At 68.8% G+C, this 112647-nt stretch carries 104 protein-coding genes, 2 tRNA genes and 9 pseudogenes (2 of these 115 cut by a window edge); 45 read left to right on the forward strand and 70 right to left on the reverse strand.

The annotated features are described in order from the left end of the window. The 5 genes from ASF41_RS21995 to ASF41_RS22015 all read right to left on the reverse strand — a co-directional run. Positions 1-2941: the 5' portion of an efflux RND transporter permease subunit gene (locus ASF41_RS21995; RefSeq protein WP_056497077.1), read on the reverse strand. The gene continues 206 nt to the left of window position 1, outside the view; the window shows 2941 of its 3147 coding nt (coding positions 1-2941); the start codon lies at positions 2939-2941; the stop codon falls past the left edge of the window. 12 nt (positions 2942-2953) lie between these two features. After that, on the reverse strand, positions 2954-4675 hold the full coding sequence (locus ASF41_RS22000; RefSeq protein ID WP_056497080.1) for an efflux RND transporter periplasmic adaptor subunit: 1722 nt from the start codon (positions 4673-4675) through the stop codon (positions 2954-2956). Positions 4676-4762: 87 nt separating this feature from the next. Then, positions 4763-5236, reverse strand: coding sequence for a hypothetical protein (locus ASF41_RS22005; protein ID WP_056497083.1), 474 nt, complete (start codon positions 5234-5236; stop codon positions 4763-4765). Between the two features lie 94 nt (positions 5237-5330). After that, positions 5331-5546 carry a heavy-metal-associated domain-containing protein gene (locus tag ASF41_RS22010; protein WP_056497087.1) on the reverse strand — a complete coding sequence of 72 codons (216 nt, stop codon included), beginning with the start codon at positions 5544-5546 and terminating at the stop codon, positions 5331-5333. Positions 5547-5621: 75 nt separating this feature from the next. Next, positions 5622-6065 carry a hypothetical protein gene (locus ASF41_RS22015; RefSeq protein WP_056497089.1) on the reverse strand — a complete coding sequence of 148 codons (444 nt, stop codon included), beginning with the start codon at positions 6063-6065 and terminating at the stop codon, positions 5622-5624. A gap of 208 nt (positions 6066-6273) precedes the next feature. Here ASF41_RS22015 and ASF41_RS22020 point away from each other — a divergent pair, with 208 nt between their 5' ends. Continuing rightward, positions 6274-7107 carry a hypothetical protein gene (locus ASF41_RS22020; RefSeq protein ID WP_156653439.1) on the forward strand — a complete coding sequence of 278 codons (834 nt, stop codon included), beginning with the start codon at positions 6274-6276 and terminating at the stop codon, positions 7105-7107. Positions 7108-7205: 98 nt separating this feature from the next. Continuing rightward, positions 7206-7535 carry a hypothetical protein gene (locus ASF41_RS22025; protein WP_156653440.1) on the forward strand — a complete coding sequence of 110 codons (330 nt, stop codon included), beginning with the start codon at positions 7206-7208 and terminating at the stop codon, positions 7533-7535. A 488-nt stretch (positions 7536-8023) separates the two neighbouring features. On the opposite strand, the gene ASF41_RS22030 is transcribed toward ASF41_RS22025, so the two are convergent. The 13 genes from ASF41_RS22030 to ASF41_RS22085 all read right to left on the reverse strand — a co-directional run bounded on the left by ASF41_RS22030 (position 8024) and on the right by ASF41_RS22085 (position 19940). Beyond that, positions 8024-8500 (reverse strand): DUF411 domain-containing protein, encoded by a 477-nt coding sequence (locus tag ASF41_RS22030; protein ID WP_056497099.1) that lies wholly within the window; start codon positions 8498-8500, stop codon positions 8024-8026. A gap of 16 nt (positions 8501-8516) precedes the next feature. Beyond that, entirely contained in the window at positions 8517-8651 is a 135-nt protein-coding gene (locus ASF41_RS26505; protein ID WP_280138168.1) for a hypothetical protein, read from the reverse strand. A 17-nt stretch (positions 8652-8668) separates the two neighbouring features. Further along, the gene (locus tag ASF41_RS22035; protein ID WP_056497103.1) at positions 8669-9505 is read right to left on the reverse strand and encodes a Uma2 family endonuclease; all 837 of its coding nucleotides are present in this window, start codon (positions 9503-9505) and stop codon (positions 8669-8671) included. Between the two features lie 187 nt (positions 9506-9692). Next, positions 9693-12860, reverse strand: coding sequence for an efflux RND transporter permease subunit (locus ASF41_RS22040; protein WP_056497106.1), 3168 nt, complete (start codon positions 12858-12860; stop codon positions 9693-9695). After that, positions 12857-14359 carry an efflux RND transporter periplasmic adaptor subunit gene (locus ASF41_RS22045; RefSeq protein ID WP_056497109.1) on the reverse strand — a complete coding sequence of 501 codons (1503 nt, stop codon included), beginning with the start codon at positions 14357-14359 and terminating at the stop codon, positions 12857-12859. Before ASF41_RS22045 ends, ASF41_RS22040 begins: the two co-directional genes overlap by 4 nt. Next, the gene (locus ASF41_RS22050) at positions 14356-14751 is read right to left on the reverse strand and encodes a FixH family protein (protein ID WP_056497112.1); all 396 of its coding nucleotides are present in this window, start codon (positions 14749-14751) and stop codon (positions 14356-14358) included. Before ASF41_RS22050 ends, ASF41_RS22045 begins: the two co-directional genes overlap by 4 nt. 81 nt (positions 14752-14832) lie before the next feature. Next, the gene (locus ASF41_RS22055) at positions 14833-15228 is read right to left on the reverse strand and encodes a hypothetical protein (RefSeq protein WP_056497115.1); all 396 of its coding nucleotides are present in this window, start codon (positions 15226-15228) and stop codon (positions 14833-14835) included. A 176-nt stretch (positions 15229-15404) separates the two neighbouring features. Continuing rightward, positions 15405-16118, reverse strand: coding sequence for a phosphoribosyltransferase (locus tag ASF41_RS22060; protein WP_056497117.1), 714 nt, complete (start codon positions 16116-16118; stop codon positions 15405-15407). A 250-nt stretch (positions 16119-16368) separates the two neighbouring features. After that, positions 16369-17349, reverse strand: coding sequence for an arsenic resistance protein (locus tag ASF41_RS22065; RefSeq protein ID WP_056497120.1), 981 nt, complete (start codon positions 17347-17349; stop codon positions 16369-16371). Continuing rightward, the gene (locus ASF41_RS22070) at positions 17346-17732 is read right to left on the reverse strand and encodes a helix-turn-helix transcriptional regulator (protein ID WP_056497123.1); all 387 of its coding nucleotides are present in this window, start codon (positions 17730-17732) and stop codon (positions 17346-17348) included. The genes ASF41_RS22065 and ASF41_RS22070 overlap by 4 nt, the downstream gene beginning before the upstream one ends. Positions 17733-17840: 108 nt before the next feature. After that, a complete protein-coding gene (locus ASF41_RS22075) occupies positions 17841-19136 on the reverse strand; it encodes an arsenic transporter (protein WP_056497126.1) in 1296 nt (431 codons plus the stop codon). 31 nt (positions 19137-19167) lie between these two features. Continuing rightward, positions 19168-19593, reverse strand: a complete 426-nt coding sequence (gene arsC, locus ASF41_RS22080) for an arsenate reductase (glutaredoxin) (protein ID WP_056497129.1) — start codon at positions 19591-19593, stop codon at positions 19168-19170. Next, positions 19593-19940, reverse strand: a complete 348-nt coding sequence (locus ASF41_RS22085; RefSeq protein ID WP_056497132.1) for a helix-turn-helix transcriptional regulator — start codon at positions 19938-19940, stop codon at positions 19593-19595. The genes arsC and ASF41_RS22085 overlap by 1 nt, the downstream gene beginning before the upstream one ends. Before the next feature lie 47 nt (positions 19941-19987). Between ASF41_RS22085 and arsH the strand changes: the two genes are divergently transcribed. Next, on the forward strand, positions 19988-20737 hold the full coding sequence (arsH, locus tag ASF41_RS22090; protein WP_056497135.1) for an arsenical resistance protein ArsH: 750 nt from the start codon (positions 19988-19990) through the stop codon (positions 20735-20737). 179 nt (positions 20738-20916) lie between these two features. Here arsH and ASF41_RS22095 read toward each other — a convergent pair whose 3' ends face one another. Further along, positions 20917-21471 (reverse strand): metallophosphoesterase, encoded by a 555-nt coding sequence (locus ASF41_RS22095; protein ID WP_056497138.1) that lies wholly within the window; start codon positions 21469-21471, stop codon positions 20917-20919. Positions 21472-21706: 235 nt separating this feature from the next. Between ASF41_RS22095 and ASF41_RS22100 the strand changes: the two genes are divergently transcribed. From ASF41_RS22100 to ASF41_RS22110, 3 genes are all read left to right on the forward strand, one after another. Continuing rightward, a complete protein-coding gene (locus tag ASF41_RS22100) occupies positions 21707-22396 on the forward strand; it encodes a DNA-binding protein (RefSeq protein WP_056497141.1) in 690 nt (229 codons plus the stop codon). 210 nt (positions 22397-22606) lie between these two features. Then, positions 22607-23302, forward strand: a complete 696-nt coding sequence (locus tag ASF41_RS22105; protein ID WP_056497145.1) for a hypothetical protein — start codon at positions 22607-22609, stop codon at positions 23300-23302. Between the two features lie 461 nt (positions 23303-23763). Then, the gene (locus tag ASF41_RS22110; protein ID WP_056497148.1) at positions 23764-25062 is read left to right on the forward strand and encodes a hypothetical protein; all 1299 of its coding nucleotides are present in this window, start codon (positions 23764-23766) and stop codon (positions 25060-25062) included. A 580-nt stretch (positions 25063-25642) separates the two neighbouring features. On the opposite strand, the gene ASF41_RS22115 is transcribed toward ASF41_RS22110, so the two are convergent. Then, positions 25643-25716, reverse strand: a tRNA-Gly gene (locus ASF41_RS22115). Positions 25717-25978: 262 nt separating this feature from the next. Between ASF41_RS22115 and ASF41_RS22120 the strand changes: the two genes are divergently transcribed. From ASF41_RS22120 to ASF41_RS22135, 4 genes are all read left to right on the forward strand, one after another. Next, the gene (locus ASF41_RS22120) at positions 25979-26620 is read left to right on the forward strand and encodes a Maf-like protein (RefSeq protein ID WP_056217958.1); all 642 of its coding nucleotides are present in this window, start codon (positions 25979-25981) and stop codon (positions 26618-26620) included. Further along, positions 26617-26841: a DNA gyrase inhibitor YacG gene (locus ASF41_RS22125; protein WP_056497151.1), complete on the forward strand. Its 225-nt coding sequence runs from the start codon at positions 26617-26619 to the stop codon at positions 26839-26841. Before ASF41_RS22120 ends, ASF41_RS22125 begins: the two co-directional genes overlap by 4 nt. Before the next feature lie 120 nt (positions 26842-26961). Further along, a tRNA-Phe gene (locus tag ASF41_RS22130) sits at positions 26962-27037 on the forward strand. Between the two features lie 292 nt (positions 27038-27329). Further along, positions 27330-27698 carry a DUF4440 domain-containing protein gene (locus tag ASF41_RS22135; protein WP_056497355.1) on the forward strand — a complete coding sequence of 123 codons (369 nt, stop codon included), beginning with the start codon at positions 27330-27332 and terminating at the stop codon, positions 27696-27698. A gap of 108 nt (positions 27699-27806) precedes the next feature. Here ASF41_RS22135 and ASF41_RS25365 read toward each other — a convergent pair whose 3' ends face one another. After that, positions 27807-28025, reverse strand: a complete 219-nt coding sequence (locus tag ASF41_RS25365; RefSeq protein ID WP_156653441.1) for a hypothetical protein — start codon at positions 28023-28025, stop codon at positions 27807-27809. A gap of 290 nt (positions 28026-28315) precedes the next feature. Between ASF41_RS25365 and ASF41_RS22140 the strand changes: the two genes are divergently transcribed. Further along, entirely contained in the window at positions 28316-29164 is an 849-nt protein-coding gene (locus ASF41_RS22140) for a transporter (RefSeq protein WP_056497153.1), read from the forward strand. Between the two features lie 132 nt (positions 29165-29296). Further along, positions 29297-30301 carry an SDR family oxidoreductase gene (locus ASF41_RS22145; RefSeq protein WP_056497156.1) on the forward strand — a complete coding sequence of 335 codons (1005 nt, stop codon included), beginning with the start codon at positions 29297-29299 and terminating at the stop codon, positions 30299-30301. A 21-nt stretch (positions 30302-30322) separates the two neighbouring features. Here the strand turns inward: ASF41_RS22145 and ASF41_RS22150 are convergent, their stop codons facing one another. The 3 genes from ASF41_RS22150 to ASF41_RS22165 form a co-directional block, all read right to left on the reverse strand. Next, entirely contained in the window at positions 30323-31219 is an 897-nt protein-coding gene (locus tag ASF41_RS22150) for a 3'-5' exonuclease (protein WP_056349391.1), read from the reverse strand. Positions 31220-31828: 609 nt separating this feature from the next. Next, the gene (locus tag ASF41_RS22160) at positions 31829-33028 is read right to left on the reverse strand and encodes an MFS transporter (RefSeq protein WP_056497358.1); all 1200 of its coding nucleotides are present in this window, start codon (positions 33026-33028) and stop codon (positions 31829-31831) included. A gap of 193 nt (positions 33029-33221) precedes the next feature. Continuing rightward, complete coding sequence (locus tag ASF41_RS22165; protein ID WP_056497159.1) at positions 33222-34379, reverse strand: Gfo/Idh/MocA family protein; 1158 nt, start codon at positions 34377-34379, stop codon at positions 33222-33224. A gap of 449 nt (positions 34380-34828) precedes the next feature. Here ASF41_RS22165 and ASF41_RS26740 point away from each other — a divergent pair. Next, positions 34829-35071, forward strand: a pseudogene (locus ASF41_RS26740) (substrate-binding domain-containing protein); the annotation flags it as partial. A 252-nt stretch (positions 35072-35323) separates the two neighbouring features. Here ASF41_RS26740 and ASF41_RS22170 read toward each other — a convergent pair. Then, positions 35324-37996 (reverse strand): MHYT domain-containing protein, encoded by a 2673-nt coding sequence (locus ASF41_RS22170; protein ID WP_056497162.1) that lies wholly within the window; start codon positions 37994-37996, stop codon positions 35324-35326. Positions 37997-38249: 253 nt separating this feature from the next. Then, a pseudogene (locus tag ASF41_RS22175) lies at positions 38250-38984 on the reverse strand (IS5 family transposase). Positions 38985-39259: 275 nt separating this feature from the next. Here ASF41_RS22175 and ASF41_RS22180 point away from each other — a divergent pair. Then, the gene (locus ASF41_RS22180) at positions 39260-39817 is read left to right on the forward strand and encodes a metallophosphoesterase (protein ID WP_056497168.1); all 558 of its coding nucleotides are present in this window, start codon (positions 39260-39262) and stop codon (positions 39815-39817) included. A gap of 380 nt (positions 39818-40197) precedes the next feature. Here the strand turns inward: ASF41_RS22180 and ASF41_RS25375 are convergent, their stop codons facing one another. After that, positions 40198-40740: a hypothetical protein gene (locus tag ASF41_RS25375; RefSeq protein WP_156649608.1), complete on the reverse strand. Its 543-nt coding sequence runs from the start codon at positions 40738-40740 to the stop codon at positions 40198-40200. A gap of 713 nt (positions 40741-41453) precedes the next feature. Between ASF41_RS25375 and ASF41_RS24495 the strand changes: the two genes are divergently transcribed. Then, the gene (locus ASF41_RS24495; RefSeq protein ID WP_082504746.1) at positions 41454-41696 is read left to right on the forward strand and encodes a hypothetical protein; all 243 of its coding nucleotides are present in this window, start codon (positions 41454-41456) and stop codon (positions 41694-41696) included. Positions 41697-42317: 621 nt separating this feature from the next. Here ASF41_RS24495 and ASF41_RS22185 read toward each other — a convergent pair. The 4 genes from ASF41_RS22185 to ASF41_RS22200 form a co-directional block, all read right to left on the reverse strand. Further along, positions 42318-42686 carry a hypothetical protein gene (locus tag ASF41_RS22185; protein ID WP_056497171.1) on the reverse strand — a complete coding sequence of 123 codons (369 nt, stop codon included), beginning with the start codon at positions 42684-42686 and terminating at the stop codon, positions 42318-42320. 399 nt (positions 42687-43085) lie between these two features. Further along, positions 43086-43769 (reverse strand): alpha/beta hydrolase, encoded by a 684-nt coding sequence (locus tag ASF41_RS22190; protein ID WP_056217938.1) that lies wholly within the window; start codon positions 43767-43769, stop codon positions 43086-43088. Positions 43770-43813: 44 nt separating this feature from the next. Then, complete coding sequence (locus ASF41_RS22195) at positions 43814-44209, reverse strand: nuclear transport factor 2 family protein (protein ID WP_056217941.1); 396 nt, start codon at positions 44207-44209, stop codon at positions 43814-43816. Between the two features lie 29 nt (positions 44210-44238). Then, positions 44239-44682: an OsmC family protein gene (locus ASF41_RS22200; protein ID WP_056497174.1), complete on the reverse strand. Its 444-nt coding sequence runs from the start codon at positions 44680-44682 to the stop codon at positions 44239-44241. A 334-nt stretch (positions 44683-45016) separates the two neighbouring features. Between ASF41_RS22200 and ASF41_RS22205 the strand changes: the two genes are divergently transcribed. Both ASF41_RS22205 and frc read left to right on the forward strand, forming a co-directional pair. After that, on the forward strand, positions 45017-45445 hold the full coding sequence (locus ASF41_RS22205) for a PAS domain S-box protein (protein WP_056354638.1): 429 nt from the start codon (positions 45017-45019) through the stop codon (positions 45443-45445). Positions 45446-45567: 122 nt separating this feature from the next. After that, positions 45568-46818, forward strand: coding sequence for a formyl-CoA transferase (frc, locus tag ASF41_RS22210; RefSeq protein WP_056217950.1), 1251 nt, complete (start codon positions 45568-45570; stop codon positions 46816-46818). A 259-nt stretch (positions 46819-47077) separates the two neighbouring features. On the opposite strand, the gene ASF41_RS26330 is transcribed toward frc, so the two are convergent. The 8 genes and pseudogenes from ASF41_RS26330 to ASF41_RS22245 all read right to left on the reverse strand — a co-directional run. Next, a partial coding sequence (locus ASF41_RS26330) for a transposase (protein WP_056497177.1) occupies positions 47078-47374 on the reverse strand: 297 nt, incomplete at its 5' end. Between the two features lies 1 nt (position 47375). Then, positions 47376-48134: pseudogene (locus ASF41_RS24505) on the reverse strand (IS630 family transposase); the annotation flags it as partial. 74 nt (positions 48135-48208) lie between these two features. Beyond that, positions 48209-48370 carry a hypothetical protein gene (locus ASF41_RS25380; RefSeq protein WP_156653446.1) on the reverse strand — a complete coding sequence of 54 codons (162 nt, stop codon included), beginning with the start codon at positions 48368-48370 and terminating at the stop codon, positions 48209-48211. Between the two features lie 797 nt (positions 48371-49167). After that, the gene (locus ASF41_RS22225) at positions 49168-49638 is read right to left on the reverse strand and encodes a glycosyltransferase (protein WP_056497184.1); all 471 of its coding nucleotides are present in this window, start codon (positions 49636-49638) and stop codon (positions 49168-49170) included. Beyond that, positions 49635-50078 carry a glucuronosyltransferase gene (locus tag ASF41_RS22230; RefSeq protein ID WP_244479753.1) on the reverse strand — a complete coding sequence of 148 codons (444 nt, stop codon included), beginning with the start codon at positions 50076-50078 and terminating at the stop codon, positions 49635-49637. The genes ASF41_RS22225 and ASF41_RS22230 overlap by 4 nt, the downstream gene beginning before the upstream one ends. 14 nt (positions 50079-50092) lie before the next feature. Continuing rightward, positions 50093-51424: a nucleotide sugar dehydrogenase gene (locus tag ASF41_RS22235; RefSeq protein ID WP_280138169.1), complete on the reverse strand. Its 1332-nt coding sequence runs from the start codon at positions 51422-51424 to the stop codon at positions 50093-50095. A 697-nt stretch (positions 51425-52121) separates the two neighbouring features. Next, positions 52122-53621 (reverse strand): CoA-acylating methylmalonate-semialdehyde dehydrogenase, encoded by a 1500-nt coding sequence (locus ASF41_RS22240; protein ID WP_056497189.1) that lies wholly within the window; start codon positions 53619-53621, stop codon positions 52122-52124. Positions 53622-53653: 32 nt separating this feature from the next. Next, entirely contained in the window at positions 53654-54991 is a 1338-nt protein-coding gene (locus ASF41_RS22245) for an aspartate aminotransferase family protein (protein ID WP_056497192.1), read from the reverse strand. A gap of 180 nt (positions 54992-55171) precedes the next feature. Between ASF41_RS22245 and ASF41_RS22250 the strand changes: the two genes are divergently transcribed. The 3 genes from ASF41_RS22250 to ASF41_RS22260 all read left to right on the forward strand — a co-directional run bounded on the left by ASF41_RS22250 (position 55172) and on the right by ASF41_RS22260 (position 57646). Further along, positions 55172-55720: a cupin domain-containing protein gene (locus ASF41_RS22250; protein ID WP_056219567.1), complete on the forward strand. Its 549-nt coding sequence runs from the start codon at positions 55172-55174 to the stop codon at positions 55718-55720. A 101-nt stretch (positions 55721-55821) separates the two neighbouring features. Next, positions 55822-56748 (forward strand): histone deacetylase family protein, encoded by a 927-nt coding sequence (locus ASF41_RS22255; RefSeq protein WP_056497195.1) that lies wholly within the window; start codon positions 55822-55824, stop codon positions 56746-56748. 70 nt (positions 56749-56818) lie between these two features. Continuing rightward, a complete protein-coding gene (locus ASF41_RS22260) occupies positions 56819-57646 on the forward strand; it encodes an endonuclease/exonuclease/phosphatase family protein (RefSeq protein ID WP_056275766.1) in 828 nt (275 codons plus the stop codon). On the opposite strand, the gene ASF41_RS22265 is transcribed toward ASF41_RS22260, so the two are convergent. Both ASF41_RS22265 and ASF41_RS24510 read right to left on the reverse strand, forming a co-directional pair. Next, positions 57537-58982 carry a phospholipase D-like domain-containing protein gene (locus ASF41_RS22265; protein ID WP_056497198.1) on the reverse strand — a complete coding sequence of 482 codons (1446 nt, stop codon included), beginning with the start codon at positions 58980-58982 and terminating at the stop codon, positions 57537-57539. The two genes, ASF41_RS22260 and ASF41_RS22265, sit on opposite strands and share 110 nt — an antisense overlap. A gap of 67 nt (positions 58983-59049) precedes the next feature. Continuing rightward, positions 59050-59178 (reverse strand): annotated as a pseudogene (locus ASF41_RS24510) (IS3 family transposase); the annotation flags it as partial. Positions 59179-59337: 159 nt separating this feature from the next. Here ASF41_RS24510 and ASF41_RS24515 point away from each other — a divergent pair. Next, complete coding sequence (locus tag ASF41_RS24515; RefSeq protein WP_082504747.1) at positions 59338-60756, forward strand: O-antigen ligase; 1419 nt, start codon at positions 59338-59340, stop codon at positions 60754-60756. 206 nt (positions 60757-60962) lie between these two features. Here the strand turns inward: ASF41_RS24515 and ASF41_RS22270 are convergent. Beyond that, positions 60963-61391 (reverse strand): annotated as a pseudogene (locus ASF41_RS22270) (IS630 family transposase); the annotation flags it as partial. Between the two features lie 64 nt (positions 61392-61455). Between ASF41_RS22270 and ASF41_RS22275 the strand changes: the two are divergent. Beyond that, positions 61456-62481 carry an IS110 family transposase gene (locus ASF41_RS22275; RefSeq protein WP_056497201.1) on the forward strand — a complete coding sequence of 342 codons (1026 nt, stop codon included), beginning with the start codon at positions 61456-61458 and terminating at the stop codon, positions 62479-62481. Positions 62482-62741: 260 nt separating this feature from the next. Here ASF41_RS22275 and ASF41_RS22280 read toward each other — a convergent pair. Next, positions 62742-63280, reverse strand: a pseudogene (locus tag ASF41_RS22280) (IS630 family transposase); the annotation flags it as partial. Between the two features lie 100 nt (positions 63281-63380). After that, a pseudogene (locus ASF41_RS25510) lies at positions 63381-63482 on the reverse strand (IS5/IS1182 family transposase); the annotation flags it as partial. Between the two features lie 74 nt (positions 63483-63556). On the opposite strand from ASF41_RS25510, the pseudogene ASF41_RS26335 reads away from it, so the two are divergent. From ASF41_RS26335 to ASF41_RS22295, 3 genes and pseudogenes are all read left to right on the forward strand, one after another. Next, a pseudogene (locus ASF41_RS26335) lies at positions 63557-63971 on the forward strand (IS5 family transposase); the annotation flags it as partial. 1 nt (position 63972) lies between these two features. Further along, positions 63973-64333 (forward strand): annotated as a pseudogene (locus tag ASF41_RS26340) (transposase); the annotation flags it as partial. A 98-nt stretch (positions 64334-64431) separates the two neighbouring features. Beyond that, on the forward strand, positions 64432-65022 hold the full coding sequence (locus tag ASF41_RS22295) for a PAS domain-containing protein (protein ID WP_244479754.1): 591 nt from the start codon (positions 64432-64434) through the stop codon (positions 65020-65022). A 33-nt stretch (positions 65023-65055) separates the two neighbouring features. On the opposite strand, the gene ASF41_RS22300 is transcribed toward ASF41_RS22295, so the two are convergent. Both ASF41_RS22300 and cobF read right to left on the reverse strand, forming a co-directional pair. Beyond that, positions 65056-66333, reverse strand: coding sequence for a hypothetical protein (locus tag ASF41_RS22300; RefSeq protein ID WP_056497214.1), 1278 nt, complete (start codon positions 66331-66333; stop codon positions 65056-65058). 243 nt (positions 66334-66576) lie between these two features. Further along, complete coding sequence (gene cobF, locus ASF41_RS22305) at positions 66577-67347, reverse strand: precorrin-6A synthase (deacetylating) (RefSeq protein WP_056497217.1); 771 nt, start codon at positions 67345-67347, stop codon at positions 66577-66579. Positions 67348-67582: 235 nt separating this feature from the next. On the opposite strand from cobF, the gene ASF41_RS22310 reads away from it, so the two are divergent. The 7 genes from ASF41_RS22310 (at position 67583) to ASF41_RS22340 (ending at position 77332) form a co-directional block, all read left to right on the forward strand. Continuing rightward, positions 67583-68011: a hypothetical protein gene (locus ASF41_RS22310; protein ID WP_056497220.1), complete on the forward strand. Its 429-nt coding sequence runs from the start codon at positions 67583-67585 to the stop codon at positions 68009-68011. A 94-nt stretch (positions 68012-68105) separates the two neighbouring features. Next, complete coding sequence (locus tag ASF41_RS22315) at positions 68106-69839, forward strand: efflux RND transporter periplasmic adaptor subunit (RefSeq protein ID WP_056497223.1); 1734 nt, start codon at positions 68106-68108, stop codon at positions 69837-69839. 11 nt (positions 69840-69850) lie between these two features. Further along, positions 69851-72982 carry an efflux RND transporter permease subunit gene (locus tag ASF41_RS22320; protein WP_056497226.1) on the forward strand — a complete coding sequence of 1044 codons (3132 nt, stop codon included), beginning with the start codon at positions 69851-69853 and terminating at the stop codon, positions 72980-72982. A 20-nt stretch (positions 72983-73002) separates the two neighbouring features. After that, positions 73003-73443: a DUF305 domain-containing protein gene (locus ASF41_RS22325; RefSeq protein WP_056497229.1), complete on the forward strand. Its 441-nt coding sequence runs from the start codon at positions 73003-73005 to the stop codon at positions 73441-73443. 75 nt (positions 73444-73518) lie between these two features. After that, positions 73519-74037, forward strand: coding sequence for a (2Fe-2S)-binding protein (locus ASF41_RS22330; protein ID WP_056222106.1), 519 nt, complete (start codon positions 73519-73521; stop codon positions 74035-74037). Next, positions 74034-75230: a xanthine dehydrogenase family protein subunit M gene (locus ASF41_RS22335; protein ID WP_244479755.1), complete on the forward strand. Its 1197-nt coding sequence runs from the start codon at positions 74034-74036 to the stop codon at positions 75228-75230. The genes ASF41_RS22330 and ASF41_RS22335 overlap by 4 nt, the downstream gene beginning before the upstream one ends. Continuing rightward, positions 75170-77332, forward strand: coding sequence for a xanthine dehydrogenase family protein molybdopterin-binding subunit (locus ASF41_RS22340; RefSeq protein WP_244479758.1), 2163 nt, complete (start codon positions 75170-75172; stop codon positions 77330-77332). The genes ASF41_RS22335 and ASF41_RS22340 overlap by 61 nt, the downstream gene beginning before the upstream one ends. 31 nt (positions 77333-77363) lie before the next feature. On the opposite strand, the gene ASF41_RS22345 is transcribed toward ASF41_RS22340, so the two are convergent. The 3 genes from ASF41_RS22345 to serA form a co-directional block, all read right to left on the reverse strand. Next, positions 77364-78134, reverse strand: coding sequence for an anti-sigma factor domain-containing protein (locus ASF41_RS22345; RefSeq protein WP_056497235.1), 771 nt, complete (start codon positions 78132-78134; stop codon positions 77364-77366). Continuing rightward, positions 78131-78655, reverse strand: a complete 525-nt coding sequence (locus tag ASF41_RS22350; protein ID WP_056222237.1) for a sigma-70 family RNA polymerase sigma factor — start codon at positions 78653-78655, stop codon at positions 78131-78133. The genes ASF41_RS22345 and ASF41_RS22350 overlap by 4 nt, the downstream gene beginning before the upstream one ends. A 254-nt stretch (positions 78656-78909) precedes the next feature. Next, positions 78910-80157 carry a phosphoglycerate dehydrogenase gene (serA, locus tag ASF41_RS22355; RefSeq protein WP_056222096.1) on the reverse strand — a complete coding sequence of 416 codons (1248 nt, stop codon included), beginning with the start codon at positions 80155-80157 and terminating at the stop codon, positions 78910-78912. A 269-nt stretch (positions 80158-80426) separates the two neighbouring features. On the opposite strand from serA, the gene ASF41_RS22360 reads away from it, so the two are divergent. The 4 genes from ASF41_RS22360 to ASF41_RS22375 all read left to right on the forward strand — a co-directional run bounded on the left by ASF41_RS22360 (position 80427) and on the right by ASF41_RS22375 (position 85874). After that, a complete protein-coding gene (locus tag ASF41_RS22360) occupies positions 80427-81830 on the forward strand; it encodes an FAD-binding oxidoreductase (RefSeq protein ID WP_056274924.1) in 1404 nt (467 codons plus the stop codon). A 93-nt stretch (positions 81831-81923) separates the two neighbouring features. Next, positions 81924-82898, forward strand: coding sequence for a S1C family serine protease (locus tag ASF41_RS22365; protein ID WP_056222089.1), 975 nt, complete (start codon positions 81924-81926; stop codon positions 82896-82898). Between the two features lie 82 nt (positions 82899-82980). Continuing rightward, on the forward strand, positions 82981-84411 hold the full coding sequence (gene trmFO / locus ASF41_RS22370; protein WP_056349788.1) for a methylenetetrahydrofolate--tRNA-(uracil(54)-C(5))-methyltransferase (FADH(2)-oxidizing) TrmFO: 1431 nt from the start codon (positions 82981-82983) through the stop codon (positions 84409-84411). A 137-nt stretch (positions 84412-84548) separates the two neighbouring features. Further along, positions 84549-85874, forward strand: a complete 1326-nt coding sequence (locus ASF41_RS22375; RefSeq protein ID WP_056497239.1) for an MFS transporter — start codon at positions 84549-84551, stop codon at positions 85872-85874. On the opposite strand, the gene ASF41_RS22380 is transcribed toward ASF41_RS22375, so the two are convergent. Together ASF41_RS22380 and ASF41_RS22385 are read right to left on the reverse strand one after the other, a co-directional pair. Continuing rightward, on the reverse strand, positions 85855-86385 hold the full coding sequence (locus ASF41_RS22380; protein WP_056349784.1) for a GNAT family N-acetyltransferase: 531 nt from the start codon (positions 86383-86385) through the stop codon (positions 85855-85857). The genes ASF41_RS22375 and ASF41_RS22380 overlap by 20 nt on opposite strands. Positions 86386-86527: 142 nt before the next feature. Then, entirely contained in the window at positions 86528-88246 is a 1719-nt protein-coding gene (locus ASF41_RS22385) for an L-lactate permease (protein ID WP_056497243.1), read from the reverse strand. A gap of 267 nt (positions 88247-88513) precedes the next feature. On the opposite strand from ASF41_RS22385, the gene ASF41_RS22390 reads away from it, so the two are divergent. Continuing rightward, positions 88514-89437 carry a manganese catalase family protein gene (locus ASF41_RS22390; RefSeq protein ID WP_056222081.1) on the forward strand — a complete coding sequence of 308 codons (924 nt, stop codon included), beginning with the start codon at positions 88514-88516 and terminating at the stop codon, positions 89435-89437. A gap of 114 nt (positions 89438-89551) precedes the next feature. On the opposite strand, the gene ASF41_RS22395 is transcribed toward ASF41_RS22390, so the two are convergent. The 5 genes from ASF41_RS22395 to yajC form a co-directional block, all read right to left on the reverse strand. Beyond that, on the reverse strand, positions 89552-90433 hold the full coding sequence (locus ASF41_RS22395) for a phytoene/squalene synthase family protein (protein ID WP_056274930.1): 882 nt from the start codon (positions 90431-90433) through the stop codon (positions 89552-89554). Between the two features lie 13 nt (positions 90434-90446). Further along, on the reverse strand, positions 90447-90836 hold the full coding sequence (locus ASF41_RS22400; RefSeq protein WP_056497246.1) for an Mth938-like domain-containing protein: 390 nt from the start codon (positions 90834-90836) through the stop codon (positions 90447-90449). Between the two features lie 8 nt (positions 90837-90844). Continuing rightward, positions 90845-91792 carry a protein translocase subunit SecF gene (gene secF, locus ASF41_RS22405; RefSeq protein WP_056222072.1) on the reverse strand — a complete coding sequence of 316 codons (948 nt, stop codon included), beginning with the start codon at positions 91790-91792 and terminating at the stop codon, positions 90845-90847. Positions 91793-91983: 191 nt separating this feature from the next. Further along, positions 91984-93594 carry a protein translocase subunit SecD gene (gene secD, locus ASF41_RS22410; protein WP_056222070.1) on the reverse strand — a complete coding sequence of 537 codons (1611 nt, stop codon included), beginning with the start codon at positions 93592-93594 and terminating at the stop codon, positions 91984-91986. 79 nt (positions 93595-93673) lie between these two features. After that, positions 93674-94009, reverse strand: a complete 336-nt coding sequence (gene yajC / locus ASF41_RS22415; protein ID WP_055949106.1) for a preprotein translocase subunit YajC — start codon at positions 94007-94009, stop codon at positions 93674-93676. A gap of 270 nt (positions 94010-94279) precedes the next feature. Here yajC and ASF41_RS22420 point away from each other — a divergent pair, with 270 nt between their 5' ends. After that, a complete protein-coding gene (locus ASF41_RS22420; RefSeq protein ID WP_056497249.1) occupies positions 94280-95185 on the forward strand; it encodes an ATP-binding protein in 906 nt (301 codons plus the stop codon). A 114-nt stretch (positions 95186-95299) separates the two neighbouring features. Here the strand turns inward: ASF41_RS22420 and ASF41_RS22425 are convergent, their stop codons facing one another. After that, on the reverse strand, positions 95300-95713 hold the full coding sequence (locus ASF41_RS22425; protein WP_056497252.1) for a DUF3597 domain-containing protein: 414 nt from the start codon (positions 95711-95713) through the stop codon (positions 95300-95302). Positions 95714-96077: 364 nt separating this feature from the next. Between ASF41_RS22425 and ASF41_RS22430 the strand changes: the two genes are divergently transcribed. Continuing rightward, entirely contained in the window at positions 96078-97130 is a 1053-nt protein-coding gene (locus ASF41_RS22430; protein ID WP_056222058.1) for an ABC transporter substrate-binding protein, read from the forward strand. Between the two features lie 9 nt (positions 97131-97139). On the opposite strand, the gene ASF41_RS22435 is transcribed toward ASF41_RS22430, so the two are convergent. Next, the gene (locus ASF41_RS22435; RefSeq protein WP_056222055.1) at positions 97140-97529 is read right to left on the reverse strand and encodes a tautomerase family protein; all 390 of its coding nucleotides are present in this window, start codon (positions 97527-97529) and stop codon (positions 97140-97142) included. A 114-nt stretch (positions 97530-97643) separates the two neighbouring features. Here ASF41_RS22435 and ASF41_RS22440 point away from each other — a divergent pair, with 114 nt between their 5' ends. Beyond that, entirely contained in the window at positions 97644-98540 is an 897-nt protein-coding gene (locus ASF41_RS22440; protein WP_056497255.1) for a LysR substrate-binding domain-containing protein, read from the forward strand. A 20-nt stretch (positions 98541-98560) separates the two neighbouring features. Here the strand turns inward: ASF41_RS22440 and ASF41_RS22445 are convergent, their stop codons facing one another. After that, a complete protein-coding gene (locus ASF41_RS22445; protein WP_056497258.1) occupies positions 98561-100117 on the reverse strand; it encodes an ATP-binding protein in 1557 nt (518 codons plus the stop codon). A 429-nt stretch (positions 100118-100546) separates the two neighbouring features. On the opposite strand from ASF41_RS22445, the gene ASF41_RS22450 reads away from it, so the two are divergent. Together ASF41_RS22450 and ASF41_RS22455 are read left to right on the forward strand one after the other, a co-directional pair. After that, positions 100547-100753: a hypothetical protein gene (locus ASF41_RS22450; protein ID WP_056222048.1), complete on the forward strand. Its 207-nt coding sequence runs from the start codon at positions 100547-100549 to the stop codon at positions 100751-100753. 28 nt (positions 100754-100781) lie between these two features. Further along, on the forward strand, positions 100782-101066 hold the full coding sequence (locus ASF41_RS22455) for a hypothetical protein (RefSeq protein WP_056222045.1): 285 nt from the start codon (positions 100782-100784) through the stop codon (positions 101064-101066). Between the two features lie 58 nt (positions 101067-101124). Here the strand turns inward: ASF41_RS22455 and ASF41_RS22460 are convergent, their stop codons facing one another. The 8 genes from ASF41_RS22460 to ASF41_RS22495 all read right to left on the reverse strand — a co-directional run bounded on the left by ASF41_RS22460 (position 101125) and on the right by ASF41_RS22495 (position 108428). After that, positions 101125-102168: a P1 family peptidase gene (locus tag ASF41_RS22460; protein WP_056497260.1), complete on the reverse strand. Its 1044-nt coding sequence runs from the start codon at positions 102166-102168 to the stop codon at positions 101125-101127. 85 nt (positions 102169-102253) lie between these two features. Next, positions 102254-103111, reverse strand: coding sequence for an EamA family transporter RarD (rarD, locus tag ASF41_RS22465; RefSeq protein WP_056222036.1), 858 nt, complete (start codon positions 103109-103111; stop codon positions 102254-102256). Positions 103112-103255: 144 nt separating this feature from the next. Beyond that, positions 103256-103696 carry a hypothetical protein gene (locus tag ASF41_RS22470; protein WP_056222033.1) on the reverse strand — a complete coding sequence of 147 codons (441 nt, stop codon included), beginning with the start codon at positions 103694-103696 and terminating at the stop codon, positions 103256-103258. A 126-nt stretch (positions 103697-103822) separates the two neighbouring features. Continuing rightward, entirely contained in the window at positions 103823-104023 is a 201-nt protein-coding gene (locus tag ASF41_RS22475; RefSeq protein ID WP_082504748.1) for a hypothetical protein, read from the reverse strand. A 231-nt stretch (positions 104024-104254) separates the two neighbouring features. Further along, entirely contained in the window at positions 104255-105025 is a 771-nt protein-coding gene (locus tag ASF41_RS22480; protein ID WP_056497263.1) for an amino acid ABC transporter ATP-binding protein, read from the reverse strand. Further along, the gene (locus tag ASF41_RS22485; protein ID WP_056497265.1) at positions 105022-106158 is read right to left on the reverse strand and encodes an amino acid ABC transporter permease; all 1137 of its coding nucleotides are present in this window, start codon (positions 106156-106158) and stop codon (positions 105022-105024) included. The genes ASF41_RS22480 and ASF41_RS22485 overlap by 4 nt, the downstream gene beginning before the upstream one ends. 30 nt (positions 106159-106188) lie before the next feature. Further along, the gene (locus tag ASF41_RS22490; RefSeq protein ID WP_056497268.1) at positions 106189-107337 is read right to left on the reverse strand and encodes an amino acid ABC transporter permease; all 1149 of its coding nucleotides are present in this window, start codon (positions 107335-107337) and stop codon (positions 106189-106191) included. A gap of 77 nt (positions 107338-107414) precedes the next feature. Continuing rightward, positions 107415-108428, reverse strand: a complete 1014-nt coding sequence (locus ASF41_RS22495) for an amino acid ABC transporter substrate-binding protein (RefSeq protein ID WP_056274947.1) — start codon at positions 108426-108428, stop codon at positions 107415-107417. Between the two features lie 135 nt (positions 108429-108563). Here ASF41_RS22495 and ASF41_RS22500 point away from each other — a divergent pair, with 135 nt between their 5' ends. From ASF41_RS22500 to metC, 3 genes are all read left to right on the forward strand, one after another. Then, positions 108564-108815, forward strand: a complete 252-nt coding sequence (locus ASF41_RS22500; RefSeq protein WP_056222016.1) for a DUF4926 domain-containing protein — start codon at positions 108564-108566, stop codon at positions 108813-108815. Beyond that, on the forward strand, positions 108812-109171 hold the full coding sequence (locus ASF41_RS22505) for a DUF6883 domain-containing protein (protein ID WP_244476433.1): 360 nt from the start codon (positions 108812-108814) through the stop codon (positions 109169-109171). Before ASF41_RS22500 ends, ASF41_RS22505 begins: the two co-directional genes overlap by 4 nt. A 77-nt stretch (positions 109172-109248) precedes the next feature. Then, positions 109249-110436 carry a cystathionine beta-lyase gene (gene metC / locus ASF41_RS22510; protein WP_056497370.1) on the forward strand — a complete coding sequence of 396 codons (1188 nt, stop codon included), beginning with the start codon at positions 109249-109251 and terminating at the stop codon, positions 110434-110436. A 669-nt stretch (positions 110437-111105) separates the two neighbouring features. Here the strand turns inward: metC and ASF41_RS22515 are convergent. The 3 genes in view from ASF41_RS22515 to ASF41_RS22525 are tightly spaced (at most 3 nt apart) and all read right to left on the reverse strand, a layout consistent with a single transcriptional unit that may run on beyond the window. Further along, positions 111106-111699 (reverse strand): pyridoxamine 5'-phosphate oxidase family protein, encoded by a 594-nt coding sequence (locus tag ASF41_RS22515; protein ID WP_056497271.1) that lies wholly within the window; start codon positions 111697-111699, stop codon positions 111106-111108. Positions 111700-111701: 2 nt separating this feature from the next. Then, positions 111702-112034, reverse strand: a complete 333-nt coding sequence (locus ASF41_RS22520; RefSeq protein WP_056222010.1) for a lipid-A-disaccharide synthase N-terminal domain-containing protein — start codon at positions 112032-112034, stop codon at positions 111702-111704. A gap of 3 nt (positions 112035-112037) precedes the next feature. After that, a protein-coding gene (locus ASF41_RS22525) for a glycosyltransferase (protein ID WP_056497274.1) crosses the window boundary here: on the reverse strand, positions 112038-112647 show its 3' portion. Its footprint extends 116 nt past the window's final position; the window shows 610 of its 726 coding nt (coding positions 117-726); its start codon lies beyond the right edge, outside the window; it ends in the stop codon at positions 112038-112040.

Consider the following 112647-nt stretch of genomic DNA (forward strand, 5'->3'; position numbering starts at 1 on the left):
TCGCGGCGTCGTAGAGCAGCGGCACAAGGGCGACGCCGGCCGACAGGGCCGTCATCAGCACCGGGGTCAGTCGCTCCAGGCTGCCCCGCACCACGAGGTCGCGCCCGAACGGCATGCCCTCGTGCAGCGACAGGTTCAGGTAGTGGCTGATCTTCAGGATGCCGTTGCGGGCGCTGATGCCGGTCAGGGTGATGAACCCGATCATCGACGCGACCGAGAGCGGCTGCCCTACCAGCCAAAGCGCGAGCACGCTGCCGATCAGGGCCAGCGGGACGTTGCCCATGATGATGAGCGCCAGCACGGCCGAGCGGTAACGGCTGTAGAGGATGGCGAACACGAGGGCGAGGGAGAGACCGGACAGGGCCGCGATGGTCCGGCTCGCCTCCTCCTGCGCCTGGAACGTCCCCTCCAGGCTGGCGAAGAACCCCGGCGGCAACTTGGCGTCCGCCACCTCCTTGCGGATGGCCGCCACGATGGTGGCCATGTCGCCCTGGCCGTCGGTGTTGGCTTGTACCACCAGCCGCCGCCGACTGTTCTCCCGCAGGATCTGGTTCGGTCCGTCGGTCTCGCGGATGTCGGCGACCTGGCGGGCCGGCACCCATCCCGAGGGCGTCTCGATCAGCAGGTCCTTCAGGCCCTGCGTGGTGCGCTGACGCTCGGGTAGGCGCAGGACGACATCGAAGCGCTTGTAGCCGTCCGCCACGGTCGAGACGACGCGACCATTGGAGAGGCGGCTGAGCTGCTCGACCACCGCCGCGGGCTGGACGCCGTAGAGGGCGGCCCGGGTGTAGTCGACCCGGATTTCCAACTGCGGGATTCGGACTTGCTTCTCGACCTGGAGGTCCGCGAGCCCGGGGATCCTGGCCATCCGATCCCGCAGGTCGTTGGCCACGCTCCGCAGCGCGTCGAGGTCCTCGCCGAATATCTTCAAGGCGAGTTCGGCCCGGACGCCCGACAGCATGTGGTCGAGGCGGTGCGAGATCGGCTGGCCGACGTTTACCGACAGCGGCAGCGCCGAGAGGCGCTGTCGGATGTCTGCGACGACCGCGTCCTTGCCCCGGCCGGCTCCCTTGAGCTCCACCTCGATCTCGGAGGAGTGGACGCCCTCGGCGTGCTCGTCGAGCTCGGCCCGCCCGGTGCGGCGACCGACCGAGGCGACCTCGGGGATCTGCAGCAGCAGGCGTTCGGCGATGAGGCCGACCCGGTTGCTCTCGGACAGCGAGATGCCGGGGTTGAAGGTGGTGTTGACCGTGAACGAGCCCTCGTTGAACGGCGGCAGGAAGGCCCGTGGCAGGTTCCAGGCGGCGATGCCGGCCGCGACCACGGCGATGGCGACGGTTGCGACCAGCACGCGCTGGTGCCGGAAGGCGACGCCGAGCAACCGGGCGTTGCCGCGCTTGAGCCAACGCAAGAGGGCGCTGTCGTGCTCGGAGAGGTTCTTGAGGCCGGGCAAGAGGTAGTAGGCCAGCACCGGCGTCACGGTCACCGACACCAGAAGGCTCGCCAGGATTGAGATGATGTAGGCCTGCCCCAGGGGGGCGAAGAGGCGTCCCTCGATGCCCGAAAGGGCGAACAGCGGGACGAAGACGAGGACGATGATCATCGTCGCGTAGACGATGCCCGAGCGCACCTCGGACGAGGCCGAGACCACGACGTCGAAGGTCGAGCGCGGCGAACCGGCGGCTCGGTTCTCTCCGAGTCTGCGAAAGATGTTCTCGACGTCGACCACGGCGTCGTCGACGAGCTCCCCGATGGCGATGGCGAGGCCGCCGAGCGTCATCGTGTTGATCGACAGCCCGGCGAGGTGAAAGGCCACCGCGGTCGCGAGGATCGAGACCGGGATGGCGGTCAGCGAGATCACCGTGGTGCGAACGTTCAGGAGGAACGCGAACAGCACGATGGCCACCACCACGATGGCCTCCAGGAGGACCCGCTCGACGTTGGCGATGGAGGTCTCGATGAAGTTCGCCTGGCGAAAGAGGACCTGGTCGGCCTTGATCCCGTTCGGCAGGGTCGCGGTGACCTCCTTCAGGGCGACCTCGATCTCCCGGGTGAGTTTTACGGTGTCGACGTCGGGCTGCTTCTCGACGGAGACGATGACCCCGGGCTTGCCCATGAAGCCGCCGTCGCCGCGCTTGACCTTCGGGGCGAAGGAGACGTCCGCGACCTGGCGGAGGTAGACCGGGGCATCGCCGACGTTGGCGACCACGACGCCGCGCAGGTCGTCGAGGCTCATGGTCCGGCCGATGTTCCGGATGAGGTACTCGCGGGAATACTGGTCGGTGAACCCGCCGCCGGCGTTGGTGCCGAACTGGGCCAGCGACCCTTCCATCTGGGCGTTGGTGACGCCGAGCGCGCGCATCGCCGCCACGTTCGGGCTGACCCGGAACTGGCGCACCTCGCCGCCGATGGGGATGACCTGGGCGACACCCGGGATGGTGAGGAGGCGCGGCCGCAGGATGAAGTCGGCGGCCTCGCGGGTCTCCATCGGCGAGGCGGTGTCGCTCGTGACCGCCACCAGCAGGATCTGCCCCATGATCGACGAGATCGGGCCCATCTGCGGGGTGACGTTGGGGGGTAGCTGGTCACGGACCAGGGTCAGGCGCTCGGCGATCTGCTGCCGGTTCCGGTAGATTTCGGTGCCCCAGTCGAACTCGACGTAGACGATGGACAGGCCGACGCCGGAGACCGAGCGCACCCGGCTCACGCTCGGCAACCCGTTCATCCGGGTCTCGATGGGGTAGGTGACGAGCTGCTCGACCTCGGGCGGGGCGAGCCCCTCGGCCTCGGTCATGATGGTGACCGTCGGCTTGTTGAGGTCGGGAAACACGTCCACCGGCAGCTTGGTGGCGGTGAAGGCCCCGTACAGGATCAGGACGGCGGCCACCGCGAGGACGAGGAGCCGGTTGCGCAGGGACTGCGTGACGAGGACGTTGAACATGGCCGTGCCCCCTCACCGGACCTGATCGAGGAGCTCGGCGCCCTCGGTGACGATGCGCTTGCCCGCGCCCACCCCCTCGGCGACGAGCACGTTGGTTCCGTCCAAGGGCTCGACCCGGACCTGGCGGGCCTCGAAGCGCTCGGCGGCGACGTGCTCGTAGACGATGGCCTGTCCGTTGCCGGACCGGACCACGGCGGCGCGCGGGAGGGCGAGGCCGGACTGCTCGGCGTCGGTGCCGGCAAGCACGGTGAGGAACTGCCCGACCCGCAGGCCGGAGGTGTCGCCTTTCACCGCGAACTGGACCGGGATGGCCTGGTTACGGTCGGCGAGGCCGGCGCCCTGGTAGACGAGGGACAGGGTTCTTCCGTCGGCGAAGCGCGCGGTCGCGTTCCCGGCCGGCGTCAGGGCATCGAAGCTCAGGGCCTCGACCCAAAGGCGGGTCGGATCGACGATCTGGAAGACCATCCCGCCGGCCGTCGCCATCTGGCCGGCCACGGCGGAGGCCTGGGCGATCACCCCGTCGACCGGCGCGACCAGGGACTCCGGCTGCTGGCGAACCTTGTCGAGGGCCGTGCGGCGGTCCTGCAGGCCCTTCAGTTCCGATTGGGCGTCGTCGAGCTGGGTCTGGGCGACCGCGCCGGTGGTGGCGAGCTTGCGGAAACGCTCCACCCGCCGCTGCACGACATCGATCTGCTGGTCGAGCTCACCCTGGCGCTGGCGCATGTCCGAGACGTCGACCGCCTGGACCGGCGGGGTCACGGTGGCCAGGACGTCCCCCTTATCGACCTTCGTCCCGAGCCTCGGGAACAGGCCCGAGGGCGGCGGCGACAGGCGCCCGCCGACCGAGGATTGCACGACGCCGCTGGCGTTGGGGTCCGGGATGACGCGGCCCGGCAACTCGACCGTCCGGTGGAACGTGGCCTTCTCGGTCATCGTCGTGCGCAGGACGAGCAGGCGCTGGGTGGGCTTCGGCACGAACACCGAGCCGTCCGGCAGCCTCTGGGCGAGGTCCGACGAAGGCTGGGCGGGATCGAGCAGCGCCGTTCCCTGGACGGGCGCGCCATGATCCTCGTCGCCGTGGGCGAAGGCTCCGCCGCCGAGCACCAGCGTAACGACGACGGCCACCACGGCGACGGCCGGGAGGCTGCGGCGGCCGCGCATGGCGACCGTGACGAGCATCCCGATCAGGAAGGCCCCGCCGGCGACCAGCATCAGGACGGGGTCCCTGGCGACGAGGCGGCCCTTCAGGTCGGCGACGGCATCGGACGCCCGCGCCATCGCCGTAGGGGCCGCGGAGGACGCCGCGGCGGCAGGTGCCTTCGTATCCGGTACGGTCACGGAGACGGTCAGGACATCGACCATGTCGCCGACCGTCACGGTGACCAGCAGGTCGTGCGAGCCGGCCTTGGCCATCCAGGGCGCCGGTAGGACGTAGGCCGCCTCCTCGGTCTCCTTGGCCGTCCTCTGGCCCTCCGGCGTCTCGACCTCGACGACGCCCCCCCGGATGGGTTCGTTCGTCCGGAAGCGGTCAAGGTAGAACGTGACCGTGCCGTCCTGCGGGATGGCGGTCAGTTCGAACGCGTCCGAGGCGGACTCGCCGCGTGGCGCGATGGACTTGGACACGGGCGGCGGGGCGGCGCCGTGGTCATGTCCGTCATGGGCATGGGCGGGACCCGCCAGCACGGCGGTAGCCAGCACCACCGCGCCGAGGGCGGCGGCAAATCGAGACGACATGGAAGGGCATCCTCACGTTCGAACACCGGACGCGCGCCTGAAAACCAGACGGAATCCGACCGTTGCGCGCCTCGGGCGCGCCGTTCGTTACGCGAGGGTTCGTGGGGGCCTGGGCAGGGCCTCGGGGCCGACGCCGGTACGGCCGTCGACGTCATGCGCGCCAAGGACGACATGCCCGAAGGCGAGCGTCGGCAGGGACACGGTACCACCCAGGATGCCGGGCACGCAGCAGGACATCGTCCCGCAGCACTTGCCCTTGCACGGCCCGGGGCAGCATCCCCCGTCCGCTTCATCCGAGCGGATCGAACCGACCGCGGCAGATCCCGCGACGGTCTCGCGGCTGGCGGCCGGCACAATGGCCGAAGCGACCTCCGTCACCACCACCGTCACCGTCGTGGTCCCGGCGACCGGCGCCGCAGGCGCGACCTCGACCATGGCGGCCTGGTGGTGACCATGGTGGGCATGGCCCTCGTGAGCCTGGACGGCCGACGGCGAGACGTAGGCGATGATCATCACGATCATCGCCGCCATCAAGCGCGCTAGTTGCCGGTCGAGGTTCATGAGACTCGGGTACACCAAATCAAGGACACGTGGAATGGCCGGTTCGACGAATGCAATCCCCGAACCGGACCTTCGGTTGCAGTCCGTTCGCGGTTCAGGCCGCGAGGGGCAGGGTATCCGCGCCGTAGCCGGCGGCCCGGACCGCATCGACGAAGCGTCCGACCGGGGTCTCGGCGGGGCTCGTGATGGCGACCGTGCCGGTGGGGAGATCGACCGAGACCGTGGCGCCGGCATCCACGCCGTGGATCGCGCGGGTGACGGACTTGGCGCAGCCGCCGCAATTCATCCTGGTGACCTTGATCTCGAACATGACGGCTCTCCAATCGGTGACGCCACACCGAGATGGTGCTTCCCATGGTGGGAAGGTCAAGGGACCCTTGGCCGATTACGGATGCACCTCGTCCCGGACCTCGGCCGTCAGGGGCGAGAGGGTGCCGACACCGTCCAACAGGCGTCGGTAGTGGTCCGGCCCCCGGCCTTGCGCCGTCACGACGGAGACGATGGCGCCGAGGTGACCGGGGCCGAGGCGCCGGAGATGCAGGTCGGCGATCCGGTCGCCCCGTGCCTGGATGATGTCCCTGACCCTGCCCGCGAGGCTCGGATCGGGCTGCACGTCGAGGAGCACCCAACCGGTGTCCCGCACCAGGGTGTAGGTCCAGCTCGCGATCACGATTGAACCGACGATGGCGGCCAAGGGGTCCATCCAGGTCCACCCCAGGAAGCGGGCCGGCAGGAGTCCGCCGATCACCGGCACCGAGACCGCGGCGGCGGCAACCACGTGCACCACTGCCGCCCGCATGTCGTTGGCCTGGCCCGTCGAGGAAGCCACCGATTTTCCCGACCTTCGTGACAGGTCGGCGATCCTCCTCACCCGGACCTGCCCGTACCCCGTTACGCGCATCGGAACCTTGGAACCGGCGAACGCCTCGGCCTACCGAAGACCTCTCCGCAAACATCGATCGCAGGCCGTCCGCGATCCTGCTAGCAGGATCGCGGCATCGACGGGGTCGCGCCGAAACGAGGGCGAAAGTAGCAGGATGTCCCGATGGCCGACCCTAGTCCCCGGGTTCCCGGACGAATTCCGTTCCGATGAAACCACGAGATTCACGCGGTACGATGGAACGAAGTGGGTCGTCGACGAGGAGTTGGGCCTGGAACAAGCGACCTGGTGGGTCGACACGGTCCATGAGCGGACGAAGCTCTATCCTGCCGAACTCATCGACGTGCTGTCCGGCCGTCTGCCGCACTTTGCCCATGCGGAGATCTATGGTGTCGATCCGGTCGAGGGATCCTTCCGCGTCGGCCTGATCGGCATGGACGGGCTGACGTTCGCCTCGATGTCCGGGCACACCCTTTTCCTGGACGAAAGGCCGGCGCGCCTCAACATCGACTTGGCGGGCACGGAGAAGGATTACCGGCGCCAGGGCTACGCGGCCCAACTGCTGTCGAACACCTTCGACCTGGCCATGAGGTTCGAGATCCGCCTGATCTCGCTGAAAGCGCAGCTTGAGGACGGCCCCTTCGTCTGGCCGCTCTTCGGTTTCGTACCCACGCCCGAGGAATGGGAAACCCTCAAGCCTCATATCAAGGCCATGCTGCGACTGATCGAGGACAGGCTCCCGCCCGACGATGTCCGATACGCGGAGGAAGCCCTCGACAGTCGGAACCCGGAGCGCATTCGCGACATCGTTCGGATGGGGACCCCCGTCGTCAGCACCAGGATCGCGCAACCCGGCGAACCCGAGGCGGTGGTCAGTGCGGGCTACGTCCTTCTGGCTGAAAGCGGCGTCGAGTGGTATGGTGTGCTCGACCTCGACGACGATCCCAGCTGGGCACTCTTCGAGGACCGTATCCGAAAGGCGATGCGATGAGAGGGCGAGCGACGATAGATATCTCGGCCGACCTTCACGAGAGCCTCGGCATGCTTGAGGCGGACCGCCGCGTCCCGGATAACGTCGAGGATCGCGTCTTGGCCGAGACCCTCCGCAAGGACGGTTACGACGATGCCCGCCTGAAAGTCCGGTTCGGCTACGTGCCTTCCCGTATCGGCAGGGGATCGCGTCCGCGGACGTTGGACGGCCCCGGGATCCCGGTGGATCACGCTCGTCCGCCGACCGTCGATCCCGGGATGCGTGCGGAAGGAATGGGGCGCCGGATCTACGCAGGAAGCCTCATCCCGTCCCTCAAGGGTACCGTGAAGCAGCGCGAGATCCGGCATAGGACCCCCGATGGGGCGGATGAATCGAAGGTCGGCGACACCCCGCGACCCGTGGTGGGCAGGAAGCCGGCCATCGGCTAGGTCAACGATAGCGGACCCCGATGGGATGCATCGTGGCCGGACCGGCCGCATCGGCTTCGCGCCTTGCCGACGTGTGATCCGGGCTCCTGCCATCGCCGATGGGGCTTGCGCCGTCAGCGGTGTCGCGGATAGGCGGATCGTGCGCGCCGCCGCACTCTTGAAAGGCCAAGACGAGCAGGATGCTGGCCAGCGCCGGGCGCGGGACGCGGTTCCGACACCACGCAGAGCGGAAGGCCACCTACGAAGGTCCCGGTCACCGACCCGGCTGCCATGAGCACGGGGGTCTGCCGCTTCGACAGCAGGTCCATGTGATGCTTTGGATGCGGCCACACCATCCCCGAGATCCGCGTGTGGCGGAAGCTGACCGCTTTCAGACGGACGGCGCTCGCCGGCGATCTACCCCGCCGCGTTTCGCTGCCGGGGAAGCCACGCCCGTGGATCGGAAAACTGAACCCGGTGGCTATCGCGGCCCCTAGGCGTCTTGGATTTCAGGTCGCTGCGCCTCCTCGGTAGCGCGCGAAGACGCTTCGTCCGGACGGCCCGAAAAGGACGATGTGGTAGGTGTCGGGCTCCATGCCCTCGACCTCCATGCCTGGGGAGCCGACGGGCATGCCGGGGACGGCCAGTCCCGTGCCCTCGGGCCTCTCCGCCAGGAGGCGCTTGATCGCTCCGGCCGGGACGTGCCCCTCCACGACGTAGCCGCCGACCTGGGCGGTGTGGCAGGAGGCGAGGTCCCGCGGCACGCCAAGGCGGACCTTGAGCGGGTTCACGGGCCCCTCGGTCACCGTCACCGTGAACCCGCTTTCGCGGAGGTGGGCGACCCACTTCTCGCAGCAGCCGCAGGTCGGGTCCTTGGTCACCGCTACCGTCGGCAGACCGTGCGCTAATGCGTGGCGCCCGAAGGCGGCCGTTCCTGCCAGACCCAGGACCAAGGCGCGGCGCGTCGGCTTCATCGTCTGGTTCATGGTCGGTCTCCGGGTCTCACTCTGCCGCCAGGGGCGATTTGGCATGTTCGACGGATTCGGTCGGCATCTCGGCTCCGGGCAAGCCCCATCCCTTCACGAGCCGGTAGACCGCCGCGATCACGACCAGGGTCAGGATGGTGGACGAGACCATGCCGCAGATCAAACGGGTCAATCGTAGCCGTCGACGCTCAAGACCGCATCAAGCCGGTCCTGCAGACGCTCCGGCAGTACGGACTTCCATTCCTCCATCGACGGTGTGCCCACCAAGCCGACGATGGCGGCTATGGCCGTCTCGCACTCGTCGGCGTCCAGCTCCGCAATCACGGCGTCGATGTCGGGCGAGCTTGGAAGACCCTTCATCTCGGCTATGCCCGACACCTGCGCAGGGGCGAACGTGGCTTGGGCCGCCAGGTTGCCATCCTCCGTGGTGAGCATCGGGATGGCCGAGTAGAACTCGTCGAGCCTCAACGCGACCCCGATGGCGTCAAGCCGGAGGACGGCGTCCGGTCCTTTGAGAAGCTCGTAGTGCCATCCGGATCCCTGCCGGTGGAAGGCCTCGACCCGGCGCTGGTCCTGCGCGACGAGCACGAAGTGCCTAAGGTCGGGCAGGGCCTGGTACTTGAGCCATTTCCTGCCGCGGTCGTACCGCTCGGTCGAAGGGGATAGCACCTCCAGGATGACGGTCCCCGAATGGACGCTCTTGGTCTCCGGGTCCGGTTCGACGGTGTCCCCGCAGGCGACGAAGACATCCGGGTAGAAACGCGCCGTTCCAGCCTGGAGACGCATGGTTTCCCGGAACGATGCGCGCGGGCCGCCGGGAGCGAGGCGGTCGGCGATGAGGTTGTCGAGGCGCCGGGTCAGGGCATGGTGGGCGGTGGAGCCCCCGACCATCATCCGGATGACCTGTCCGTCGATGTCCTCCAGCCGCTCGCCTTCCTCCGCCGCCTCGCAGAGGCGCGCGTACTCATCCGATCCGATGAAATCGTCTCGCGGCGCAACGGGCATGATCAGGCCCCGAGAAGTCACTCCCTCACCATACCTCCGAGGGTGGCAATCCGAAAGCGGACGGAGGGTTCGATGGAGGCGTTCGGCCTTGCGGCGGACGCGTCTTCGGAGGCCACTCGCCGCGACCGTCCCGCACCCGACCATGTGGTTCCCGACATGGATGCGTCGATGTCACAATCCCTCGGTCTCACTCCGCCGCCAGGGGCGTTTTGGCACGTTCAACGGATTCACTCGACGTCCTGGCTCCGGGCAGGCCCCATCCCTTCACCAGCCCGTAGACCGCCGGGATGACGACCAGGGTCAGGATGGTCGACGAGACCATGCCCCCGATCATGGGAACCGCGATCCGCTGCATGACCTCGGAGCCCGAGCCGGTGCTCCACAGGATGGGCAGCAGCCCGGCCATGATGGCGACCACCGTCATCATCTTGGGCCGCACCCGCTCGACCGCCCCGACCATGATCGCCCGCCGCAGGTCGGCCCTGGTCAGGGCCATCCCGGCCCTCTCGCGCTCGGCCCGGATCTCGGCCAGCGCATGGTCGAGGTAGACCAGCATGATCACCCCGGTCTCGGCCGCGACGCCGGCCAGCGCGATGAAGCCGACGGCGACCGCCACCGACAGGTTGAAGCCCATCCACCACATCAGCCAGACGCCCCCGACGAGGGCGAAGGGCAGCGACAGCATGACGATGAGCGTCTCGGTGAGCCGCCGGAAGTTGAGGTAGAGCAGCAGGAACACGATCAGCAGCGTCAGGGGCACCACGACCTTGAGCCGGGCCGTCGCGCGGTCGAGGTACTCGACCTGCCCGCTCCACTGCACGAGGGTACCCTGGGGAAGCCTCACCTCGTTGGCCACCGCCGCCCTTGCCTCGGCGACGTAGCCCCCGAGGTCGCGACCGACGACGTCGACGTAGATGAAGACCGCGAGCTGACCGTTCTCCGTCCGGATCTGGGTGGGACCGCGCGCGAGGGCGACCTTGGCGACCTCCCCAAGCGGGACGGTGCCCCCGCCCTGTATCGGGACCTGCACCTCGGAGGCGATGGATCGTGGGTCGGAGCGGAAGGCGCGCGGGTAGCGCACGTTGACGGTGTAGCGCTCGCGGCCCTCGACGGTGTTGGTGACGCTCTCGCCGCCGAGCGCCATCCCGATCACGTCCTGCACGTCGCCGACGGTCAGCCCGTACCGTCCCAGCGCCTCGCGGTCGGGCGTGATGTCGAGGAAGTAGCCGCCCTGGACGCGCTCGGCGTAGGCGCTCGACGTGCCCGGCACCGCCTTCACCACCGCCTCGACCTGGCGGGCGACCTTTTCCATCTCGGTGAGGTCCGTCCCCAGCACCTTGATCCCGACCGGCGTGCGGATGCCGGTCGAGAGCATGTCGATGCGGGCGCGGATGGGCTGGGTCCAGGCGTTCGAGACCCCGGGGAACTGGAGCGCGGCGTCCATCTCGGCCTTCAGGCTCGCCGTCGTGACCCCGGGGCGCCACTCGGCCTTCGGCTTCAGGTTGACGATGGTCTCGAACATCTCGGACGGCGCCGGGTCGGTCGCGGTGTTGGCCCGTCCGGCCTTGCCGTAGACCGAGGCCACCTCGGGGAAGGATTTTATGATCCTGTCCTGGGTGGCGAGCAGGTCGCCGGCCTTGGTCACGGAGATGCCTGGCAAGGTGGTCGGCATGTACATCAGGGTGCCCTCGTCGAGGTCGGGCATGAACTCCGACCCGAGCCTGCTCGCCGGCCACGCCGTCGCCGCGAGGACGACGAGGGCCAATAGGATGGTGAGCACCCGTGCCCGCAGGACGCCCGCGATAAGGGGGCGGTAGACCCAGATCAGGAGTCTGTTCACCGGGTTGCGGTGCTCGGGGATGATCCGGCCGCGGACGAACAGCACCATCAGCGCCGGGACGAGGGTCAGGGACAGCACCGCCGCCGCCGCCATCGCGAACGTCTTGGTGAAGGCTAGCGGTCCGAACAGGCGCCCTTCCTGGCTTTCCAGGGTGAAGATCGGCAGGAAGCTCACGGTGATGATGAGGAGCGAGAAGAAGAGCGACGGCCCGACCTCGCCCGCGGCCTCGATCAGGATCTCGACGCGAGGCTTGCCGGGGTCGGCCCGCTCCAGGTGCTTGTGGGCGTTCTCGATCATCACGATGGCGGCGTCGATCATGGCGCCCACCGCGATGGCGATGCCGCCCAGGCTCATGATGTTGGCCCCGAGCCCCAAGGCCTTCATGCCTGCGAACGCCATCAGGATGCCGACCGGCAGCATCAGGATCGCGACCAGCGCGCTGCGGACGTGGAGCAGGAATACGACGCAAACGAGGGCGACGATGACGCTTTCCTCGATCAGCGTGCCCTTGAGGGTCTCGATGGCCGCCTCAATGAGGTGCGAGCGGTCGTAGACAGGTATGATCTCCGTGCCCTTGGGCAGGCTGGCGGCGACCTCGGAAAGCCGGGCCTTCACGTTCTCGATGACGTTCAGGGCGTTCGCCCCGAACCGCTGCAGGACGATCCCGCCGGCGACCTCGCCGTCGCCGTTCATCTCGGTGATGCCGCGGCGCTCGTCCGGGCCGAGCTCGACCTTGGCGACGTCCTTCACCCGCAGCGGCGTGCCCGCCTCGGTTTTCAGGACGATGCTCTCGATGTCGGCGACGCTCTTGAGGTACCCGCGGCCACGGACGACGAACTCGAACTCGGAGAGCTCGACGGTGCGCCCGCCGACGTCGGCGTTGCTCGACCGGATCGCGTCCCGGAGCTTGGAAAGGGTGATGCCCTGCGCCCGCAGCCGGTTCGGATCGACGACCACGTTGTACTGCTTCACGAAGCCGCCGACGCCCGCGACCTCCGCCACGCCCTCGGCCCGGGACGCAACGAAGCGGACGACCCAGTCCTGGAGCGAGCGGAGTTCGGCCAGCGACCGCTCCTTGGCGACCACGACGTACTGATAGACCCAGCCCACCCCGGTCGCGTCCGGTCCCAGCGTCGGGGTCACCCCTGCCGGTAGGCGCTTGGCCACCGTGTTGAGGTATTCGAGCACCCGGCTGCGGGCCCAGTACGGGTCGGTGCCGTCCTCGAAGATGACGTAGACGAACGAGACCCCGAAGAACGAGAACCCCCTCACCACCTTCGACCGCGGCACCGTCAGCATGGCCGTGGTCAGGGGGTATGTGACCTGATCCTCGATGACCTGGGGCGCCTGCCCGGGGTACTCGGTGTAGACGATGGTCTGGACGTCCGAGAGGTCCGGGATCGCGTCGAGCGGCAGGGTTTTGAGGGCGTAGAGCCCGGCTCCGACCCCGAACACCGTCCCTATCAGGACCAGCACCAGATTCCGCGCCGACCAGGCGATGAGGCGGGCGATCATGGCGCCTTCCCCTCGGCCGCGGCCTGCGGGCGCGGCTCGGGCTTAGGCTCTGAGAGCCCCTGCAGCGCCGCCTTCAGGTTGCTCTCGGCGTCGATGAGGAAGTTCGCCGAGGTCACCACCCGGTCGCCCGCGGCGATGCCGTCGCGGATCTCGACGTAGCCGTCGCCGCGGACGCCGAGGCGGACCGGCCGCGGTTCGAAGCGACCCTCGCCCCTGTCCAGCAGGACGACCTGTCTCGTGCCGGTGTCGATGACCGCGTCATCGGGCACCGCGACCACCGGCTTGTCGCTGCCCGTGGCGATCGTCACCTCGGCGAACATCCCCGGGCGTAGGTCCCCGTTCGAGTTCGGCAGCTCGATGCGCAGGCGGGCGGTCCGGGTCCCCATGGCGAGGTGCGGGTAGATCCGGGTCACCGCGCCGGTGAAGACGCGATCCGGAAACGTCCGGGCGCGCACGGTCGCCGTCTGGCCCTCCGCCACGGCCGCCAGGTCGCGTTCGGTCACGTCGGCGAGGACCCAGACCCGGGAATGGTCGACGAGCTTGAACAGGGTGTCGCCGGACTTGGCGCGCATCCCGTCCGAGACGTTGCGCTCGACCACGACGCCGTCGCGGGGCGCCGACCACGTGATGGTCGAGGGCACTTTTCGGGATCGCTCGATCTCGTCGATGACCTCGGACGGGATGCCGAGGTTCTCCAGGCGCCGGCGGGCGCCCTCGTAGCCGATGCCGGTGAGGTACTGCGCGGCGGCCGCGTTCATCTCCGGCGAGAACAGGCGCAGGAGCGGCTGGCCCTTGTGCACGTGGTCGCCGGTGGTGACGGCCTCGACTTTCTCGATGAAGGCGTCGGTGCGCATCGCGATGACCGAGATCCGGCGCTCGTCCTCCTCGATGGCGCCCGGTGCCCTCACCGGCATCGACAGGACGCGACGCTCGACCACCGCCGTCCTGACCCCGGTGCGCTGGAGCTTGCCGGGCGAGATCTTTACGGTGCCGTCGTCGGTGTCCTCGCCCTCGTAGACGGGGAGGTAGTCCATCCCCATCGAGTCCTTTTTCGGAATCGGCGAGGTGTCCGGAAGCCCCATCGGGTTGCGGTAGAACCGCACCTTGCGGGCGCTCGCGGGCATCGTGGCCTGACCCATGGCCATGTCGCCGTGCCCAGCGTCGGGCATTGCCTCCGCTTCCTCCGGCTCGTCGAAGCGCACGTCCTCGCTGGCGTGAACGGCGCGATAGTCTCGACCGTCCGCCGTGCGCTTGGGCTCCGCGGCATAGTCCGGCTTCCCGTCCGGGTCCCGGTAGTAGACCACGGGACCCGAAGCCTTGCTCCGGGACGGAGCGGACACCGGGGAAGCCTGTCGGGCGCCCGGCAGCCAATGGGCGAACCCGGCCCGCGCCTGTTGGACGAGCGCCGGCACGGGGCTGCGTTCATGCCCTGCGCCATACCCAAAAACCCCCGCCGCAAGCGCGGCGAGGGTCCCGGCTGCCCAAGCCGACCGGCTCACTTGGTGGCCTTGAACACCAGCTTGTTCTCGACGGTACCGGTCTCGCCCTGCACCTTGGCCCCGAGCGAAAGACGCCAGCCGCCGGCCATCGTCAGCTTCGCCTTGAACCGGTAGAGGCCCGGCTCCGGCGACGGCAGCTGCTCGATCTTCGAGGTCATCTCCTCCATGCTGTCGGGTGCCATGTCGATGCGCTTGGCGAAGATGACGGCATTCGGCACGGGCCTGGACGTGCGCTTGTCGACGAGGCGGACGTCGAGGATGGCATCGCCCATCCGGGCCTCGTCCCTCACGAGCTCGAACGCGTAGTCCTTGGTGTCGGCCCGGGCCGCGTTGGTGAGGGCGAGGCCGAGCAGCGCAGCCGTCATGGCGCGCGAAATCGATGTCTTGGTCACGATGGGGGGCTCCTGAACGCAATGAATGGCCACGCGCTGACGCGCGTCACCGTGCCGGCGCAGGCGCCGGCGGCATCGGGTTCAGGCTCGGGGAGGCTCGGAGGGTGGCCGCTGCGAAAGGCTGTCGAAGGCGGCGGTAACGGACCAGGCCTTTCCTTCGAGGACGGCGAGGCGGGCGGGCATCCGGAGACCGCCGGGGAAGCCGGTCGCCACCTTCGCCAGGCACAGCGCCATGAGTGGGCAGGCCTTGGAGCAGTCAGGAAGATCCGGCAGGTCCTTGGGACAGCACGGCATGTCGTCCATGGCCATCCCGGCCATGTCGCCCATGGCATCGTCGAGCATCGCCATGGGGTGCCCCTCGACGGACGTCGACGCGCGCATGCCCGCGGTGGCCGCGGACGCGGTCACCGGTGCGAGGGCGATGCCGAGGATCGCGAGGAGCGGAAGCAGCCGCCGGATAGCAAGCCAGAAGGTCACGGGACGACGATGCCACATCCCGGGGCGGTAAGGAAGGCGAGGACCGAATGCGCCCTCGGATCCTGGCTGCACGTGCATCCGGTCAAAAAAAAGCCCCGCCGTGGCGGGGCCCGTCTCGCAAGGCGGTATCTCAGGCGACTTCGAGCATACGCCCGGATTGGGCGCGCACACGCGGCTTACGGTCCCGCAACGCCGCTTCCAGACGGTTGTCCAGATCCTGGGTGGCGCGCTCCATGGATACGAGCTCTGAAGGCGTCAACCGACGCGCACCGGAGGAGGAAACGTCCTTCCTGCTCTGTGACACATTCGATTCCATGACCGACCTCCGCGAGAAACACGTTCGCGAGCGCTCCAGCGCACGCCTCATTAAGCCCGGAGAGGGTCTCGGGGGCAAGGGAAATCAAAGGATGTCCCCCGTCGCCTGCCGCCAGCGCCGTGATGCAGCACACCTCGGCACCCTGACCCTCGATGAACCCCCGCAGGGCTGCGACGGTTCCGCCCCCGGTACAGACGTCGTCTGCGATCACGTAGCGACGTCCGGCCTGGACGATCCCGTCGAACTCGGGTTCGTGCCCGATCCTGTACCACATGTCCTTGTTGAAGTCGCGGCTCATGGTCCGGCGCTGGTGGATGCTACGGTCGAAGGGCCATCCCATTTCCTCGGCAAGCCATCGACCGTAACCGCGGGACAGTGCGTTCGAGGACTCGTCCGGCGTCAGCGAAGGAGCGACGACGATGGGCTTCTCACGGTCCGCGGCGTCATGCGCGGCGTCCTGGATTTCGTCGAGTACCGGGTCCCTGAACATGTCTTCGCAGATCCGAATGGCCGCCTGCGCGTCCCCACGCTTCTTTGCCGCCCAGTACCCGGGATGAGAGGCCAGTTCCGGCATCTGGCCGGCGGGATCCTTCCAGGCGCAGTGCACGAGGACGTACGGGTGCACGGTGGTCCACGGTACTCTCACGACGCCCTCATGACGCTCGGTCAGGCATCGCTACCCCCGAGGCTTCCTGGGCGTGTCCTTAGCGCGTCGCGCCCCCCGGAGCCAAGCACGTGACGCGGTCCTTCGAGGGCGCGGGCGCACGACGGCGAGGTCAGGCAGGCCTGAGGGCGATCCGCGGCCGACGACCTCGGGAGCGGACCTAGGCTGCCGGGACCGTGGAGGCAGACGGGGCGCCGAGCCTGGGCATCAGGCGCACGTAGACGAGTTCGCCAAGGAGCTCGACCAGCGTCTGGGTGACGATGACGGCGGGAAGCAGGGGGACCGCACCCGGGACGGCAAACGCGAGCGGCAGCACAACGAGTGAGTTGCGTGTGCCGGCGCTGAACGCCAGCGTCCGGCCGGTGGGTGCATTGAGGCGGAACGCACGACCGACCGCCCAGCCCAGCAGCGGGGCCGCCACGGCGAAGGCGACGTAGACCGGGACCACCCGCAGGGCATCGTCGAGGGCGGGTCCGAGCTGGGGCAGGACGGACGCGATCACCACGAACAGGACCAGCGCCGTCGCCGGCACCGGCAGGAGCCCGAGACCCGTGGTCACCCGTCGCCCGGCACGGCTGCGTCCGCCCCAGAGCTGCACCGCCGCGGCGAGCCCGAGAGGGACGGCGATGAGCCAGACGAAGGCGTGCACGAACGGACCGACCTGGACGAACCTTGCGGCATCCTCGCCGAGGAAGACGTTGAGGTAGGCCGGCAGCAGCAGCATCTGCGCGATCAGCAGCGCCGGGGTGGAGGCCAGCAGCACCCTGGCGTCCGCGCGGCCGAGGTGGGCGAACGTGACGACGTAGTCGATGCAGGGCGTGAGCAGCACCATCAGCACGCCCAGGCGCAGCATCGGGTTGGGAGGCAGAAATTGGATCAGGCCCGCGACCAGTACCGGCAGGACGACGAAGTTCGTGACGAGCAGGGCCAACAGGAACCGCACGCGTGCGAAGGCTCGGCCGAGTTCGGCCAACGGCACTTGGAGGAAGGTGACGAACAGCATGAGGGCAAGCGCCGGGTTGATCCCGGCTTCGAGCGCCGTGGTGCGTGGAACCGTCAGCGCCACGATGACCGCCAGGCCGATGGCGGCGAAGTAGATCGGGATCTGCCGGCCTTCGAGGGTGTCGCGAAGGGTGGTCATGCTTCCTCGCAGGCGATCTTGGGGGCTTTCTCGACTCGCTGGGGCCTCCCGGTGCATTTGGCGAACAGGTCGATGGCGCGGTCGCAGACCTCGCAGTGGCCCTCGCAGCAATCGCGCATCAGGAAGGCGACGAGGTCGGACAGGGCCGTGAACACCGCGCTGTAGATGATCGACCGCCCCTCCCGGCGGCCGACCACGAGGCCGGCGTTCTCAAGGTGGCTGAGATGGAACGAGATGCGCGGCGCCGAGGCGCCCGCGATGGCCTCGGTGATGGCACCGGCCGCCATGCCGTCCGCGCCCGCCGTCACGAGCAGGCGGACGATGCGGAGGCGGGTTTCCTGGGCGATTGCACCGAAACCGTCGAGGGCCTGTTTCTCGTCCACGTCACTTAAACCGTTATGGAAACGTTTAAGCGTCAGTAGGCGGACTTAGTATCGGCCGCAAGCCTGGTCGGGCCTACGCGTCGGAAATTTTCCGGGGTTCTCCCACCCTCATTGCGGGCCGAGGATCGGAAGCCAAACGGCGAGCGCGAGGAGCGTCACCAGTAGCACCGGCGGGGTGATGACGACCCCGACCCGCATGTACTGGCCCCAGGTGATGCGCTGGCCCTTGGTGTCGAGGACGTGGAGCCAGAGCAGGGTCGCCAGACTCCCGATGGGCGTGAACTTCGGGCCGAGGTCGCAGCCGATGACGTTGGCGTAGACCATCAGCTCCCGCATCAGCGGCGAGAGGTCCGGCGCCTGCTGGATGGAGAGCGCCCCCACCAGCACGCTTGGCATGTTGTTCATGACCGAGGACAGCATGGCGGCGGCGAACCCCGTGCCGATGGTGGCGACGAACGGCCCGTGGCCGGAGAGCCAGACCAACCCCTGCGCCAGGTAGTCGGTCAGGCCGGCATTCTTCAGGCCGTAGACGACGAGGTACATGCCAAGGCTGAACAGTACGATCTGCCAGGGCGCCCCAGCCAGAACTTTTCGCAATGGGATCACCCGGCTCCGATTGGCGAGACCGAGCAGGATCAGCGCCCCGGCGCAGGTGACCACCGAGACCGGCACGCCGAACGGAGCCGTTACGAAGTAGGCGATCAGCAGCAACCCGAGGAGCGGGAAGGCCGCCCGGAAGACGAGGGGGTCGCGAATGGCGTTCGGGGGCGCCTCCAACTCAGCGACCGGGTACGTGGCCGGCAGGTCGCGTCGATAGAAGAGCCACAGCACCACCAGTGTCGCCGCCAGCGAGACCAGGTTCACCGACACCATCACGGCGGCGTAACGGCTGAAGGAGATGTCGAAGAAATTGGCCGAGACGATGTTGACGAGGTTGGAGATCACCAGTGGCAGAGAAGTGCTATCCGCCACGAACCCGCAGGCGACGATGAAGGCTAGGGCGGGCGCCGGCTTGAAGTCCAGCCGCAGCAGGATCGCGAGGACGATGGGGGTGAGCAGCAGGGCCGCGCCGTCGTTGGCGAACACCGCCGCGATGGCCGCCCCCAGCAGGATCACCAGCGGGAACAGCAGCCGTCCCCGACCCCCACCCCAGCGGGCGATGTGCAGCGCCGCCCAGTGGAAGAAGCCGGCCTCGTCGAGCAGCAGCGAGATGATGATCAGCGCCACGAAGGTGAAGGTGGCGTCCCAGACGATGTGCCAGACCACGGGGATGTCGCCGGGGTGGATCACCCCGGTGGCCAGCGCGACGGCGGCTCCGATGAGCGCGCTCCATCCGATCCCGAGGCCCTTCGGCTGCCAGATGACGAAGACGAGGGTGACGACGAAGATGGCGAGTGCGAGCATCGGGGCCGTTTCTTGTTCTTATGGGATGGCGTCAGGCAGTGGCGACGCGGCGCCCGTGCTCGTCGACGACCCGTTCGCCGTCCTCCTTGACGAACTCGCCCTGCTGGGCCGGCAGGAGGTCGAGGACCTTTTCCGAAGGCCGGCACAGGGCGACGCCCTTCGGGCTCACCACCAGGGGGCGGTTCAGCAGGATCGGGTGCTCGGCGATGGCATCGAGAATCCGGTCGTCCGTCAGGCTCTCGTCGGCGAGGCCGAGCTCGGCGTAGGGCGTGCCCTTCTCGCGCAGGAGGTCACGGACCGTGACGCCGGCCCGGTCGGCGAGTTGGCGCAGCAGGATCCGGTTCGGCGGGGTCTTGAGGTACTCGACCACGTGCGGTTCGAGGCCGGCGTTGCGGATGAGGGCCAGGGTGTTGCGGGACGTGCCGCAATCCGGGTTGTGGTAGATGACGACATCCATCAGGCGATCTCCGTGCAGCAGGTGGACAGAGCGGCAACGGCCGGGGCGCAGACCTCGGGACGCCCCTGGCAGCAATCGCGCATCAGGAATTGGATGAGCTCGGACAGGTCCGGGTAGGCGGCGCTGTAGATGATCGAGCGTCCCTCGCGCCGCGAGGTGACCAGCCCGGCATGGCTGAGCTCCTTCAGGTGGAATGACAGGTTGGTGCCCGAGACGCCGACCGCCTCGGCCAGCATGCCGGCCGCCATGCCGTCGGGACCGGCGGTTACGAGCTGTCGCACGATGCGTAGGCGGTGTTCCTGCCCGAGGGCCGCGAAGGCGGCGACGGCTTGCCGTTCGTCCATCATGATGTCAATATCTCAACCATCGTTGAAACGTAGAGGAACGAAGCGTCTTGGACAAGCCCCGACAGCCTTTCGCCGATGGATTGCCCAACCTCAGCGAGGGGCACTTCGCGGTCCCGGCGGCGACCGACCTTCAGGTGCAGGCACCGTTCACCCACGCCCCACGCTTCCTGATTTTGTACGGCTCGCTCAGGGAGCGTTCCTTCAGCCGCTTCCTGGCCTACGAGGCCGCGCGCCTGCTGGAGGCGATGGGCGGCGAGGTGCGGATCTACGACGCGCACGGCCTGCCGCTGCCCGACGACGCCACGGCCGATCACCCGAAGGTCCAGGAACTTCGAACCCTCTCGATCTGGTCGGAGGGGCACGTCTGGGTCAGCCCGGAACGCCACGGCGCCATGACCGGGGTGATCAAGAGCCAGATCGATTGGCTGCCACTGTCGGAAGGGTCGGTGCGCCCGACGCAAGGACGGACCCTGGCGGTGATGCAGGTCTCGGGCGGCTCGCAATCGTTCAACGCCGTGAACGGCTTGCGTGTGCTCGGGCGCTGGATGCGGATGATCACCATCCCGAACCAGTCCTCGGTGCCGATGGCCTACAAGGAGTTCGACGAGGCCGGCCGGATGAGGCCCGGGCCGCTTTACGACCGTGTCGTGGACGTCTGCGAGGAATTGGTGAGGTTCACGCTGCTGACCCGGGAACGGGCCGGCTATCTCGTCGACCGATACTCGGAGCGCAAGGAGCGGGAGCCCGAGCGGTTGAAGGAGGTCGCCGCCGACATCGGGTTCGCGAAGCGGTCGTGACGCATTCCTGCCGCCGGTGTACGACGCCCCTCGGCCCGATTACCCTCGAATGCTCTTGGCGGCCTGCGGAATGCCCGGTCAGCGCTTCGTATCGATAGTGGGGCGACATCCTGTAGCCGTCGGTTTTGTCGCCGTGCGTGTTGCCGATGATCCGGGTCGGAGGCTTCTGAGCTTGAAGCTCATGGCGCAATGTCGGTCCCGTCGGCGTTCTCGACGAGTCGTTCCCGGATCTCGGCGAGGGTGACCGGGCGGAAATCGAAGCAGTCGACGCCGACGTCGGTGCTGGCCGCTGTGCCCGGCAGCCGGCCGTGCGAGTGTCCGAAAAGGTGGATGTCGCCGCGGTGCATGCGGGGCCATACGCGGTGCGCGTAATGACTCAGGAAAATTCCCCTGGGCGCACCATCCGTTTCGCGGTCGACGACATGGGCGACGTCGACGACGGGCCCGTCCCATGGCAGCCGCACCGCGACCTTGTCGTGGTTGCCGCGGACCAGGAAGCGCCTTCCGTTCAGCCTCGAAAATATCTGGCGGGCGCGGGCTTCCGGGCAGCGGTAGCAGAAGTCGCCGAGGTGCCAGACCGTGTCCTCCGGGCGGACGGCTGTGTTCCAGTTCGCGATGAGGGTTTCGTCATGTTCCTCGATGGTCGCGAACGGGCGACTGAGCCCCAACCGGGGGTGAAGGATCGTCCGGTGCCCGAAATGGGCGTCGGCTGAGTACAGGATTCTCGGGGGCATTGTGGGCCTCTCGCGGGTGCGGAGGCTCGACGCAGGGGTCGCTCGCGCTCCGGGTTTCAGGGGGGCGTGGGAGGGCCGTTGCGTTTCATGGAATGCTCCTTGGGCGGGCCCGGATGGCGAGAAAACGCGACTCTGCTTGGTCGCGGTAGCGGTAGCGCGACTGGTTATCGCTACCACGGAATCCACGCTTTTTTAACCATGATGGCGCAACTGTCCGTCGTTTTTGGAGTGATCGATGGACGACGCCCGGTCGAAGGAATTCTTCGTGGTTGCCGACCGTCTCCACGCACAGGGGACCAGGGTCTCGCTGCGGAACGTGATCCCGCATTTGCGGAAGGGCGGCTCGAACCGCGAGATCGGTCCGATCCTGCGGGATTGGAAGGTGAAGCGAGACTATCAGCCGAAGCTAAGGGCGAAGCCGTTGCCCGTCCCGCTCCAGGACGAGCTTGGAAAGGCCGCCGTCAGGTTCTGGGAGGCGGCGCAGGTCGAGGCGGCGCGGATCCTTGATCGGGATCGCGCGAACATGGCCGCCGAGTTGCGTGCCGGCGAGGAGGTCCTCGTCGAGGCGCTAGACCGGCTGGACGCGGCCGAGGCGGAGAAGGAGGCTTTGCGCGCGCGGCTGGCCAAGGTGGAGAAACGGCTGGAGCGGGTGCGGGCGGAGGAATTCTGGGACGCGGTGATGCGGGAGGTTTTCGAGCTCCTCCCGCCCGAGGGCGCGATGACGGCCGAGGCGATCCTGCCAGGCCTGAGGCCGTGGACAGTCCGCGCGGCGGCCCTGCAGCACGACGCCCTTACGGTGGCGAAACTTCGCGAGAAAATGAAGGTGCGGGTCGGTCACGGGTGGTATTTCACCGTGGCCGCGGGCGGCGCGTTCCAGCGCGGCAAGCATCCCGGGACCATGCGGAGACACGCAGGATCATCTTGAGCTGACGTTACTGCCTGTGATGCCGGTGCGGGGAGCCGCGAGCTTCTCCTTGCGCCGCGACCGGGGCAGTCGCGCATCTGTGCGGGGGGCTGCAGCGCGTTACGGCGCCCCTGAATTGGTCCTGCCCTTACACGAGGGACGCCCTCGCTGGTCGTTTGCTTGGTCGAATGGGAGCCTCGGACGATCGATCCAGGACCGAGGATTCGTCCCATGAGCGAGATGACCGATAATGACGAACCGAACGGGGAGGCGACCGATACGCGATACACGCCGTTCGCTCCCCGTCAGCGTGGCCCGATGCGACCGGCGCTGGGCCCCGTAACGGATGCATCCGTGCTGGCCGCACTTGCGGCGAGCGGCAGCGGATGGCTTCACAGGGATGGTCGCGTCTTGGCGGATGGAGGCTGCACCGGGTTCAGCGCCCATGTGATGGTCCCCGACACGAACCACATCCTGGTTGCGCACCTCAAGGCCATCGCGGACCTCATCAAGGCAGCCGAGGAGGGACGAACGGCAGCTCCGGGCGAGCCGGTGATCGAGGTCGGCGAGGGTTACGAGCGACGTTCGATCCGGGATGGGTACGGCTGGGTCGGGCCGGATAGGGCCGCGCAAAAGGCCATTCGGGAGGCCGGCTGGGCCAAGCTGACGCTGAGGAGGGACCGAGGCGTGAAGGAGATCCTCATCGGCCCTCGGGATAAGGAGGCCAGGTTCGAAAAGCATCTCGCGAAGATCGCGACCCATCTGGGATGCAGGGTGGGGGCGGCGTCCCCGGAAGCGAAAACAGCGACGATCTTCGATTCGGCTGGCGAAGAGGGCTCGGTTGCTCTCGCCGAGGGTGAAATTGCCCCGCACATGGAGGACGTACCGATGACGTACGCCGAAAATCCATGGATCTTCCGGCGCTAGGCCAAGCCCCCTGCCGGGGCCTCGTTCCATGAAGGTAGGCGAAGGTGCGTGCCAACGTGTCGGCTGGTCGATGCGGCAACCTTGCTGCCGCATCGAGGGGAAATGGCGAAGCGTCGGGCGCCCCGGCAGCCGTGCCCGAAAAGTGTGGGGTCGCTTAACCCTCATGCTTGGGAGTCGCCGCCTTAGGAGCCTTCGATCGGGCGACGTCAAGCTTTCGTAACCGGACGCCTCCGTATCGTGTCACCTGCTTTCGACATGGCGGGCGCTGCGTAATGGTTGGTACGAGAACGGACGTGAGGGCGTCCCCGAAGCCCCGCGTGTCGCTAAAGCCCGGGGACATTCCGTGGCATGCCGATCCTCGGGGCACGGAAACCGATCGTTGGCTCGCCGCCTTCCATCTCATGCCTATCACCCCTCCACCCACCGGGGAGCCTTCAAGTCCGGATCACGAGGAAAGCCTCGTGCGCGCGTGCGTTATCAGCGAGCGGGCGAAGCGACTTGCCGACAACGAGGTTGAGGCTGATGCGCGGATGGCGGCGACCCTGCATTTGCTCGCTGCCGACATGCGCCGTGAGGCGGGTGCCTGGTCGCTGTGCATCGAAAACTACCATGCGCTGACGAAATACTATCTGGCGCAGGGCGAGGCGAAGCTCGTCGTCGCCTACATACGCAAGCTGATGTTCGTCTCGAAGCATTGGGCGACCCCGCAGGAGCGGATGGAAGCGTGCCTGCTGGCGGCGTCGGTCTACGTCACGACCCATCAGGTTGTCCCGGCAACCGATGCGGTTACGGAGGCCGCCGCCATCGCGGCCCAGTCGAACGACCGGAACGCGTTCGAGGAAGTCGCGAGCCTGTTCGAGAAAATCGGTCGGATCTGCCCCGCCCGCCCGCGAAAGGGCAAGGCGAGGTGCGAATGCCGCGACGCCGATGCCTGCATTGAATGCCGGGTAGCCGAAGACGGGGTTCCAGCCGAGTTCCAGGTGCGCATCGCGACCGGAGACGGCTCGCCGACACGGCATAGCCCTTGGTGGCCCCAGGCCAGCTCGGGCTTGGACCTCGTCATGAAGCCGCCCGGGCCGGCTGGGGAATGCTCGGACTGGGTTGCCATCCGCGTCAAGGATGGGCGCTACACCGTAACCACGTTCCCCAATTGGCACGGCAGGGCGATGCGGGCGGCAAGAACCATGCTTGCCGTATCCGAAAAGGATCGCGCCGGCACGGAAGGGCCTTCCTCGACGGTACTACAAGTCGAATGCGCACTTGAGGCATTCATGAATTCCGTTACATATTTTATCAGAAATTCGAGGAACAAAGATAAGATTGCACACCTAAATGAACTATTTCTCGCCAAGTCACGGAATGAAAGTAAAAAGGATCGGTCTCCAATTGTAAAGTGGAATATTTTATGCAAGGTCATGCTTGGAGCAAACTGCATTACAGACGCTCGTATGAAAGATTTTCGCAATTTTGTAGAACTTCGCAATGCCATTGTGCACTTCGATGAAAGGAATAAAGAGCAGATTGTCCCAGCGGTGAATTCTGATCACAAAATACTTGGACTGTTCAAGAACAAGGTATTCCAGCGCGAGCCGCCGCGCCCCTGGGTCGATCGGCTTCTAACCTACGAATTTGCCGTATGGTCAGTTGAGCTCGGTGAGGAGCTGATCGCCTCGTTCCGTCGTGCGTGGCATGACCAAGAGAAGAAACGGTATGATAGAGAAAATCATAGCGCCTTTATTTCGGATGGGGAGGAGTCTTAGATAACGTATCTATATTCAGATATGTGACTTTGGCCGAGCATTATAAATCTATATTACTTTAATAAACTCGTGCCCGCTGCACCGAGCAAGGCCGATAAGCCGGATGGAGGCACTGGCAGTAGAAAACCCGAGGTGCGCCGCCCTGTCCGCACAACCCTCCTTGTTGGCCATCATGCCGCATTGGTGCTTCCGGTGGCCAAGCTGCTGCGGAACAGTGATTGTGGCGACATGCCCAAGGACGTCTCCTTGCCGGTAGGGGAACGACCCGATGGCATCGTTAGGAGTGGCCCAGACGTGGACAGGGCTTGGCGTACAAAGGCAACGGCGTAACCGAGTACGTAAGCCCGGCGGAACGCGACACCGTCGTGCAGCTGGACCCGGCGATCATTTGCGCTCGCAAAATGCCTGGACCCGGGAATCGGGATCCCGAAGCGGCAGCGAAATGACGACCGGAGGCTTCCTCGAAAAAATCCGAACGTTGTATCCCCGTTGTATCCCAATATTTTGCACAGCCAATTTTTGAGGCGAAGGAACCCGCCTAACTAGCTGATAAAACTCGGGAAAAAGGGATCAAAGATAGTGGAGCGGGCGGCGGGAATCGAACCCGCATATTCAGCTTGGGAAGCTGACGTTCTACCACTGAACTACGCCCGCACGACGCGGAGGGGAGGCCGCGACGGTAGCCGCCAGGGCCACGAGCGAGACCATATCAGACCTACATCCGTTGTCCACGGGTCGGCGGCGCCAGGGACACCCAGGCGTACGTTCACAAGGCTAGGGGTTTCCGCTAGGTTCCGACTACCTTCCCGGCTTGGCCGCCCGCGCGCCCGTCGCGGCGTAGCATCGGCCGAACGTTCTCCATACGTCCCCCATACAGGATGCCAACCCTGCGCATGACGGCCAGCACGTGACGACGATCGACGAAACTCCAGGCCCGAGCCGGAACGCCCGACTTATTCTAGCGTCGGCCTCACCCCGGCGCCTCGCACTCCTGCAGCAGGTCGGCATCGACCCCGATGCCCTACTGGCATCCGATATCGATGAGACGCCACGCAAATCGGAGACGCCGCGCGAGCTCGCCCGACGCCTTGCGCGCGAAAAACTCGCGGCCGCCGGGGCTGCAGCGCGGCGGCGGGATGACATGCGCGAGGCCTTCCTCGTTGCGGCGGATACGGTCGTGGCAGTGGGGCGTCGGGTGCTCCCCAAGGCCGAGCTGCCGGGTGAGGCGGCCGATTGCCTGCGGCTGCTCTCCGGGCGCCAGCACCGGGTCTACACGGCCGTCTGCCTCCTCACGCCCCAAGATGTCCGGCGTGAGCGGGTGGTCGAGACCCGGGTGCGCTTCAAGCGACTGTCCTCCCGCGACATCGAGGCTTACCTCGCTTCCAACGAGTGGCGCGGCAAGGCCGGAGGCTACGCTATTCAGGGTCTGGCCGGGGCCTTCGTGGTCAAGCTCGTGGGATCGTACAGCGCGGTGGTCGGGTTGCCGCTCTACGAAACAGTCAGTCTCCTGGATGGGGAGGGCTTTCCAGTCCGCAGTGCCTGGGGAGGTCCCGCATGAGCGATCCGAACCCTGGCCGCAGACGCTCTGGACCCACGCAGCTCGACCTGTGTCCGATCTGCAAGAAGGCGTCCGAGCCTGCCTACGTTCCGTTCTGCTCCGCCCGCTGTGCCGATATCGACCTCGGCCGTTGGCTTACTGACCGCTACGCCATCCCCACCGCAGAGGATGAGGACGAGGACGCCGATGGCGTCGAGCCGCGCCCGGATCAGACCGCCTGAAGATCGTCGCTCCGGCGCGAAAAGCGCCCGTCAAAATCTCTTCCAATCGAGGCTGGACAGGCTGCAATCCACCCCCTATACCCCCGCTCCAGCCGGTGCCGCTTACGCGAACCGGCTGAGGCCCAGGTAGCTCAGTTGGTAGAGCATGCGACTGAAAATCGCAGTGTCGGCGGTTCGATTCCGTCCCTGGGCACCATTGATTCCCGAGTTCTAACGGACGCTCCGTCTTTCGGTATCAACCATCGCACTGCGGTGGATGGCTGGGTCTGAGTGGCTCTGTCAGGCCGGTCGAGTCTGCTGCGCGAGCCGTATAGAGACTGCGTCGCCTCGGACTGACCGTCGGTCACAATGCGCCGCCATCATGGCTCCCTGTGCTTTCGACCCGGCCCGTGGCTCCTCCGACGCAGGTTCCGCCGCGTCGGAGGAGGGAACGAACCGCGCACAAGGGGCGTCATCCTTCGACTCTGTTGAAGTTGGAGGAGACTGCCATGGACGATGATCGCGTTTGGTCGTTCGAGAAGAGCTTATGGACTGGCGACGCGAACCATTACCGCGAACTGGTCGACGACGAGTGTCTCATGGTGTTGCCGACGCCGCCCTTCGTGCTCAGCGGCGCACAAGCGATCGAGGCGGTTGCCGCGACCCCACGCTGGTCGGGCATTGAGATCACGAAAGGCCAGATCTCGCGTCCCCAGGAGGGTCTCATCATCATCGCCTATCATGCGAAGGCATCGCGCGACGACGAGTCGTACGAAGCCAATTGCACGTCGACCTATCGCCGGATCTCCCATGAAGTCTGGCAGGTCGTCCAACACCAGCAGACGCCGCCCCTCGCCATTCCCGCAGTTGACGACTGACCGTCACATACAACGGCCCGACGCCTCTGCTTAGGGCGGGTCGTTGGACCGGATGCAATGAGGCTGCACGGGGCATCCTGCCGATGTACGATGCCCCGTTGACCGCCTTCAGCCGGCGCCATACCCGCCTTCCTTATTCGTCGGGTGCCGGTTGGGCGAGTGGTCGTCGTAACCGCCCGTCTCCGGCCCCCGATTACGGGACGGCTCGACACTGCCGGGTGAGGTCGGGCCGGCCTCGGCGGCATCGTTGCTGGTCCGCGGTTCGACGAACGACTTGGCCCTGGGCGGGATGGCGCGGGTATCCGTTTCTACCTTGTCCGAAGTCATGCTTCCCTCTCAGGTTCGTGCCCCATACGGGGAAGAGACCGCCGAGGATCGGGTTCCGTCCACCGTGAGCGCGGCGCAATTTCGGCCCCGATGAGGTGAGCCATGGACGCCGCGGCGATGGTCGCTGTCGGGCGACGGCGGCGGGTGTTGCGCGACGGCGACGGCACCACTGCAACTGTGCGCCGCGCGTATAGGAGGACACCATCCTCGCGATTGGCATGTCATGAACCCCAGCCGATAACAGGCTGGTTTGGACCATGGACATGAAGACAGCTGGGTTTCGCCGGACAATGCAGGGCGCGCCGATTGCCGTCCTCCTGGCCCTCGCGTTGGGCAGCCCTTCCGCGAGGGCCGGTTCGGCGGCACAGCCGGGGCAGACGGTGGGGCAACCGCCGGGTGCGCCGTTGCCGGTGGGCCTCTATTTCATCAACACGTCGAGTTTTGGCTCGCGCGATCTCGCTCCACGCTCCACCGACTCGAACATCAACCTGCCGTCGTTCATCTGGGCGACCCCGGCGGAGGTCGTCGGAGGACGACTGCAATTCGTCGTCCTGCAACCGATCGTGGCGTCGAGCACCCGGGGGGCTGCCTACCAGAGCGGGTTCGGCCAGACGCTGCTGGCCGCGCAGGTGGCCTGGAAGCTCGGGCACGACGTGAACTTCAGCTACCTCCTCGGCGCTTATCTCCCGAGCGACACGGAGATCGTCATCCAGAACCCGGTCCTGCATCAGCGCTTCGCCATCACCTACAACGGCGACGGCTGGAATCTGACGGGTAACTTCCTCTATGGCACCTTCTTCGACACGCGCTCGTCCAGCGGGACCTTTTACCCGGACTTCCTCAATCTCGACCTCACGGCCACGAAACATTTCGACCGGTGGGAGGTCGGGCCGGTCGCTTTCGGATCGACCGATCTCCCGACGCACGATCCGAGCTACGCACGTCAGGGCCAAGTCGCGGTGGGCGCGCTCGTCGGCTACAATTTCGGCCCCGTGAACCTTCAGGCCTACGTCACGCGCGACATCGTTCAGCGCAACTATGCAGGCCTCGAGACCCGTGGGTGGCTGCGCGCCACGGTGTCGATTTACCAAGACAAGGACCTGCCGGAGGGATCACGTCCCATCCTGCGCAAGTTCTAGGACGAGCCCAGCGCAGGCTACGCTGGCCTGCGCGAAATGCACGCAAGCTGGCCTCCTTCGCGCAACAGCCGGCTGCTTCGTGCGTATGTTCCTCAGCCGGCGGATCGCTGGGTTTGATGAGGAGGCGGGTGCATGAGACACAAGGCCCTGCGGGATCAGGTTATTATCATCACCGGGGCCTCTAGCGGCATCGGATTGACGACCGCGCGAATGGCCGCCCAGCGGGGCGCCCGAGTCGTGTTGGCGGCCCGCAGCACCGATGTCCTCGCGCGCGTGGTCAGCGAGATCGAGGCCGAGGGCGGTCACGCCGTCGCCGTGACGGCGGATGTCGGTCGGCGCGACGACGTGCAGGCGATCGCCGACGAGGCGCGGGCGAGCTTTGGTGGTTTCGACACCTGGGTCAACGTTGCCGGGCTGACCGTTTACGGCCCATTGAGCGCGATCGACTACGCTGATCATGAGCGCCTGATTCAAACCAATCTCTGGGGTACGGTGAACGGCTCCCTCGTCGCGGTTGAGCACCTGCGCCGGCACGGCGGAGCCCTGATCAATGTCGGAAGCGTCGCCTCTGACCTCGCCTTCCCGTTCCAGGGCCTCTACGCAACCTCCAAGCATGCCGTGAAGGGATTCACCGACACTCTACGCATGGAGTTGATCGCCGAGGGCGCGCCAGTCTCGGTCACCCTGGTCAAGCCTACCTCCATCGACACGCCCTTGCCGAACCGGGCGCGCAATTACATGGACCGGGAGCCGACGCTGCCCCCGCCAATCTATCCGCCGTCCGAGGTCGCCAACGCCATCCTCCACGCGGCCGTACATCCGCAGCGGGACATCTTCGTGGGCGGGGCCGGCAAGATGTTCGTCATGGGCAAGGAGTTCGTGCCCGGCGCCTACGACGAACTCGCGCCCGCCATCATTGCCCTGCAGAAGCGTTCCGAGACGCCCCGGAACCCGACCGGTGCCCTGCACGCCCCGGTTCAGGCCGGCGCAGAGCGTGGCGACCCGCCGATTTACGTGATGCGCACCAGCGCCTACACGCGCGCCACACTCCATCCACTGACCACCCTGTCGATCGCCGCCGGTCTCGCGACGGTGACAGCCCTGGTTCTCGGGCGGCGTGCCAAGCGTCCGTTGTGAGGCGGCCGACCTCAGACTGACTCAGATTTCCGGATTGGTTCGGACGGAGAATCGATCCCGGGCGGTGATCCGGTCCGCCACGAAGTCGTGGACCTCGCGCTGGAAGATCTCTTGGCAGAGAAAGGCGCGCTCGAGGTCGAGACGCTCCTCCTCAATGTCGATGTACCAGCAGCGTCGCCGCCCGCTCCAGCGGTAGCTTCGTCCCTTCAGGACGTCTTTCGTGGCGATGGGAGAGCCCGTGGCCCAGACGCGCACCGTCGGCTTGCGCGCGGTCTCGAGCAGGCAGGCGAGAGCCAAACGCCCAGAGGCCTTCAGAGGCGCCGCGAGGAGTGCCAGCAGCGCGTGACAATCGTCGATGGCGCGGTGGCCCTTGTGGAAGTACCCGTGATCGATGAGCAGGTAGCCGAGCTTCAGCCCCTCGTGGCCCTCCGCGCGCCAGGGTACCTGATGGCAGGAGCAGGCCCAGTTCTTCTCGGCGAAGACTGGCCAGCGGGTCTCGCACATCTGGCGGTCGAAGCTGGCGTTGTGGGCGATCACCACGGCAGCGTCGGCCGCCATCGCCTTCACAGCCTCGTCGTCGATGCACTGCCCAGCCACATCGGCGTCACCGATTCCGGTCAGGCGGGTGATCTCGGGCGGGATGGGCCGACCGGGGTCGTGGAGTTGATTGAGCGTGTCGAGTACGCGATAGACCCGCCCGCTCGCGCCGTACTCGAACTTGATCATGCCGAGTTCGATCACCGTGTCGTGGGTGTGATCAATCCCGGTGGTTTCCGTGTCGACGATCAGGCCGACGAAGGTCGGTTCAGTCGGCCGCTCGTCGGCATCCGCGAAGGGCCTGAGCTGCCGGAGGACGCGGTACGCGCCCGTCGTCTCAAGGGCGTCTGCGATCACGTCGAGGGCGTGCGTCGGTGCCACGTTGTCCAGGTCCAGCAGGTCTCCGATCGCGCGAACTCGTACCGGGGCGATCCGGGGCGGAGCTTATGCGCCGATCGGCGCGGTCTGGTAGTCCGTGTCGGCTCAGTATCCCCAGAAGACTGCCAGTGCTGCGGCGCAGGGTCGTCCCGCCGTCGAGCATCGGTATGCCGTGGATTCGGTCCGCTAGCCTCCGGGCTTGTCGAGCCCAAGGTGCTCATGCGCTTCGGCCGGCGTCATGCACCGAATGGTATCCTCCGAAAACCCAAGGGCCCGGAGCTCGGCTCTCTGACGATTGGTGATCATCAAGGAAACCGCAGGTGACGCCGTGGAAACCTTTTCATCGGCCAACGGTGCTGCCTCCGTCGCTCTGGCAACATGCTCGCGGAAGACTGCATCCGCCGCGTCGCGATCGAGAAATCTCAGCAGATCGTCCTCGCCTCCCACCATCGTCCGGTCCCTCATACTGCATGTCGAAAGGCAGCGTCTGCTATCATGTCCCGTCGCTCGCCGTCGCCCCGAACCCGTGGAGAACCAGCGTAATACGGGCTCGCACACGGGGCCGACCGCCGCGACGTCGCGATCCCGCAAGGAACGCAGGCTTCGCTGCTTTCACGGCCTGTCGATGGCAAGCCGGTGTTCGACGCGTTGCTCCATGAGGAACGACGCCGCCCAGATCTCCAGACCGCCCAAGGCCAGGGCGACGCCAACCCAGCCGGTGGAGGGGAGGCCGAACCCCGCCGTGAGCGCGAACCCTGCAAGCCAGGGTCCGAGAGCGTTGGCGACGTTGAAGGCGGAGTGGTTCAGAGCGGCCGCAAGCGTCTGTGCATCCTCGGCGACATCCATCAGGCGGGTCTGCAGGATCGTGGCGAGTCCGCCACCGCAGCCGATGAGAAAGACGACCGGCCCGAGAGTCCAGAGGCTCCCGGTGGCGTAGGGATAGAGAGCGAGTGCGCAGGCGCTCCAGACCAGGGTCGCGCCGGCCGAGAGCATCAGCGCTCGATCGGCCGCCCAGGCACAGACGAGATTCCCGAGGGTGAGGCCCAGGCCGAACAGGGCAAGCACCGGCGGGATGGCGCTCGGCGATGCGTGGGTGACCTCCAGCATCGTCGAAGCCAGATAGGTGTAGACGGAGAACAGCCCGCCGAAGCCGATGGCACCGGTGGCGAGGGTCAGCCAGACCTGACCGCGCCGCAGAGCCCCAAGCTCCTGCAGGGCGCTGGCCCCCCGGGCCGGTGCGCCGAGAGGGGCGTGAATCCGAACCAGGATCGCGGTCACCGTGGCGAGGAGGGTCACCAGACCGAAGCTCCAGCGCCAGCCGACGAGTTGGCCGATGCCGTTGGCCAGCGGCACCCCAACCACCGTCGCGATGGTCAGGCCCGCGATGACCCGCGAAACCGCCTGCGAGCGCCGCTCGCGCGGGACAAGCGAGGCGGCGACCAGGGCTGCCACCCCGAAATAGGCGCCGTGCGGCAGTCCGGCGAGGAAACGGAAGGCCAGCATCCAAGAGTAGCTCGGAGCTAGCGCCGACAATCCGTTACCGAGAGCGAACAGAACCATCAAGGTGACGAGGAGGGTCCGCCGTGCGACGCGAGCCGCCAGCACGGCGATGATGGGAGCGCCCACCACGACGCCAAGGGCGTAGGCGCTGATGATATGGCCCGCCGTGGCGGCATCGATCCCAAGATCGGGGGCGAAGGCGGGCAGTAGGCTCATGGCGGCGAATTCGGTGGTGCCGATCGCGAAGCCCCCGGTCGCCAGCGCGACGAGAATAAGGTTCGGATGCGACGCAGGCGCCGGCAGGCCGGGCATGCGATCCGCCGCGGCCGCGGCTTCCAGAGGAGTTGTCTGTCGGAGGTCGACGACGCTCATCGCTGGCTTCCGCCGGTCAGCGCCGCGTCGAGGCCGGGCGTGCCGGTCCGGCCTTGAATCGGGGCCCACTCGGGCCTCGTAGATGCGATCATGGTTCTAGGGTCCGGTACGGGGGGGCGAGAACGAGCTGCGATCAGTTCTTCGGCACCTTCTCCTTCCCTTTGCCAGGGTTCGACGTGTTGACGAGTTCGGGCGATGCCTTGGCGCGGAGCGTCTGGCGCTGGGCGTCGGTGTCGATCCGCCTGCTCCGGTCGAACGGATCGAGGTGGACGGATTCGCCGGTCCTCAGCGCCTTGGCGATGCCTTCCAGGACCCGCACGTCGGCATAGCCCTCCTCGCCGTCGCATTCGGGGTGGCGGTCGTTCAGGATGCAGTCGGAGAAGTAGCGCAGTTCACCACCGAAATGGTCTGTGTTCTTAAAACTCTCGTGGGTCTTACTTCCACCGATGGTAACGGTGCGTTCGAGAGACTTGCCGTACATGTAGCCGGGGTTTACCTCGACGCTCCCCTTCGTACCCACCACCGTGTAGGTGTCGAGCGTATTGCCCACATAGGATAGGACGAACTGCGCCAAGCGGTTGCCCGGGAAGCGTAAGGTCACGGCGACCGTGTCGTCGAAATCGCCGAGACCTGCCTCAGGGTGGCGTACGCCGACGGCGGAGACCACTTCGGTCGGCTCCGACCCGAAAACGTAGCGGGCGGCGTTCACTGGGTAAGGACCCATGTCGAAGATGGGTCCGGCCTCAATGCCACTGCGAGCCCGGTGGTTCTCAGGCGAGACCATCTGGGTGAAGGTCGAGGCGAAGGTTAGCAGGTCGCCGAGCTTGCCAGAGCGGATCAGGTCGATGGTCGCGAGGGTTGCGGGCTCGAAATGCAGCCGGTAGGCCACCATCAGCTTCGCCGGCGAGCCCTTCGCGACGTCGAGGATCTCGCGGCACTTCGCTGTCGAGATTTCCAGGGGCTTTTCCACCAAGACATGGATGCCGGCTTTCAGGGCGGGGATCGCGAACTCCGCGTGGCGCCAGTTCGGGGTGGCGATATAGAGCGCGTCGATTTTGCCCGAGTCGACGAGTTCGCCAAATTGCTCGTAGCCATAGGAATTTGTGACGCCGTACTGCTTGCCGACACCCCGCGCCTTTTCCGGATCCCCGGTGACGAAAGCCACCAGTTCGGAGTTTCCAGTGTGTGCCACACCCGGCAGCATCGCCTCCTGGGTGATGTCGCCGAGGGCGACGAAAGCGTAGCGAACCTTTCGAACCGAGGTGAGGCCGAGGGCAGATGCGAGGCTCATGCGAATCTCCGGGTGCGAAAGGGGAAGCATGTCAGGAGTCGCGATCACGGCCGGGGGCCTCGCCGCGGTTTCGAAAGGCGTTTCCCGTCAACTGTGCGCTGCAGCAGATGTTGCATAGCGATGCAGCCAGACCCGCAGGGATGCCTTGCGCTCCGTGCAGGTGCCGTTAGGGGCGTTCGACAGATGCTCAGGACGCGTCCGCCAACGGAGGGACAGTGGGTCATGCTCGTCTTAGTCGAGGATGGAGGGGGTGCTCGCCTCGGCCGTGGACCTGCTGTCGGATAATCAGGTTGACGCCATGCTCGGTGCGCTTTCGGTGAATACCCCCCGAAGCCGTGACGCGCTTCGGCGTTCCCAATCGTGATCGATGAACGCCTCGGTCACCAATCGCTGGGTCCGCACTGTGATGGCCGAACGACCATGGGGCCAGCGACACGATCTCGCAGCATCTGTACGAGCAGGGCGCCTGTCGCTTCGGCTACATCGCGGGCTGGCTGGGAACGCTTGCCCAGGAGCGCCGTGAGGCCGCCTTCCGACAAGGCCTCGCTGAACTCGGCATCACGGACTGCGCCCGGGCGCAGGGAGACCACCACCACGGCGGCGGGTCCGCGGCGGTGAGGGCACTCTATGCCTTCGGCATCGGGCCGGATGGCCTGTTCTGCCAGAACGATCTGGCGGCGATGAGCACCATCGACGCGTTGAGGGTCGAAATTCTGTCTACGCTGTCCAGAGGGCGTGCTGGGCACCGGTTACGACCACATCGCGGGGTCAGCCCGGCCTCCCTATCGCCTGACCACGGTCGACGTGGGCCTCGATCGTGTCGTGCCCAGGCCTTCGCGCGGGTCGAGGCGGAGGATGGCGGTCCGCCCGAAGTTCTGTTGATGCCGGACCTCGTCCCGCGCCAGCGCGCGCAGTTGACCGGGTGGACGCTGCCTTCTTGCTGGTCAACCGCTCTGCCGGCTGCCTCCCAAGGTTTCGACGGGCGACATCTCCGCAGGCTGTCCGAGCCGTGCGATTTCGGCGGCCAACTCCTGCAGGCTGGCATCCCCCTTCCGTACGACGCGATCGACGCCGGTGAGTTCGTTACGCTCGGCCGGAGAGATGTCCCGGGCGCTCAGCACCACCACCGGGATGTCGCCGCAGTCGGTGAGAGCACGCAGCCGTAGGAGGAACGAGAAGCCGTCCATGACCGGCATGGTGAGGTCGAGTAGGATCACGGCGGGGCGCGTCTCGTGAACCTGCGCCAGGGCCTCGACCCCGTCGCCGGCTTCACGCACCGACCAGCCGTCGCGCTCCAGCACATGGCGCAGGCGCTCGCGCATTCCCGCATCGTCGTCCACCACCAGCACCCCGCCGCCCACAGGGCCGAGCCGGCTAAGTACCGCTTTCAGGCGTCCCCAATCGACCGGTTTGGGCAGCGCATCGGCTGCTCCCAGCGAGGCGCTAAGCGCCGCATCGGACACGAAGCTGACCATCACCACCGGTATCTCGCGGGTCGCCGCATCGGCCTTCAGGGTTGCCAGGACGGTCCAGCCGTCGACCTCCGGCATCATCACGTCGAGCAGGATGACCCGGGGCGACAGGGTGCGAGCCAAGTCGAGGCCGGCCCGGCCGTCGCCGGCCGTTCGCACCGAGAACCCCTGCCGGACCAGGAAGCGCGCCATGAGGTCCCGCTGGCTCGCCTCATCGTCGACGACGAGCACGAGGCCCCGGTTGCCCCCGGCCCCGTGCTCGGACCGCTCATCGGGCTCAGAAATGTCAGAAACCGCGACGGCGGGGAGAACGGCCGGCACGGTCAGGGTGAAGGTCGTCCCTCGCCCCTCGGCACTCTCCAACACGACATCCCCGCCCATTAGGCCGGCGAACGCCTTGGTCAAGGCCAAGCCAAGGCCGGTTCCACCGTACTTGCGCGTTGTCGTCTCGTCCGCCTGGGCGAAGCGCTGGAACAGCCCCGCCACCTGCTCGGGCGACATGCCAATGCCGGTATCGGCGACGGCAAAGCTCAGCCAATCTTCCGTCGCCGTTGTGTGGCGCCGGACGCGGAGGGTGACGGTCCCCTCCTCGGTGAACTTGCCGGCGTTGCCGATCAGATTGAACAAGCACTGGCGCAGCTTCACCGCGTCGGTGCGCGCATCGCCGAGGTCCGATGCGAGGTCGACAACGAGGCGGTTGCCCTTCTTGGCCACCAGTGCCTCGACGGTCGCGGCGGCGTCACGCGCGAACGCCTCAACGATGATGTCCTCGGCATACACGTCCATCTTTTCGGCCTCGACCTTCGATAGGTCGAGCACGTCGTTGATCAGACCGAGCAGGTGTTGAGCATTCGTGCGGATCTTGCCGAGATCAGCAAGAAAGCTGTCTTGCCTGAGGTCTTCCGCCTCCTCCTCGAGCATCTCGGCATAGCCGATGACTGCCGAGAGCGGGGTTCGCAGTTCGTGGCTCATGTTGGCGAGGAAGCGGCTCTTCGCGCGGCTCGCTTCCTCAGCGGCGTCGCGCGCCTCCCGCAGCGCCGCTTCGTAGGCATGCCGCTCGGTGACGTCCACATGGACGCCAACCCATTCCCGGATCGCACCGTCGAGGTCGTGTACCGGCACGGCGCGCACCGCGTAATGGCGCCAGCCGCCGTCCGGGTGACGCACGCGCTGATCGACGACGTAGGGCGTGCCTGTTCGGACCGCCAATTCCCAGACGAGGCGGGCATTCTCCGCGTCGTTGGGGTGCAAGACGCGCGTCCACCCGCCGCCACGATATTCCGCGAATGGTTGCCCGGTGATCTGCTCCCAGCCGGGCTGCTCCTCCACGAATTCGCCCGCCGCGTTGGTATTCCACATGACGCCGTGGACCGCCCTGACGGCGGAGCGGAACCGCGCCTCACTGACGTGCAGGCGTCGTTGAACCCGTCCCTGTTCGAGGGAGCCCGCCATCATTGCGAGAAACAGGATAACGAAAGTCACGCCCGCTACGGCCAGGGCGAGGTTCTGCGGGCCGGCCGCCGGCATCGCCCGCTGCGCCGCGGGGGCGCCGCCCGCCGTAAAGGTGAAACTGGCCGCTGCCATGCCGGTGTAGTGCATGCCGGCCACGGCGAGCCCCATGATGCAGGCGGCGATCAGCTTCTGCCAGAGGCGGTTGCGGCGGAAGGCGAGCCATAGAGCGGCGGTCGCCGCTAAGACCGCGATGGCGACCGAGGCGGCCACCATGGCCGGATCGTAGACCGTGTTGCCCGGGACCCGCATCGCTGACATGCCGGCATAGTGCATTGCGGCAACGCCGAGGCCCATCAGAGGCCCAGCGACGAGGAGCGACTGGAGCGAAGTTCCTCGGATCGCGACCCAGCCGAAGGCCGCCGCTGTGGCGGTCACGGCAACGAGCAGCGACAGGGCCGTGATGCTTAGATCATAGGTGGCGGGAGCGCCCATCTCGAAGGCGAGCATGCCGACGAAGTGCATCGCCCAGATCCCGCCCCCCATCGCGAGGGAGGCGGCGCCGACCCAGACCCAGCGCAGGCCGGCCGTCGCGCCGCGGATCCGCGCGGCGAGGTCGAGCGCCGTGTAAGAAGCGAAGACCGCGATGGCGATCGAGAGCGCCACAAGGGCGGGGTCGTAGCCGGTATGAATCATGGAATTGCCCGTACGGTGCTGGCCGCCTCCGTCCGAGGACCCGGTGACCCTGAGGACGACGCGGCCATCAGGGAGGCAACAGGCGCTGTCTGTAGACCATACCCAGCTCACTCACGGCTTCACGAAGCCGTGCGGCGCCTGCCGGCATGGGAGACAACCCACGTTCGTTCCAGCGGTCCGGCCCGGCCAAGTCCGCTGATCCCGGCGGAGACGGGACGCGCGTCCGCCTCAGAGCCTGTTTGAGATCATGATTTCAGGCGGGATTCTTGAGGGCGTTGGCGGCCATGAGGCTAGCGACGCAGGCGAGGCGACCCTTTGCGACGTCGAGGCGACCAGCGCGCTCACGGTGTCGGCCGCCCCAGTGACTGAGCCAGCCGAAGGTCCTTTCTACGACCCAGCGCCGCTCCAGCACGACGAAGCCCTTCTGGTCCGGCTGCGTTTAGACCACGCGATGGCGCATGCCTCGAAGGTTGCACCATTTTTGCAGCGCTCGGCCTATGAAGGCACCGTCAAGGAGAGCCGGACGCAGGCTGGGCCACGCCTGCTTGTCCGCACCCAGCGCCGGCAGGGTGTCGCGATCCTGCACGTTGGCCGGCACGACGGCCAGCGCCAGGACATGCCCTTCGGCATCCACCAGGGCCACGCGTTTGCGCCCGACCAGCTTCTTGGCGCCATCGTAGCCGCGCGGCCCGCGTACCCCGATGCACTTGACTGTCTGCGTGTCGATGATCGCCAGCCGTGGATCGGGCCGACGTCCGCAACACCGCCGCTGACGGCGCGCCAGAGCCGGCATCAGGCTCTCGAACAGTCCCTTCTCGATCCAGCGCCGGAACCAGCCGTAGACCGTGCGCCAGGGCGGAAAGCCGGCCGGCAACGTCCGCCATCCTCCGCCCGTTCGCAGGTGCCATGCGATCCCCGTTAGCAATTGACGCGCCGCTGTCGCTTCTGGACGGCCCGGCGGATCGGCTCGAATCAAGAAACGGGCCACCTCGTCCAATCCCGTTTGCAAGATCAGACAGATGGGGGCGGCCGGCGGAGGGGCTCAAACAGGCTCTGAGTAGGGCTGCGTCGGGGGAATTGATGCCAACGAGCCAGAGTTCCTGCGCGTGGCAGCGCGCTGAACGGCCAACCCCGTGAAGATTGTCGTCTCGATACAAGCGACATTGCGCCAGCTTGAACGCCAAAGAGTTCGCACAATCTCGTTGCGTGGCAGAGCGCCGCCTCTTTCATTCCTCTTTAAAGCGCAACTATTCCTCAGGATGCATGACAACCTACTTCACGGCCGACACGCATTTCGGTGACGCATCTCTGGTTCAGCGTCAACGTCAGATTTTCGGGTCCGTGGAGGCCCACGACGAGGCCCTGATCGCCCGCTGGAATACGGTCGTCGGAGTGGCCGACGAGGTCTGGCACCTCGGTGACTTCGCCGCTGATGCCAGCCGCGCGCATTGTGCCGCTGTCTTTGCTCGCCTGAATGGCATCAAGCGCTTGGTGCGAGGCAATCATGATACGAACCGGGTGCTCGAACTGCCCTGGAGCGAGCCACCGGTGGAAAGCGCCCGTATCACCGTAGAGAATTCCAAAGGCTTCGCTTTGCGGCTCTTTCTCTCGCATTACCCGCACCGGTCCTGGCCGGGCTTCTGGCGGGAGACCCGGCACCTGTATGGACATACGCATGCCTGCCTGCCGGATACGACCCGTTCCTGTGATGTCGGCGCTGATGCCTGCGATTACCGCCCAGTCGACCTGACAACGCTCATCGCGCGTCTGGACGCGGCGCTGCAGGCTCCCGAGGAAATGGCGGTGCGCGGCCTACGCTGAGCCTTTCCGACGATCCGACGCCCCCGAGATGGCTCGGCGTTCGCCGACTTTCCGCGGCGCTGCGGATTCTGCGCTCGCATCTCCTACGTGGCGTGACCTCGATCCTTCACCCCCGAAATGCGCCCTCCATCCGCTGGGGTTGGTCACGGCAGTGCGGTGATAATCAGGCAGAGCTCCAGACCAGCGCAATATGAAAATTCGTAATACGCAGTTCCTTAACGCGGAATCCTGATCGGCCTGAACGTACATCGGACATGCCGCTTGCACATCCAGGCAAGCCTTTCGATGACGCTTGGGTGATCAAGACGGAGTGTCGAGGCGCCGGCCGGCACCTATCCGGTGCGCGAACACCGCGTGCGGCAGCAGCGGCCAAGCCCGGATCACACTGGGTGATCCCGATCCTTGGTTCGGCCCCAGTCTCTAAAAGGCAACGACGTTCCGAGTCGCTCCGATTGGCGCGGCGCTTCGGTGAACGCGCCAGGACGTGGAGCATTCGCGTTGCCGCGAACGACATCCCCCTGAACGATCGCATGGCCGGAGGCGACCGCCAGGATCAGCTGCGTCGCGTAGGCACGAGGTCCACTTCCTTTCAGGGACATTCCCGGGCCGCCGGGGCGGAGCTTGTTGCCGATCAAGCCCCAAGGCGCTGGGATCGGAAGCCGCCTGATGCCTAGCCCCCGATCGATCAGCGCCGCCGCGTCCTCGATCTGCCCGGCAAGCAGGAGAAGCCCGGGGCGCGTGATCCGAAATGCGTAGTTGCTCTCATCATCCACTTCCACGAGCGAGACGAGCTTCAAGGACAGAGCCTGACAGGCGATATCCACGTTGTCCCGCGTGAATTCGGCCTCAAGCGCGAGAGGTTGTGCAGATGTCCGGCAGGAAACCCGTTCGAGGAACAGGCGGCGTCTGAACGTTTGTGCCATGTCCCTCGCACATGGATCGCTCACCCTGGATCGATCTTGCCGGTATCAGCATGCCGTCGCGGAAGTTTCGGACTGGTTGCGACCGAAGCGTCCGCAGATCGCCAAACGGAACCTGTCTGACGGCTATCCCCAACTCCGCTGAAATGGCGAGCCGGAGATGTCGCGGGTGGGACCGCCGGATGCGACGAGGCCAGATGATGGACTGACTTCGTGACCGTGTGGGAATTAATCTCCCTCGAACGCAACGCGGAGTTCGGCAGGGTTGCGCCAAGCCACCCGTACCCGAAGTTTCACGGATCGAATTTGCAAGACGAAACGATCGGGGATTCCCAGAACGCCAACGACCCGAGATCGTGTTCCACCCAACGAGCGGTCAACGAGGGCACAACTCGCAGGATTGGCAAGCTCGATGAGGATACGCGCACCGCGCGACTGCAGCGTTGGCCGCTCCGACCGCCTATCGACCATCGCATAATTTGGCATCTGCGTCCCGATCAAAGCGTCTGCATCTTTGAAGTTGCTGCGCGTGAAAATCGTAAAAAACCATCGGTGATAAGCTCAAGTTTTATCACGACGGCTGCGGTTCTCGTTCCAGGCAGGCAACCGTTTCCCATCAGACGTCAGCGGTAACCTTGAATGGTGGGGCGGGAATCCCTTGTTGTTCGCCACCGCTGCCCTCTGTGAGAGGGGGGGATCGTTCAGGAAGGTTGACCATGACGAAGCTGTTCATTGCCAAGATCCGTTCCGCCGCGGGGACAAAGCCCTTGGTGACCGTTCGGGCCGCTGCTGAAGGGGAAGCGCGGCTGTTCTTGGAAGCTGCGTATCCGGAAGACGAGATCGTTGATGTCGCAGAACCCAGCGGCTGGGCGAGCGATGCCGATACCGGAAGTGCACCGGGTGATATCCGCGAACATGCTGGGGTGGAATGGCAGGCACCTTCGAGCCACGCAGATTAACGCGCCGACGGTCTCGATCGCCCCCGCATCCGCCAAAGACGGACCGACTGGAGATCGGGCACTTTTCAGTCCCCGAACTGCGTGGCGTTTTGCTGGTGATGCCAATCCGCCGCGTAGACCTCGCCTTCTATGCAATCGATTGGCCGGAACTTTCGGCCGTGATCCGCTCCGAGCGCGCGATCGTCGCGAGGGAGTGGGCGGCTTATCGAGAGGTTGTCTTCCATCCTGGCAATGGCGGCTGATGGGACGTTGCGACAACGGTCTGAGATCGCGCCGACCAAGCGGTCGCCGTCTCGGCTCGGACTGCTGACGGCCTCAACTGGATACGCTTAACGCGTGGTTCTGGTGACGGCGCATCGCGATCAAGCCATCGCTAACAATGCGGGCATGAACCTCGCCGCTTCCTGTCAGAACTGCCACATCAACCACAGTCGCCCGAAGCATCGACGACGACGCTGGCGGACGCTGTTTCGGCACAAGGCTTCGGAGGATCTTTTTCGCGGCCCCTGCCACGGTGGCTGAGCGCCGAGGGGCACGCGAAGTCGCTCTCGATCGCAACGCTGCCAGCGTTCCAACCGTCGCGATGCTGAAGAATCGGTGATCCTGGGCAGGCCTGATGCCCTAGACAGATGGAGCAGGCATCCCCTTCAGGACGGCTTCATGGAGAAGGCGGAGCCAATGGATCGCCTCCCGGGCTTTGGCTTCGGCAATTTCGGCCCGCCGCTCCGCGTCAGCCACCGAGCTCTTGCTGGTGTTACTGGCATCGACGATCGCTTCGATGTTCGCAAGCGTAATCGACCAGTCGAACTCGTCGGTCTCCGCCTTCGGTGCGGGCTCAGACCTACGGGACAACGTATCCGTAAAGCTCTCGGGAATCAGACGATTCAGATCGTCGCTCGAATGGGGGAACGAAGTGCTGAAGATATTCCGAATCCGCTCCGCTTCCTGATCGAGCGAATCCACGAGGACGGGTTTCTCGGCTGCTTCCATCACGTATGCACCCCAGTCCAGGATAGTCTAGTCTGACGTAAGAGAAGACTCATCTTGTAAAAATCGGATTAAAAGCAGCGCGATCGTCACGTTCGGGAGGCTGCGTTGTGAATTGCGGGCATATTTTAAGATGGCGGGATGACCGCGCAAACACGCAGGACCGCACGCATCAGATCTGCCAAGGGGGGGGCGCCAGATCCGTCTGGCAGGCCTGCATTCCCTGGTGCAGTCGGCATGAATACGCCGGCGGATGGGGTTACCGCGGTAGCTGGGTTCAGTGGTGACTGCGCTGGTCCCAGAGCAGGTTGCTGATCCGCGATGCACTGCACCAAAATAAAAGAGAGGGCCCGTACCGGATTCGACGGGATGGATCTCCGCGCTACCTGCGGTTTCCGGCAGCTATGCTGCGGCGAGAACGAAATCGACGCCCTGCGCGACGATGACTGGGCTGTAGGCGTGGGGGCCGTCGTACTCGACTGCCATGACCGGGTATCCGGCCTCCCGCAACCGGGCGACATGAACCCGCGCGCTGCGATCGATCGGAATCTGCTCGTCGCGGATTCCATGGGAAAGGAAGATCCGTGGAACGCCCGATTGCAGGTGAACGGACAGGAAGCCGGCCGATGAGACGAGGAGATGGGTGACCACATGCCCGTTGGCTAGGCCGAGGGAGAGCGTGTAGCTGCCACCATCCGAGTGGCCCGCGAAAATCAGATGCGTCGGATCGAGTAGGTAACGGGTGCTCACCTCGGCCAAAGCCTCGTCGACACGCTCGCGGTCGGGTCCATGGCCGCCAATGACGAGATCCCAAGTCGGGAACATCGATTGGGGTGCCAACAGTAGGAAGCCCCGCGCTTGGGCATGGGCCTCCAGCATCGGCAGGATCTTCTCTGCGCTGCCGCCACCACCATGGAACAGGACCACGAGAGGTGTTGGCCGGCGTGGATCGACGCTTTCGGGTACCACGAGGATCGCGTCCCGCTCGGCGAACAGCCCGAGACAATGGCGACCGGGGGGAAGAGGCTCCTTGGTGGGGAGCCGGTGCGCGAAGGCGAGCCGGCCGGCGAGGCGGGGATCGATCATGCGGGAACCCTGGGTTTCGGAAGCAGTCGGAGGGGAGGCGTCAGTCAACCGGCCATGTCCGCCTGGAGGGGCTTGATCTTCAGTTGATCGATCAGCCAGCGCCATCCGCCATCGGCCTGGCGCCGTGCGGTTTCAGCCGAGATCGTCCCGTTGGGCAGTCGCGCGAAGGTCATGGCGTGATCGCCGTTCCGGATCGCCGGGAGGGTCTCGGCGACCGGAAAATCAGACTTGCGCGCCAAGAGGTCGGCATAGAATTGCCGGATCTCGCCGTGTCCGGTGGCCACGACCTTGCCGGCCGCCAGCACCGCATCGGGCTCGTAGAGGGCAACGAGGCCGTCCACGTCGCCTGCATTGGCGCGTTCGTTGAAGAGGCGGGCGAGGTCTTCCGGCTCGTGGGCAATCGGCGGGTTCTGGCCGGAGACTTTCGGTGATGTCGTCATGGCGACTCCTTCTTGGAAAAGCATAAGGCTCAGGTAAGCAGAGTGCCGGCACTGTCCCGGACAGAGACGACGACGGGGATGCCGGCCTGCACGCTTTCGGAAACCGTGCAGAAGCGCTGGAACTGCTCCAGCACCCGGTCGATGCGGGGTACGGAGTCGGCGGTCGCCCCGAGGCTGATCGCGACCGCGATGCCGGCGATGCGCAGACGGTTCTCGGCGTTGCGGGTGACCTCGCAGTGCGCCTCGGCCCGGATGCCGCCGGCCTCCTGCTTATACTTACCGAGCGCGAAGACGAGGCTGGCGCACAGGCAGTTCGTCACCGACGAGACGACGAGCTGTTCGGGGAACGGGCCTTCGCCGCTGCCGATGGGAATGGCCTCATCGACCATGAGGTGGGGCAGGATCCCACCGAAATCGATCGCGAACTTGTAGCCCTCGATCTGCGTGATCGTGATGCTCGGGCCTGGACCCATGGCGGCTCTCCCCTGCCGATCCTCGTTGCCTGCAGCGTGCCGGCGTCGTTCGAGAACGCTGTCACCAAGGCGCAAGCTCCCTCGGGCAATTGACGTCAGCTCCGCGAGTTGACACCTTATCTACGTTGGCATACCAAATACCAACGATTGGAGCAGCGAAAAATACGAAGTCCTTCCGACGCCATCGAACGGCTTCAAGCCTGACTGACAAAGAGGGGAGTGTTCCATGCCGATGGATGACCATCGTCTCGCCCCAGGTTCGAGCCCGCCCGGTCGATAAACCGGGCGACGGAGACGATATCCGCAGCACGGACAGGGAGATGAGGGTCAGCGCATGACGAGCCCGATCGATTTTGCTGTCCTGGTGGCAGCAGCCGGCGATGCCGTTGTGGTGTCGGACACGAGCGGTGCGATCACCGTGTGGAATCCCGCCGCGACGCGGATCTTCGGGTACGCGGCGGAGGAGGCGGTCGGTCAGTCTCTCGATCTCATCACCCCGGAGCGTCAGCGCCGGCGCCACTGGGAGGGCTATGCCAAGACCATGAAGACGGGCGTCACCAAGTACGGTGCCGACGTCCTGCGAGTCCCAGCCATCCATAAGGATGGCCACACGCTCTCCATCGCCTTCACGGTCGGGCTGATCCACGGCTTCGACAACGCCGTTACGGGTATCGCCGCGATCATCCGCGATGAAACCCAGCGCTGGAACGACGAGCGTGAACTACGCCGCCGCTTGGCGGCCCTCGAATCCCGCGTCGCCTGAGGGCGAGGCGCGACAGACCGCCGGGATCACCCACCACGGGTTTCCGGCCAACCCAGAACCCGGATCGACCGGGCAAGCCGCGAACTTCGACAATCGTCTGAGCCAACAGGGAGAACGCCACGATGAGCAAGCCGCTCGAGGGTATCAAGATCATCGATTTCACCCACGTCCAGGCTGGTCCGGCCTGTACCCAGCTACTGGCCTGGTTCGGCGCCGACGTGATCAAGGTGGAGCGCCCTGGGGCCGGCGACGTGACGCGCACGCAGCTTCGTCACGTCGAGGATGCCGACGCGCTCTACTTCACCATGCTCAACTCCAACAAGCGTTCCCTGACGCTCGACACCAAGACTCCCGAGGGCAAGGAAGTCCTCGAGAACCTGATCAAGCAATCCGATGTCATGGTCGAGAACTTCGGCCCTGGCGCCCTCGACCGCATGGGCTTCTCTTGGTCCCGCATCCAGGAGCTCAATCCCGGCATGATCCTGGCGTCGGTGAAGGGCTTCTCGGATGGCCACCACTACGAGGACTTGAAGGTCTACGAGAACGTGGCGCAGTGTGCCGGCGGCGCGGCCTCCACCACCGGCTTCTGGGACGGTCCGCCTACTGTGAGCGCCGCGGCTCTCGGTGATTCGAACACCGGCATGCACCTCGCGATCGGCATTCTCACGGCGCTTCACCAGAAGAACAAGACCGGCAAGGGCCAGAAGGTCGCCGTCTCGATGCAGGACTCGGTGCTCAACCTTTGCCGCGTCAAGCTGCGCGACCAGCAGCGTCTCGATGCCCTCGGCTACCTGGAGGAATACCCGCAGTACCCCCACGGCGAGTTCTCGGATGTGGTGCCGCGCGGCGGCAACGCGGGTGGCGGTGGACAGCCAGGCTGGGTGCTGAAGTGCAAGGGCTGGGAGACCGATCCGAACGCCTACATCTACTTCACGATCCAGGGTCATGCCTGGGCCCCGATCTGTAAGGCGATCGGCAAGGATGAGTGGATCGACGATCCGGCCTACAACACCGCTCGCGCCCGCCAGGACAAGATCATGGACATCTTTGGCACGATCGAGGCTTGGCTCGCCGACAAGACGAAGTTCGAGGCCGTCGATATCCTGCGCAAGTTCGACATCCCGTGCTCACCGGTGCTGTCGATGAAGGAGATCGCCAACGATCCGTCGCTGCGCGCCAGCGGCACCGTTGTCGAGGTGCCGCACCCGAAGCTCGGCTCGTACCTGACCGTCGGCAGCCCGATCAAGTTCTCCGACATGCAGGTCGAGGTGAAGGCCTCTCCGCTGCTCGGCGAGCACACCGACGAAGTCTTGCTCGATCTCGGCTACACCCAGCAGCAGATCGAGCAACTGCATCAGGCCCGCGCCGTCTGAGGCGGCGTCTGAAACGGAGATGCCAGCGGCCTGTTCTCGGACAGGCCGCTGAATCAAGTAAGACGGCGCGCCTTGAGGCGCGCCGTTTCCGTTTTCTGGTACGGGAGCGAGGCTCGCCCATACGGCTTGTCCGTCATCGGCCCGGACGACCGCGGCATGGAAATCCTGGCACGGGGCCGCAGTGACGGGTTATACCAATCCTCACTGATCAGAACGCATGGGCCCATCGGCGCAATCCGATGGACATGAGGCGCCAGGGTTAGGCGATGATCTTGTTCCAGGCATCGCAGCAGTGATCCAGGATGTCGTCGTAGGATTGGAAGATCCGGTTTCCGAGCCAGTTGTCCCGCATGAACTGCCAGAGGTTCTCGACCGGGTTGAGTTCGGGTGAGCGCGCCGGCAGGGACAAGAGGGTGATGTTGTCGGGAACCGGCAGCTTCCTGGTGGTGTGCCAGCCGGCTTGATCGAGCAGGAGGACGGCGTGGGCGCCAGGAGCCACGGTCGCCGAAATCTCTTCGAGATGATGGGCCATCGCTGACGTGGTGCAGCGGGGCATNGGCTTGATCGAGCAGGAGGACGGCGTGGGCGCCAGGAGCCACGGTCGCCGAAATCTCTTCGAGATGATGGGCCATCGCTGACGTGGTGCAGCGGGGCATACCAAGCCTGCCCCGACGCCCCGGGCCGGGCAGATCGCCCCGAAGATGTAGGCCGARGCCGTGCGCTGGTCCTTGGGGGCCGAGGGTCGCGTTCCGCCCTTGGCCCMGCGTCGGGTCASGGTGTTCTTCTGGCCGACACGGGCCTCGTCACAGAACCAGACTTCTACCGGCTTGCCGCCGACAGCCTGCGCGATGTCCGCCAGACGGTCGGGGAGTCTTTTTAAAAACAGCCGCGGCGCCCGGATCCTGGGCGTGATGGCGCGGGCGGGCCGAGAGCTTGGCGTAGCCCATGGCCCGCAAGACYCGGCTCAAGGTCTGCTCGGAGACCGACACGCCGTGATCCTCGGACAGGATTTGGGCCAGATCGCACAACCGCCACCGCACCACACCGTGTACGGCCGGCGTCGGTCCCTGTTCGACCAGCGCCTTGAGGACATCGCGCTGGTCGGCGTTCAGGCGCGGACGGGCCCCGGGGGCCTTGCCATCGATCAGCCCGTCCGGTCCATCGGCGTTGAAGGCCACGACCCAGTCGCGCACCGTTTGCAGCCCGACCCCGCCGATCTCGGCCCGGCGGGTCTGCGCCGGATCACGCGACCCCTTGGCCAGACCGCGCAAGGCTTGCGCATCGAAGTCCGATCGCAGCGGCACCGGAGCAGCCATCGCATCTTCCTCAGGCTCCAAACCCAGGAATGAATCACGACCGAGATGCCGACGCTACCCCGCGTGAGTCCTGCTCAGCGAGGCTTGGTATTACTCACGTCGAACACCGCCATCGCCCGGGCCGGTGCGTCCTTCAGGCGTCCCGCATACTGACGTGCCTCACCCGCCGACAGGTCGCCCTTCTGGATGCTGAAGGTTCGAACCCTCCGGCCGTTGAGCACCCGGTCGGTGCACACCCCCCCTGTGATCGGGTGGTCGTGTCGTTATGCCGGCAACATGAACCGTACAGTATGCCCATCCTCGTTGATGCGCTGGCCGTCGGTGTGCTCGATGGTATCGGTCATGGCGCCTCGATATGCGTTGCTGGGCGATCTGGAGACCGTCGCCGGACTTGCCATCGCCTCGGCCGCTGAGGCGGCAATCGGTGCCTAAGCGGCCGCCGACCGGGTCGTCGCTCGCCGCGCCCTTCGTGGCCCCCCGCGGCTCGGTCTCCTGCGTCTCCGCTTTGTCGTCCGCGTTGGGCGAGCATTGGGCTCTCAGGCGTCAGATGCCAGACCGAGGGTGAACAGAGGGGCTCGCTACGTGATGACTCCATCCTCGCGAGATGGGGAGGCGCTCGAAAACCCGGCCCAGGGCAATCTATCCCACCCATCTCCCCTCGGCACAACGCCGAAGAGTGGCTTCGAGGGCCACTGCCCTCCAGTGCAGCACCATTGCCGACAGCACCGACCTGTCGGCGGTCCTCCGACGCGACCGCCGCAAGGACCATCGAAAGCCGAACCCTTCACCCCGGCGATCGCCTTTGGAGCGTCAACGAGCGCGTCTTCCGCCGCATGAACCGATGCGTGGCCTTTCAGAGCGCGACGAAACCCGAACCGACACCTTCCTCGCCGTCATGACGCGCATCTGGATCAACTCGAAAGGAGTCCGCCGCTAGGCGATGAGCTTCCGGACGAAACCGACGAGTTGGGCCCGACGCTCCAGCATGTCGTTCGTGACCAGAGCGGGCTCAAGATCCTGNAGGAGTCCGCCGCTAGGCGATGAGCTTCCGGACGAAACCGACGAGTTGGGCCCGACGCTCCAGCATGTCGTTCGTGACCAGAGCGGGCTCAAGATCCTGGGACAGCAGCGATCGAAGTTCCTCCTCGGTTTCAGCGGCGTGAATGCCGATTCGCGAGCGGAGCTGGGAGACGGTCGCAAGCTGGTGATCGTTCCGATGCTCGCCGAGCGCCGCTTTCCGCGGAACGATGATGATGGGCTTGCGATACTTATACGCCTTCAACACCGTGCCCATGCCGGCGTGCGCGACGAGGACGTCGCATTTTTTCACGTAGTCATCGAATTCGATTGGCGAGTAGTTGGCTGCCGCCTGAATATTTCGACACGTGTAAGTTCCCACCCCTGTCTGAGCCATTACCGGCTTTCCAAGATCCGGAGCGATGTCGTCCATCATCATGATCAGACGGTCGAACGGCAGCTGGGTGCCGACTGTTACGATAATCACAGCAGCTCACCGCGATAGAAGGGACCCTTCGGCGTGGCCAAGTGTTTCCACTGCGTCAGCCATTCGTGCACGATGTAGCCTGCGATCTTTCCCGACATGGAAAGCTTCTCGACATTGGCGAAGCTGTCGATCCAGATCGTCTTGGCGCCGGTCAAGCGGCCGAGGACAAGACAGATCAGCCCAGGTGCCGCTCCGGTGGAGATGATGACGTTGGGCCGGACGTTCCGGATGATCTTGATGCACTGCCAAACGCAGGTGAGCGTATCGCCGGGACGATTCCGATTGCAGTCCTTGACCACGAATCCCTGGCGATTGGCCTGCTTGAGCAGATCTTGCGTCGTGGTCACAAACACGGCGTCCTTATCTTCAAACGCCTCCGCCACGATCTGCAATTGCTCCCAGTGACCGCCCATCGAAGCGACCGCCAAAACTTTCGTCACGATTTACGTTCCTCTCAATCGTTGCCAAAGAGATCGCGTGTGTAGACCTTGGCTTCGACATCGACGAGGTCCGACGACAGACGGTTGGCAACGATAATATCTGACATTGCTTTGAACTGGGCCAAGTCATTGACCACAGGCGAGTTGAAGAACGTCTCGTCCGCCATGGCCGGCTCGTAGACGATGACGGAGATACCTTTCGCCTTGATACGTTTCATGACGCCCTGGACGGACGAGTCTCGGAAATTATCCGATCCATGTTTCATCGTAAGACGATGGATCCCAACAGTATTCGGCTTGTGCGCTAAAATATCGCTTGCGATGAAATCCTTGCGGGTCGAGTTCGCGTCGACAATCGCGCGCATCAGGTTTTGCGGAACATTGTTATAGTTGGCTAGAAGCTGTTTTGTGTCCTTCGGGAGGCAGTAGCCGCCGTAGCCGAACGAGGGGTTGTTGTAGTGGCTGCCGATCCGTGGATCCAGGCTGACCCCACCAATGATCTCGCGCGAATTCAGGCCGTGCTGGGCGGCGTACGTATCGAGTTCGTTGAAGAATGCCACGCGCATGGCAAGATAAGTATTTGAGAAGAGTTTAATCGCCTCAGCTTCGCTCGAATTCGTGAAAAGAACGTCGGCGTCCTTCTTGATCGCGCCTTCGCCCAGCAATTCGGCGAATTTCTCCGCGCGCCTAGAATGCTCGCCAATAATGATGCGTGACGGATAGAGGTTGTCATAGAGCGCCCTGCCTTCCCGAAGAAACTCCGGAGAAAACATGATGTTGCTCGTGTTGAAACGTTCGCGGGCCGAGGCCGTGAAGCCGACCGGAATCGTGGACTTGATCACGATCGCGGCGTTCTGGTTGACGGCTAGTACATCGCTGATTGCTGAATCGACGTACTGGGTGTCGAAGTAGTTGGTCTCTGGATTGTAGTTGGTTGGCGTCGCAATGATCACGTAATCGGCATCAGTATAGGCTTCTGTTCGATCACCCGTCGCCTTCAAGCTCAGGCTATGGTTTGTGAGATAGTCCTCGACCTCAGCATCCACGATGGGAGAGATCTTTTGATTCAACATTTCAACCTTGGATGGAACGATATCGAAGGCGAAAACATCATTGTGCTGAGCTAGGAGAATGGCATTTGAAATACCGACATATCCAAGACCCGCGACGGCCACCTTCATCAGGCTCACCTTCCAATTCGTTCCAGCAAGGGCGATCAATAGTTGATTGCGCCGCGATTTGAAATACCGACATATCCAAGACCCGCGACGGCCACCTTCATCAGGCTCACCTTCCAATTCGTTCCAGCAAGGGCGATCAATAGTTGATTGCGCCGCAATACTCAAGCGCGCGGCCTTTGGTAAGCGTCTTGCTCGCCTCTCCCAGCGCCTTCTTTTGGCAGTCTTGGCGTGAGGTGTTGCAGGCCGCGAGCAGGCGGACGAGGCACCGCGATCTGTTTCGCGAATTCCTCTTCGCGTACGGAGAGGCGTGTCCGCGCACAACCGCCACGCAGGCCATGCCGCATCCCGGTAGCGGGCGATCTGCAGGGTTGGAGGCAGGCCTAATCGCGTGCGCGTTGCGCGTCGAAAGAGAATGCTCTGCCTCGCCGCTTCCGTGCGAGCCCCCTCGTCGCTGAGACGCCTGACGCGCCGCTGAGGTGGGGGCTTTGCCGGCAAATCGCGGACCGAATTCTCTAGCCGGTCGGTGGCGCCCTGACGGCGCGAGGCGCGTATGCAGGATATCAGGGATCGCACGGGCGGCGTCGCGGCCGATCCCATCCGGCATCGACCGCAAAGCTGAGGCCGGCGCCGCGCCCGTGTCTCCGTATCCGGCAGCTTTGCGCTTGGCCGACCGTCCCGGTTAGCCCAGTTCGGAGCTGGCCGGTCCGGATCCCTCTGACGGAGCGCACCAGCACCCGCGCGGCCTCTCCGCCAAGCCTGCACGCTGACGGACGGTGTTCGCGCTGCGCCGGCCACCCGGACTGCCTGCAGCGGAGCCGAGGCCTCCGGATGCGTTCGGGGCGGGGCGACGGCTCCCGGCCCACTACTCCATGGTGGGCATGACGAAGTCGGCGCCGGCGCGGATGCCGGTGGGCCAGCGCGTGGTGATGGTCTTCAGGCGCGTGTAGAAGCGCACGCCCTCGGGGCCGTGCATATGATGGTCGCCGAACAGCGACGCCTTCCAGCCGCCGAAGGAGTGGAACGCCATCGGCACCGGGATCGGCACGTTGATGCCCACCATCCCGACCTCGATCCCGTGTGCGAACTCGCGCGCGGCATCCCCGTCCCGGGTGAAGATCGCCGTGCCGTTGCCGAACTCGTGCGCGTTGATCAGGCGCGCGGCCGTGGCGTAGTCCGGAGCCCGGGTGATCGCCAGGACGGGCCCGAAGATCTCTTCCCGGTAGATCGACATCTCCGGGGTGACCCGGTCGAACAGGGTGCCGCCGAGGAAGTAGCCGCCCTCGTAGCCCTGCAGGCTCAGGCCGCGCCCGTCGACGAGGAGCTCGGCGCCTTCCGCCACGCCCGCATCGATGTAGCCGCTCACCTTGTCGCGGTGCACATTCGTCACGAGGGGGCCCATCTCCGAGTCCGGGTCCGTGCCCGGCCCGACCTTCAGCGCCCGCACCTTCGGGATGAGCTTGGCCACCAGCGCGTCGGCGGTCTTCTCACCCACGGGCACGGCCACCGAGATCGCCATGCAGCGCTCGCCGGCCGAGCCGTAGGCCGCGCCCATCAGCGCGTCGACCGCCTGGTCCATGTCGGCGTCCGGCATGACGATCATGTGGTTCTTGGCGCCGCCCAGCGCCTGGGCGCGCTTCCCGTTGGCGGTGGCAGTGGCGTAGATATAGCGGGCGATCGGGGTCGAGCCGACGAAGCTCACCGCCGCGATGTCGGGGTGATGCAGGAGGGCGTCGACCGCCTCCTTGTCGCCGTGGACCACGCTGAACACGCCGTCCGGCAGGCCGGCCTCCTTGAGCCAGGCGGCGACCAGCAGCGCGGGCGAGGGATCGCGCTCGGAGGGCTTCAGGACGAAGCAGTTGCCGCAGGCCAGCGCCACCGGAAACATCCACATCGGCACCATGACGGGGAAATTGAACGGCGTGATGCCGGCGACCACGCCCAGCGGCTGGCGCAGGGCATGGCTGTCGACGCGGGTGCCGACGTTCTCGGTGACCTCGCCCTTGAGAAGCTGGGGAATGCCGGTGGCGAACTCCACCACCTCGAGCCCGCGCTGGATCTCGCCCTTGGCGTCGGAGAGCACCTTGCCGTGCTCGGCGGTGATCAGGGCGGCGAGTTCGTCGGTGCGCTCTTCGGCGATGCGCAGGAAGGCGTTGAGGATGCGGGCGCGGCGAAGCGGCGTGGTGTGGGCCCAGGCGTGGGCGACCGCCTTGGCGGCCGCCACCGCCGCGTTGACGTCCGCCGTGTTGGCCAAAGCGACCCGGCCGGTCTCCTCGCCGGTGGCGGGATTGTAGACCGGCGCGGTCCGGGTGCTGGTGCCGGCGACGGTCCGGCCGCCGATGAAGTGGGAGATCGCGGTAGACATCGAAAATCCTGACGGAGGGGGAGTGGAACGGTTCAGGCGGCGCGGGCGATGGCGTCGCCGAGGATCGACGCCATGGTGTCGATCTGGTCGCGCTCGACGATCAGCGGCGGCGACAGGGCGACGATGTCCCCGGTGACCCGGACGAGAAGACCGCGCTCGAAGCAGTCGACGAAGACGTCGTAGGCTCGCGCCCCGGGGGCTCCGGGCCGGGACGCCAGTTCGATGCCGGCGACGAGGCCGATGGTGCGGATGTCGATGACGTGTCTGGCACCCCGCAGGTCGTGCATGGCGCTGGCCCAATCCTCGGCGAGCTCCGCTCCGCGGGTGAGCAGACCCTCCTGGGCGTAGATGTCGAGGGTGGCGAGGCCCGCCGCGCAGGCGACCGGGTGGCCCGAATAGGTGTAGCCGTGGAACAGCTCGATCACCGCCTCCGGGCCGTGCATTAGCGCATCGTGGACGCGCCGCGCGCAGAAGACCGCGCCCATCGGCAGGGCGCCGTTGGTGAGGCCCTTGGCAGTGGTGACGAGGTCGGGGATCACGCCGAAGTAATCCGTCGCGAAGGGCGTCCCGAGGCGACCGAAGCCGGTGATGACCTCATCGAAGATCAGCAGGATGCCGTGCCGGTCGCAGATCGCGCGCAGGCGCTCCAGATAGCCCGTCGGCGGCAGGAGGACGCCGGTGGAGCCGGCCACCGGCTCGACGATGCAGGCCGCGATGGTCTCGGCCCCGTGCAGGGCGACGAGGCGTTCGAGGTCGTCGGCGAGTTCCGCCCCGTGCGCGGGCAGGCCCTTCGAGAAGGCGTTGCGCTCGGGATCATGGGTGTGGCGCAGGTGGTCGATGCCCGGCAGCAGCGGAAAGACGCGGCGGTTGTTGACGAGGCCGCCCACGGAGATGCCGCCGAAGCCGACGCCGTGGTAACCGCGCTCGCGCCCGATCAGTTTGGTGCGCGTGCCCTGGCCGATGGCGCGCTGGTAGGCCAGAGCGATCTTGAGGGCGGTGTCGACCGATTCGGAACCGGAGCCGGTAAAGAACACCCGGTCGAGCCCGGCCTCCGGGCCGCCCGGCGCGATGGCGGCGAGGCGCTCGGCGAAGTCGAACGCCGCCGGATGGCCCATCTGGAATGAGGGCGCGAAGTCGAGGGTGGTGAGCTGGCGCTCGACCGCCGAGGCGATGCCCTGGCGTCCGTGCCCGGCATTCACGCACCAGAGGCCGGCCGTGCCGTCGAGGACGCTGCGCCCGTCCGTGGCCGTGTAGTGCATGCCCTTGGCCGAGGCGAGCAGGCGGGGCGCCGCCTTGAACTGCCGGTTGGCGGTGAACGGCATCCAGTAGGCATCGAGCCCGGGGGCATTGGATGCGGGGTGGTGGTCCATGGCAATCTTCAACCCAGAGATGTCGCTGTGCTCGGAAGAAGCGCCGATTGCGACGCCCGGACAAGTCCTTTTCTGCACGCAACGAAGTGCTTGAAAAGGCGGGGGCCGTGCGGGCAATGTCGGTGAATCCTGAACATCCCTAACGGGCGTTCCGCCCCAGGGGCCGACTCACGGGTTTTGATGAGCATCGATCTCGGCGCGCGCCTGCGCTTCGTCCGCACCGCCCATGGCCTGTCGCAGCGGGCGCTCGCCAAGCGCACCGGTGTCCCGAACTCGACGATCTCGTTGATCGAATCGAACGGTGTGAACCCCTCCGTGGGCGCCCTCAAGCGCATCCTGGACGGCATTCCCATCGGCCTGTCGGAGTTCTTCGCCGTGGAGCCGGAGCGCTCGCGCAAGGCGTTCTACCGGGCCGACGAACTCACCGAGATCGGCCGGGGGCCGATCTCCTACCGGCAGGTCGGCGACAACCTGTTCGGGCGCAGCCTGCAGTTGTTGAGGGAGCGCTACGAGCCCGGCGCCGATACCGGCCGGGTGCCTCTGGTCCATGACGGCGAGGAGGGCGGCATCGTCCTGTCCGGCCGCCTGGAGGTGACGGTCGATTCGGAGCGTCGCATCCTCGGACCGGGCGACGCGTATTCCTTCGACAGCCGCCGGCCTCATCGCTTCCGATGCGTCGGTCCCGTCGCCTGCGAGGTGGTGAGCGCCTGCACGCCGCCGACCTTCTGAAGGTGACGTCGTCCGGCGAGCGGCCTGGGGGGAAATCTCCCCACTGGCCGCGGATCTGCGATCTGGTATACCACGGATAGACAGACGCTCGGGAGCGCCGCATGACCATCCTCTTCAGTCACGAGGCCGCCCTCGGGCACCAGACCCCGCATGGGCATCCGGAGCGGCCGGAGCGCATGCAGGCGGTCAAGGATGCCCTCGCGACGGAGGCCTTCGCGGCCCTCGACCGCCGGGCGCCGGAACCCGCGAGCCTGGAGACCGTGGCGCTGGCCCATCCCGAGGAATGGGTCCGGGCCATGGTGGCGGCCGCCCCCGCCGAGGGACTGGTCCACGTCGATTCCGATACCGTGCTGTCGCCCGGCACCATCGAATGCGTCCTGCGCGGGGTCGGGGCGGCGGTCCAGGGGGTCGACGCGGTGATGACGGGCCAGGCTCGCACGGCGTTCTCGGCCATGCGCCCACCGGGCCACCACGCCGAGCGCACCCGCGCCATGGGGTTCTGCCTGTTCAACAATGCGGCGGTCGCGGCCCGCCATGCCAAGGCCGCCTACGGGGCGGAGCGGGTGGCCATCGTCGACTGGGACGTGCACCACGGCAACGGAACCCAGGACATCTTCTGGGCGGACCCCTCGGTGCTGTTCTGCTCCACCCACCAGATGCCGCTCTATCCCGGCACCGGCGCGGTCTCGGAGGCCGGCGACCACGACACCATCGTCAACGCCCCCCTGAAGCCCGGCGCCGACGGCGAGCGCTTTCGTGAGGCGTTCACCGCGCGCATCCTGCCGCGCCTCACGGATTTCCGGCCCGACCTGATCATCATCTCGGCGGGCTTCGATGCCCATTGGCGCGATCCCCTGGCCAACCTGATGCTGGAGGCGGAGGACTTCGCCTGGGCCACGCGCCAGGTGATGGAGATCGCGGGGCAGACCTGCGACGGGCGCATCGTTTCCCTGCTGGAGGGCGGCTACGATCTGAAGGGCCTCGCCGAATCCACGGCGGCGCACGTGGCCGCGCTCATGGAGTCGTGAGGCGCAAAAGCCCATGACCTCGTCCCGGCCCGGGCTTTCCGCCGGGCGTGCCTGACCCACCTATGTGCCGATGCTGAACGATCGCCGCCTCGCGCGCCTGACCGCCCGTGCCCTCCAGACCTCCCATGGGCGCCCGGGCCAAGACCGCCCCGGGCTCCGCAAGATCGTCAGCTGGAACCTCCTGCGGCGGGTCGGCGCGAATGTCGCCGGAATCGCGACGCTGATCGAGCGCGAGCAGCCCGACCTTGTGCTGATGCAGGAGGCGACCAAGGATATCGAGGCCCTGCAGGCCAAGGTCGGCGGCCACTACGCCTGGGCCCAGATGCCCGGGCGCATCCACGGCCTCGCGGTCTGGAGCCCGACGCCCTTCGCCACCCCCCCGAAGGCCATCGAGCTTCCCGCCGGCGCGATGTTCGACCGGGTGAGCCAGGTGATCGATCTCGGTGAATTCGGCGTCGCCAACGTCCACCTCTCGCACGGGCAGATGCTCAACCGGCGGCAGTTGCGCTGCATCGAGCAGAGCCTGCCGGACCGGGCCGCCGTCATCGGCGACTACAACCTGGTGGGGCCGACGCTCCTGCCGGGGTTCCGCGACGTCGGCCCGCGCCTGCCGACCCACGCCATGGCGCGGGTGGTGCCCCTGCGGCTCGACCGCTGCCTCGTGCGCGGATTGACCTGCCACGGGCGCAGCGTGCTGCCGCGCGGCGCCTCGGATCACCGGCCGATCATCGTGCACCTGGCTCCCACCCACGAGATCATCCTGAAGGACACCGCGGAGCCGGAGCGCATCAAAGGTATGGCAGGAGTAATCGGACGCCTGCGTCGCGCAGCCGGACGGGGAGACCGCGCCGGGACAGGTGCTCGCGCGTCAGCCGGACGCTCATCTTCTCCTGCATGAACGCGTCGAGGTGTCGGGCGAGCCCGGAATCATAGACCTCGACGTTCAGCTCGAAATTCAGGCGGAAGCTGCGGGTGTCCCAGTTGGCGCTGCCGATGAAGCACCAGGCATCGTCGATCACGAGGAGCTTGGCATGGTCGAAGGGCGGGTCGTCGAGCCAGATCCGGACGTCGCTGCGCAGGAGCGGGTCCACATGCGCCCGGGTCGCCCAGTCGACCACCGCGTGGTCGCTGTCCATGGGGATGATGACGTCCACCGTCAGGCCGCGCAGGGCCGCCAGCGACAGGGCGCTCACCAGCACCTCGCTCGGCAGGAAGTAGGGCGTCATCAGGCGGATGCTGGTCCGGGCGCAGGTGATCGCCTCGAGCACCACGAGTTCGATCTTGCGCAGGTCCGCGTCCGGCCCCGAACTGACGACCCGGGCCTGCGTCTCGCCCCGCGCGGCGAGGGGCGGAAACCAGGCGGGGCCGTCCAGTTCCTGGTCCATCACGAAGGCCCAATCACTGGCGAAGGCCGCCGTCAACTGGATCACGACCGGCCCCTCGATGCGGAAATGGACGTCGCGCACCGGGTCCGGCGGATGGGTCGCCACCCGGTTCTCGTCGGCGATGTTGATGCCGCCCGTGAAGGCGAGTGTCCCGTCGAGGATGAGCAGCTTCTTGTGGGTGCGCAGGTTCAGGAACGGCATACGCCAGGGCAGGACGGAGTGCATGAACCGGCCGACCGGGATGCCCCGACGCCGCAGGCCGCCATAGACCGAGGCGAAGAAGTAGCCGCTGCCGATACCGTCCACGAGGACCCTGACGGCGACCCCCCGGTGATGGGCATCCTCCAGCGCGCCGAGGAAGGCCCGGCCGATCTCATCCTTGCGGAAGATGTAGCTCGACAGGGCGACGGAGTGCCGGGCCTCTCGGATGGCCGCCAGCATCGCCGGATAGACCGCATCGCCGTTGCGCAGCGGCTCGATGCGATTGCCCGCCTCCAGGGGGAGGCTGGTGATGCGCTGGACCGCCAGGCCGAGAGGCTGGAACCGCTCCGGCAGGATGGGCGGCGGCGCCGCACCACCCGCGTGCCGCGGGCTCGCCTGAGAGGGCTTAATGCGCAGCTTCTGCGCCCGTCGGGTAACCCGGTTGACCCCGAACAGCGCATAGAGCGCACTGCCGAACAGGGGCGCCAGCCAAATTAGGCCGATCCAGCCGATGGCCGCCCCAACCTCCCGCTTGCGCAGGAGGACGTGGATGCTAACGAGCCCCGACAGGATGGAACCGCAGATCCAGAAGACCTCGATTCGGATCGAAGTCAAGGCGCTGATCCATGAGAGCAATGCCTGTTCCAACGCCGCTCCCATTCCGCGAACCTCGCTGGTCATACGCTATGGCTGGCCGGAGCACCAAGCGCACGCCATAGCTCTGCTCAGAGATCTCCGCCTCCTTGCAGGTAAGTGCCAAACTCTTGCCTTGTGCCGTCTGCACCTCGATCTGGCGCAGCTTCAGCACCACCTGCTCCGCGCTCATCTTCTGACCTCTCCGCATGTTCGACTCCCTTGGTCGCAGCTGATCCTCTCAATCAGCTCGGTCCAAAGCCACCCGGTCAGGTCAAACCGTCTGGCCGATCGTGCGATTTATGATATGAAGTGACAAATAGCATCAAAACTTCCAGGCTGCCCCCTTTATTAGTGAGAACGCCCGATAATGCGCACCCAATTCACTTTTCAAGTCGCTCTGTTGCTTTGCTTCGCCTCACTGCTGGTGCTTTCAGGGAACGATAATCTCGCGCTTGCTGGTGTTGGCATAATAGCCGCAGTCCCCATTCTTAGTGTTGGATTATACTGTTTAACTGCTGCTGTGAATGGAAACAAAAATTGCATCCAGGCAGTCGGAGTGATAGCAATACTCCTCATATCGGTCACTATAAGGTTTAGAGAATATGAAGATAAGTCGATAGATTTCCAGATACTAATGAAAATTGGCTCGATAGGCTTGATGCTGTTCATGGTCGGCGTCGCCTACCTTATGGGGCGCCTTAAGTTTTCAAATTCTATCGTTGGTGTTTGGCTTGTGTTTGTTTCATATCTGGTGATTACCTCTATATATTCCGAGACTTTTACTTTCTCGGCCATGACGTCTCTGTCACTGTTTAGCTGCAGTTTGTTTTGTTTTTATCTCGTGCAAGCGATTGGCATCAATAGATCTATCGAGATAGTTATCGTATCCAGCGCCGTCATTTGCGCGCTGTCAATTTTTGTTTTTTTCGCCTTTCCACAACTCGGGAAAATGCATGGATGGACTGGAACTGAATTTGGATCGCTCAATCGTATGCGCGGGGTCACCCCCTCTGCAAATGCGCTCGGGTCCATGGCCGCGCTCGGCTTTCTGTTCTTTTATTTCTACGCTCGTCAAATGCGTGGCTTAACACTGTACATTGGCATCGCCCTTGTCCCGTTGGCATTAATTTGCTTGTTACTTAGCAATAACCGCATGTCGATGGCAGGTATTCTCATAACGATCGTATGTGCCTCCCTCTTACGTGGACAAACCCTTATCAAGGGATTGTTTTTAGGGGGCGTTGGTATTTTGGGCTTGTTAGTTTTGGTGACTTACCCAGACGAGATCCTAACGTCAGTTTCGCGATCAGGCGATGCTTCCGAAATTACAAGTGGAACGGGACGTAGCTTCATCTGGGCCGTTGTAATGGAGCACGTTTCTGCTAAGCCGTTTTTTGGTTATGGCTATTCATCATCTATCTCCGTGCTGCCAAAAGATCCGAGACTATTCGGTGTTGCAGCTCATGCGCACAATCTTTACCTAGAAATACTTTTTTCAGGAGGAGTTACTGCTTTATTTTTATTGTTTATATCAATTTTTTGGACAATGAGAGCTTCAATTCGCGTAGGCGCCTTTCGCGAGTCTGCGCTTCTACTATTTTTCCTAATTAAAGGAGTAATGGAAGCCTCTCCTTTTACTGGTATTGTATCCTTCAATGCTTTTGTGTTTTTCTTCGCGATTGCGGTTATTGCGTCACGAAACTCAGTGGTTCCTGCTCGAGTATGCCAGAGAGAGGCCAATTTAAGATCAAGGCTACCACAAAACTTACAGTCTGTGCGGCCTTGAGCCGTATAAAGGGCGGATCAATTCTAGAGCCGTTCCCTTTCAGGTTGGCTCGTAGGCATCGTATCCAGCAGCGGCGAGGTAGTTTCGGCACTCATCCGGTCGGACGGCGGCGAACGCGTTCTCTAACTCCTGATGGCTTGNATGGTCCGAACGCACGAGATTTATCGCATGCCCCAGACCATGAAAAGTCCTAGAGCCGTTCCCTTTCAGGTTGGCTCGTAGGCATCGTATCCAGCAGCGGCGAGGTAGTTTCGGCACTCATCCGGTCGGACGGCGGCGAACGCGTTCTCGATGGCGGTAGTTAGGTCGGCGGCGGTCCGTGCTGCAGCCGTTCGGAGGAGAGCTTTGACCTTGGCAAAGACCTGCTCGATCGGATTGAAGTCCGGACTGTAGGGCGGGAGGTAGAGAACCCGCGCGCCGACTGCCTCAATGGCCTCGCGCACCCCGGCGACCTTATGGGCGTTCAGGTTGTCGACGATGACGGTGTCACCGGGCTTGAGGACCGGAGCCAGGGTGTCGGTGACGCAGGCCCGGAAGCGCAGACCATTCGTGGCTCCATCGAAGACGGTTCTGGCGATCAATCCCGTGGCGCGTAGGGCGGCGGTGATGGTGGTGGTCTTGTAGTGATGGGGTGGACGCCCCCCGACGGCATTGATGTGCCAGAGTGGTGGTGTTGTGAACCACCCGAGGGAGGCGTCCGTGACAGAGGTTAGCACCATCGGCCTGGATCTGGCCAAGAACGTCTTTCAGGCGCACGGCGCGAATGCTGCCGGTGCGCCGATCTTCCGCAAGAAGCTGCGGCGGGAGCAGGTGCTGGCCTTCTTCGCTGCTCAACCACCCTGCCTCGTGGCGATGGAGGCCTGCCCTGGCGCGCATCATTGGGGCCGCGAGATCGGCAAGCTCGGTCACACGGTCAAGCTGATCGCGCCTGCCTACGTGAAGCCCTTCGTCAAGCGCCAGAAGAACGACGCGGCCGATGCCGAGGCGATCTGCGAGGCCGCGCAGCGTCCGACCATGCGCTTCGTTGCCGTGAAGAGCGAAGCCAAGCAGGCACCCGCGGTGATCTTCCGGACCCGCGACGTGCTGGTCGGCCAGCGCACCCAGCTCATCAACGCCATCCGCGGCCATCTTGCCGAGTACGGCCTGATCGCGCCGCAGGGGCCCGCCCACATCGAGCGGTTGATCGCGCAGATCGAGGATCCCGCTTCGGACATTCCTCCGGCCGCCCGCGCAAGCCTTGCCGTGCTCGTCTGTGCGTTCCGCCACCTGCAGGAACAGACCGCAGCCCTCGATGCCGAGATCGCCACACGCGCGAAGGCCGACGATACGGCTCGGCGGCTGATGAGCGTGCCGGGCATCGGCCCGCTGATCGCCACCGCCATCGAGGCTCTGGCCCCGCCCGTAGAGACGTTCCGTTCGGGTCGCGACTTCGCCGCCTGGGTCGGGCTGACTCCAGTACAACGCTCGACCGGCGGCAAGGAGCGCCTCGGCCGCACCTCGCGCATGGGCGAGCGGACGCTGCGACGCCTGCTCATCATCGCGGCCAGCGCGGTGGTGCGCTGGGCTAAGCGCAAGGGCGTCCCGGCCGACTCATGGCTCGGCCAAATACTCGCGCGCAAGCCGCCGATGCTGGTCATCGTGGCTGTGGCGAACAAGAACGCGCGCATCGCGTGGGCCCTTCTGAGAAAGGGTGGGATCTACCGAGCTCCGGCCGTCACCGCGTAGGCGGGACGGACGCGAGGCTGTCGGAGGGCGTGAGGAGGTCGACGGACAGGTATGGCGCAACGTCGGTGAGACGGAGTTGGGAGAATCAGGCGCATGGGGAGCGCTTCGAGCGCGCTGTAGTGATGTGGTCCCGACTCTCGCACTCCCATACGGGCCCGCGGCATGTGACCCGCCGCATTAGAGGCCGGACACATGGCAGCACCCGATCAAGCACCGCGCCCGTCCAGAGATTTTGCTTGCACCCGAGGGGGCGTCCACACATGCCCGTGAGGTACGGCGATCCGGCAGCGCTGACCGCACGGAGCACGGCCATACCGGCGGACCATCTTCGTCGTGGCGGCCGTCTCGTCGAGGAAGACCAGGCGATCCGGATCGAGATCGGGTTGACGCTCGAACCAGTCCTCGCACGCGGCCTTCACATCCGGCCGCTCCTGCTCGGCCGCGTGGACAGCCCCTTTTTACGGGTGATCCCATGCCGGGCGAAGAAGCGTGACAGGCTGCTCGTGCTGGCGCGGACGCCCCGTTCCGAGAGCCTGTCGCTCAGTTCCCGCAGGAAGGAGAGCGGATGCTCTTCGTGGATCCGAAGGATCAGGGCTGCCTGCGCTTCCAGGCGCTGCGAGTTGCGGTCGCCGCCCATGGGCCTGGGCGCGATCCGCCCGTCCTGCCGAAAGCGCTCGTGCCAACGGATCGCGCTGGCTGCCCCGACCCCAAAGCGTTTGGCAGCCTGACGCCGCGATGCACCCGCTTCAATCGCGGCGACCACACGCTCGCGCAGATCGACCGACAGGGCTGAAGGCATGGCAATCCTCCCTCACAAGCCCATCCAGTGAATCACACGCCAGCAAGATCGCCTACCCCAAGCGATTCAACCCGCCAGRGCACAGCACTAGGTTGCGGACTCATAAAGTTCGCAGCCAGACCCGGATGGCGGCGAGTTTGACGCTGGCAAGAAAGTTGTCGGGATCCTTGTCGTAGCGGGTAGCGACGGCGCGGAAGTGCTTACTAGGTCGTGAACCCATAACGGGTGGCACGGTTTGGTCGGTGCGTCGTTGGTTTTCCATATGGAGGACCGAGGATGGCGCGGTTTGACCTRACGGATGCAGAGTGGGCGGTGATCGAGCCGGTTCTGCCGACGGACGTGCGCGGCAAGGATCGGGTGGACGACCGACGGGTGCTGAACGGGATCTTCTGGCGGCTGCGCACGGGTGCGCCGTGGGCCGACATCCCGGCGYGTTAYGGGCCCTACACGACCTGCGGCAACCGCTTCCGGCGCTGGCGCAAGCGCGGCATTTGGGATCGGCTTCTGGCTGCTGTGTCGAAGGCTTACGAGGGCGATCTGCAGATGATCGACGCCACCAGCGTGCGGGTTCACCAGCATGCAGCCTRCGCCAAAAAAAAGACGGCGGATCCGGTGGCATGGGTCGCTCACGGGGCGGCCTGACCAGCAAGATCCACGCGCTGGTGGRTGCCGAGGGCCGTCCCTTGGTGCTNAAAAAAAGACGGCGGATCCGGTGGCATGGGTCGCTCACGGGGCGGCCTGACCAGCAAGATCCACGCGCTGGTGGATGCCGAGGGCCGTCCCTTGGTGCTGAAGATCACGCCCGGTCAGGCGCATGACGGGCGCTCGGCGACCGACATGCTGGGCGGGCTGGGTGAAGGCCAGGTCCTGCTGGGTGACCGGGCCTACGACAGCGATGCGCTGCGAGCCCGGATGTCCGAGCAGGGTGCTTGGGCGAACGTAAAGCCGATGCCCCACTTCCGCGCCGTCGCTACCCGCTACGACAAGGATCCCGACAACTTTCTTGCCAGCGTCAAACTCGCCGCCATCCGGGTCTGGCTGCGAACTTTATGAGTCCGCAACCTAGGGTGCTGCACGCCCAGAGCTCTGTGCGGCCGATCAGGCAACCTCAGGTCGTCTGCGCGGATCCGCTCCTGCCGGTGAGGAGACCCATGATGCGATCCCCGCCGCCGGAGTCGGAGGCCGACATTCCCGGGGGCCTGCGGGCGGCCCTCGCCGCCTCGGGCGTGGTCGGCGCCTGGGTGCACGACATCTGGGCGGACCGCCTCGTCGTCTCGGCCCCGGTGGCCCGGGCCGTCGGGTGGCCGCCGGAGGCGGGCGCGCGGGGCGTGCCGCTGGCGCGCTTCCTCGCCCGCATCCACGACGCGGACCGCGCGCGGGTCGACAACGCCCTCCACGCGGCGATCGCCCGGGGCGGCGCCTTCGCGGTGGCCTTCCGCACCCGCGGCCCGCGCCGGCTGGACCTGCGCCGGCTGGACCTGCGCGGACGCATCGAGGCCGACGCCGCGGGGACCCCGGCGCGGGCGCGCGGCATCGTCCTCGACCTGGCCGAGGACCGCGCGGACGGCCCCCGGGACCAGCATGCGGTGAACCGGATGGCCGAACACGCCATCGCCCTGCGCGGCCTCGCCGACGATCTCGCCCGGCCCGGCCTGTCGCGGCTCCTCGATCGCCTGATGGTGGAGATCGGCCTCGAGCTCGCCCGCCACCTCCGGGACAGTCCGGACGGCCAGCGGCACTGACACGAAGAGCCCGGATGAGACGAAGGGCCCGGATCAGCGGGGCAGGGCCGTGGCCTCCCGCGTCGGGTGGCCCCGGTGGCTCGCGAGCTCCCGCAGGATCGGCCCGGCTCCGGGCCGTGCCAGGGCCTCGGCGTAGGCCGCGATCAGGCCGGCGCAGTCCCGGGCGATGCGCGTCGTGCGCGCGGGCTCGGCAGCGGGCGCGGCCATCGCCGCGCCCGCCCCCTGCCCGGCCGCCCGGGCGAGCACGGTCGCGGCCGCATCGTCGTCCAGGATGTCCTGCGCCGCCAGGAGGTTGCCCGCTCCGCCGATGCTGAGGCAGACCTGCGGGTCGGCCCGGCGCATCGCCCGCAGGAGAACGCGGCCGGTGGCGACCCACGTGGCGTCGTCGGCGCCGCGCAGGATGCGGGCGATGGCGCGCGCGGCCCCCGCCCGCAGGCGGTCCAGGGCCGCGCCCTCGGGCAGGCCGGCCCGGTAGCCGTCGAGATAGGCGGCCGCCAGCGCGTCGAGGACGTCGCCCCGCCCCGCGAGGGCGCCCCGCCCCGCGAGGGCGCCGAGGAGCGGCAGCGCGCCCAGGATCGCCGCCCGGGCGCCGGCGGAACTCGGATCGTCGTCGAGGGTGGAATCGGGGAAGCGGTCGGTGTCGACCAGCGCGGTGGCGACCCGCGCCCGGATCAGGCGGGCGGGCTCGGGGATCCACAGGCTGTCGGAGGCCACGGCGAGGGCCTCGGCGGCGAAGGCCGGGTCGACGCCGGCGGCCAGGTAGGCCGCCCGCTCGGCCGAGGCGTCGGCCTGCACCACCTGGCCGAACAGGCCGGGATCGTAGGGGGCATGGAAGCCGAGGCGGCCGTCCGTCACGAGGTAGCGCTCGGCCCCGCGCACGAAGGCCAGGGTGCAGGCGGAGACGCAATAGTCCGGCACGTAGGTGGCAAGGCCCCGGGCGGCGATGAGGTCGCCGATCGCCGTCGCCTCCTCCACGAGGCCGCCCTCGCTGGTGAGATGGATGCGCGTCACCTCCGGATGGATCGCCAGCAGGGCTGCGAGGCGCGCGGCCGTCCCCGCCCCGATCGCCCCGGCGAACCGGATGTCGCGCCCCTCCGGCCCGAGGGCAATGCGCGCCGGGGGCCCGGGCTCCTGCGTGTGGAAGCGGTCCTCCAGGTGCAGGGACAGGGCGGTGTAGGCCGCGCCGAGGGCGGGAAGCGCCCCGGCGGCCGCCAGGACGGCGCAGGCGACCCCGGCGACCAGCACCGCACAGAGCGTCCGCGCGCGCCCCTGCCCTCCGAACCCGTCCGCCCGAACCCCGTGCGCCGCCATCCGCAAGCCCTCCCGATCCTGGCCCGCGACAGTCGTCGTCGCGGCCGGATCGGCCGATTATTGGCCCGGCGAAGTCTCGTGCAAACACCCGGCCAAGTCTCGGACAGTCACGGGTCGCGCCAGCTTTGGAGGAAAGGGATTTTTGTTGATGTGTCCCTGCGGCGACGCGGGAGAATCCCCTGTCGGTCGGGCAGGAGGCCGGAGGATCCTTCCGGCGGATGGGCGACCATGTCGCAGGCGGTCTCAGTCCGGGCTGGCCGGCTCGGGCGGGCGCAGGAGATAGGTGTCCATGATCCAGCCGTGCCGGGCGCGGGCGGCCGCGCGGACGGCGCCGATCTCGTCGGCCACGTCGCCGAGGCGGCCCGAGACCAGGATCTCGTCGGCGGTCCCGAGGAAGGCGCCCCAGTAGATGGTCAGGTCCGGGTCGAGATGGTCGAAGCGGGGCCGGCCGTCGAGCATCACCACGGTGGCGTCGCTGCCCGCGGGCAGGCCGCCGGCGATCTGCCGGCCTGTGGTGATGGTGATCGGCCCGCCGATGCGGTTGAGGGGGATGCGGTGGCCGGCCGCGAGCGCCTGGACGCTGGTGATGCCCGGGATCACCCGGACCGCGAGGTCCAGGGTTCGGCGCGCCCGGATGCGGTCGAGGATGCGGAGCGTGCTGTCGTAGAGGGAGGGATCGCCCCAGACCAGGATGGCGCCGCAGCCCTCCGGGCCGAGTTCCGTCGCGATCATCGCCTCGTAGAGCGCCGCGCGCGCGGCGTGCCAGGCCTCGACGGTGGCTCCGTAATCGGACGGATTGCGGTCGCGCTCGGGATCCTGGGCCTCGACGAAGCGGTAGGGCCTGTCCGTGAGATACCGGCTGCAGATCTCCCGGCGCAGGTCGACGAGGTCGGCCTTCGCGCGGCCCTTGTCGAGGGCGAAGACCACGTCGGCGGTGTTGAGGGCGCGGATCGCCTGGATCGTCATGTGCTCGGGGTTGCCGGTGCCGATCCCGATCACCAGGAGAGTTCTCATCGCGCGCCGTCCTCCGCTGCCGCCTACAGGCGGTGCCGCCCGAAGGCGGAGCCTCCGGGTCGCCCGCTTAGAGCATGCGGCGGGGGAGGGGAACCGGTGCCGCGAGAAACCCCGTGCGTTCCCAGCCTCTTAGGTCGAGCCGGGGTGCCCGCGGGCACGCCCTGCGCGAAAACCGGCCTGTCGTCGCCCGGCGCGGTGTGCTATGTCTGTCGTTGATATGATGCGCGTCCGGCACATGGCACTCTGGCTCGCGGCGGCGATCGTGCTGATCGCCGTCGGCCTCATGCCGTCCGGCGCCGAAGCCCATGCGGGCCATCCGCACGCCGCGGGTGTGGCCGCGACCGCCCCCTCCCCCGCCGTCTCGGCGGAGGCCCGGCTCGGCGGCGAAGACCGGATCCTCCTGCCGCGGGCCGCGATCCGGACCCGCGTGGTGCTGGCCGCCGCCCCGATCAAGGCGCTGAGCACCGGCGCCTGCGACGGCCTCTGCGGCCATGCCGGCTGCCGCAGCTCGAACGCCTGCTGCACCGGGGCCGGGCTCGCCCCGGACAGCGACGCCGTGGCCGGCCCGCGCGGGCCCGGCGACCGCGCCCTGGCACGCGCCCTCCCCGCCCGGACGGACATCGTCCCGGAAACCCTCCCCGAACCGCCTCGATTCGACGCCTGACGCTGCCGCGCGTCCCATGAGGCCCGCGAGACTCCCGATGGAGGCTCGCGGCCGGGACGCCGTTCCGTGCTCCTCGGCGAAAGACTCCCGGTCCATGTTCCGTTGCCTCGCGGCCGCCCTGCGCGCGCTCGCCCTCCTCGTCGCCCTCGCGCTCCCCGCCCTGCCCGTCCTGTCCGGGGCCGCCCTCGCCCATGAGGGCCACGATCATGGTGCGGACGCGCCGCAGGCTCCGGCCGCGACGGCCCCGCGGGCGGAGGCCGTCTCCGAGCGCTTCGAGCTCGTCGCCGTGGTGCAGGGCACCGATCTCGTGCTCTACCTCGACGCCTTCGCCACCAACGCCCCCGTCCCGGAGGCGGGCGTCGCCGTGATGACGCCCGAGGGCCGGCGCAAGGCCGCCGAGACCGCGCCCGGCACCTACCGCCTCGCGGCGCCCTGGCTCGCGGCCGGGACCGACCACGACCTCGTCGTCGGCGTCTCGGCCGAGGGCCGCACCGACCTCCTCGACCTCGATCTCCACCTGCCCGCCCCGACCGCCGGACCTTCGGCCTCGGGCGCCGCCGCCTCGGCCACGGCCCTGGCCGATCGCCTCGCGCGGCAGAGCCCGGCGGCGCTGGCGGCCGGCGGCTTCCTGATGGGGCTCGGGGCGTTCGCCCTGGCGCTCCGGCGCCGCGCGGGCCAGTCTCTGGCCGTGATCCTGGCCGTCCTCCTCGCCGTCGGGGCGACGCTGGTGCTCGCCCTGTTCCTCGGCGGCGCGGCGCAGGCGCACGAGGGCCACGGCCCCGACCAGACGCAGCCGCCCGTCACCCCGGCGGCGCTCACCGGCGGCACCCTGATGGAGCGGGCGCGCCGCCTGCCCGACGGCTCGGTCTTCGTGCCGAAGTCGCTGCAGCGGCTGCTGGCCCTGCGCACCGGCCTGACGGCGCAAGCCTCCGTCACCCGGAGCGTCGCGTTGCCAGGCCGGATCATCCCCGACCCGAATGCCAGCGGCGTGGTGCAATCCTCCGTCGGCGGTCGGCTGGCGCCGCCGGAGCGGGGCTTTCCCCGCCTCGGCACCCGGGTGACGCGCGGCGAGGTGCTCGCCACCGTGACGCCGCCGGTCCAGGCGGTGGACGTCTCCGACATGCGCCAGCGCCAGGGCGAGCTTGACCAGCAGATCGCCATCCTGGAGCGCCGGGTCGGGCGCTTCGAGCGGCTCTCCACCACCGGCGCGGTGGCGCAGACCCAGCTCGACGACGCCCGCTCGGAACTCAGCGGCCTGCGGGACCGCCGCGCCGCCCTCGACGCCATCCGGCGCGAGCCCGAATCCCTCGTCGCCCCCGTCGACGGCGTCATCGCCGAGGCGAACGCGGTGGCGGGCGCCATGGCGGCCCCCGGCACCGTGGTCTACCGCATCGTCGATCCGGGCAAGCTTTGGGTCGAGGCCCTGAGCTTCGAGGCGCTGGCCGAGGGCAGCCGGGCCACCGCGCGCCTGGGCGACGGCGGCACCCTGCAGCTCGCCTATCGCGGCACGGGGCTCGCGGACCGCAACCAGGCGGTGCCGGTCCAGTTCGCGGTGGAGGGCGAGGCGAAGGGCCTGCGCCTGGGCCAGTTCGTCACCGTGCTGGCCCCCGTCGGCCCGGCCCGCCCCGGCCTGCCGGTGGCGCGCTCCGGCGTCGTGCGGGCGGAGGGCGGCAGCCTCGTCTACGAGCACGTCAGCGCCGAGCGCTTCCTCGGCCGCCCGGTGCGGGTGGCGCCGCTGGATGCCGACCGGATGCTGGTGGAGGACGGGATCGCGGCCGGGCGCCGCGTCGTCGTCCAGGGCGCCGAGCTCCTCGACCAGATCCGCTGAGGAGAGGCCCGATGTTCGAGACCATCGTCGCGCAGTCCCTGCGCAACCGCCTGCTCGTGCTGGCGCTGGCCGCCGCCCTGGTGCTGACCGGGCTCCTCGCCCTGACCCGCCTGCCCGTCGACGTGCTGCCGGACCTCAACCGGCCCACCGTCACGGTGATGACGGAGGCGGAAGGGCTCGCGCCCCCGGAGGTCGAGCAGCGCGTCAGCTACCCGATCGAGACCCGGATGAACGGCCTGCCCGGCGTCACCCGGGTGCGCTCGGTCTCGGGCATCGGCCTGTCCATCGTCACCGTCGAGTTCGCCTGGGACGCCGACCTCTACCGGGCGCGCCAGTTCGTGGCCGAGCGCCTGGCGCTGGCCCGCTCGGAGCTCCCCGCCGACGTGATGCCCCAGATGGGGCCGGTCTCGTCGATCATGGGCGGCATCCTGCTGGTGGCGGTGACCTCCGAGACCGCGAGCCCGATGCAACTGCGCGAGACCGCCGACTTCACCATCCGGCCGCGCCTCCTGTCCATTCCGGGCGTGGCGCAGGTCATCCCGATCGGCGGCGCGGTGCGCCAGTTCCGGGTGGCGCCGAACCCCGCCGCCATGCGGGCCCTGGGCGTCACCCATGCCAGCCTGACCCAGGCCCTGGAGGGCTTCGGCACCAATGCGGGCGGCGGCTTCACCGATGCGGGGGCCCGCGAGGTGCTGATCCGCGCCATCGGCCGGACCATCGACCTCGACGACCTGCGCAACCTCGTGGTGGGCACGCCCGCGGGTCCGGTCTACCTGCGGCAGGTGGCGGAGGTGGATTTCGCCCCCCGGCCCCGGCGCGGCGATGGCGGCTACCTGGGCAAGCCCGCCGTCATCGTCTCGGTGGAGAAGCAGCCGGGCGTCGATACGGTGCGGCTGACGAAGACCGTGGAAGAGGCGCTGGCCCAGCTCGGCCCCAGCCTGCCGCCCGGGATCCAGGCCGACAAGGTGCTGTTCCGGCAGGCGGATTTCATCGAGACCTCCCTGCACAACGTGGTCCAGGTGCTCCTCGAGGCCGTCGCCGTGGTGGCTTTGGTGCTGTTCGCCTTCCTGATGAACGCGCGCACCACCCTGATCTCGCTCACGGCGATCCCGGTCTCGATCCTCGCCACGGCGGCGATCTTCTCCGCCCTGGGTCTGTCCATCAACACGATGACGCTGGGCGGCCTCGCCATCGCCATCGGCGAGCTCGTCGACGACGCGGTGGTGGATGTCGAGAACATCCTGCGGCGCCTGCGCGAGAACCGTCACGAGGGCGCGCCGCGCACGGCCTTCGCGGTGATCGTGGCGGCCTCCAACGAGGTCCGCTCCGGCATCGTCTACGCGACCGTGATCATCTGCCTCGTCTTCGTGCCGCTCTTCGCCCTGTCGGGCATCGAGGGCCGGCTCTTCGCCCCCCTGGGGCAGGCCTACATCATCGCGATCCTGTCGAGCCTGCTCGTCTCGCTCACCCTGACACCCGCCCTCGCCTCCTGGCTGCTCCCCGGCCTGAAGACCCTGGAGGCGCCGGAGGGCCGGCTGATCCGCGGTCTCAAGGCCGGCAACGGCCGCCTCGTCGCGTTCGCCTTCGGTCACCCGCGCGCCGTGATGGCGGCGGCCGTGCTCGGCGTCGGTGCGGCGGCCTTCGCCGCCACCACGCTGCCGCGGGCCTTCCTGCCGGCCTTCAACGAGGGCTCGTTCACCGTCAACCTCGCCTTCACGCCGGGCATCTCCCTCGCCGAATCGAGCCGGATCGGCGCCATCGCCGAAGGTCTGGTCCTCGACATCCCGGAGGTGGACCGGGTCGGGCGCCGCACCGGCCGGGCCGAGCTCGACGAGCATGCCGAGGGCGTCCACTCCACGGACCTGGAGATCGCGATGAAGCCCGGCGGGCGGCCGCGCGCGGCCATCGTGGCGGATCTGCGGGCGCGCCTGGGCGTGCTGCCGGTCTCGCTCAATGTCGGCCAGCCGATCTCGCACCGCCTCGACCACATGCTCTCGGGCGTCCGGGCCGAGATCGCCCTCAAGCTGTTCGGCGAGGACCTCGACGGCCTGCGGCGCACGGCCGAAGCCCTCACGACCGCGTTCGAGACGATCCCCGGCATCGCCGACCTGTCCATCGAGAAGCAGGTCCGGATCCCGCAGCTCGAGGTCCGGGTCGATTCCGGACGCGCCGCCCTCTACGGCATCGCCCCCGGCGCCGTGGTCGAGGCGGTGAGCCGGCTGGCCAACGGCCGGGTGGTCTCGACCCTGGTGGACGGCCTGCGCCGCTACGACGTCACCCTGCGCCTGCCGGAATCCGGCCGCTCGGTGGCGGCACTCCGCGAACTCCTCATCGAGACGCCCACCGGCTGGGTGCCGGCCCACGCGCTGGCCGACATCACCGAGCGCGACGGCCCCAACCAGATTCTTCGCGAGAACGGCCGGCGCAGGCTGGTCGTGCAGGCCAACACCCAGGCGGGCGCGGACGGCGCGGCGGTGGCCGCCGCCATGGCCGACACGCTGGCGCGCACGACGCTCCCCCAGGGCATCACCGCGAGCCTGGAGGGCGCGTTCCAGGCGCAGGGGGAGGCGACCCGCACCATCGGGCTCCTCAGCCTCGTCTCGCTGGCCCTGGTCTTCGCCCTGCTGGCGAGCCGCTACCGCTCCGGCGTGCTCGCCCTCATCGTCATGGGCAACGTGCCGCTCGCCCTCATCGGCAGCGTCGCGGCGCTCTTCCTCGCCGGGCTGCCCCTCTCGGTGGCCTCGATGATCGGCTTCGTGACGCTCACCGGCATCGTCGCCCGCAACGGCATCCTGAAGATCAGCCACATCCTCAACCTCGGCATCGCCGAGGGCCTGCCCTTCGGGCCGGACCTGGTGCTGCGGGCCAGCAACGAGCGGCTGGTGCCCGTCCTGATGACGGCGCTGGCCGCCGGCATCGCCCTGGTGCCCCTCCTCGTCGACGGCACGGCGCCCGGCAAGGAGATCCTCCACCCCGTCGCGGTCACGATCTTCGGCGGCCTCTTCAGCGCCACCCTCCTCGACGCGGTGCTCACCCCCGTCCTCGTCCTGCGCTTCGGCCGGGGCGCCTTCGCCCGCCTCCAGGCGGCGCAAGGCCCTGCCTCGGCGCCGGCCGCGGGCGCCCCCGCCCCGGCCCTGTTCTGATCTCCCGGAGACCGACCCCCATGAAGACCGCCGCCGCCGTCCTCGCCACCCTCGCCCTCTTCGCCCTGACGGGCGCCGCCCCGGCCCATGAGGATCACCCCGCGGGGGATGGCCACGACCACGGCCACGCCACACCGGGCCATTCGCACGCGGAAAAACCGGCCGGCGCGGCGAAGGCCGGCGCATCCCCCTCCACCAGGGCGTTCCAGGAGGCCGCCATGCGCATGCACGGCGACATGGAGATCCGCTATTCCGGCGATGTCGACCGCGATTTCGCCGCCGGCATGATCCCGCACCATGCCGGCGCCATCGCCATGGCCCGGGTCGCCCTGCAATACTCGAAGGACCCGGAGGTCCGGGCGCTCGCCGAGCGCATCGTCACGGCACAGGACACCGAGATCGCGCAGATGCGGGCCATCCTGGCGCGCAAGGAGGCGGAGGCGAAGGCCGCCGCGCGCTGAAGCCCCCCCTGGTCGGGCACCGCGCCGGTTCTATCTGGAGCCTTTCCAGACAAGCCGGCCGGAGGTGTCCCCCGCATGAGCTTTCCCATCACGCTGACCGTGAACGGCGTGCGCCGTAGCGTCGTCCTGGAGGATGCGCGCGTCACCCTCCTCGACCTGTTGCGCGAGCGCCTCGACCTCACCGGGGCCAAGAAGGGCTGCGACCGGGGCCAGTGCGGGGCCTGCACCATCCTCCTCGACGGCGTCCGGGTGAATGCGTGCCTGGCGCTCGCCGTCAGCCACGACGGGGCCTCGATCACCACCATCGAGGGCCTCGCCGCGGGCGACGCCCTGCACCCGGTCCAGGCCGCCTTCCTGGAGCATGACGGCTTCCAGTGCGGCTTCTGCACCCCGGGCCAGATCCTCGGCGCGGTCGGGCTGATCCAGGAGGGCCAGACCGGGGGCGACCCCGAGCGGGTGCGCGAGGGCATGAGCGGGAATCTCTGCCGCTGCGGCGCCTATGCGGGCATCACGCAAGCCGTGCTCACCGCCCATGCGGCGATGAGCGGGCCGGACGTCCTGCCCGGCCGCCAGCTCGCGGAGGATGCGGCGTGAAGGCCTTCGACTACATCCGCGCCACCAGCGTCGCCGAGGCGGTGGCGGCCGCCGCCCGGCCGGGGGCGGCCTATCTCGCCGCCGGCACCAACCTCGTCGACCTGATGAAGGGCGGGATCAGCCGGCCCGACACCCTCGTCGACGTCACCCGCCTGCCCGGCCTCGACCGCATCGAGCGCGGCGCCGACGGGTCGACCCGGATCGGCGCCCTGGTGCGCAACGCGGCCCTGGCGCACGACGCGACCATCGCCCGGCGCTACCCGGCCCTGGCGGAAGCCCTGCTCTCGGGCGCCTCGGGCCAGCTCCGCAACGCCGCCACCACCGCCGGGAACGTGCTGCAGCGGACCCGCTGCCAGTATTTCTACGACACCGCCAGCGCCTGCAACAAGCGCGACCCCGGCGCCGGCTGCGCGGCGCTGGGCGGCGTCACCCGGAGCCACGCGGTGCTCGGCTGGAGCGATCACTGCATCGCCACCCACCCGTCCGACTTCTGCGTGCCGCTCGCCGCCCTCGACGCCACCGTCGAGATCGCGGGGCCCGGCGGCGCCCGCTCCGTGCCCCTGGAGGCGTTCCACCGCCTGCCCGGCGATCACCCGGAGCGCGAGACCGTGCTGGAAGCGGGCGACCTCGTCGTCGCCGTCACCCTGCCCCCCGAGGCGGAGGCCTTCGCCGGGCACAGCCGCTACCTCAAGGTCCGCGAGCGCACCTCCTACGCCTTCGCGGTGGTGTCGGCGGCGGTGGGTCTGGCGATGGACGGGGACCGGATCGGGCAGGCCCGCATCGCGCTCGGCAGCGTCGCCCTGAAGCCCTGGCGCGCCCGGGCGGCAGAGGATCTGCTGGCCGGCGCGGCGCCCACGCCCGAGACCTTCGCGAAGGCGGCCGAGGCGGCGCTGGCCGACGCCAGGCCCTCGGGGGACAACGCCTACAAGATCGAGCTCGCCCGCCGCATCGTGGTCCGCGCGCTCACCCTGGCGGCCGCCGGCACCCCGGACCGCGTCCCCGCGCTGCCGGCCAGTCCCTTCGCTCCCCATCCCCCTCATCCCTTCGGCCGGAGCCCCCGCCCATGCCTGAGCGTCAGCGCCACGGCGCCTCCATCGGCCAGCCGCTCACCCGGCGCGACGGCCATGCCAAGATCACCGGGGCGGCCCGCTACAGCGCGGATTTCCGGCCCGAGGGCCTGGCCCACGCGGTGATGGCGGTGAGTGCGGTCGCCCGCGGCCGGGTCACCCATCTCGACGTCGCGGCGGCGGAGGCCCATCCCGGCGTCGTCGCGGTGATGACGCCGCAGAACGCCCCGGCGCTCGCCCAGTCGCCGGATCTGAAGGACAATCCCTTCGCCTTCCGCCTCGACCTCCTGCAGAACGACGGCGTGCGCTACGCCAACCAGCCGATCGCGGTGGTGATCGCCGAGACGCTGGAGGCCGCCACCGAGGGCGCGGCCCTGCTGGCGCCCCGCTACGATTCGGAGCCCGTCAGCGTCGCCCTCGGGGCCGGCGAGATCTTCCGCCCCGAGACCGTCGGGGCCGGCTCGGCCACCGACGAGGGCTCGGGCGACCTCGCCGCCGGCATGGCGGCGGCCGAGACCCGGATCGAGGCGACCTACGACACGGCCGCGCAGTACCACAACGCCCTGGAGCCCCATGCCAGCGTGGCCGCGTGGGACGGCGACCGCCTGACCCTCTACACGCCGACCCAGGCGCTCTGGATCGCCAAGGGCCGGCTCGCCGACCTGTTCGGCATTCCGCCCGAGAACATCCACGTGGTCTGCCACTATCTCGGCGGCGGCTTCGGCTCGAAGGGCTTCATCGCCGCGCCGCAGATCCTCGGCATCATGGCGGCGAAGCTCGTGGGACGCCCCGTCAAGCTGGTGACCCGGCGCGAGCAGATGTTCGGCCCGGTCGGCCACCGCGCCGCCACGCGCCAGACCCTGAAGCTCGGCGCCTCCCGGGACGGCACCCTCACGGCCCTCGACCACCACACCCTGACCCTGACGAGCCGGCACGACGACTTCGTCGAGCCCTCCGGCATCCTCTCGCGCCACCTCTACGCGGCCGGCGCGATCGCCACTACGCACGCGGTCTCCCGGGCCGATATCGGCACCCCGATCTTCATGCGGGCCCCCGGCGAGGCCTCGGGCAGCGTCGCGGTGGAGAGTGCGCTGGACGAGCTGGCCCTCGAGCTCGACCTCGATCCCCTGGAGATCCGCCTGCGCAACTACGCGGAGGTCGAGCCGATCACCCATCGGCCCTTCTCCTCGAAGGCGCTGCGCGAATGCTACGCCCAAGGAGCCGCGCGCTTCGGCTGGGCCGCCCGCCCGCGCCAGCCGCGCCAGATGCGCGACGCCGACGGGCTCCTGGTCGGCTGGGGCCTCGGCACCGCCACCTACCCGGCCGGGATGATGCAGGGCGAGGCCCGCGCCACGATCCGGGCCGACGGCACGGGGCTCATCGAGACCGCCGCCCAGGACATGGGCCAGGGCGCCTGGACGGTGCTGGCGCAGATCGGCGCCGACGGGCTCGGCCTCCCGATTACCCAAGTCGAGCTGCGCATCGGCGATTCGAACCTGCCGAACGGCGGCCTGGCCGGCGGCTCCACCGGCACCGCCACCAGCGGCACGGCGGTGGACAACGCCGCGCAGGGCGCCATCGCCGCCCTGGCGGAGCTCGCCGTCAACGACCGCGCCTCGCCCCTCTACGGCGCCGGCAATGCCGGCGTCACCGCCGCCGACGGCCGCCTCGCCCGCCGGGACGACCCCGCCCGCTCCGAATCCTTCGGCGAGATCCTGGCCCGCGCCGGCAGGACCTCCGTCGAGGCCAAGGGACAGGGCGCGGGCGACCCCGCATCGCGAAAGACCTACGCGATGCACGCGCACGGGGCGGTCTACGCGGAGGTGAAGGTCGACCCCGACCTCGGCCAGATCCGGGTGACGCGCCTCGTGGGCGCCTTCGCGGCCGGGCGGATCATCAACCCGCACCTCGTGCGCAGCCAGTATTACGGCGGCATGATCTGGGGCGTGTCCCTGGCCCTGCACGAGCACGCGTTGCTCGACCCGCGCTCGGGTCGGGTGATGAACGGGAACCTGGCCGAGTACCACATCCCGGTGAACGCCGACGTGCCCGCCATGGAGGCGATCCTGGTGGAGGAGCACGACCCGCACGTGAACCCGCTGGGCATCAAGGGGGTGGGCGAGATCGGCATCACCGGCACCGCCGGCGCCATCGCCAACGCGGTCTGGCACGCCACCGGCGTGCGGGTGCGCGACATCCCGATCACTCTGGACAAGCTGCTGGGGTGAGGCGCAGGGGCGGCCGTCCCGGGCCCGCCGCCTATTCGCGGATCAGCGGGCCGGAATAGACCACCGGCCCGGTCGGCTGGCCGGTGGGCGAGCCACCCGCCGGCTCGACGGAGACCGCGAAGGTGCCGCCCGCCAGCGCGCCGGCCTCGGCCGGCAGGGCCAGCGCCTTGTCCAGCACCCTGGCGTCGGTGCCCACGAGGCCGAGGGTCTTCGGAGCCGCGCCGGCGCCGACGTACCAGAGTTCCAGGCTGTGCCCCGCCGGGGCCTGCGCCCCCACCGGGCGCACCCGGGCGGTCCCGGCCCGGGTGTCGATGCTGACGAGAAGCGCCGGGGCCTCGCCGCCGCGGCTGACCACCGCCACGTAGCGCCCGTCGCCCTCGCCCGGCCCGGTGCCGGGGCGCGGCCCGCCGACGGCGATGAACAGGGCGAGCCCCGCCGCCAGGGCGGCCGCCGTGCCGGCGGTCAGGCGCCAGCGCCGCAGGGCGCCCTGCAGGGCGCCGATGCGGTCGTCGTTGGCGGCGGGTCCGAGATCGCCGCCCGGATGGACGTCGATCGGCGAGGCGGGACGCGGCCCGTCGGCGGCGAGCCGCCGGGCGATCGCCGGCCAGACCTCCGGCCCCGGCACGACCTCGGGTGCCCCGAGGGCGAGGGGCGCGAGGCGGCGTTCCCAGGCGTCGCGCGCCGCGCGGGCGGCGGGGTCCACGGCGAGCTCGAGATCCACCGCCGCCCGCTCGGGCAGCGGCAGGGTGCCGATCACGTACTCGGCCAGGCGCAGGTCGCGCTCCTCCGGATCGGGGGTCATGGGGCACCGTCCAGGCAGCCGCGCAGGGTCGCGAGGCCGCGATGCAGCCAGGTCTTGATGGTGCTCACGGGGCGGTCGTAGCGCAGGGCGAGATCCTCCCGGGACTGGCCCTCGCAATAGGCCAGCACGATGCAGTCGCGGTGCAGCGCCTCAAGCCGGCCGAGGCAGGCCTGGAGGGCGTTGCGCCCGAGGATCGCGCCCTCGCTGTCGTGGGGGTCGGCCAGCCGCTCCACCCAATCCTCCCCGTCCTCGGTCACCGGCCCCTGCGTCTCGCTTCGCCGCCGCACCCCGTCGATCGCCCGGTTGCGGGCGATGGTGCAGAGCCAGGCCAGCGGCCGTCCGGCCGCCGGGCTGTAGGTGGCGGCCTTCTGCCAGATGCGCAGGAACACGTCCTGCAGCACGTCCTCGGCCAAGCCGCGATCGGACTGGATACGCAGGACCACGCCGAGAAGTTTCGGGGCCGTCCGATCATAGAGGGTCCGCAGGGCGGCCTCGTCGCGCCGGGCGATCCGGGCGATCAGATCGGCGAGGACCGCATCGGTGCGCGCCGGATCGTCCGCCGAGGGACCATCGGGCTGGGAACCGCCACGCGGGGGGCCGTCACGCAGGGGACTTGCACGCAACGGCTGGGCTTCCTCTGTCTCCGGCGCGCGCGGGATCGGTCCGGCGACGGTGCTTCGGATGGCACCGTCTCAACCCAGGTTAACCGAGGCGGCGCCGGTGCGCCACTGCGCGCGCGTCAGCGGCACGCGTAGAGCAGGCGACTGCGCGCGCCTCAGCGGCGCTCGTAGAGCAGGCGGGCCCGGATGGTGCCGTCCAGCGCCCGGATCTCCTCCAGCAGGCTCTCGGCGTCGGCATCGGTGACGTCGGTCTCCACCACCACGTAACCGACCTCGCCGTCGGTCTGGTAGAACTGCGCCGCGATGTTCACCCCGCGCCGGGCGAAGGTGTCGTTGAGGCGCCCCAGCATGCCCGGGATGTTGCGCTGGACGTGGATCAGGCGGGTGCCGGTGGGACGGGCGGGCAGCTGCACCTGCGGGAAGTTCACGGTGCCGACGGTCGAGCCGATGTCGGAGTAATCGACGAGCTTGCGCGCCACCTCGGAGCCGATGCGCTCCTGCGCCTCCTCCGTCGAGCCGCCGATATGCGGCGTCAGGATCACGTTGGGCAGGCCCTGGAGCGGGCTGACGAAGCGCTCCTGGTTGGAGCCGGGCTCCACCGGGAACACGTCGACGGCGGCCCCCCGCAGGTGGCCGTCGCGCAGGGCGCGGGCCAGGGCGTCGAGGTCGACCACGGTGCCGCGGGCGTTGTTGATCAGGAAGGCGCCGGGCTTCATCGCCCGGATCTCGGCCTCGCCGATCATGTTGTGGGTCTCGGGCGTCTCCGGCACGTGCAGGGAGACCACGTCGCTCTGGGCCAGCAGGGTCTCCAGGCTGTCGGTGGGCTCGGTGTTGCCGTGGCGCAGCTTGTCGGTCTGGTCGTGGAACACCACCCGCATGCCCATGCCTTCCGCCAGCGTCGAGAGCTGCGAGCCGATATTGCCGTAGCCGACGATGCCCAGCGTCTTGCCCCGCACCTCCTGCGAGCCGGTGGCCGACTTGTCCCATTCGCCCGCATGGGCGCCCACCGAGCGCGGCACGATCCGGCGCAGCAGCATCACGATCTCGCCGATGACGAGCTCGGCCACCGAGCGGGTGTTCGAGTAGGGCGCGTTGAAGACCGGGATGCCCCGGTGGCGGGCGGCCTCGAGGTCGACCTGGTTGGTGCCCACCGAGAAGCAGCCCACCGCCAGGAGGCGCTCGCCGTGGGCCAGGGCCGCCGCGTCGAGCTGGGTGCGCGAGCGGATGCCGAGGATGTGCGTGCCCTTCAGGGCCTCGTGCAGGGCCTCCCGGTCCAGGGCCTTGGCCACCCGCACGACGTTGGTGTAGCCGGCGGCGGCGAACAGCTCGGCGGCGCTGTCGTTGATGCCTTCGAGCAGCAGGACGCGGATCTTGTCCTTCGGGAAGGAGAGTCGTTCGGCCATGGTCGTGTTCTTCTCGGATCTCGCGCCCGTGGCGGGCGGATGGGGCGCCGGCCCCAAAGGCCGCGCGACGCGGCCGGGACCGTGACGCCGGCGCCCGAATGGGCCGTGTGAGAAGCCAGTTCACGGGTCCGGTCAAGGCCCGGCCTTGAGCATCGGCGGCGATTGTCAGGCCGCCCCCTTGACCCGGCGGGCCGGCGCCGGAATGCCGGGACGACCCGTTTCCCGGGCCGTCCGGCCCGGGCCGGACCACCAGCACGAGGAGCCTTCCGATGAGCCAGACGCGCGCACAGGCCGACCTCCTCGGCCGCCTGGAGGCCAGCCTCGGCCGGGGCGGCCTGCTGACGGGCGAGGAGGATTGCGCGCCCTACGCCGTCGACTGGCGCCGCCTGTTCCCGGGCCGGCCGGCGGCGGTGGCGCGTCCGGGCACCACGGCGCAGGTCGCCGCCGTGATGGCGGCCTGTCACGCCGCCGGCGTCGCGGTGGTGCCCCAGGGGGGACATACCGGCCTTGCGGGGGGCGCAACCCCGGACGCCTCCGGCGGCCAGGTGGTGCTGTCGCTCGCCCGCATGAACGCGATCCGCCGGGTCGACCCCCTCGGGCTGACCCTGGAGGCGGAGGCCGGCTGCATCCTCAAGGTGGCGCAGGAGGCGGCGGCGGCGGAAGGCCGCCTCCTCCCCGTCAGCCTGGCGGCGGAGGGTTCGGCCATGCTGGGCGGCGTCATCGCCACCAATGCGGGCGGCCTCAACGTCCTGCGCTACGGCATGACCCGCAACCTCGTCCTCGGCCTCGAGGTGGTGCTCGCCGACGGGACCGTGGTCGACGGCCTGCGCGCCCTGCGCAAGGACAATGCGGGCTACGACTGGAAGCAGCTCTTCATCGGCAGCGAGGGCACCCTGGGCATCGTCACCGCCGCCATCCTGCGCCTGGTGCCGCGCCCGCGCCACACCGCCACGGCGCTCCTGGCGGTGCCCGATCCGGCGGCGGCCCTGCGCCTCCTCCGGGCGGCCCAGGATGCGCTGGGCGACACCATCCAGGCCTTTGAGCTGATCGCGGGGGAATCCCTCGCCCTGGTGGCCCAGCATGCGGGCCTGGCGAGTCCCATCGCCGCCGCCGACTGGACCGTGCTGATGGAGGCGGGATCGAGCCTGCCCGGCCTGCGCGAGGCCGTCGAGACGCTGCTGGGCGAGGCCCTGGAGCGGGGCGACGCCACCGACGGCGTGCTCGCCGAATCCGGCCCGCAGGCGGCCGCCCTCTGGGCCCTGCGCGAGCACATCACCGAGGCCGAGGCCCGGGCCGGCAAGAGCGTGAAGCACGACGTCTCGGTGCCGATCCCGGCGATCCCGGACTTCCTGGCGGCGGCGGGCGAGGCCCTGGCCGCGGGCGCGCCGGGCACCCGGCCGAACATCTTCGGCCACATGGGCGACGGCAACATCCACTACAACGTCCTGATCGGCCCCGGGCACGGATCGGACGCCATCAACCGCATCGTCCACGACGCGGTGGCGCGGTTCGGCGGCAGCATCTCGGCCGAGCACGGCATCGGCCAGTACCGGGTCGACGCCCTCGTCCACCACCGGCGGCCGGAGGAGATGGCGCTGGCCCGCCGGATCAAGGGCGCTCTCGATCCCCAGGGCCTGCTCAATCCCGGCAAGGTGCTGCGCGCCGGGCCTTGAGCGGTCGCAGGGTCGCTCCAGACTGTCGGAATCCGAGCCGGCGACCTATCTCCGGTCTCATCGACACGACACGACGGCAGGAAAGACGCGCCCATGGCCTCGCCCGGAGACTGGAAGATCCCCGCATCCGCCCAGCCCAAGGCCGCCGATTACGGCTACGACCTTGAGCAGGCGCTCACCGCCGTCGTGGCGCTCTCCACGCGGGTACCGCCGGAGGCCTTCACCGCCGAGACGCTGGGCACCGAGCGGGCCGGCAACGGCGTCGTCATCGGCGAGGACGGCCTCGTCCTCACCATCGGCTACCTCGTGACCGAGGCGGATTCCGTCTGGCTCACCACCCATGACGGGCGCTCCGTGCCCGGCCACGTGGTCGGCTTCGACGCGGTCACCGGCTTCGGCCTCGTCCAGGCGCTGGGCGACCTGCGGATCAAGCCGCTGAAGCTCGGGCGCTCCGCGCCCGTCAAGATCGGCGACCGGGCCGTGATGGCCGGGGTCGGCGGACGCGCGCGCAGCCTCGCCGTGGAGATCGTCGCCCGCCAGGAATTCGCCGGCTACTGGGAATACGTCCTCGACGAGGCCCTGTTCACCGCGCCCTCGCATCCGCACTGGGGCGGGGCGGCGCTGATCGGACCGGACGGGGCGCTCCTCGGCATCGGCTCCCTGCAGCTGCAGCAGGGCGGCACGGCCGGGCCGAAGACCATCAACATGATCGTGCCGATCGACCTGCTGCCGCCGATCCTCGACGACCTCACCACCCGCGGGCGCGTCGACCGGCCGGTCCGCCCCTGGCTCGGGCTCTATGCCAGCGACGGCGAGGATTCCGTGGTGGTGATGGGGCTCGCCGACGACGGTCCCGCCGAGGCGGCGGACCTGCGCCCGGGCGACGTCATCGTGGCGGTGGCGGGCGAGCCGGTGGCCGACCTCGCGGGCTTCTTCCGCCAGGTCTGGGCCCTGGGCGAGGCCGGGGTGCGGGTGCCCCTGACGATCCAGCGCGACGGCAAGCCCCTCAAGCTCTCGGTGACCTCCTCGGACCGGGAGCGCTTCCTGGTCTCGCCGCAGCTGCATTGAGCCGAGCCCCGCATTGATCCAAGCCCCGCATTGATCCAAGCCCCGCATTGATCCAAGCCCCGGGCGGGTCTATCCCGTGCCGATGACGGACCACGCGGAATCCTTGCCCATCCACATCGTCGGCGGCGGCCTCGCCGGGTCGGAAGCCGCCTGGCAGATCGCCGAGAGCGGCCACGACGTGGTGCTCCACGAGATGCGCCCGGTGCGCGGCACCGAGGCCCATCACGGGGGCGACTTCGCCGAGCTCGTCTGCTCGAACTCGTTCCGCTCGGACGACGCCAACGGCAACGCCGTCGGCCTCCTGCACCAGGAGATGCGCACCCTTGGCTCGCTGATCCTGCGCGCGGCCGACGCGCACCAGGTTCCCGCCGGCGGGGCGCTCGCCGTCGACCGCGAGGGCTTCGCCCGGGCCGTCACCGCGGCGATCGAGGGCCATCCGCGCATCCGCATCGTGCGCGAGGAGGTCGAGGGCCTGCCCCCCGAGGCCTGGGGCCGCACCATCATCGCCACGGGCCCCCTCACCGCCCCGTCCCTGGCGCAGGGGATCCGCGAATTGACCGGGGCCGAGTCGCTGGCCTTCTTCGACGCGATCGCGCCGATCGTGCACCGTGACTCCATCGACATGGGCAAGGCCTGGTTCCAGTCGCGCTACGACAAGGTCGGGCCCGGCGGCACGGGCGCCGACTACATCAACTGCCCCATGGATCGCGACCAGTACGACCGGTTCATCCAGGCGCTCGTCGCCGGCGACAAGATCGGCTTCAAGGAGTGGGAGGCCTCGACCCCCTATTTCGACGGCTGCCTGCCGATCGAGGTCATGGCCGAGCGCGGCCCCGAGACCCTGCGCCACGGCCCGATGAAGCCGGTGGGCCTCACCAACCCGCACGACCCCACCGTGAAGGCCTGCGCCATCGTCCAGCTGCGCCAGGACAACGCGCTGGGCACCCTCTACAACATGGTCGGGTTCCAGACGAAGCTGACCTATTCCGAGCAGGTCCGGGTGTTCCGCACGATTCCCGGCCTGGAGAACGCCGAGTTCGCGCGGCTGGGCGGCCTCCACCGCAACACCTATCTCGACAGCCCCCGCCTCCTCGACGCGACCCTGCGCCTGAAGGCGCGGCCGTCCCTGCGCTTCGCCGGCCAGATCACCGGCTGCGAGGGCTACGTGGAGAGCGCCGCCATCGGCCTGATGGCCGGCCGCTTCGCGGTGGCCGAAGCGCGCGGGGAGGCCCTCGCGCCCCTCCCCGCCACCACGGCGCTGGGTGCCCTGATCGGCCACATCACCGGCGGCCACATCGCGGCCGAGGAGGCCGGCGCCCCGCGCTCGTTCCAGCCGATGAACGTGAATTTCGGCCTGTTCCCGCCCCTCGACCACGCCCCGAAGGGCGAGGGGGGCAAGCGCCTGAAGGGGCCGGAGAAGGCGGTGGCCAAGAAGAAGGCGATGACCGACCGGGCCCGGGCCGACCTCGCGGCCTGGCTCGGCCACGGACCGGCGCAGATCGCGGCCGAGTAGGGAGCCCGCCGCGGCGCCCCGAACACGGCGCCCGCATTGAAACCGCTCCGCCCCTCCCCCGCCCTAGCGGCGGCGAAAAAATGCGGTCACCCTGGGATGAACGGCCCAGGGCCGAACGTATCAGGCGAGGAACTGCGATGGCGGGCCATGCGGATCACGACCAGGCCGGCTCCCGGGCCGCCGCCGTCCTGCGGGTGACGAGCGGCAACTTCCTGGAGATGTTCGACTTCTTCGCCTTCGGGTTCTACGCCGCCTACATCGCCAAGGCGTTCTTCCCGAGCGAGAGCGACGTCGCCGCGCTGATGCTGCCCTTCATGACCTTCGGGGCCGGCTTCCTCATGCGGCCCCTGGGGGCCGTGCTGCTCGGGGCCTATGTCGACCGGGTCGGCCGCCGGAAGGGGCTCATCGTCACCCTGGCCATCATGGCCGCCGGCACGATCCTGATCGCCCTGGTCCCCGACTACGCCAGCATCGGCCTCGTGGCGCCGATCCTGGTGCTGGTCGGCCGCCTGCTCCAGGGCTTCTCCGCCGGGGTCGAGCTCGGCGGCGTCTCGGTCTACCTCGCCGAACTCGCGCCCCCCGGCCGCCAGGGCTTCTACGTCGCCTGGCAATCGGGCAGCCAGCAGGTGGCGATCATGGCGGCGGCGGCCATCGGCTACGCCCTCAACCGCCTGCTGATGCCGGCCGAGATGGGCGCCTGGGGCTGGCGCATCCCCTTCCTGATCGGCTGCCTCCTGGTGCCGTTCCTGTTCTACATCCGGCGCTCGCTGCAGGAGACCCCGGCCTTCCAGGCCCGCAAGGTCCACCCGCCGGTGGGCGCGGTGCTGCGCACCCTGGGGCGGAACTGGCGGATCGTCGGGCTCGGGATGCTGATGGTGGCGATGACCACGATCGCGTTCTACGCGATCACGGTCTACACCCCGACCTTCGGCAAGACCGTCCTCCGGCTCTCCGACACCGACAGCCTGATCGTCACCTTCTGCGTCGCGGTGTCGAACCTGGTCTGGCTCCCCGTGATGGGCGCGCTCTCCGACCGGATCGGCCGGCGCCCGATCCTGCTGCTGTTCTCGGGCCTGACCCTCGTCACCGCCTATCCGGCCCTGGCCTGGCTCGTGGCGCATCCGAGCTTCGAGACCATGCTGGGGGTGCTGCTGTGGCTGTCCTTCCTCTATGGCGGCTACAACGGCGCCATGGTGGTGGCGCTCACCGAGATCGTGCCGCCGGAGGTGCGCACGGCCGGGTTCTCCCTGGCCTATTCCCTGGCGACCGCCCTGTTCGGCGGGATGACGCCGCTGGTCGCCACCTGGCTCATCGCGGAGACGGGCAACAAGGCGGCCCCCGGCCTGTGGCTCGCTCTGGGGGGCGCCTGCGGTCTCCTGGCCACGGTCGTCGTCTACCGCCGGCGGGCGTCGGACCTGCCGGCGACCGGAATCCCGGCCCCGGTCACGCCGACGCGACCGTGAAGATCCGGCGTCCGGGCAGCTGGCCCGGGTCGCCGGTGTCGCGAAAGCCGACCTTGCGCAGGAGGCCGACCGAGGCCGCGTTCTCGGGGCGGCACTGGGCGATGATGACGCGGTGGGGGAAGCGCTCCTGCAGCAGGCCCACCGCGGCGGTGACCGCCTCGGTGCCGAGCCCCTGCCCCCGGGCCGCGCCGCCGACCCAGTAGCCGACCTCGGCGGCGTGGTCGCCGCGCAGGTGCAGGCCGATCACCGCCGCGAGCGCCCCGTCCGTCCGCAGCCATGCGCCGAGGAAGCAGTCCTTCGTGACCTTGGCCGGGCCGATGAGCTGGCGCGCGTCCTTCAGGGTGAAGGGGGCGGGCAGGAAGTCGACCGCCCCGGTGATGGCCGGGTCGTCGGTCAGGGCGCGCAGGGCCTCGGCGTCGGACGGCACCAGCGGCGCGAGGCGCAGCCGCGCGGTCTCGACAGGCTTGAGGTTCGCGAGGCTGTAGCGCGCGGCGAGCTTGCGGAAGAACATCCCCAGGATTTGCCCCCGCGCGGCCCGGGACACAAGCGGCATCGCGGGCGGCCGGCCCCCGGGCCGTGCGCGGTCACGAAAAAACCCGCCCCGGATCGTCTCCGGGGCGGGCCCTGTCGTGAGGGTGTCGAGCGGATCGCCCCTACGGGTGGATCACCATCGCGCTGAACGGGTGCACGTAGGCCTGCAGCATCACGAGGCCGCCGACCAGGCAGGCCAGCACGATCGAGTGCCAGAACACGAAGCGCAGGATCTTGCCCTCCTGGCCGAAATAGCCGGTGGCGGTGGAGGCGACGACGATCGACTGGGCGTCGATCATCTTGCCCATCACGCCGCCCGACGAGTTCGCCGAGGCCATGAGGATGCCCGACAGGCCGAGCTGCTCCGAGGTGATCTTCTGCAGGCCGCCGAAGAGCACGTTGGAGGCCGTGTCCGACCCCGTGAGCGCGACGCCGAGCCAGCCCAGCAGCGTGCCGAAGAACGGGTAGAGGATGCCGGTGCCGGCGAAGGCGAGGCCCAGGGTGGCGTCGACGCCGGCGTAGCGGGTGAGCACGCCCAAAGCCAGCATCGCCGCGATGGTGATGAGCGAGTAGCGCAAGACCCAGATCGTCTCGATGTAGGCCGTCACCAGGCGCCAGGGCGAGAAGCGCATGATCAGGCCGGAGATGATCGCCGCGAACAGCACGCCGGTGCCGGTGTAGGACATGTAGGTGAAGGCGAAGACGGCGGCTTCCGGATGGGCCTTGGCCACCACCGGCGGCACCTTCATGATGACGTTGTGCAGGCCCGGGACCTCGTACTTCCAGGTGAAGATCGGGTTGACGAGGCCCTTGAACCAGCCGGTGCCCCAGATCGCCACGATCACCGAGAGGATGATCCACGGAACCCAGGCCATCGCGATCTCGCGGGAGGTCGCGGTGCGGCCGCCGAGATCCACCTTGGGCAGGTCGCCCGGGACGGCGGCGCCCAGGGAGACCGGACGGCCGCCGTTGACGTAGCCGATCGACGGGTCGTTGCCGCGAAGCGCCGGGGAGGTCCAGACCTCCTTGGGCTGCCAGACCTTGAGGAAGGCCACCAGGGCGGCCATCGAGATCAGGGAGGCGCCGATGTCGACGATCCAGGGGTTCACGTAGTTCGAGATCAGGAACTGAGCCGCCGCGAAGGAGCCGCCGCAGACCAGGATCGGGGGCCAGATCTTGATCATGCCGCGGAAGCCCGCGAACACCCAGATCAGCCAGAACGGCACGATGATCGAGAAGAACGGCAGCTGCCGGCCGATCATGGCGCCGAGGATGTAGGGATCGTAGCCCGTCACCGAGGCGAGGCCCTGGATGGGCGCGCCGAGCGCCCCGTAGGCCACGGGCGCCGTGTTGGCGATGAGCGAGAGGCCGGAGGCGGCCAGCGGCGAGAAGCCGAGGCCGATCAGGATCGCGCCCGTCACCGCCACCGGGGTGCCGAAGCCGCCCGCACCCTCGAAGAAGGCGCCGAAGGCGAAGGCCACGAGGAGGAGCTGGAGGCGCCGGTCCGTGGTGATGCCCGCCACCGATTGCTGGAGGGTGGCGAACCAGCCCTTCTCCACCGTCAGGCGGTAGAGGAAGATGACGTTCAGGATGATCCAGCCGATGGGGAACAGGCCGAGGGCGACGCCGTAGCCGGAGGCGCGCAGGGCGAGGTCGCCCGGCATGCCGAACAGGAAGACGGCGACGCAGAAGGCGAGCACCAGGGAGAGCACGGCCGCGATATGGGCCTGGACCTTGCCACTCGCGATCATGCCCAGCAGGGCGATGACGGGCAGCGAGGCCGCAAGCGTCGAGAGCCAGGCGTTCCCGAATGGGTCGTAGACCTGATTCCAGGTGGTCACTGTGTTCACGGGGGCCGTCCTCCTCCAGGGCAACCCGATCTCATGCCGGGCCTTGTTCCCGTTGCTAGCAGAGCCGTTCGGCCGGCTCAACGCGGTTAATCATGTATTCAGAGGGTGTTGCACGAAGATCCGTCCGCGCCGCCGGCGCACCCGCCCCGGTCCGCGACGCCGCGGCCGCCGCATTCCTGGCCGGGCCAGCGGAACATGCGCGTCCGGCGACCACTTCCCTGTCGAGACCCCGAACGACGGGAAGCGGAGATTTAATCCATGTTTATGCGCGTCGACAAGCTACAGGCCGAGCTTCCCGCCCCCAAGCGGAAGGATCCCAACGCCGCTGCGGCCCTGCAGGAACTGCTCGGCGGCAAGTACGGCGAGATGTCGACCCTGGGAAACTACATGTTCCAGAGCTTCAATTTTCGAAGCAAGTCGAAGCTGCGCCCGTTCTATAGCCTGGTCGCCGCGATCACGGCCGAGGAACTCGGTCACGTGGAGCTCGTCAGCAACGGCGTGGCGATGCTGAACAACGGCCCCGACAACGACGGCGACGAGAAGGACGGCGGCGACATCTCGAAGGCCCCGTTCGAGGACATGAAGGACATCCGCCTCGCGGCCGCCTTCCTGTCGAACGGCGGCGGCGTCACGCCGGTCAACAGCAACGGCGCGTCCTGGAACAACGACTTCATCACCACCACGGGCAACGTCGTGGTGGACCTGCTGCACAACTTCCACCTCGAGTGCGGCGCCCGCCTGCACAAGCTGCGCGTCTACGAGACCCTGACGGACCCGACGGGCCGCGAGGTCTGCGGCTATCTGCTGGTGCGCGGCTCGGTGCACGCCCACGCCTACGCCCTGGCGCTGAAGAAGATCACCGGCGTCGAGATCGAGAAGTTCCTGCCGACCCCGAACATCAACCTCGACAAGATCCCCGAGTGCCAGAAGTACCTGCAGGAGGGCTCGCACCGCCGGCTCTACACCTTCAGCCCGGGCGACTACACCGAGATGGCCGGCATCTGGGGCAATGGCGAGGTGGCGCTTCCGGGCGACCCGCCGGGCGAGCTCAGCGTCGTCGAAGGGATGCCCGACGGCGGCAAGATCCACCAGCTCACCGGCGTGCCCTCGGCCTTCACCCCGGACTACGCGCCCCAGGAGATGTTCGAGATCGCCGAGAAGCTGACGAAGAAGGCCCGCTAAGGCGGATTTTTCGCGACGGATGACGGGGCGGCTCGTTCGGGGCCGCCCCTTTCGCGAGGGATGACGGGCGGCTCCTTCGGGGGCCGCCCTTTTTCATGGGCGACCGGCCCGCCCTCAGGCCCGGCGGGAGGCCCGCCAGAGGGTCCAGAGGCGGCGCCAGCGCGGGATCTCGACAACGGTGTTGAGGGGGTCGTAGCCCGGCCGCTCCATGGCGGCGAGGTAGGGCTCCACCAGGGCGACGGCTAAGAAGGCGGGGCGGGCCGCCGGCGCGATGGTGGCGCGGGCCGCCGCGTAGGCCTTGAGGTGGCGGCGGGCCAGCGCCCGGAGATCGGCGGTGGCGCGCAGGAGCCCGGGGCCGCCGCGCCCGGTGACGATGTCCTCGCGGGTGACCCCGTAGGTCTTGAGGATGTCGGCGGGCAGGTAGACCTGGCCGGCCCGGGCGTGCCAGGGCAGCGCGCGCAGGAGGCCGGTGACCCCGTAGGCGACGCCGGCATGCCCGGCGGCGGCCGCCCCGCCGGGCTCGACCCCGTCGCACAGGACGAGGGCGCCGAGGCGGATCAGGGCCGAGACGGTCTCGCCGCAATAGCCCTCGAGGTCGTTCACCCGGGGCATCGGGTCCTCGTAGAGGTCGAAGACCCGGGCGTCGATGAGGTCGACGAAGGGCTGGCGCCCCAGCTTGCGCCGGACGATGGCGTCGTCGAGGGCGGCGGCCACGGGGTTGGCCTTCACGTCGCCGCGGGCCTCGCCCTGGAGGGCGTCGCGCCACCATTGCAGGCGGATCTCGCCGGCCATCGGGTTGGAGGCGGCCTCGCGGACCCGCGCGACGGTGAGGCTGAAGGCGATGAGGGCGAAGAGGTGGGGACGGGCGCTCGCGGGCGCGAAGAGGGTGGCGAAGTAGCGGTCGGGATCGCCCTCCCGGACCAGGGCCTCGCAATGCTGGAAGGCGAAGGTGAGGTTGCCCTCGGCCGGGCTGGTCCGGGTGTCCGAATCCGTCATGTCCCGCAATTCATCATGCGACCGCGATCAGGGCGGCGGCGACCTTGCGGTTCTCCGCCATGAGGATGTTGTAGGTGCGCGCCGCCGCCCCCGTCTGCATCACGTCGAGGCCGATGCCGCCCTCCCTGAGCCAGCGCCGGAGCGCATCAGGAAAAGGCGCGATCTCGAGCCCGGTTCCGATGAGGAGGAGGTCCACCGCCCCGGCCTCGGCGAGGATCGGGCGCAGGCTGTTCCGGTCGATGGCGCGGGGCGCGCCCACGTCCCAGGCCCGGATGCCCGACGGCGTGACCAGGATCGAGCCGCGATGCGACATCTCGGCGAAGCGGAAGCCGCCGTTGCCGTAGGCGTCGATGAGGTGGCGCCCGGGAACGAAGCCGTCGTGCAGGCTGCCGAGGGACGCCATGCCCGCCCCTACTCCGCCGCCTGGGGCACGCGCCCGCCGGCCGGGCGCCCCTGCGCCTTCACGCCCGAGAGCATCAGGCCGAGATAGATCAGCACCGGCGTCGAGACGAAGATCGCCGAGTAGGTGCAGATCACGACGCCGGCCAGCATCACGATGGCGAAGCCCTTGATCGCCTCGCCGCCGAACAGCACCAGGGCGAGCAGCGACAGGAAGGCCGAGGTCGCGGTCATCACCGTGCGCGACATCGTCGAGTTGATGGAGAGGTTGAGGAGCTCCACCGTGGGGATGGTCTTGTAGCGCCGCATCAGCTCGCGGGTCCGGTCGAACACCACCACGGTCTCGTTGAGCGAGTAGCCCACGATGGTCAGGATCGCGGCGATCGAGGTCATGTTGAACTCGATGCGGCTGATGACGAAGACGCCCAGCGTCAGCACGATGTCGTGCAGCGTGCCCACGATGGCGCCGAGCGCCAGCTCCCGCTCGAAGCGGAACCAGAGGTAGAACAGCACGGCGAGCACCGAGAGCACGACGCCGATGGTGCCGGACTGCACGAGCTCGCCCGAGACGCGCGGTCCCACGGTCTCGGTGCGGCGGAATTCGTACTCGGCGTCGAAGGCGGCGTGCGCCTTCTGCATCACGGCGGTCTGGCCCTGCTCGCCCGGCTGCAGGGGGAAGCGCACCAGGACGGTGCCCTCGCCGCCCAGCTCCTGCACCTCCGTCTCGCCGAAGCCGAAGCCGTTGGCGGTGTGGCGGACGGCCCCGACATCGGCCGACTTCGACTTCGCCTGCAGCTCCACCAGGGTGCCGCCCTTGAAGTCGATGCCGAAGTTCAGGCCGACGGTGAGGAACAGCACCACCGTCGCCACCGACAGGAACGCCGAGAGCGGGAAGGTGATGCGCCGGAAGCGCATGAAGTCGACGTGCGACTCGTCGGGCCAGAGGCGGAGCAGGCGCATGATCGGTCTCGGATCTTTCGGCGATGCGGTCGATCGGGCTTCTGCGTGGCCGCGCTCGTCTCCTCCGGGCTCCCCGTCATTCCGGGCTCGCCTGCGGCGCCCCGGAATGACGTGGTGGCGTGGCGACCGAGCGGATCACGCGAAAATCGGATCGACCTCCTCTTGCAAACGGTGAACGGGCGAACGGCGGATTAGAACGGCAGCGCCTTGGGCCGGGCCATGTTGTACCACAGGGCGATCATCATCCGGGTCAGGGTGACGGCGGTGATGACCGTGGTGAGGATGCCGAGGATGAAGACCACGGCGAAGCCCTTCACCGGGCCGGAGCCGAGGAAGAACAGGATCAGGGCGGCGATCGCCATGGTCGAGTTCGAATCGATGATGGTGGCGAAGGCCTTGTCGAAGCCGGCCTGGAGGGCCGACACGATGGAGCGCCCGGCCCGGACCTCCTCGCGCACGCGCTCGTAGATCAGCACGTTGGAATCCACCGCCGTGCCGATGGTGAGCACGATGCCGGCGATGCCCGGCAGGGTCATGGTCGCCTCCAGCACCGACATCAGGCCGAGGATGAGGCCCACGTGCACGATGAGGGCGATGTTGGCGAAGAAGCCGAACACCCCGTAGGTGGCGAACATGAAGGCGATGACGAGGGCGCCGGCCACCAGGGTGGCGTACTTGCCGGCCTGGATCGAGTCGCTGCCGAGGCCGGGGCCGACGACGCGGCGCTCGACCACGGTGAGCTTGGCCGGGAGCGCGCCGGCCCGCAGCAGGATCGAGAGCTCGTTGGCCTGGGCCACGGTGAAGTTGCCGGTGATCTGGCCGGAGCCGCCGGTGATCGGCGTGTTGATGCGGGGGGCCGAGACCACCTCGTTGTCGAGGACGATGGCCATGCGGCGGCCGACATTCTCCGAGGTCGCCTGGCCGAAGCTCTGGGCGCCCTTCAGGTTGAACTTGAAGCTGACCATCGGCTCCTGGGTCTGATGGTCGAAGGCCGGCTGGGCGTCGGTGAGGTCGGCGCCGGAGGCCATCACGCGACGCTCCACGGGGACGCGGGCCCCCTTCTCGTCCTTGGAGGGCAGCAGGTCGACGTCGCCGGAGGGCGAATCCGCCAGCATCCGGAACTCGAGCTTGGCCGTCTTGCCGAGCTGGTCCTCCAGCTTCTGCGGATCCTGGAGGCCGGGGACCTGGACGAGGATGCGGTCGGCGCCCTGCTGCTGGATCGAGGGCTCCTTGGTGCCGCCGAAGTCGATGCGGCGCCGGATGACCTCGATGGCCTGGGTCACGGCCCGGCGCGTCCGGTCGGTCAGGCCCGCATCCGTGAGGGTGAGCTGGATCACGCCCTCGGGCTTCTCGGCGACGGTCAGGGTCTGGCCGCCGCCCTGGCCCACCAGGGCGTTGGAGATCGGCTGCGCGAGCTCGCGCAGCTTCGGCAGCACCTTGGCGCGGGCGGCCTCGTTGGAGATCCGGAGCTGGACGCCGCGCGGGATGATCTGGATGCCGCCCTCCGGCGTCACCCCGCCGGCCTCGCGCAGGACCCGGCGGACGTCGTCGCGCAGGGCCGTGGTCAGGGACTTGGCGAGGTCGTTCTGGTCGACCTCGAGGAGGAGCTGCGAGCCGCCCTGGAGGTCGAGGCCCAGCACGATGGCGCGCTGGGGCACGATCCAGCTGGGGAACCAGCTCGGCAGGGAGGCCATGAAGTGGCTGCGCTGCTCGGCCGAGAAGAAGCTCGGCACGGCGAGGCTGAGGCCGATCAGGATGACGGCCAGCGTCGTGACGATCTTGGTTCTCGAGAAGCGCAGCATCCGCCGGGTCCGTCCTGTGTCCGTTTCCTCAAGGGCGCCGCGGGCCGTGGGCCCGGCCTGCAGCGCCCGGGTCGCCGCCTCAGGCGGCCTTGACCGGCGCGCCCTTGACGCGGACTTCCGAGATCATCGCGCGCACGACCTTGACGCGGACGTTGGGCGCGATCTCGACCTCGATCTCCGAGGCCTCGTCGGCGACCTTGGTGACCCGGCCGACGATGCCGCCAGTGGTCACGACGGTGTCGTCGCGGCGGACGTTCTTGACCATGTTCTGATGCTCCTTCACGCGGCGCTGCTGCGGGCGGAGGATCAGGAAGTACATGATGACGAAGATGAGGACGAACGGCACCACCTGCAAGGCGATGTCCGCTCCGCCAGCGGCCGAGGTGGCCCCTTGCGCGAAGGCGGGGGTGATCAAGCGGGTGACTCCTCAAGGATAAGGCCCGCGCCGCCAGACCCTCGGTCGAGGGGGCGTCCGGGCTTGTCAAAAAGCGCGCGGACTATAGCCAGGGCCTAAGTGAAAGCAACGCCGCCCGGGTGAGGCGAATGGGTCCGGGGCCGCGAATCGCCGGCGGCGGCGCGATTTATCGGGTTCATCGCGGCGCTCCGGCACCGTAAAGCACGGGACCCGCCACGTCTGACCCGCCCTGTCCGCCCCGTCGCGGGACCCGAGTTCGAGGAGCCGTCCATGACCGCCACGCCCCCCGCCGACCCGGCCGTCGATCCGGCAACCCTGGCGGCGTTCCTGCCGGTGCTGGAACGGATCGCCGCCGCCCTGGAGCGCGCCGCCCCCGCCCCGCGCGCGCCCGTCGACCTGACGGAAGCGGACGCCTTCCTGTGGGGGCCGGAGCGCCGGCTGATCCCGGTGCCACGTGTCAACCGGGTGGCGATCGGCCTGCTCACCGGCATCGACCGGGCCCGCGACACCCTGGTGGCGAACACCCGCCTGTTCGCCGACGGCCTGCCGGCCAACAACGCGCTCCTCTGGGGCGCGCGCGGCATGGGCAAGTCCTCGCTGGTCAAGGCGGCGCACGCGGAGATCATCGCGGCGCGGGCGCCCGGCGCCCTCCCCCTGAAGCTGGTGGAGATCCACCGCGAGGACATCGAGGCCCTGCCCGACCTGATGGCGACCCTGCGGGGCGACGCCCATCGCTGGATCGTCTTCTGCGACGACCTCTCCTTCGACGGGGACGACACCTCGTACAAGTCCCTGAAGACGGCGCTGGACGGCGGCATCGAGGGACGGCCCGAGAACGTGCTGTTCTACGCCACCTCGAACCGGCGCCACCTGCTGGCCCGGGACATGGTGGAGAACGAGCGCTCCACGGCGATCAATCCCGGCGAGGCGGTGGAGGAGAAGGTCTCCCTCTCCGACCGCTTCGGCCTCTGGCTCGGCTTCCACAAGTGCAGCCAGGACGAGTACCTGGCGATGATCCGCGCCTATGTCGCGCGCCATGGTCTGCGCGCCGAGCCGGACCGGGTCCGCGCGGAGGCCCTCGAATGGGCGACCACCCGCGGCTCGCGCTCGGGCCGGACCGCGTTCCAGTTCATCCAGGATCTCGCCGGGCGCCTGGGGCAGCGGCTGGAGGGGTGAAGGCGGGTTCCCGCGCCGGCCACCCGGACCACCATGGAAAAGGGGCAGGGAACGCCGTCCCCTGCCCCGACGGCGCGACCCGGATGCAGGCCGCGCCGGATCAGTCGGAAAAGATCAGTCCTTGAGATCGGCCGGCACCTTGCCGCCGTTCTCCTCGAGCTTCTTGATGACCTGCTTGTGCAGCCAGACGTTCATCGTGGCCGAGTCCTCCTTGTCGCCGGTGTAGTGCAGCTCGTCGGCGAGCTGCTTGCGGGCGGTGAGGCTCGAATCGAGGTCGAGGAGCTTCATCAGGTCGACGATCGAGGTGCGCCAGTTCAGGGTCTGCGAATTCTTGGCCACCATGCCGTTGAGCACCTGCTCGACGTCGACGGGGCCGCCGGCCGGGGCGCCGGTGCTGGTCGGGGTCGAGGCGGGGGCGTCCGAACCGCCGGCGGAGGGCTGTGCGTTCGCCTCGGACGGCTTGGCCTGCGCGTCGCCGCCGCCGAACGGATGGAGGATCTTGCTGACGATGCTGCCGAGGAGGCTCATAACAGGTTTCCCTCAATCTCACGTCGGCGGCCGGTGCCGCGACGGGGTGACAACGGGGTGGGTCCGGACCCGTTCCCGTAACGGGACGGATCCCGAAGGCGGCGCGGGCGAATTCGACGGGCTCTCGACCTTGCCGGCCCGCCCGCAACCCTTCGCCGGCGGGAGATTCATCTTCTCCTTCGCGCATGCGGTGGAGATGAAAACGCCAAACATCCGGGGTGGGGCGCCGAGACCGGAGCGGATTCTTGCGCTGACGCCCCGTGCGTGCCACTGCGCGGCATCCTCCTGGCCGGCCCCGCGCCGCCGCACGCCGTCCCGCCGCGTGCGCGCCCGGGTTCGGCCCGCCCCCGACCGGAACCACCCGATGCGCCCGACCCGCCGTACCGTCACCTTCGCCGCGACCTTCTTCGCCGCCACCCTCGCCGCCAGCGCGGGCCTCCTCGCCGCCGGACCGGCCGCGGCGCAGACCGCCGCGCCGGTCCCGGTCCGCATCGGCGTCATCCCGGTGATCGGCGCGGCGCCGATCTTCGTGGCCAACGGCGAGGGCTGGCTGAAGGAGGCGGGCCTCGCACCCACCTTCACCACCTTCGAATCCGGCCCGAACATGATCCAGGCCCTGGCCTCCGGCACCATCGACGTCTACGTCGCCGGCGTCGCGCCGCTGGCCGTCGCCCGCACCAAGGGCATCGACGTGCGGGTGGTGGCCGCCACCGCCATCGAGGAGATGGTGTTCGTGGCCGGCCCGAAGCTCGCGCCCTACTTCGCCGACGGCGCCGACAAGGCGCAGGCCTTCGCGCAGTTCCGGGCCAAGGAGGGCAAACCCGCCCGCCTCGCCACGCAGCCGCCGGGCTCGGTGCCCAACACCACCCTGCAGCACTGGCTCTGGCAGGTGGCCAAGGCCGACAAGGCCAATGCCGAGGTGGTGGCGATGGGCATCGACGCGACCCAGCAGGCCATGCTGGCCGGGGCCGTCGACGGCGCCTCGATCCGCGAGCCGGCGCTCACCATCGTGCAGATGCGCAACCCCGCCATCAAGCTCGTCGCCACCGGGGGCGAGATGTTCCCCGACCAGCCGGGCACCGTGGTGGGCGTGTTCGGGGCCTTCGCCGACAAGAACCCCGCCGCCGTGGAAGGCCTGGTGAAGGCCGTGGTGCGCGCCACCGAGCTCCTGAAGAGCGATCCGGCCCGCGCGGCCAAGCCCGTGGAGGCGGCGCTGGGCAAGGGCATCACCGACACCGCCACCATCACCCGGGCGCTGACCTCGCCGGCGGCGAAGTTCACCGCCGACCCGCGCCAGATCATCGCGGCCACGAAGGCGATGCAGGCCTACCAGGTCTCGATCGGCACCCTCGACAAGGACGTCCCCCTGGAGGGCCTGTTCGAGCCGAAATACTACGAGGCCGCCACGAAGCGCTGAAGGCCCCCGTCAGCCCCGGTCCCGGGCGCGCTGCGCCTGGGTGAGCCCGCCATAGCCCCAGGACTCCGCCGGGACCTCGTTCACCACCGCGTAGGTGGCGAGGGGCAGGCCCGCCCCGAGGGTCTCGGCCAGCAGCCGGTGCGCCGCCGCGAGGAAGGCCGCCTTCTGGGCCGGGCTGTTGCTGCCGGCCGTGACCGTGGCCTCGAGATGGGCCGCGGTTTCCACCGGTTCCGCGCCGATGCTCCAGGCCCCGGGCGCCGTGCCCTCCACCAGCACCGCCGTCAGGTCGGCGCGCTTGCCCAGGACCTCGGCCATCAGGGCGGTGACGCCCCCCTGGAGTGCCTCGCGGGCGCGCCCGCTCGGGGGCGGGCCGGAGAGGGTGACGCGGACGAACGGCATGGGGGCTCCTGCGGGTGGGGGTTCGCGGGGTGTGGTGTTGACCCATCTAGGCTTAGAGGCGCAGCATCGTCGCGAAAATCGCGAAGATCCGAACGGATCGTTTGGGAAAACCGAATGGTCGCCACCAGCCTCGACCTCGATGCCCTGCGCAGCTTCGTCGCCGGAATCGACCTCGGCAGCTTCGCAAAGGCCGCCGACCGCCTCGGCCGCTCGCCGTCCACCCTCAGCCTGCAGCTGCGCAAGCTCGAGGCGCAGCTCGGCCAGCCGCTGACCCGGAAGTCCGGCCGGGGCCTCACCCTGACCGAGGCCGGCGAGGCCCTCCTCGGCCCGGCCCGGCGCCTGCTCGCCCTCAACGACGAGACCCTGGCCCGGCTGCGCGAACCGGCGCTGGCCGGCACCGTCCGCCTCGGCCTGCCGCAGGATTTCGCCGAGACCTGGCTGCCGGGCCTCCTGGGCCCCTTCGCGCGCCAGCACCCCGGCGTGCAGGTGGAGGTGCGGGTGGAGACCAACGCCGCCCTGCTGGCGGGGCTTCAGGCCGGGCGCCTCGACCTCGTGCTGGCCTGGGAATCCGGCGCCGTGCCGTCTGAGGCCTGGCCGGGCCCGGCGCCGCTCGCGCGCCTCGACCTGCCGATGGCCTGGATCGGGCCGCGGGACGGGTTCGTGCGCGCGCCCGACGCGACCCTGCCCCTGGTCGCCTTCGCCGCGCCGTGCCTGTTCCGCCAGGCCGGCCTGCGGGCCCTCGACGGGGCCGCGATCCCGTGGCGGGTCGCCTTCGCGTCGCCGAGCCTGACCGGGCTCTGGGCCGCGGTGGGGGCCGGCCTCGGCATCGCCCTGCGGGTGCCCCACGGGCTGCCGCCGACCCTCCGCGCCCTGGAGCCGGCCGAGGCCAACCTGCCGGCGCTGCCCCGGATCGGTCTGTCGCTGCGGGCCTCGACCGGGCGCCGCTCGCCGGCGCTGGACCGCCTCGCGCAGATGCTGCGCGCGGCGATGGCCCCAGGTCTGTTCAGCTGAGAGCCTGTTCGCCCGCGGGCCTACTCGGCGGCGAACAGGCCCGGCAGGCCGGATTCCGCGGCCGCGGCGCCGGACTTGGCCTCGACCGGCGCCTTCGGATCACCGGGTCCGGTCTCGCAGGCCAGGGCCGGCAGGGCGACGATGCGGTTGCCGCGGTAATCCATGCGGCACACGATGGTGCCGCGGGTCTCCACATAGGCGAGCAGGCGCCGGGCCCGGCCGGGCGAGCGGCTGCCGATCGCCCGGGCCAGGGCCTCGTCGCCGGGACAGGGCTCGCCGGCGAGGGCCGCCCGGGCCAGCAGCAGGAACAGGCCCTGGACCTCGTCCGGCAGGGTGGCGGCGACCCCTTGCGCCTCCTCCCAGCGCCCGTCCGCCTCGTCCGGGGCGACGTCGGCCCCGTCGAACCCGGCCCGGGCGACCCCGAGGCGGCGGCGGAAGGCCGCCAGGCTGATCGCCTCGCCGTCGAGGCCGCGCATGCGGCAGCGCACGAGGAAGTCCTGGTAGACCACCGCCACCGGCTGGCCGCCGGCATCCGGGTCGGCGGCGATGCCGCGCAGGACCGCGTCGAGCCCGGCGCGGATCTCGTCCTCGCTCATCGGCTCGGGCGCCTCCACCGGCTCCGGACGGTAGGCGCTGAGCTCGCGCATCAGATCGGCCGGGGTGGCGCGCGGGGTCGGCGGCGTGCGCGGCGCCGGCGCCCAGGCCAGGGTCGGTTCGTCGGGCGAGCGGGTGAGGATGAGGGCGCGCAGGTCCGCATCCGCCGGGGCGGGCAGCGGCACGAGCTTCGGCGAGCCGGAGCGCGCCGAGGTCGTCACCGGGCCGATGCGCAGCGCCAGGGGCCGCCGGCTCAGGGCCGGGCCCAGCGCCACGAACTCGCCCCGGGACAGGTCGCGAAAGCGCTCGGCCCCGCGCCGGTCGAGGCCGAGGAGGTCGGCGGCGCGGGCCATGTCGATGTCGAGGAAGGTGCGCCCCATCAGGAAGTTGGTGGCCTCGGCCGCCACGTTCTTGGCGAGCTTGGCCAGGCGCTGGGTGGCGATGATGCCGGCCAAGCCCCGCTTGCGGCCCCGGCACATCAGGTTGGTCATGGCCCCCAGCGAGGCCTTGCGGGCCTCGTCGGAGACGTCGCCGGCGGCCGCCGGCGCGAAGATCTGGGCCTCGTCGACCACGATCAGGGCGGGGTGCCAGTGGGTGCGCTCGGCCTCGAACAGCCCGCCCAGGAAGGCGGCCGCGGCGCGCATCTGCGCCTCCATGTCGAGGCTCTCCAGGGTGAGCACCACCGAGACCCGGTGCGCCCGCACCCGCGCGGCGATGGCCTGCAGGTCGGCCTCCCCGTGGGCGCCGTCCACCACCACGTGGCCGTAGGCCTCCGCCAGGGTGACGAAGTCGCCCTCGGGGTCGATCACCACCTGCTGCACCGCGCCGGCGCTCTGCTCCAGCAGGCGCCGCAGAAGGTGCGACTTGCCCGAGCCCGAATTGCCCTGGACCAGGAGACGCGTCGCCAGGAGCTCCTCGAGGTCGAGGCGCGCGGGCTCCGCCCCCGGCCCCATGCTCAGACCCATCTCGATGCCGACCGTCATGCCTGCTCCGGCTCCCGCGCGGAGGCTGGTCCTCCGCACCTCCTGGCTCTCGCACGAAGACCTTAACACGCGCGCCATCGGGCCGGTCCGTCGCGCGGGCCCGGCATCCACAGGCCAGGGGCCGCACCCGGCGCGCAGACAGAGCCGGCAGGCCCCCCTTTGTTCCTCTTTCGTTCGAGGCACCTTGGAGGGCAATGTGGAGGATGAGCCTTTTGTCCTAGGCGCAAGAACCTAGGCGCAATATCCTAGGTATCTTGGCCTTAACCGACGCGATCCCAGAGTCCTATTGGAACAAAGGAGGAACGCGGGCCGGCGCGGAGAGCGGCCGGCGGCGAGGAGCCCCGCAGGCATCACCCCGCAGGCATTAAACTGCACCCGCGGCAAAAGCCGCCCTTGCCGCGTCGCCGGCCTGATCCAGTTAATCCTCCCATGAACCCAGTCCTCGTCGTCGCCCTCGTCTGCGCCTCCACCGTCCAGGCCCCGGATTGCTCGCGGGACACGGCGCTCGACATCATCACGGGCCCCGCCCACACCCTGCAGGAATGCCTGATGCAGGGGCCCGTGCTCGCCGCCAATGCGGGACACGGCAACGACCAGGGCACCTACGTGAAGACGCGCTGCGAGCCGCGGCGCTGACGCGGCGCTCCCGGAGACCGGACACGCCATGGACGACGTCGACCCCGACCGCGCGGTGATGATCCGCCTGCGCGCCCGCCTCGCGGTGGTGGAGCGCGCGGCCTGGTTCGGCCTGGTCCAGGCCATGCGGACGCAGCCCGCCGAGACGGAGGCCTATCTCACGGCCGAGCGGGCCAAGTGCGCGGAGGGCTTCGGCCAGCGCGGCTGGGCCGCCGACCTGACGGAGGCCGAGCGCCGCCTGCTCGGGGCCGAGGTCGATGCCGGCCTCGCCGGCCTCATCGCGGATTCGAAGGCCGAACTCGGCCAGACGTGAACCGGGCCGAGCCCGAATCGCGCCGAGCCTGAACCGGGCCGGCCGCGTTCCGAACCGGTCACGTCCCGAAGCGATCCCGCCAGGCCGGCGGCCCGGCCCATCCGGGCGGCGCCGTCGCGCGATGCACGCCGATCGCCACGGCGCGCGCCAGGGTTCGGGCGGCCGCGTCGCCGATGCGGGCGAGGTCGGTGACGGGGTCGGCCAGCGCCACCCGCCCGGTGGAGACCGCGAAGACGACGTCGCCGTCCAGCGGCGTGTGGACCGGGCGGATCGCCCGGGCGAGGCCGTCCTGGGCCATCACGGCCAGGCGGCGGGCCTGGGCCTTGGTGAGGGCGGCGTCGGTGGCCACCACCGCCAGGGTGGTGCTCGCCCCGGCCAGCGCCTTGCGCGGCGGCCAGGCGAAGGCATCGGCCGGCATCGCGGCGGGCAACCCGAGGCCCCCGAATTCGTCGCCGACCTCGTCGGCGCCGGCCCAGAAATGCGGCCCCTCCCCCAGCATCACCCGGCCGAAGGCGTTCACCGCCACCAGCGCCCCGACCCGCACGGGCGATCCGCTCTCGGCCGGCCCCCCGGCCGCGACGCCGGCGGCCGCGAGGCCCGCAACGACCGCCGAGGCGGAGCCGATGCCGCCCTTCAGGTTGGCGGTGGCCGCCCCCGTCCCGGCCCCGACGGAACCGAGAGCGAACGCCCGCGTGGCGGCGAGGGCCGCCGCGTAGCCGAGGTCGCGGTAGGGCGAGAACCGGCCCCAGGCCTTGTCGCCGCCGTTGAGGAGGTCGAACAGGATCGCGGCCGGCACGATCGGCACCCGCGCCGGGCCGATCGCGAAGCCGCGCCCGGTCTCGGCGAGGTGGGCGACGACGCCCGCGGCGGCGTCGAGGCCGAAGGCCGAGCCGCCGGAGAGCACCAGGGCGTCGATGCGCTCCAGAGTGCGCTCGGGATCGAGGAGGTCGGTCTCGCGGGTGCCGGGGCCGCCGCCGCGCACGTCGACGCCCGCCACCACGGGTTCGTCGAAGAGGAGCGCGGTGACCCCGCTGGCGAGCCGCGGATCGCTGGCGTGGCCGACCCGGAGGCCGGCGATGTCGGTGATGCGGTTGGTCGGCACGGGTCACCTCCTCCCGGGGGGCCAGGATCGCACGCGGCGGGGATCCGGGCGAGGGGTTCGGGGCGAGGGGTTCCGGCGCGGGCCCTCAGCCGGCTCGCGCCTGCCGGGCGGCGCGATAGGCGTCGGCGGCGTAGATCGCCAGCGCCAGCCAGATCAGCCCGAACAGCACCATCCGGTGCGGCTCCAGCCGCTCGCCGTAGACGAGGGTGCTGAGGAGGAGGAGGCAGGAGGGCGCGAGGTACTGCATCAGCCCGAGCGTCGCCAGGGTGAGCCGCTCGGCGGCCGCCGCGAACCAGATCAGCGGCAGGGCCGTGGTGACTCCGGTGAGCAGGATCAGGCCGGCCCGCACGGGGTCGCCCTGGATCACCGGCGGCGCGAAGGCCGCGAGGTAGAGCAGCGCCACCGGCAGGAGCACCAGCGTCTCGGCGGCGAAGCCCACCATGGCGTCGACGCCCACGACCTTGCGGGCGAGCCCGTAGAGCGAGAAGCTGCCGGCCAGCGCGAGCGAGACCCAGGGCAGGCTGCCCGCCAGGGCGACGGCCAGGAGCACGGCGCCGGCGGCCAGCGCCACCGCCGCGGCCTGGACCGGACGCAGGCGCTCGCCCAGCACCAGGGCGCCCAGGCCGACGCTCATCAGCGGGTTGATGAAGTAGCCGAGACTGGCGTCGAGCATGTGCCCGGACTGCACGGCCCGGAGGTAGAGCAGCCAGTTCACGCCGATCAGGCCGGCCGACAGGACGAGGAGCCCGTGCCGGCGCACCAGGGGGAAGGGGGTCCGGATCCGGCGGCGCAGGGCCACGAGCAGGCCGGCGACGAGCAGGCTCGACCAGACGATGCGGTGGGCCAGGATGCTGGGGGCCGGCACGGCGTCGAGCAGGCGGAAATGCACCGGGACCACGAGGCCCCAGCTGAGATAGGCGCCGAGCGCGTAGATCAGACCCAAAGGCCGCCTCCCCTTGCCGCCGGCCCTTTGCCGGCCGCCTCGCCGCGGTCCGCGGGGGGACCGGGCGCGGCTTATAGCAGGCGTTCAGGGACGCGCCCCGTGCGGGATGGCGCATGGCGGGGGCGCTCGGGGCGCCCGGCGGGCTCAGCGCGTGCGCGCGAGGGTGACGGCGGGGTCGCCGCGCATGAGGGCGTTCAGGCGCTCGGTGTCGAAGCCCTCGGCGGTTTTTTTCGCCGGCTTCGGGGCCGGCGCGGCGGCGACCTTGGCCACGGGCTTGGCCGGGGCCCGACCCGCCGTCTCGCGGGCAGGGGTTTCGCGAGTGGTGGAGGCCTTGGGCACGGGCGGACGGGTGACGGTCTGGCGGGCGACGGCGTCGCGCCCGAGGATGTCGCTGATCGAGGGGCCGGTCTCGGCCGGGAGCGCGCCCGTCACGGTGGGCTCGGGCGGGCGGAGCCGGGTGAGGGCGGCCACCGGCACGGCCGCCCGGGGCGCCGGATGGTCGAGCCGGTCGACGCAGGCGAAGGCGATGACCAGGGCGCTGCCGCCGAAGACGCTGCCGACGACGATGTTCCGCAGGATACGCAAGGGACGGGCTTCCCGGATACGCGAGTACCGGGATGGATTTAGCGCATCGGCGTTAACGAACCGGAGCGTCCGGTTTCGCGAACGGTCCTGCGCCGGCACAACTCCGCGCAGGCCGATGCCGGGCGATCACGCGTCTTCGCCATTTCGAAGGAGCGCATCCAACTGTTCCGCCTTCATCCGCTTGATGCGCTTCTCGACCCGACGGTCATAGGTGCGATCGTTCGGATCGAGCCGGGATCGGGCCTTGCGGCCGTAGCGCTGGACGAAAAGCTGCAGGTCCGCAGCCTCTCGGGCCTTCCGGTCCATCAGCTTCGTCGACAGTTCCATCCCCGTGATCGTCCCAGGCGATGCGAATGATGATAGACACCTACGATTGCAACTCTGGTTTGTAAATACGCCTTGCGGCCGTCCGAGCCCCTGCAGACCGTTGCAGGTTGCAGCCCGTCCATGACGCTCGTCCATGACATGGGGCCTTCTCCCCATCCTCGGACATCGCTCGCCCTGAAATCCCCTCGTGGCCCTTGCGACGAGGATTTGAGAGAGAGGACCTCCCGTCCCTCAGAGGAGACGCGCGAGAAATTCCCGGGTGCGGGGATGCTCGGGCCGGTCGAAGAAGGCCTGCGGCGGCGCGACCTCGACGATCTGGCCCGCGTCCATGAACACCACCCGGTCGGCGACCCGCCGGGCGAAGCCCATCTCGTGGGTGACGCAGAGCAGGGTCATGCCGCGTCCCGCGAGATCCGTCAGGGCGTCGAGCACCTCCTGCACCATCTCGGGATCGAGGGCCGAGGTCGGCTCGTCGAACAGCATCACCGCCGGGTCGAGGCAGAGGGCGCGGGCGATGGCCACCCGCTGCTGCTGCCCGCCGGAAAGCTGGCCGGGGTAGCGGTCCGCCAGATCCGCGACGGCGAGGCGTTCGAGTTCGTCCCGCGCCCGCGCCTCGGCGGCCCGGCGCCCGATGCCGCGCCCGTGGATCGGCGCCAGGGTGCAGTTCTCCAGCACGGTGAGGTGGGCAAACAGGTTGAAGTGCTGGAACACCATGCCGACGGTCCGCCGCACCGCCGGGATGCGGGCCGGGGTGAGGTCCTGGCCGGCGACCCGGATCGTGCCGCCCTGGTGGGCCTCGAGGCCGTTGACGCAGCGGATCAGGGTCGACTTGCCCGAGCCCGAGGGGCCGCAGATCACGATTCGCTCGGATTTCGCCACCGTGAGGGAGACCTCGCGCAGGACGTGGGCGGTGCCGAACCATTTGTTCACGCCGCGGAACTCGACGGCGGGGGTCTTGAGATCAGGGGTCTCGGGATCCGGGGTCGCGGCGCCGTCCGTCACAACCGGCCCCGCTCGCCGGCGCCCAGACGCCGCTCGATGAAGGCGGCGTAGCGCGCCATGGAAAAGCAGACCGCGAGGTAGAACAGGGCCGCGAAGGCGTAGGCCGTGGCGGGGATCGTCGGCGCCGACCAGCGCGGATCGGCACGCGCCGCCTCCAGCACCCGGATGAAGTCGGCCAGACCCACGATGGAGACGAGCGTCGTGTCCTTGAACAGGCCAATCAGGGTGTTGACGATGCCGGGCACCACCACCTTGAGGGCCTGGGGCAGGATCACGAGGCGCAGGGCCTGCCATCGGGTGAGGCCCAGCGCCAGGGCCGCCCGCCCCTGCCCCTCGGGGATCGCCTGCAGGCCGCCGCGCACCACCTCGGCCATGTAGGCGGAGGCGAACAGCGCGATGCCGACGAGCGGGCGCACCAGCCGGTCCACCGTGAGGTCCCCGGGCAGGAACAGCGGCAGCATCACGTTGGCCATGAACAGCACGGTGATCAGCGGCACCCCGCGCCAGAACTCGATGAAGCCGATGCAGGCGTATCGCAGCACCGGCAGTTCGGAGCGCCGCCCCAGGGCCAGCAGGATGCCCAGCGGCAGCGCGGCGACGATGCCGACGAGCGAGACCACCAGGGTCACCAGCATGCCGCCCCACAGGCTGGTGGCGACGGGGGCGAGGCCGAAGACGGAGGCGCCCGAGAGCAGCCAGACCGACAGGATCGGGCCCACCAGGAAGACGAAGACCGCCCCGAGGCCGCGCTTGGGCGCGTCGAGCCACAGCATCCAGACCGCGCTGAGCGCTACGAGGCCGAAGAACAGGTTCGGCCGCCAGCGCTCGGCCGCCGGGTAGGAGCCGTAGACGAGGTAGTTGATCTTGTCGCCGATGAAGGCCCAGCAGGCGCCCACCGGGTGCCCGGCGGTCGCCGGCCGGCAGGCCTCGCCCGACGTCCCGCTCCAGACCGCGTCGGTGACGAGGAAGCGGATCGCCGGCGGCAGCAGGAGCGCCAGCCCGGCCAGGACCACCAGGGTGGCGAGCGTGTTGCCGGGGCCCGAGAACAGGTTGTCCCGCAGCCAGCCGACGGGGCCGCCGGTCCGGCGCGGCGGCGGGGCCGGGGGCAGCAGGGTCTCGCGGACGATGGTCATGGACAGACCGGACTCATGGGGACCCCGGATTCATCGCATCCCCGGGGCCGCGCGGCGGTTGTAGGCGTTCATCAGCGCGGCGAGGCCGAGGCTCAGGGTCAGGTAGACCGCCATGGTGATCGCCACGACCTCCACGGCCTGGTTGGTCTGGTTGAGCACCGTGCCCATGAAGACGTGGACGAGGTCGGGATAGCCGATCAGCACGGCCAGGGACGAGTTCTTCGTGATGTTGAGGTACTGGCTGGTGAGCGGCGGCACGATCACCCGCATCGCCTGGGGAATCGTGACGAGCGCCAAGGTCTTGGCCCGGCTCAGGCCCAGGGCGGCGGCCGCCTCCCCCTGGCCCCGGGCCACGCTGTTGAGGCCGGCGCGCACGATCTCGGCGATGAAGGCCGCCGTGTAGGTGGAGAGCCCGAGGAGCAGCGCGGCGAATTCCGGCAGGATTCCGAGCCCGCCCTCTGGTCCGTAGGGACCGGGCGCCGGCCAGGCGACCGGCACGGGGTGCCCGGCGCGGGCGAGACCGATCCAGGCGAGCGCCGGCAGGCCGAGCACCAGGGCGAGGGCCGGCCCCACGACCGGGCCAGGCGCGGCCCCGGCCTCGACGCGGCGGGCCCTGCGGAACGCCCAGGCGCCCGACAGGACGATCCCCGCCAGGACGGCTGCGGGCACGAGCCAGGCGACACCGGAAAATTCCGGGCGGGGCAGGACCAGCCCGCGCTGGCTGAGATAGGCCCCGCCCCAGGCCGCCGGACGCTGCGCCTCGGGCAGCGCCACCCGCACGGCCACGTACCAGACCAGGAGCTGGAGCAGCAGCGGCAGGTTGCGCAGGGTCTCGACATAGGTGGCCGCCAGGGTCCGGACGAGCCAGTTCGGCGACAACCGGGCGATGCCCACGGCGAATCCGATCAGCGTGGCCAGCCCGATGGCGAGGCCCGAGACCAGCAGGGTGTTGAGGAGCCCGACGCGGAACGCGTCGAGATAGGTCGCGGTCGCGGCGGCGTAGGGGATCAGCCGCTGGCTGATGTCGAACCCCGCCGAGCGTCCGAGGAAGCCGAAGCCGGCGGTGATGCCCTGGCGCGCGAGTTTTTCGGACGCGTTGGTGGCGGCGACATACGCGAGCGCGGCGAGCGCGAGCGCGACGAGGGCCTGGAGCGCGAGGGCGCGCGGGGATCGAGGCACGCGCCGACCTCCCCGTGCACCCCTCCCCCCGCTGCGGGGGCGGGTCCGCCCGGACGCGCGGTCCATCCCGTCCCCCCTCACCGGATCGGCGGCCCGTAGTGCAGGCCCCCGTTCGTCCAGAGCGCGTTCAGCCCGCGCGGGATCTTCAGGGGCGTCCCGTCGCCGAGGTTGCGGGCGAAGACGTCGCCGTAATTGCCGACGTGGCGGACGATCCGGTAGGCCCAGTCGCCGGTCAGCCCGAGGCCCTGGCCGTACTTGCCCTCCAGCCCGAGGATGCGCTTGACGTCCGGGCTCAGGGTCTCGCCCCGGAGCCGGTCCACGTTCTCCTGCGTGATGCCCGCCTCCTCCGCGTCGAGCATGGCGTAGTGGGTCCAGGCGACGAGGTCGCGCCAGGCATCGTCGCCCTGGCGCACGCCGGGCGCGAAGGGCTCCTTGGAGATCGCCTCGTCGAGGATCACGTGCGCCTCCGGGTGGGCGGTCTTCAGGCGCTCGCCGAAGAGGGAGGACTTGTCCGTGGAGTAGGCGTCGCAGCGGCCGGATTCGTAGGCGCCCAGGGTCTGCTCGCTGTTGGCGAAGGTGACCACCTGGTAGGTCAGCCCGCGGGTGCGGAACCAGTCGGCGGTGTTGAGCTCCGTGGTGGTGCCCTGCTGCAGGCAGATCGTGGCCCGGTCGAGTTGCTTCACCGCCGTGACGTTCAGGGATTTGCGCACGAGAAACCCCTGCCCGTCGAAGAAGGTGATCACCGGGAAGTTCATCGCGGCGGTGTCGCGCGACAGGGTCCAGGTGGTGTTGCGGGCGAGCACGTCGATCTCGCCCGATTGCAGGGCGGTGAAGCGCGCGGCCGAGGATTGCGGGATGAAGCGCACCGCGTCGGGATCGTCGAAGATCGCCGCGGCGAGCGCCCGGCAGAAATCCACGTCGAGCCCGTGCCAGCGCCCCTGCCCGTCCGGCATGCTGAAGCCCGCCACCCCGCCGCTGACCCCGCAGACGAGGTGCCCGCGCGCCTTGACCTGGGCGAGGGTGTCGCCTTGCGCGAGCGCCGGAGACGCGGCGAGCAGGGCGGCGAGGAGCGGGATCGACAGGGATCGCATGCGCGCATTGCAGGGCATCGGCGGCCGGGGTCAAGCCAGGGACCCAGGCGTCGGGCCCAAGACCAGGGGGCCCCAAGACCAAAGGATCGGGCCGCGTGGCTTGTCCGGCCGGCACCCGCCGGATATCCTTCGCCCATGTCCGTCGAAGTCTTCTATCTCCTGCGAAAGGACGAGCCTGGGGTCGATCTCCGGGAACTCGATGACGTCGTGCTGCTGGCCGACGCGCGGACGGATGACGGAACACTGATCCAGGCCGGCACGGAGGGAACCGTGGTGGCCGTCTGGCAGGACGGATCAGCCTACGAGGTCGAGTTCGCCGAGCCCGAAGGCGCCCTCGCGACGGTTCGGGCCACCGGAATCAAGCGGATCGGGCGCCGGGCGGCTTGAGCGGGCCGGCGGCCTCTCCGACGCGGTTCACGATCCGCAACAACAAGCTCGTCGACTACCTGTTGGACCTCTCCCATCCACGGGGCGGCTCGAAGGCACGCTTCTTCCTGGCCTTCGGCTTCAGCCGGGACAGACCGATGGAACTTGCCGACGCCCTGGCCGACCACGTCCTCAGGACGGAGGGACGCCCGCAGAATCTGACGGAGAACGGCCCGACCAAGCTCGTCTTCGAAGGGCGGCTTCGCGCGCCGAACGGCCGGGAGCCCTGGGTGCGCTCGGTCTGGCAAGTCGAGGCCGATGGCGTCGCCAGGCTCGTGACGGTCGTTCCCCTGAGGCGCGCGGACGAGGAGGCCTGATCCGGCCGCCCGGCTTGACGCCGGCGCGCGGGCCGGGCTTCGGTCGCCGCACGCTCACCCCTCGCCCACCGGTGCCGATGTCGAACACCCCTCCCCGCGACCCCGCCCGCTTCGGGGCGAGCACCCGCCTCGTCCATGCGGGGCGCGATCCCTCCGCCCAGCACGGCTTCGTCAACACGCCGATCTATCGCGGCTCGACGGTGCTGTTCCCGACCTACGACGACCTCCAGCACCGGCGCGGGCGCTACGATTACGGCACCTCCGGCACGCCGACGACGGATTCGCTGACCCAGGCCTGGAGCGAGCTCGCGGGCGCGGCCGGCACCGTGCTGACGCCGTCGGGCCTCGCCGCCCTGACCGTGGCCCTGATGGCGGTGGTCTCGGCCGGCGACCACCTGCTGGTCAGCGATTCCGCCTACCGCCCCACCCGCATCTTCTGCGACGGCGTCCTGAAGCGCTTCGGGGTCGCGGTCGAGTACTACGATCCCCTGATCGGCGCCGGCATCGCCGACCGGATGCGCGACACCACCAAGGCCGTGCTGGTGGAGGCCCCGGGCTCGCAGAGCTTCGAGATGCAGGACGTGCCGGCCATCGCCGAGATCGTGCACGCCCGGGGCGCCGCCGTCATCATGGACAACACCTGGGCGACGCCGCTGCTGTTCCCGCCCCATGCGCGGGGCGTCGACATCGCGGTGGAGGCCGGGACCAAGTACCTCTCCGGCGGCTCGGACCTGCTCCTCGGCCTGACCTCGGCCAACGCGCAATACTGGCCGGCCCTGCACCGGACCTTCGAGCACTTCGCCATGTGTCCCGGCCCGGAGGACGTGTTCCTGGCCCTGCGGGGCCTGCGCACCATGGCCCTGCGCCTGCGCGAGCACGGGGCCCAGGGGCTCGCCATGGCGCGGTGGCTCCAGGCCCGGCCGGAGGTGGCCCGCGTGCTCCATCCAGGCCTGCCCGACGATCCCGGCCACGCCATCTGGAAGCGCGACTTCGCCGGCGCCTCGGGCCTGTTCGGCGTCATCCTGAAGCCCGCCCCGGAGCGGGCCGTGGCGGCGATGCTCGACGGGCTCGAGCTCTTCGGAATGGGCTTCTCCTGGGGCGGCTTCGAGAGCCTCGTCATCCCGTTCGACTGCAGGACCTACCGCACCGCCACCCGGTGGGCCCCCGAGGGCCCGGCCCTGCGCTTCCACATCGGCCTGGAGGATGTTGCGGATCTGCAGGCGGATCTCGACGCGGGGTTTTCGCGGTTGCGCGCGGCGCTGTGAGCGGTCGCCGGCACGACGAAGCCGCAACGGGTTTCTCCGCTCCGGCGCCGGCGGCCCCACCGCCGCCACCGAAAAACATTGACAATATTCCTATTGTGTGGTTCAGTCCGGGCACTCGCCTCCCACGCGGGAGGCCCCCCGGCGGACCGGGCCGGGGGGCTCGGGGGGAGGAGACGGCGCCCCGCGTCGATGGCCCGGTTTCGCCATCGCCCCGGGCCGCATCGGCGACGCAAGGCGTCTCGGACGGGAAGGCCGCAGGGCTGCAAGGCCGCACGGCTGCACCCGGTCCCCTGAGGCGCACCGAGAGAGCGGACGGCCCGCCCACTACGAGGCGGGCTCGGGGCCACGCGCCCTGATCAGACGGCCGCCGGACCGCGCCGCCCGCCAGGGCGGCGGATCCGGAGGGGGGCTGCCACAAGCCGGGTCGCCGGTGCCGAGAAGACGTCGTGACGAACCGGATCGGCCCCGCGAGGGGCCGGGCCGAGGGACGCCGGGGGACCGGCATACCTGTTTCCAAAACGTGGTCTCGCGGCGTCCCGCGTCTCCCGTTTCGCCGGGCGTTCATTCCGCCCGGTCTCCGTGGGTCATCCCCCGCGCCGGCCCCGGCGGCGGGGCCGCGTCCCCGTGGCCGGGCCGCTCAACGCCCGGCGGCTCGGGGGCGGCGCGCCCTCAGGGCGCCAGCCAGACCCCGCGCCAGCCGTCGGCCCGCGCCCAGGCGGCCCGGCGGTGGCCGCGCCGGTCGAGGTAGAGGAATTCGAGGCGGGCGAGCGTGACCACCACGGCGCAGAAGTTCGGCCGGCCGAGGGTCAGGGCCGTCTCGGGGTCCGGCAGGGTGTAGGCATCGCCCGCGGGCAGGCGCGCGCCGGGGGCGGGGTCGGCGCCGTAGCAGACCCGGCTCATGGCCATCGACCCGGCCCAGGCCGCGTCGGCGTGCGCGTCGTCGACGTGGAGCGTCGCCGGGCCCGACGCCCGGATCTGGATCTTGGCGGCGGAATCGTAGCCGTGCAGGGCCGCATGCCCGGAGGCCGCGATCTCGGAGGCCTTGTCCGAGCGGCGGTCGCAGTGGAAGCGCAAGGCGCCGGCCACCGGGTCGGCGTGCCGCAGCACCACGGTGCGCACCTGCGGGTGCCCCTGCGCGTCGACGGTGGCCAGCGCCGGCATGTGGAAGGCGTTGCGGCGCAAGGCGGGCCCCTCGACCAGCAGGCGCCAGACCTCGGCGAGGGCCGCGTCCAGGTCGTCGTGGAAGGGCGGCAGCGGGTCCATGGTCAGGGTGCCGCCCGGGCGGCGCGGCGCTCGCGCAGGATCAGGGCGACGTTGCGCAGGTAGATGAAGGTCGACAGCGCCTGCCCGAAGATGATCACCGGCTCGCGCCGCACGAGGCCGTAGACCAGGGTCATCAGGCCGCCCGCGATGGAGAGGAACCAGAAGGCGAGCGGCATCACGCTCTTGCCCGCCCGCTCGGAGGCGAGCCACTGCACCACGAAGCGGGCGCCGAACACCGCCTGGGCCAGGATGCCGAAGACCAGCCAGGCATCGAAGCGGGTGACGAAGACGTCGTAGACGTAGCCGCGCACGTCCTCGGCGAGCTGGATCAGCATGGCTCAGGCTCCCGTCACGTCCGTGACCCGCGGCGTCACGCGCTTGCGCCGGATCAGCCACCACACCCCGGCCAGGTCGAGGAGCCCGACCCAGAGGCGGTCGAACAGGCCGTATTTCGAGGTGCCGGTGAAGCGGGGCCGGTCGACCACGTCCCGGTGGACCACGCCGAAGCCCTCGCGGGCGACCAGCGCCGGCATGAAGCGGTGCTGCCCGTCGAAGAACGGGAGCGTCCCGTAGACGTCCCGGCGCACGAGCTTGTAGCCGCAGCCGGTGTCGCGGGTGGCGTCCTTCAGGATGCGCACCCGGACCCCGTTGGCGATCCGCGACTGGAGGCTCTTCAGCCGCCCGTCCTTGCGCCCGACGCGCTGGCCCTGGGCGAGGCCGACCCGCGCGCCGCCCGCCTCGATGGCCTCGAGCAGGGGCGCCAGGAAGGCCGGGTCGTTCTGGCCGTCGCCGTCCATCAGGGCGCAGACCGGCGCCCGCGCCACCGCGATGCCGCTGCGGATGCCGGCCGCCTTGCCGGCGGTGCGGTCGTGGGCGAGCACCCGCAGCCAGGGCCGCCCGGCTTGCGCCGCCCGCAGGGCCTCGGCGGTGCCGTCGGTGGAGCCGTCA

This window comes from Methylobacterium sp. Leaf111 (assembly GCF_001423285.1).
GTDB lineage: Bacteria > Pseudomonadota > Alphaproteobacteria > Rhizobiales > Beijerinckiaceae > Methylobacterium.

What these genes read in the sequence shown, in the direction of transcription:
- ASF41_RS22030 (WP_056497099.1), bottom strand. Translation starts at nt 8,500, where the DNA reads ATGAACCAGACGATGAAGCCGACGCGCCGCGCCTTGGTCCTGGGTCTG.
- ASF41_RS22185 (WP_056497171.1), bottom strand. Translation starts at nt 42,686, where the DNA reads ATGGAAGCAGCCGAGAAACCCGTCCTCGTGGATTCGCTCGATCAGGAA.
- ASF41_RS22390 (WP_056222081.1), top strand. Translation starts at nt 88,514, where the DNA reads ATGTTTATGCGCGTCGACAAGCTACAGGCCGAGCTTCCCGCCCCCAAG.
- ASF41_RS22095 (WP_056497138.1), bottom strand. Translation starts at nt 21,471, where the DNA reads ATGCCCCCGAGAATCCTGTACTCAGCCGACGCCCATTTCGGGCACCGG.
- ASF41_RS25375 (WP_156649608.1), bottom strand. Translation starts at nt 40,740, where the DNA reads ATGGCACAAACGTTCAGACGCCGCCTGTTCCTCGAACGGGTTTCCTGC.
- ASF41_RS24495 (WP_082504746.1), top strand. Translation starts at nt 41,454, where the DNA reads ATGACGAAGCTGTTCATTGCCAAGATCCGTTCCGCCGCGGGGACAAAG.
- ASF41_RS22375 (WP_056497239.1), top strand. Translation starts at nt 84,549, where the DNA reads ATGGCGGGCCATGCGGATCACGACCAGGCCGGCTCCCGGGCCGCCGCC.
- ASF41_RS22140 (WP_056497153.1), top strand. Translation starts at nt 28,316, where the DNA reads ATGCAGGGCGCGCCGATTGCCGTCCTCCTGGCCCTCGCGTTGGGCAGC.
- serA (WP_056222096.1), bottom strand. Translation starts at nt 80,157, where the DNA reads ATGGCCGAACGACTCTCCTTCCCGAAGGACAAGATCCGCGTCCTGCTG.
- arsC (WP_056497129.1), bottom strand. Translation starts at nt 19,593, where the DNA reads ATGGATGTCGTCATCTACCACAACCCGGATTGCGGCACGTCCCGCAAC.
- ASF41_RS22250 (WP_056219567.1), top strand. Translation starts at nt 55,172, where the DNA reads ATGAGCATCGATCTCGGCGCGCGCCTGCGCTTCGTCCGCACCGCCCAT.
- ASF41_RS22040 (WP_056497106.1), bottom strand. Translation starts at nt 12,860, where the DNA reads ATGATCGCCCGCCTCATCGCCTGGTCGGCGCGGAATCTGGTGCTGGTC.
- ASF41_RS22420 (WP_056497249.1), top strand. Translation starts at nt 94,280, where the DNA reads ATGACCGCCACGCCCCCCGCCGACCCGGCCGTCGATCCGGCAACCCTG.
- ASF41_RS22315 (WP_056497223.1), top strand. Translation starts at nt 68,106, where the DNA reads ATGTTCCGTTGCCTCGCGGCCGCCCTGCGCGCGCTCGCCCTCCTCGTC.
- ASF41_RS22035 (WP_056497103.1), bottom strand. Translation starts at nt 9,505, where the DNA reads ATGCCCGTTGCGCCGCGAGACGATTTCATCGGATCGGATGAGTACGCG.
- ASF41_RS22520 (WP_056222010.1), bottom strand. Translation starts at nt 112,034, where the DNA reads ATGCTGATCCAGCTCGCCGAGGACGTGCGCGGCTACGTCTACGACGTC.
- ASF41_RS22320 (WP_056497226.1), top strand. Translation starts at nt 69,851, where the DNA reads ATGTTCGAGACCATCGTCGCGCAGTCCCTGCGCAACCGCCTGCTCGTG.
- ASF41_RS22395 (WP_056274930.1), bottom strand. Translation starts at nt 90,433, where the DNA reads ATGACGGATTCGGACACCCGGACCAGCCCGGCCGAGGGCAACCTCACC.
- ASF41_RS22180 (WP_056497168.1), top strand. Translation starts at nt 39,260, where the DNA reads ATGACAACCTACTTCACGGCCGACACGCATTTCGGTGACGCATCTCTG.
- ASF41_RS22145 (WP_056497156.1), top strand. Translation starts at nt 29,297, where the DNA reads ATGAGACACAAGGCCCTGCGGGATCAGGTTATTATCATCACCGGGGCC.
- ASF41_RS22075 (WP_056497126.1), bottom strand. Translation starts at nt 19,136, where the DNA reads ATGCTCGCACTCGCCATCTTCGTCGTCACCCTCGTCTTCGTCATCTGG.
- ASF41_RS22450 (WP_056222048.1), top strand. Translation starts at nt 100,547, where the DNA reads ATGAACCCAGTCCTCGTCGTCGCCCTCGTCTGCGCCTCCACCGTCCAG.
- secD (WP_056222070.1), bottom strand. Translation starts at nt 93,594, where the DNA reads ATGCTGCGCTTCTCGAGAACCAAGATCGTCACGACGCTGGCCGTCATC.
- secF (WP_056222072.1), bottom strand. Translation starts at nt 91,792, where the DNA reads ATGCGCCTGCTCCGCCTCTGGCCCGACGAGTCGCACGTCGACTTCATG.
- ASF41_RS22165 (WP_056497159.1), bottom strand. Translation starts at nt 34,379, where the DNA reads ATGAGCCTCGCATCTGCCCTCGGCCTCACCTCGGTTCGAAAGGTTCGC.
- ASF41_RS26505 (WP_280138168.1), bottom strand. Translation starts at nt 8,651, where the DNA reads ATGGTCTCGTCCACCATCCTGACCCTGGTCGTGATCGCGGCGGTCTAC.
- ASF41_RS22105 (WP_056497145.1), top strand. Translation starts at nt 22,607, where the DNA reads ATGAGCGAGATGACCGATAATGACGAACCGAACGGGGAGGCGACCGAT.
- ASF41_RS22310 (WP_056497220.1), top strand. Translation starts at nt 67,583, where the DNA reads ATGGCACTCTGGCTCGCGGCGGCGATCGTGCTGATCGCCGTCGGCCTC.
- ASF41_RS22100 (WP_056497141.1), top strand. Translation starts at nt 21,707, where the DNA reads ATGGACGACGCCCGGTCGAAGGAATTCTTCGTGGTTGCCGACCGTCTC.
- ASF41_RS22515 (WP_056497271.1), bottom strand. Translation starts at nt 111,699, where the DNA reads ATGGACCCGCTGCCGCCCTTCCACGACGACCTGGACGCGGCCCTCGCC.
- ASF41_RS22440 (WP_056497255.1), top strand. Translation starts at nt 97,644, where the DNA reads ATGGTCGCCACCAGCCTCGACCTCGATGCCCTGCGCAGCTTCGTCGCC.
- ASF41_RS22260 (WP_056275766.1), top strand. Translation starts at nt 56,819, where the DNA reads ATGCTGAACGATCGCCGCCTCGCGCGCCTGACCGCCCGTGCCCTCCAG.
- ASF41_RS22255 (WP_056497195.1), top strand. Translation starts at nt 55,822, where the DNA reads ATGACCATCCTCTTCAGTCACGAGGCCGCCCTCGGGCACCAGACCCCG.
- ASF41_RS22065 (WP_056497120.1), bottom strand. Translation starts at nt 17,349, where the DNA reads ATGACCACCCTTCGCGACACCCTCGAAGGCCGGCAGATCCCGATCTAC.
- ASF41_RS22020 (WP_156653439.1), top strand. Translation starts at nt 6,274, where the DNA reads ATGTCCCGATGGCCGACCCTAGTCCCCGGGTTCCCGGACGAATTCCGT.
- ASF41_RS22135 (WP_056497355.1), top strand. Translation starts at nt 27,330, where the DNA reads ATGGACGATGATCGCGTTTGGTCGTTCGAGAAGAGCTTATGGACTGGC.
- ASF41_RS22125 (WP_056497151.1), top strand. Translation starts at nt 26,617, where the DNA reads ATGAGCGATCCGAACCCTGGCCGCAGACGCTCTGGACCCACGCAGCTC.
- ASF41_RS22445 (WP_056497258.1), bottom strand. Translation starts at nt 100,117, where the DNA reads ATGACGGTCGGCATCGAGATGGGTCTGAGCATGGGGCCGGGGGCGGAG.
- ASF41_RS22360 (WP_056274924.1), top strand. Translation starts at nt 80,427, where the DNA reads ATGAGCCAGACGCGCGCACAGGCCGACCTCCTCGGCCGCCTGGAGGCC.
- cobF (WP_056497217.1), bottom strand. Translation starts at nt 67,347, where the DNA reads ATGAGAACTCTCCTGGTGATCGGGATCGGCACCGGCAACCCCGAGCAC.
- ASF41_RS22195 (WP_056217941.1), bottom strand. Translation starts at nt 44,209, where the DNA reads ATGACGACATCACCGAAAGTCTCCGGCCAGAACCCGCCGATTGCCCAC.
- ASF41_RS22500 (WP_056222016.1), top strand. Translation starts at nt 108,564, where the DNA reads ATGTCCGTCGAAGTCTTCTATCTCCTGCGAAAGGACGAGCCTGGGGTC.
- ASF41_RS22495 (WP_056274947.1), bottom strand. Translation starts at nt 108,428, where the DNA reads ATGCGATCCCTGTCGATCCCGCTCCTCGCCGCCCTGCTCGCCGCGTCT.
- ASF41_RS22400 (WP_056497246.1), bottom strand. Translation starts at nt 90,836, where the DNA reads ATGGCGTCCCTCGGCAGCCTGCACGACGGCTTCGTTCCCGGGCGCCAC.
- ASF41_RS22455 (WP_056222045.1), top strand. Translation starts at nt 100,782, where the DNA reads ATGGACGACGTCGACCCCGACCGCGCGGTGATGATCCGCCTGCGCGCC.
- ASF41_RS22435 (WP_056222055.1), bottom strand. Translation starts at nt 97,529, where the DNA reads ATGCCGTTCGTCCGCGTCACCCTCTCCGGCCCGCCCCCGAGCGGGCGC.
- ASF41_RS22200 (WP_056497174.1), bottom strand. Translation starts at nt 44,682, where the DNA reads ATGGGTCCAGGCCCGAGCATCACGATCACGCAGATCGAGGGCTACAAG.
- ASF41_RS22345 (WP_056497235.1), bottom strand. Translation starts at nt 78,134, where the DNA reads ATGACCCCCGATCCGGAGGAGCGCGACCTGCGCCTGGCCGAGTACGTG.
- ASF41_RS22240 (WP_056497189.1), bottom strand. Translation starts at nt 53,621, where the DNA reads ATGTCTACCGCGATCTCCCACTTCATCGGCGGCCGGACCGTCGCCGGC.
- ASF41_RS22325 (WP_056497229.1), top strand. Translation starts at nt 73,003, where the DNA reads ATGAAGACCGCCGCCGCCGTCCTCGCCACCCTCGCCCTCTTCGCCCTG.
- ASF41_RS22000 (WP_056497080.1), bottom strand. Translation starts at nt 4,675, where the DNA reads ATGTCGTCTCGATTTGCCGCCGCCCTCGGCGCGGTGGTGCTGGCTACC.
- ASF41_RS22010 (WP_056497087.1), bottom strand. Translation starts at nt 5,546, where the DNA reads ATGTTCGAGATCAAGGTCACCAGGATGAATTGCGGCGGCTGCGCCAAG.
- ASF41_RS22425 (WP_056497252.1), bottom strand. Translation starts at nt 95,713, where the DNA reads ATGAGCCTCCTCGGCAGCATCGTCAGCAAGATCCTCCATCCGTTCGGC.
- frc (WP_056217950.1), top strand. Translation starts at nt 45,568, where the DNA reads ATGAGCAAGCCGCTCGAGGGTATCAAGATCATCGATTTCACCCACGTC.
- ASF41_RS22190 (WP_056217938.1), bottom strand. Translation starts at nt 43,769, where the DNA reads ATGATCGATCCCCGCCTCGCCGGCCGGCTCGCCTTCGCGCACCGGCTC.
- ASF41_RS22475 (WP_082504748.1), bottom strand. Translation starts at nt 104,023, where the DNA reads ATGGAACTGTCGACGAAGCTGATGGACCGGAAGGCCCGAGAGGCTGCG.
- ASF41_RS22330 (WP_056222106.1), top strand. Translation starts at nt 73,519, where the DNA reads ATGAGCTTTCCCATCACGCTGACCGTGAACGGCGTGCGCCGTAGCGTC.
- metC (WP_056497370.1), top strand. Translation starts at nt 109,249, where the DNA reads ATGTCGAACACCCCTCCCCGCGACCCCGCCCGCTTCGGGGCGAGCACC.
- ASF41_RS22365 (WP_056222089.1), top strand. Translation starts at nt 81,924, where the DNA reads ATGGCCTCGCCCGGAGACTGGAAGATCCCCGCATCCGCCCAGCCCAAG.
- ASF41_RS22300 (WP_056497214.1), bottom strand. Translation starts at nt 66,333, where the DNA reads ATGGCGGCGCACGGGGTTCGGGCGGACGGGTTCGGAGGGCAGGGGCGC.
- ASF41_RS22380 (WP_056349784.1), bottom strand. Translation starts at nt 86,385, where the DNA reads ATGTTCTTCCGCAAGCTCGCCGCGCGCTACAGCCTCGCGAACCTCAAG.
- ASF41_RS22205 (WP_056354638.1), top strand. Translation starts at nt 45,017, where the DNA reads ATGACGAGCCCGATCGATTTTGCTGTCCTGGTGGCAGCAGCCGGCGAT.
- ASF41_RS24515 (WP_082504747.1), top strand. Translation starts at nt 59,338, where the DNA reads ATGCGCACCCAATTCACTTTTCAAGTCGCTCTGTTGCTTTGCTTCGCC.
- ASF41_RS22085 (WP_056497132.1), bottom strand. Translation starts at nt 19,940, where the DNA reads ATGATGGACGAACGGCAAGCCGTCGCCGCCTTCGCGGCCCTCGGGCAG.
- ASF41_RS25365 (WP_156653441.1), bottom strand. Translation starts at nt 28,025, where the DNA reads ATGACTTCGGACAAGGTAGAAACGGATACCCGCGCCATCCCGCCCAGG.
- ASF41_RS22060 (WP_056497117.1), bottom strand. Translation starts at nt 16,118, where the DNA reads ATGCCGGAACTGGCCTCTCATCCCGGGTACTGGGCGGCAAAGAAGCGT.
- ASF41_RS22430 (WP_056222058.1), top strand. Translation starts at nt 96,078, where the DNA reads ATGCGCCCGACCCGCCGTACCGTCACCTTCGCCGCGACCTTCTTCGCC.
- ASF41_RS22295 (WP_244479754.1), top strand. Translation starts at nt 64,432, where the DNA reads ATGATGCGATCCCCGCCGCCGGAGTCGGAGGCCGACATTCCCGGGGGC.
- ASF41_RS22160 (WP_056497358.1), bottom strand. Translation starts at nt 33,028, where the DNA reads ATGCCCGGCCTGCCGGCGCCTGCGTCGCATCCGAACCTTATTCTCGTC.
- trmFO (WP_056349788.1), top strand. Translation starts at nt 82,981, where the DNA reads ATGACGGACCACGCGGAATCCTTGCCCATCCACATCGTCGGCGGCGGC.
- ASF41_RS22005 (WP_056497083.1), bottom strand. Translation starts at nt 5,236, where the DNA reads ATGAACCTCGACCGGCAACTAGCGCGCTTGATGGCGGCGATGATCGTG.
- ASF41_RS22485 (WP_056497265.1), bottom strand. Translation starts at nt 106,158, where the DNA reads ATGACCATCGTCCGCGAGACCCTGCTGCCCCCGGCCCCGCCGCCGCGC.
- ASF41_RS22170 (WP_056497162.1), bottom strand. Translation starts at nt 37,996, where the DNA reads ATGATTCATACCGGCTACGACCCCGCCCTTGTGGCGCTCTCGATCGCC.
- ASF41_RS22245 (WP_056497192.1), bottom strand. Translation starts at nt 54,991, where the DNA reads ATGGACCACCACCCCGCATCCAATGCCCCCGGGCTCGATGCCTACTGG.